General features: G+C 38.7%; 77 protein-coding genes, 1 tRNA gene and 4 pseudogenes (1 of these 82 only partly in view). 56 read left to right on the top strand and 26 right to left on the bottom strand.

The annotated features are described in order from the left end of the window. Together F8M47_RS10625 and F8M47_RS12470 are read left to right on the top strand one after the other, a co-directional pair. On the top strand, positions 1 to 356 hold a 356-nt coding region (locus tag F8M47_RS10625; protein WP_150540048.1), incomplete at its 5' end, for a DDE-type integrase/transposase/recombinase. After that, a complete protein-coding gene (locus F8M47_RS12470) occupies positions 304 to 540 on the top strand; it encodes an IS3 family transposase (RefSeq protein WP_150540047.1) in 237 nt (78 codons plus the stop codon). The genes F8M47_RS10625 and F8M47_RS12470, both read left to right, overlap by 53 nt. A 42-nt stretch (positions 541 to 582) precedes the next feature. Here F8M47_RS12470 and dnaE read toward each other — a convergent pair whose 3' ends face one another. The 4 genes from dnaE to F8M47_RS10600 form a co-directional block, all read right to left on the bottom strand. Further along, positions 583 to 4,059 (bottom strand): DNA polymerase III subunit alpha, encoded by a 3,477-nt coding sequence (dnaE, locus tag F8M47_RS10615; protein WP_150540046.1) that lies wholly within the window; start codon positions 4,057 to 4,059, stop codon positions 583 to 585. A 105-nt stretch (positions 4,060 to 4,164) separates the two neighbouring features. After that, positions 4,165 to 5,247, bottom strand: coding sequence for an LPS export ABC transporter permease LptG (gene lptG, locus F8M47_RS10610; RefSeq protein ID WP_150540045.1), 1,083 nt, complete (start codon positions 5,245 to 5,247; stop codon positions 4,165 to 4,167). After that, entirely contained in the window at positions 5,248 to 6,351 is a 1,104-nt protein-coding gene (lptF, locus tag F8M47_RS10605; RefSeq protein ID WP_150540044.1) for an LPS export ABC transporter permease LptF, read from the bottom strand. 222 nt (positions 6,352 to 6,573) lie between these two features. Continuing rightward, the gene (locus F8M47_RS10600; RefSeq protein ID WP_150540043.1) at positions 6,574 to 7,392 is read right to left on the bottom strand and encodes a hypothetical protein; all 819 of its coding nucleotides are present in this window, start codon (positions 7,390 to 7,392) and stop codon (positions 6,574 to 6,576) included. A gap of 359 nt (positions 7,393 to 7,751) precedes the next feature. Here F8M47_RS10600 and pepA point away from each other — a divergent pair, with 359 nt between their 5' ends. After that, complete coding sequence (pepA, locus tag F8M47_RS10595) at positions 7,752 to 9,251, top strand: leucyl aminopeptidase (RefSeq protein ID WP_150540042.1); 1,500 nt, start codon at positions 7,752 to 7,754, stop codon at positions 9,249 to 9,251. 229 nt (positions 9,252 to 9,480) lie between these two features. Beyond that, positions 9,481 to 10,806 (top strand): phosphoglycerate transporter protein PgtP, encoded by a 1,326-nt coding sequence (pgtP, locus tag F8M47_RS10590; RefSeq protein WP_150540041.1) that lies wholly within the window; start codon positions 9,481 to 9,483, stop codon positions 10,804 to 10,806. Between the two features lie 73 nt (positions 10,807 to 10,879). On the opposite strand, the gene F8M47_RS10585 is transcribed toward pgtP, so the two are convergent. From F8M47_RS10585 to F8M47_RS10570, 4 genes are all read right to left on the bottom strand, one after another. Then, positions 10,880 to 11,512 (bottom strand): 7-carboxy-7-deazaguanine synthase QueE, encoded by a 633-nt coding sequence (locus F8M47_RS10585; protein WP_150540040.1) that lies wholly within the window; start codon positions 11,510 to 11,512, stop codon positions 10,880 to 10,882. Positions 11,513 to 11,530: 18 nt separating this feature from the next. After that, entirely contained in the window at positions 11,531 to 11,959 is a 429-nt protein-coding gene (gene queD / locus F8M47_RS10580; protein WP_150540039.1) for a 6-carboxytetrahydropterin synthase QueD, read from the bottom strand. Then, positions 11,952 to 12,620 (bottom strand): 7-cyano-7-deazaguanine synthase QueC, encoded by a 669-nt coding sequence (queC, locus tag F8M47_RS10575; RefSeq protein ID WP_150540038.1) that lies wholly within the window; start codon positions 12,618 to 12,620, stop codon positions 11,952 to 11,954. The genes queD and queC overlap by 8 nt, the downstream gene beginning before the upstream one ends. 156 nt (positions 12,621 to 12,776) lie before the next feature. Continuing rightward, positions 12,777 to 13,913 carry a family 20 glycosylhydrolase gene (locus F8M47_RS10570; protein WP_150540037.1) on the bottom strand — a complete coding sequence of 379 codons (1,137 nt, stop codon included), beginning with the start codon at positions 13,911 to 13,913 and terminating at the stop codon, positions 12,777 to 12,779. 297 nt (positions 13,914 to 14,210) lie between these two features. Between F8M47_RS10570 and purM the strand changes: the two genes are divergently transcribed. Then, entirely contained in the window at positions 14,211 to 15,248 is a 1,038-nt protein-coding gene (gene purM, locus F8M47_RS10565; protein ID WP_150540036.1) for a phosphoribosylformylglycinamidine cyclo-ligase, read from the top strand. Between the two features lie 55 nt (positions 15,249 to 15,303). On the opposite strand, the pseudogene F8M47_RS12320 reads toward purM, so the two are convergent. Then, positions 15,304 to 16,215: pseudogene (locus F8M47_RS12320) on the bottom strand (aminotransferase-like domain-containing protein); the annotation flags it as partial. Between the two features lie 36 nt (positions 16,216 to 16,251). After that, positions 16,252 to 16,692 carry a GntR family transcriptional regulator gene (locus F8M47_RS12315; protein ID WP_244298119.1) on the bottom strand — a complete coding sequence of 147 codons (441 nt, stop codon included), beginning with the start codon at positions 16,690 to 16,692 and terminating at the stop codon, positions 16,252 to 16,254. A gap of 133 nt (positions 16,693 to 16,825) precedes the next feature. Between F8M47_RS12315 and F8M47_RS10555 the strand changes: the two genes are divergently transcribed. The 8 genes from F8M47_RS10555 to arsB all read left to right on the top strand — a co-directional run bounded on the left by F8M47_RS10555 (position 16,826) and on the right by arsB (position 23,294). Beyond that, a complete protein-coding gene (locus F8M47_RS10555) occupies positions 16,826 to 17,002 on the top strand; it encodes a pyridoxal-phosphate dependent enzyme (RefSeq protein WP_244298118.1) in 177 nt (58 codons plus the stop codon). Positions 17,003 to 17,106: 104 nt separating this feature from the next. Next, positions 17,107 to 17,955: a DMT family transporter gene (locus F8M47_RS10550; RefSeq protein ID WP_150540035.1), complete on the top strand. Its 849-nt coding sequence runs from the start codon at positions 17,107 to 17,109 to the stop codon at positions 17,953 to 17,955. A 70-nt stretch (positions 17,956 to 18,025) separates the two neighbouring features. Further along, entirely contained in the window at positions 18,026 to 18,307 is a 282-nt protein-coding gene (locus F8M47_RS10545) for a DUF1294 domain-containing protein (RefSeq protein WP_150540034.1), read from the top strand. A gap of 133 nt (positions 18,308 to 18,440) precedes the next feature. Continuing rightward, positions 18,441 to 19,868, top strand: a complete 1,428-nt coding sequence (gene aspA / locus F8M47_RS10540; protein ID WP_150540033.1) for an aspartate ammonia-lyase — start codon at positions 18,441 to 18,443, stop codon at positions 19,866 to 19,868. A 118-nt stretch (positions 19,869 to 19,986) separates the two neighbouring features. Continuing rightward, positions 19,987 to 20,301, top strand: coding sequence for an ArsR/SmtB family transcription factor (locus F8M47_RS10535; protein WP_150540032.1), 315 nt, complete (start codon positions 19,987 to 19,989; stop codon positions 20,299 to 20,301). Between the two features lie 56 nt (positions 20,302 to 20,357). Then, complete coding sequence (gene arsC, locus F8M47_RS10530) at positions 20,358 to 20,759, top strand: arsenate reductase (glutaredoxin) (RefSeq protein WP_150540031.1); 402 nt, start codon at positions 20,358 to 20,360, stop codon at positions 20,757 to 20,759. 29 nt (positions 20,760 to 20,788) lie between these two features. Beyond that, complete coding sequence (locus F8M47_RS10525) at positions 20,789 to 22,279, top strand: SulP family inorganic anion transporter (RefSeq protein ID WP_150540030.1); 1,491 nt, start codon at positions 20,789 to 20,791, stop codon at positions 22,277 to 22,279. A 13-nt stretch (positions 22,280 to 22,292) separates the two neighbouring features. Further along, positions 22,293 to 23,294, top strand: coding sequence for an ACR3 family arsenite efflux transporter (arsB, locus tag F8M47_RS10520; protein WP_150540029.1), 1,002 nt, complete (start codon positions 22,293 to 22,295; stop codon positions 23,292 to 23,294). A 57-nt stretch (positions 23,295 to 23,351) separates the two neighbouring features. On the opposite strand, the gene clpB is transcribed toward arsB, so the two are convergent. After that, a complete protein-coding gene (gene clpB, locus F8M47_RS10515) occupies positions 23,352 to 25,925 on the bottom strand; it encodes an ATP-dependent chaperone ClpB (RefSeq protein WP_150540028.1) in 2,574 nt (857 codons plus the stop codon). 263 nt (positions 25,926 to 26,188) lie between these two features. Between clpB and F8M47_RS10510 the strand changes: the two genes are divergently transcribed. Then, complete coding sequence (locus F8M47_RS10510) at positions 26,189 to 26,842, top strand: OmpW/AlkL family protein (RefSeq protein ID WP_150540027.1); 654 nt, start codon at positions 26,189 to 26,191, stop codon at positions 26,840 to 26,842. Positions 26,843 to 26,982: 140 nt separating this feature from the next. Here F8M47_RS10510 and argE read toward each other — a convergent pair whose 3' ends face one another. From argE to F8M47_RS10485, 5 genes are all read right to left on the bottom strand, one after another. Then, entirely contained in the window at positions 26,983 to 28,125 is a 1,143-nt protein-coding gene (gene argE, locus F8M47_RS10505) for an acetylornithine deacetylase (RefSeq protein WP_150540026.1), read from the bottom strand. Between the two features lie 22 nt (positions 28,126 to 28,147). After that, the gene (locus tag F8M47_RS10500) at positions 28,148 to 28,930 is read right to left on the bottom strand and encodes a permease (protein WP_150540025.1); all 783 of its coding nucleotides are present in this window, start codon (positions 28,928 to 28,930) and stop codon (positions 28,148 to 28,150) included. A gap of 13 nt (positions 28,931 to 28,943) precedes the next feature. Further along, positions 28,944 to 30,344 carry a basic amino acid/polyamine antiporter gene (locus tag F8M47_RS10495; protein ID WP_150540024.1) on the bottom strand — a complete coding sequence of 467 codons (1,401 nt, stop codon included), beginning with the start codon at positions 30,342 to 30,344 and terminating at the stop codon, positions 28,944 to 28,946. Positions 30,345 to 30,438: 94 nt separating this feature from the next. Continuing rightward, positions 30,439 to 31,854 (bottom strand): basic amino acid/polyamine antiporter, encoded by a 1,416-nt coding sequence (locus tag F8M47_RS10490; protein WP_150540023.1) that lies wholly within the window; start codon positions 31,852 to 31,854, stop codon positions 30,439 to 30,441. Positions 31,855 to 31,944: 90 nt separating this feature from the next. After that, entirely contained in the window at positions 31,945 to 32,838 is an 894-nt protein-coding gene (locus tag F8M47_RS10485; RefSeq protein WP_150540022.1) for a homocysteine S-methyltransferase family protein, read from the bottom strand. A 219-nt stretch (positions 32,839 to 33,057) separates the two neighbouring features. Between F8M47_RS10485 and metK the strand changes: the two genes are divergently transcribed. Beyond that, positions 33,058 to 34,209 (top strand): methionine adenosyltransferase, encoded by a 1,152-nt coding sequence (gene metK / locus F8M47_RS10480; RefSeq protein ID WP_150540021.1) that lies wholly within the window; start codon positions 33,058 to 33,060, stop codon positions 34,207 to 34,209. A gap of 210 nt (positions 34,210 to 34,419) precedes the next feature. Here the strand turns inward: metK and F8M47_RS10475 are convergent. Beyond that, a pseudogene (locus tag F8M47_RS10475) lies at positions 34,420 to 34,569 on the bottom strand (oxidoreductase); the annotation flags it as partial. Between the two features lie 397 nt (positions 34,570 to 34,966). Here F8M47_RS10475 and F8M47_RS10470 point away from each other — a divergent pair. Further along, positions 34,967 to 37,894, top strand: a complete 2,928-nt coding sequence (locus F8M47_RS10470) for a lactoferrin/transferrin family TonB-dependent receptor (RefSeq protein ID WP_150540020.1) — start codon at positions 34,967 to 34,969, stop codon at positions 37,892 to 37,894. A 494-nt stretch (positions 37,895 to 38,388) separates the two neighbouring features. Here F8M47_RS10470 and F8M47_RS10465 read toward each other — a convergent pair. Further along, a pseudogene (locus F8M47_RS10465) lies at positions 38,389 to 39,321 on the bottom strand (IS1595 family transposase); the annotation flags it as partial. A gap of 268 nt (positions 39,322 to 39,589) precedes the next feature. Between F8M47_RS10465 and F8M47_RS10460 the strand changes: the two are divergent. From F8M47_RS10460 to F8M47_RS10435, 6 genes are all read left to right on the top strand, one after another. Further along, positions 39,590 to 40,168: a hypothetical protein gene (locus F8M47_RS10460; RefSeq protein WP_150540019.1), complete on the top strand. Its 579-nt coding sequence runs from the start codon at positions 39,590 to 39,592 to the stop codon at positions 40,166 to 40,168. A 14-nt stretch (positions 40,169 to 40,182) separates the two neighbouring features. Further along, positions 40,183 to 40,992: a DUF4123 domain-containing protein gene (locus F8M47_RS10455; RefSeq protein WP_167509619.1), complete on the top strand. Its 810-nt coding sequence runs from the start codon at positions 40,183 to 40,185 to the stop codon at positions 40,990 to 40,992. Between the two features lie 6 nt (positions 40,993 to 40,998). After that, entirely contained in the window at positions 40,999 to 43,977 is a 2,979-nt protein-coding gene (locus tag F8M47_RS10450) for a toxin VasX (protein WP_150540017.1), read from the top strand. A 14-nt stretch (positions 43,978 to 43,991) separates the two neighbouring features. Next, a complete protein-coding gene (locus F8M47_RS10445) occupies positions 43,992 to 44,963 on the top strand; it encodes a hypothetical protein (RefSeq protein ID WP_150540016.1) in 972 nt (323 codons plus the stop codon). Positions 44,964 to 45,048: 85 nt separating this feature from the next. Continuing rightward, positions 45,049 to 46,029, top strand: a complete 981-nt coding sequence (locus F8M47_RS10440) for a hypothetical protein (RefSeq protein WP_150540015.1) — start codon at positions 45,049 to 45,051, stop codon at positions 46,027 to 46,029. 699 nt (positions 46,030 to 46,728) lie between these two features. Further along, positions 46,729 to 47,475: a TatD family hydrolase gene (locus F8M47_RS10435; RefSeq protein ID WP_150540014.1), complete on the top strand. Its 747-nt coding sequence runs from the start codon at positions 46,729 to 46,731 to the stop codon at positions 47,473 to 47,475. A gap of 47 nt (positions 47,476 to 47,522) precedes the next feature. Here F8M47_RS10435 and rep read toward each other — a convergent pair whose 3' ends face one another. Continuing rightward, positions 47,523 to 49,541, bottom strand: a complete 2,019-nt coding sequence (gene rep / locus F8M47_RS10430) for a DNA helicase Rep (RefSeq protein WP_150540013.1) — start codon at positions 49,539 to 49,541, stop codon at positions 47,523 to 47,525. A 253-nt stretch (positions 49,542 to 49,794) separates the two neighbouring features. Here rep and nadS point away from each other — a divergent pair, with 253 nt between their 5' ends. From nadS to F8M47_RS10385, 9 genes are all read left to right on the top strand, one after another. Then, positions 49,795 to 50,091: a NadS family protein gene (gene nadS, locus F8M47_RS10425; protein ID WP_150540012.1), complete on the top strand. Its 297-nt coding sequence runs from the start codon at positions 49,795 to 49,797 to the stop codon at positions 50,089 to 50,091. A gap of 233 nt (positions 50,092 to 50,324) precedes the next feature. Beyond that, on the top strand, positions 50,325 to 51,440 hold the full coding sequence (gene potA, locus F8M47_RS10420; protein ID WP_150540011.1) for a spermidine/putrescine ABC transporter ATP-binding protein PotA: 1,116 nt from the start codon (positions 50,325 to 50,327) through the stop codon (positions 51,438 to 51,440). Further along, on the top strand, positions 51,427 to 52,293 hold the full coding sequence (gene potB, locus F8M47_RS10415) for a spermidine/putrescine ABC transporter permease PotB (RefSeq protein WP_150540010.1): 867 nt from the start codon (positions 51,427 to 51,429) through the stop codon (positions 52,291 to 52,293). The genes potA and potB overlap by 14 nt, the downstream gene beginning before the upstream one ends. Beyond that, positions 52,293 to 53,060 (top strand): spermidine/putrescine ABC transporter permease PotC, encoded by a 768-nt coding sequence (gene potC / locus F8M47_RS10410; RefSeq protein ID WP_150540009.1) that lies wholly within the window; start codon positions 52,293 to 52,295, stop codon positions 53,058 to 53,060. The genes potB and potC overlap by 1 nt, the downstream gene beginning before the upstream one ends. A gap of 141 nt (positions 53,061 to 53,201) precedes the next feature. After that, complete coding sequence (gene ruvA, locus F8M47_RS10405) at positions 53,202 to 53,807, top strand: Holliday junction branch migration protein RuvA (RefSeq protein WP_150540008.1); 606 nt, start codon at positions 53,202 to 53,204, stop codon at positions 53,805 to 53,807. A gap of 19 nt (positions 53,808 to 53,826) precedes the next feature. After that, entirely contained in the window at positions 53,827 to 54,834 is a 1,008-nt protein-coding gene (gene ruvB / locus F8M47_RS10400; protein ID WP_150540007.1) for a Holliday junction branch migration DNA helicase RuvB, read from the top strand. A gap of 171 nt (positions 54,835 to 55,005) precedes the next feature. Then, a complete protein-coding gene (oppB, locus tag F8M47_RS10395) occupies positions 55,006 to 55,929 on the top strand; it encodes an oligopeptide ABC transporter permease OppB (protein WP_150540006.1) in 924 nt (307 codons plus the stop codon). A 20-nt stretch (positions 55,930 to 55,949) separates the two neighbouring features. Beyond that, on the top strand, positions 55,950 to 56,864 hold the full coding sequence (gene oppC, locus F8M47_RS10390; protein ID WP_150540005.1) for an oligopeptide ABC transporter permease OppC: 915 nt from the start codon (positions 55,950 to 55,952) through the stop codon (positions 56,862 to 56,864). Positions 56,865 to 56,874: 10 nt separating this feature from the next. Beyond that, positions 56,875 to 58,473 carry an ABC transporter ATP-binding protein gene (locus F8M47_RS10385; RefSeq protein ID WP_150540004.1) on the top strand — a complete coding sequence of 533 codons (1,599 nt, stop codon included), beginning with the start codon at positions 56,875 to 56,877 and terminating at the stop codon, positions 58,471 to 58,473. A 196-nt stretch (positions 58,474 to 58,669) separates the two neighbouring features. Here the strand turns inward: F8M47_RS10385 and F8M47_RS10375 are convergent, their stop codons facing one another. After that, positions 58,670 to 60,808, bottom strand: a complete 2,139-nt coding sequence (locus F8M47_RS10375; RefSeq protein ID WP_150540003.1) for an alpha-galactosidase — start codon at positions 60,806 to 60,808, stop codon at positions 58,670 to 58,672. A gap of 45 nt (positions 60,809 to 60,853) precedes the next feature. Next, complete coding sequence (locus tag F8M47_RS10370; RefSeq protein ID WP_150540002.1) at positions 60,854 to 62,140, bottom strand: MFS transporter; 1,287 nt, start codon at positions 62,138 to 62,140, stop codon at positions 60,854 to 60,856. A 271-nt stretch (positions 62,141 to 62,411) separates the two neighbouring features. Here F8M47_RS10370 and F8M47_RS10365 point away from each other — a divergent pair, with 271 nt between their 5' ends. Further along, positions 62,412 to 63,407, top strand: coding sequence for a LacI family DNA-binding transcriptional regulator (locus tag F8M47_RS10365; protein ID WP_150540001.1), 996 nt, complete (start codon positions 62,412 to 62,414; stop codon positions 63,405 to 63,407). 86 nt (positions 63,408 to 63,493) lie between these two features. On the opposite strand, the gene F8M47_RS10360 is transcribed toward F8M47_RS10365, so the two are convergent. Next, positions 63,494 to 64,084: a YajG family lipoprotein gene (locus F8M47_RS10360; RefSeq protein ID WP_150540000.1), complete on the bottom strand. Its 591-nt coding sequence runs from the start codon at positions 64,082 to 64,084 to the stop codon at positions 63,494 to 63,496. Positions 64,085 to 64,212: 128 nt separating this feature from the next. Between F8M47_RS10360 and F8M47_RS10355 the strand changes: the two genes are divergently transcribed. Next, positions 64,213 to 64,524 (top strand): BolA/IbaG family iron-sulfur metabolism protein, encoded by a 312-nt coding sequence (locus F8M47_RS10355; RefSeq protein WP_150539999.1) that lies wholly within the window; start codon positions 64,213 to 64,215, stop codon positions 64,522 to 64,524. 118 nt (positions 64,525 to 64,642) lie between these two features. Beyond that, positions 64,643 to 64,732: transfer RNA gene (locus tag F8M47_RS10350), tRNA-Ser, on the top strand. A 201-nt stretch (positions 64,733 to 64,933) separates the two neighbouring features. Here the strand turns inward: F8M47_RS10350 and F8M47_RS10345 are convergent. Both F8M47_RS10345 and F8M47_RS10340 read right to left on the bottom strand, forming a co-directional pair. Then, positions 64,934 to 65,308, bottom strand: a complete 375-nt coding sequence (locus F8M47_RS10345; protein ID WP_150539998.1) for a copper resistance protein NlpE — start codon at positions 65,306 to 65,308, stop codon at positions 64,934 to 64,936. Between the two features lie 16 nt (positions 65,309 to 65,324). Continuing rightward, positions 65,325 to 65,633 carry a DciA family protein gene (locus F8M47_RS10340; protein ID WP_150539997.1) on the bottom strand — a complete coding sequence of 103 codons (309 nt, stop codon included), beginning with the start codon at positions 65,631 to 65,633 and terminating at the stop codon, positions 65,325 to 65,327. A gap of 111 nt (positions 65,634 to 65,744) precedes the next feature. Here F8M47_RS10340 and secM point away from each other — a divergent pair, with 111 nt between their 5' ends. From secM to groL, 7 genes are all read left to right on the top strand, one after another. Beyond that, on the top strand, positions 65,745 to 66,053 hold the full coding sequence (gene secM, locus F8M47_RS10335) for a secA translation cis-regulator SecM (RefSeq protein ID WP_150539996.1): 309 nt from the start codon (positions 65,745 to 65,747) through the stop codon (positions 66,051 to 66,053). A gap of 94 nt (positions 66,054 to 66,147) precedes the next feature. Continuing rightward, a complete protein-coding gene (secA, locus tag F8M47_RS10330; RefSeq protein WP_150539995.1) occupies positions 66,148 to 68,862 on the top strand; it encodes a preprotein translocase subunit SecA in 2,715 nt (904 codons plus the stop codon). A 76-nt stretch (positions 68,863 to 68,938) separates the two neighbouring features. Continuing rightward, complete coding sequence (locus F8M47_RS10325) at positions 68,939 to 70,138, top strand: glycosyltransferase family 9 protein (RefSeq protein ID WP_150539994.1); 1,200 nt, start codon at positions 68,939 to 68,941, stop codon at positions 70,136 to 70,138. Beyond that, positions 70,131 to 71,318 carry a glycosyltransferase family 9 protein gene (locus F8M47_RS10320; protein WP_150539993.1) on the top strand — a complete coding sequence of 396 codons (1,188 nt, stop codon included), beginning with the start codon at positions 70,131 to 70,133 and terminating at the stop codon, positions 71,316 to 71,318. The genes F8M47_RS10325 and F8M47_RS10320 overlap by 8 nt, the downstream gene beginning before the upstream one ends. Then, a complete protein-coding gene (mutT, locus tag F8M47_RS10315) occupies positions 71,315 to 71,713 on the top strand; it encodes an 8-oxo-dGTP diphosphatase MutT (RefSeq protein ID WP_150539992.1) in 399 nt (132 codons plus the stop codon). The genes F8M47_RS10320 and mutT overlap by 4 nt, the downstream gene beginning before the upstream one ends. Positions 71,714 to 71,896: 183 nt before the next feature. Next, positions 71,897 to 72,187, top strand: coding sequence for a co-chaperone GroES (locus F8M47_RS10310; RefSeq protein WP_150539991.1), 291 nt, complete (start codon positions 71,897 to 71,899; stop codon positions 72,185 to 72,187). Between the two features lie 90 nt (positions 72,188 to 72,277). Next, positions 72,278 to 73,921 carry a chaperonin GroEL gene (gene groL / locus F8M47_RS10305; RefSeq protein ID WP_150539990.1) on the top strand — a complete coding sequence of 548 codons (1,644 nt, stop codon included), beginning with the start codon at positions 72,278 to 72,280 and terminating at the stop codon, positions 73,919 to 73,921. 172 nt (positions 73,922 to 74,093) lie between these two features. On the opposite strand, the gene F8M47_RS10300 is transcribed toward groL, so the two are convergent. Next, on the bottom strand, positions 74,094 to 74,426 hold the full coding sequence (locus F8M47_RS10300; protein ID WP_150539989.1) for a DUF5339 domain-containing protein: 333 nt from the start codon (positions 74,424 to 74,426) through the stop codon (positions 74,094 to 74,096). Between the two features lie 457 nt (positions 74,427 to 74,883). Here F8M47_RS10300 and F8M47_RS10295 point away from each other — a divergent pair, with 457 nt between their 5' ends. From F8M47_RS10295 to F8M47_RS10235, 13 genes are all read left to right on the top strand, one after another. Beyond that, positions 74,884 to 76,434 (top strand): cytochrome ubiquinol oxidase subunit I, encoded by a 1,551-nt coding sequence (locus F8M47_RS10295; RefSeq protein WP_150539988.1) that lies wholly within the window; start codon positions 74,884 to 74,886, stop codon positions 76,432 to 76,434. A gap of 12 nt (positions 76,435 to 76,446) precedes the next feature. Beyond that, on the top strand, positions 76,447 to 77,583 hold the full coding sequence (cydB, locus tag F8M47_RS10290) for a cytochrome d ubiquinol oxidase subunit II (RefSeq protein ID WP_150539987.1): 1,137 nt from the start codon (positions 76,447 to 76,449) through the stop codon (positions 77,581 to 77,583). A 12-nt stretch (positions 77,584 to 77,595) separates the two neighbouring features. After that, positions 77,596 to 77,694, top strand: a complete 99-nt coding sequence (locus F8M47_RS10285; protein ID WP_078237229.1) for a CydX/CbdX family cytochrome bd oxidase small subunit — start codon at positions 77,596 to 77,598, stop codon at positions 77,692 to 77,694. A gap of 9 nt (positions 77,695 to 77,703) precedes the next feature. Further along, positions 77,704 to 77,994 carry a cyd operon protein YbgE gene (gene ybgE, locus F8M47_RS10280; RefSeq protein WP_150540050.1) on the top strand — a complete coding sequence of 97 codons (291 nt, stop codon included), beginning with the start codon at positions 77,704 to 77,706 and terminating at the stop codon, positions 77,992 to 77,994. 149 nt (positions 77,995 to 78,143) lie between these two features. Continuing rightward, positions 78,144 to 78,533: a tol-pal system-associated acyl-CoA thioesterase gene (ybgC, locus tag F8M47_RS10275; RefSeq protein WP_150539986.1), complete on the top strand. Its 390-nt coding sequence runs from the start codon at positions 78,144 to 78,146 to the stop codon at positions 78,531 to 78,533. Between the two features lie 36 nt (positions 78,534 to 78,569). After that, a complete protein-coding gene (gene tolQ / locus F8M47_RS10270) occupies positions 78,570 to 79,250 on the top strand; it encodes a protein TolQ (protein WP_150539985.1) in 681 nt (226 codons plus the stop codon). Between the two features lie 76 nt (positions 79,251 to 79,326). Next, the gene (gene tolR, locus F8M47_RS10265) at positions 79,327 to 79,767 is read left to right on the top strand and encodes a colicin uptake protein TolR (RefSeq protein WP_150539984.1); all 441 of its coding nucleotides are present in this window, start codon (positions 79,327 to 79,329) and stop codon (positions 79,765 to 79,767) included. Between the two features lie 12 nt (positions 79,768 to 79,779). Further along, on the top strand, positions 79,780 to 81,078 hold the full coding sequence (gene tolA / locus F8M47_RS10260; RefSeq protein ID WP_150539983.1) for a cell envelope integrity protein TolA: 1,299 nt from the start codon (positions 79,780 to 79,782) through the stop codon (positions 81,076 to 81,078). Positions 81,079 to 81,095: 17 nt separating this feature from the next. Further along, the gene (gene tolB / locus F8M47_RS10255) at positions 81,096 to 82,376 is read left to right on the top strand and encodes a Tol-Pal system beta propeller repeat protein TolB (protein ID WP_150539982.1); all 1,281 of its coding nucleotides are present in this window, start codon (positions 81,096 to 81,098) and stop codon (positions 82,374 to 82,376) included. Positions 82,377 to 82,400: 24 nt separating this feature from the next. Beyond that, complete coding sequence (gene pal / locus F8M47_RS10250; protein WP_150539981.1) at positions 82,401 to 82,862, top strand: peptidoglycan-associated lipoprotein Pal; 462 nt, start codon at positions 82,401 to 82,403, stop codon at positions 82,860 to 82,862. A gap of 305 nt (positions 82,863 to 83,167) precedes the next feature. Beyond that, the gene (gene djlA, locus F8M47_RS10245; protein WP_150539980.1) at positions 83,168 to 84,043 is read left to right on the top strand and encodes a co-chaperone DjlA; all 876 of its coding nucleotides are present in this window, start codon (positions 83,168 to 83,170) and stop codon (positions 84,041 to 84,043) included. Positions 84,044 to 84,116: 73 nt separating this feature from the next. Continuing rightward, complete coding sequence (gene dusC, locus F8M47_RS10240) at positions 84,117 to 85,082, top strand: tRNA dihydrouridine(16) synthase DusC (RefSeq protein ID WP_208790052.1); 966 nt, start codon at positions 84,117 to 84,119, stop codon at positions 85,080 to 85,082. A 17-nt stretch (positions 85,083 to 85,099) separates the two neighbouring features. Continuing rightward, on the top strand, positions 85,100 to 86,146 hold the full coding sequence (locus tag F8M47_RS10235; RefSeq protein WP_150539979.1) for a YcjF family protein: 1,047 nt from the start codon (positions 85,100 to 85,102) through the stop codon (positions 86,144 to 86,146). 26 nt (positions 86,147 to 86,172) lie between these two features. On the opposite strand, the gene F8M47_RS10230 is transcribed toward F8M47_RS10235, so the two are convergent. Next, on the bottom strand, positions 86,173 to 87,087 hold the full coding sequence (locus F8M47_RS10230) for an MFS transporter (protein ID WP_244298117.1): 915 nt from the start codon (positions 87,085 to 87,087) through the stop codon (positions 86,173 to 86,175). A 41-nt stretch (positions 87,088 to 87,128) separates the two neighbouring features. On the opposite strand from F8M47_RS10230, the pseudogene F8M47_RS10225 reads away from it, so the two are divergent. After that, positions 87,129 to 87,650: pseudogene (locus F8M47_RS10225) on the top strand (lysophospholipid acyltransferase family protein); the annotation flags it as partial. Continuing rightward, positions 87,650 to 87,695 carry the 5' end (the start) of a phosphatidate cytidylyltransferase gene (locus F8M47_RS10220; RefSeq protein ID WP_150539976.1) on the top strand. 890 nt of this gene lie beyond the right edge of the window, so only the first 46 of its 936 coding nucleotides appear in the window; it begins with the start codon at positions 87,650 to 87,652; the stop codon falls past the right edge of the window. The pseudogene F8M47_RS10225 and the gene F8M47_RS10220, both read left to right, overlap by 1 nt.

The following is an 87,695-nucleotide window of genomic DNA, read 5'->3' as shown; positions in this document are numbered from 1 at the left end:
AACGCGGTAAAACGTCATATATTGCGCCGAATTTACTCAATCGTGATTTTAATGCGACGAAGCCGAATCAAAAATGGGTAACGGACGTCACCGAATTTCATCTTGGGCAAGCGAAGCTTTATTTTTCAGCGTTGATGGATTTGGCGAATCGCGAAATTATCGCTTATCAATTTGCCACACGGCCCAAATTTTCGATGGTAAAAAAGATGTTGGAACAAGGGCTTAGCCAATTAAGTGCGACGGATTGCCCGATTATTCACAGCGACCAGGGCGTAACTTTACGGCACGAGCGAATGGCGGCAGATGCTGGAAGGCAAAGCGATACAGAGCATGAGCAGACGGGGGAACTGCTATGATAATGCGGTGATTGAAAGTTGCTTTGGCATTTTGAAATCAGAGTGTTTTTACAACCGCAACTATACGTCGATAGCGGAACTACAGGCTGAGTTGGAAGAATATGTGGTGTATTACAACCAAAAGCGTATAAAAATGGATTTAAAAGGATTGAGCCCTGCACAATACAGAGCTCAATATTTATAGTGTACTAACCTGTCCAACTTTTGGGGGGCAGATCATGTTTTGTTATTCAAACTCAAGTTCTACCGCATTTTCACCAAGTAGTGTTTTGAGTTGATCGAGCATTTCATCTTTCGGAGTAATGCGCCATTCTACGCCACTACGCAATAGCGCACGACCTTCAGGGCTTTGGTAATAGAAGTGCAATGGTAACGTGCCTTCTTTATTCGGTTCAATGATTTCTCGTAATTGCTTCACAAATTGCGGGGTGAGTTGTTCTTGATTAACCGCTAAAGCAAGACTTTTAGCGTAGCGACTACGAGCTTCATCTAATGTTGCAACTTCGCGCACTGACATTTTTAATCCACCGCTAAAATCATCGAACTGCACTGAACCTGTTGCGATCAGTATGCTATCTTTTTCTAACAAGTGTCCATAGGTTTCCAATGCTTCAGAAAATAACGTCATATCTAATTTGCCAGAACGATCCTCAATAGTTGCAATACCTAAACGACTACCACGTTTAGTGACTGCGATACGTGAACCCATTACAATACCAGCAACTGTAACCACCTGCCCACGGCGGGTCGGTTGTAGCTCGTTTAAACGTACAGGGGCGTAATGTGATAACTCTTTTAAGAAACGTCCAATTGGGTGACCACTGAGATATAAACCGAGGGTAGTACGTTCGCCATCCAGAAGCATTTGTTCTGACCATTTGGGCGTATTCGCATAGGCGTTTTGTACTTCTTCAGGGGTTTCAGTCAGCACACCAAACATATCGCTTTGCCCGAGTGCTTCCATTTTGCTGTGTTGGTCAGAAGCCTTGAGAGCATCTTCTAAGTTTTTCATCAGAGCAGCGCGATGAGGCCCAAGTTTGTCGAAAGCGCCCGACATAATTAAGCCTTCAAAGGTGCGACGGTTGATTTTCTTCAGATCGACACGTGCGGTTAAATCGAAGAGATCTTTAAAAATGCCATCTTTTTCACGAGCTTCTAGAATTGCCTCAACAGGGCCTTCACCAACGCCTTTAATTGCGCCTAAACCATATACAATTTCCCCTTTTTCATTCACCGAAAAACGGTGTTTACCACTGTTTACATCAGGTGGTACAACGGTTAAGCCCATATTGATACATTCGTCATAGAAGCCAACAATTTTATCGGTATTGTCCATCTCTGAAGTCATTACCGCTGCCATAAATTCGGCAGGATAGTGCGCTTTAAGCCATAAGGTTTGATAAGAAACCAGCGCATAAGCAGCAGAGTGCGATTTATTAAAGCCATAACCTGCAAATTTTTCTACCAAGTCGAAGATCTTCATCGCAAGATCGCCATCAATGCCTTGTTTGATCGCACCTTTCTCAAAGATTTCACGCTGTGCTGCCATTTCTTCAGGTTTTTTCTTACCCATCGCACGGCGTAACAAGTCCGCACCACCTAAGGTGTAGCCTGCCAGAACCTGTGCAATTTGCATTACTTGCTCTTGGTAAACAATAACGCCATAGGTCGGCTCTAAAATTGGTTTGAGCGATTCATGCTGATATTGTGCATCAGGGTAAGAAACTTCCTCATGTCCGTGTTTACGGTCGATAAAGTTTTGCACCATGCCAGACTCTAGAGGACCTGGGCGGAATAGTGCCACCAATGCGATAATATCTTCAAAGCAGTCTGGTTTAAGGCGTGAAATCAAATCTTTCATACCACGTGACTCTAGCTGGAAGACTGCCGTTGTTTTGGCGGCGAGCAGTAAATCAAACGATTTTTTATCATCAAGTGGAATGCTTTCGATACGAATCGGTTCTTTGCCTTCTCTAGCTAAACGTTGGTTGATCATCTCCAGAGCCCATTTGATAATAGTGAGCGTGCGTAGCCCCAAGAAGTCAAATTTTACTAAGCCCGCATATTCCACATCATTTTTATCGAAGTGGGTAACGGGGTGTAAGCCTTCAGAATCGCAGTAAAGTGGTGAAAAATCGGTAATGGCAGTTGGCGCAATCACCACGCCACCTGCGTGTTTACCTGCATTTCGTGTTACACCTTCGAGCTTACGTGCCATATCAATTAAGTCTTTAACTTCTTCATCGGCTTCGTAAAGTTCAGGCAGTTTTGGTTCGGCATCAAAGGCTTTAGCAAGCGTCATACCTGGATCAGGCGGAATCAGTTTAGAAATACGATCGACAAAGTTATACGGATGCCCAAGCACTCGCCCTACATCTCGAATTACCGCTTTTGCCGCCATAGTACCAAAAGTAATAATCTGTGAAACCGCTTGGCGACCATAAGTATCCGCCACGTGTTCAATTACACGATCTCGACCGTCCATACAGAAATCGACGTCAAAATCGGGCATCGAAACACGTTCTGGGTTTAAGAAACGCTCAAAAAGCAAATCGAAAGCAAGTGGGTCTAAGTCGGTAATTTTTAGCGCATAGGCAACTAATGACCCCGCCCCTGAACCACGGCCAGGCCCTACGGGAATATCGTTATCTTTTGACCATTGGATAAATTCCATTACGATCAAGAAGTAACCAGGGAAACCCATTTGGTTAATTACATCTAGCTCAACTTGCAAACGTTCATCATAAACTGACCGCTTGTTTTGACGTTCTTCAGGATCGGGAAATAGAAATGCTAAACGCTCTTCTAAACCCTCACGAGATTTTTTAACTAAAAAGTCTTCTGTTGAAAGATCACCTGTTGGGAAGTTAGGCAGGAAATATTCGCCCAAGCGCACCGTAACATTACAGCGCATTGCAATTTGTACAGTATTTTCAATCGCTTGTGGTAAATCGGCAAACAAGGCACACATTTCTTGTTCGCTACGGAAATATTGTTGTGCCGAATATTTTTTCGGGCGTTTCGGATCGTCTAGCGTGTAACTGTCGTGAATCGCCACACGGATTTCATGTGCATCAAAATCACTTTCTTTCAGAAAAACCACATCGTTTACTGCCACAAGAGGTAATTGGTGTTTTTGTGAAAAAATGACCGCTTGTTGAATATAACGTTCTTCATCCACACGCCCTGTACGACAAAGAGCAAGGTAATAGTGATCAGGGAAGTGTTGCTGATAAAAGCTGACTAATTTCTCGGCTTCAGCTTCATTTTCTTTGAGTAACGCTTTACCTACATCACCATTGCGACCGCCAGATAGGATAATGATCCCTTCGCCTAATTCAGCCAACCATGCTTTTTCCACTACTGGAAATTCAACATAGCCTTGCTGATATGCCTTTGAAAGTAAAAGAGTAATATTGTGATAACCCGTATTATTTTTGGCAAGTAGCGTAAGCTCGAAAAAATCTTCGCTATCAGGTTCAGGGCGAACCATCACATCCGCCCCTATAATCGGTTTTAATCCTGAGCTTAACGCTTCGCCGTAAAATTTAACTAAGCCACAAAAGTTACTGAAATCGGTTAATGTCATTGCCACCATATTGTTAGCAACAGCAGTTTTGATTAATGGTTTTACTTTAGCCAAGCCATCAACCATTGAGAAATCACTATGAACTTTAAGATGAACGAAACGTTGTTGGGTCATTACGATATTTATAGTTAGATAAGAAAAAATTGACGGGATTTTAACATAAATAAGCGGTTAATTTTTTGCAAAATATTGCAGAAATTTAACCGCTTGTTTTCGCTCTTAATCACGTTTCTTAGTAAGTAGCCACCAGACGATAGCTAAACAAATTATACTCGGTATAAGTGCGCCGATTACCACGGGTATCCAAGAGAACACGAGGGTCATATTACCAAACACGATATTTGAAACATAGAACACAAAGCCTGCTATAATACCGATAAATAATTTGGTTCCCATAGCACTGCTACGTAGTGGTCCAAACACGAATGAGATTGCAAGTAACATCATCACTGCCATGGAAATTGGTTGATAAACTTTACGCCAAAATGCAATTTGGAAGCGTTTTGAATCTTGCCCTGTTTCTTTTAAAAAGCCTACATAATCGGACAAGCCTGAAATAGAAAGTGATTCAGGTTTCAGCGATACGATTCCCAATTTGCTTGGCGTGATCGTTGTCTGCCAATCTTTATTCACTACTTTAGCCTGCTGGATGTTATTGTCGCCAAGGGAGGCGGTTTGTACGCTTTGTAGTGTCCAATTTTCACCATTAAACACCGCATTTTCTGCTTGTGTAACTGATTTCAGCGCTTTATTTTCAAAGTGGTAAATCGAAACACTATTTAATTTACGTTCATTTTCGATATGGCGAATGTAAATAAAATCACTACCATCTTTTGCCCAAAAACCGCCCTTGGTAGAAAGCATAGAACCGCCACTTTGAGCGATTGAGCGCATATTTCGTGCGTATTGCTCGGTTTGCGGAATTCCCCATTCACTCACAAACATAGTAAATACAATCAACGGAATAGCAGTTTTCATCACCGCTAACCCGATTCTAAAACGTGAAAAACCAGAAGATTGCATTACCACTAATTCACTACGGCTGGCAAGGTTACCTAATCCGAGTAGCCCCCCAATTAATGCGACAACAGGGATAAATTCTTTAATGTCACTCGGTAACATTAACAGTGAATAATAAGTGGCAGTAAGTGCATCGTAAGAGCCTTTTCCGACGTCTTTAAATTCTTCTACCAATTTGATGATAAACACCAAACCGCTCGACATTAATAGCACGGCAAAAATCATACTGATAATGGTTTTGCCAATATAGCGCTCAAGAATATTCATACCTAATAAATTCATTTACGCCACCGCCTTATTACGACTAAAAGAATAACGAATTGCTGACATCCATTTGGTATCCCAAAAGTTCATTATCATAGCTAATACAAAAAATGCGATAGACACCAGAGGCATTAATAGCGTTGCATCTAATTTGCCCGAAGCACCAGATGATTTAAGAGAGCTTTGGAGCAAGAAATAAATTAAGTAGAGCAAGACTGCTGGAATCACTTTGGCAAAACGTCCTTGGCGAGGGTTTACGTTACTCATTGGCACGGCAAGCAGTGCCATTAACGGCACTGCAAAAATCAGTGCAAAGCGCCATTGCAACTCAGCTTTTGCCTCGTTAGATGAATCTGTCATCAGCTTATTGAAATCTGCACGCTGAACCAATTTTTCATTCGAATCTACATTTTGATAACCGAGATAAGCTTGGTAATTATCAAAGTGAGAAATACGGAAATCTGCCACATTTGCAGTGCCTTCATAGCGAGTGCTATTTTTTAAGGTTAAAATTTGATCACCATTAGGTAAACCCTGTAATTGACCAGATTCTGCGACAACTACAGAAGGGCGGTTTTTCTTTTGCTGATCAGGCTGGAAAACATAAATATCATTTAATTTATTCTGTTCATTATTGATATTTTCGATAAATAAAACATAGCCGCCTGCAGTCATAAATTGTCCTGCAGAGAGAGCAGAGAAACGAGGGTTAGATTTCGCTTCGGCTAACATTTCACTTTGTTTATTGATCGCCCAAGGCGTAAGCCAAAATACGTTATAGATTGCTAATGCCGTGGTAAAAATAGAAAGGAACAGCGCTACTTTAGTTAATAAGCTTTGCCCGATTCCACATGCACGCATTACGGTAATTTCACTTTCTGAATAGAAACGACCTAAAGTAAGCAACAATGCCACAAAAAGCGATAGCGGTAACATAAACTGCGCCAAAGCGGGCATTCCCAAGCCTAATAGGCTTAGCACTAAATCAGTTGGGACTTTTCCGCTTACTGCAGAATTCAGCACGGTAATTAGCTGTTGGCTAAAAAACATTAATAACAAAATAAATAAGATCGCCAATTGGCTTTTGAAGATCTCTTTCGTTAAATATCGACTTAAAATCACGCTATCTCTCTCATTTTTGCTAAAGCCTAGATTAAAGACTCGGGGAAATCGGTGCGATGCGGTTAAATTTCATTAAAATTTGCAAAAAAGCTGCAAAAAATGACCGCTTACAAAAGGTGCTAATCATACCTTTTTTATGCGAAAAAATCACGAACGGATTTTGACTATTCTAAAAACCAATAAAGCCCCGACGTTCGGGGCTTTAGGCGCTATTCACTTGTATTATTTGGCTTTTGTCGCTGATTTTTTTAAAAGTAGCTTTTTACCATTTTTATCTGTTACTTCAATTTCTGCTGGCGAAGCTCGTTCTTTATGCACAATTGCAATTAAATTATCGTGCTGTGCAATATCTTCAAATCGTCCTTTCACCTGTAGCGCTTTAACATCCGTTTTTTCAGCGAAGACTAAGAATGTACCTAATGGAGTAACACGGATATTTTGTAAGCCAAGTCTTTCTTTGCTCGCTACTTGGTATTGTGGTGCTTTATTTTTTGATTTAGCAATCGTATCTTTGTTGGTTACTACATCAATAATTGCTTGCAGTTTTTGCGCACTTTCGCTGGTTAAATCTGGCGTATTAGGCGTAATTTGAGCGGTTGCGTTATTTGTAGCTGTCGTTTGTTCTTCATCAGAGCTAAAAACCGCTTCACCAATAAATTGTTGCGTGCTTTGTTGTTGTGCAATCAGTGGTTCACCACCTTTATTTGAAGCAACTAAAAATAGACGAGAGCCAATTTTTTCAAAACGAATATCTGTATTCGGTAATTGCGATTCTAGCTGTTGGGTGAGCGACTTAATTGTCACTTCGCCATTGTTAGGAATTGAAACCGTGCGCGAGGTATCTAATTCGTACGTGATAAAACCGACTTTGAGGCGTTGTGCTAATTGTTGCAATAATTCGCCCGCTTGACCTTCGTAGGCAATACGGAGCTTCGCTTGCTCATAACGGTTGAAAAGTGCGCTATCATTCGCAAATGCAGACGCATTCACTAATAAACAGATGAGACTGGTAAGAAAAGTTTTATTCATTAATTTTTTCATCGTAATTTCCATTGATGATTTTATGGATTTGTTATGACAATTTTTTTGTTGAGAAATTCATCATAGTCAATAAATAGCTAGTATAAAACAACACTTTGAAAAGGCAAGTCTGCTAAAAGTGGAAAGCGAGTCGGAAATTTGGTTGTTTTTTAGGTATTTGAAATGGCTAACTCTATGAATCCTTTATGATATTTTACTTAAAAAATGTAATTTTGCGAAAAATACGCAATTTTTTCGATGAAGTTCGCATTTCTGCTATTTTCCGCTTGTAATTTAGTGCATAAATAGGTAGGTTACTTGTGATGCGAGTAACAGAGCGTTACTTTTAACCTTAACCGATTTGAAATAAAGAGGTAGCAATGGAATTTAGTGTAAAAAATGGTAGCGTAGAAAAGCAACGTACTGCATGTTTAGTGGTTGGTGTGTATGAGCCTCGTCGCCTTTCTGCAGCCGCAGACCAATTAGATAAATTAAGTGAAGGCTATATTAGTACGTTATTACGACGTGGTGATTTAGAAGGTAAAGCAGGCCAAACACTGTTATTGCATAATGTACCAAATGTACCCGCAGATCGTGTGTTATTAGTGGGCTGTGGTAAAGAACGTGAATTAAATGAGCGCCAATATAAGCAAATTATTCAGAAAATGGTACAAACCATTAACGATACAGGCTCAATGGAAGCGGTCTGTTTTTTAACTGAATTACATGTAAAAGGTCGCTCAACTTATTGGAACGTACGTTTTGCGGTGGAAGCTATTCAAGAAAGTTTATATGCTTACAATGATTTCAAAAGCATTAAGCCAGAAGTTCGCCGAGAATTACGCCGTGTGATTTTCAATGTGGCAAATCGTAAAGATTTATCTGATGCGGAAAGAGCATTAGAACACGCGAAAGCGATCGCAACAGGTGTGGCATTTGCTAAAAATGTGGCAAATTGTCCACCAAATGTATGCAATCCTGCTTATCTTGCAGAATCAGCAAAAGGGTTAGCTACAGATTATGAAAATATTCGTACAACGGTGGTTGATGAAGCTGAAATGACAGCTTTAGGTATGAATGCTTATTTAGCGGTATCTCGTGGTTCGCAAAATCCTGCTTATTTATCAGTGATTGAATATCGGAATCATCCGAACCCAGAGGCGAAACCGATTGTATTAGTAGGTAAGGGATTAACTTTTGACTCTGGCGGTATTTCAATTAAACCGTCTGATTCAATGGATGAAATGAAATACGATATGGGCGGTGCAGCTTCTGTTTATGGCACAATGAAAGCATTAGCAGAAATGAACTTGCCATTAAATGTGATTGGTGTACTAGCGGGCTGTGAAAATATGCCAGATGGTAATGCCTATCGACCAGGTGATATTCTTACCACTATGAATGGCTTAACTGTTGAAGTCTTAAATACTGATGCAGAAGGGCGCTTAGTGCTTTGCGATACGCTTACTTATGTAGAACGTTTTGAGCCTGAGCTAGTGATTGATGTAGCCACGTTAACAGGTGCTTGTATGATTGCGCTTGGCGCACACAATACGGGTTTGATGTCTACCAGCAATGTATTAGCGAATGATTTATTAAATGCAGCAGAGCAAGCAGACGATAAAGCATGGCGTTTACCATTAGGTGAAGAATACCAAGAACAGCTCAAATCAAACTTCGCAGATCTCGCCAATATTGGTGGACGTTTAGGCGGTGCAATTACTGCAGGGCAATTTTTGTCAAACTTCACCAAAAAATACAATTGGGCGCATTTAGATATTGCAGGCACAGCATGGAAATCAGGTGCAGCAAAAGGTGCAACAGGTAGACCAGTACCAATGCTTAGCCAATTCCTAATTAATAAAGCGAATAGCCAGTAAGCGGTTATTTTTTCATAAAAGTTTACAAGCCCTCGGATAGCAATATCCGAGGGCCTTTTTATTGAAAATTAACAATAAATGTATTTTTATGTAAAAAATTTGATCTAGTTTAAATTTATAAGCTTGTTAAGCTTTTCTGTTTACATATAATCTTCGTTATCAAACATTTTTATTTTCTTTTTTGAGTATTTATGTTTGTTTTCGCAATGTTATAAATAAGGAGACTGATATGTTTTCATTCTTAAAAGCATCTCCACCAGCACAGAGAAAATCAGGTGAGATTGATGCGGAATATAAAAAATTACGTTGGCAGGTTTTTGCTGGGGTATTTATTGGTTATGCAGCTTATTATCTTATCCGTAAAAATTTCTCGCTTGCAATGCCGTATCTTATTCAAGAGTATGGCTTTTCTAAAGCAGATTTAGGCACAGTTGGGGTAGCATTATCACTTGCTTACGGTATCAGTAAATTTGTGATGGGTAATGTATCAGATCGTTCGAATCCGAAATATTTTATTACTATCGGTTTATTAGGCTCTGCTACGGTAAGTTTAATATTCGGTTTAGTACCAGGTGTATTAGCGTCTATTCCGATGATGATCGTATTGGCAGCATTAAACGGTTGGTTCCAAGGGATGGGCTATCCGCCAGGTGCAAAAACTATGACCAACTGGTTCTCTAAATCAGAACGCGGTAGCTGGTGGAGTTGGTGGAACGTTTCACATAACTTAGGCGGTGGCTTAATTGGTCCGTTAGCGATTCTCGGTTTAGCGATGTTCGGTACTTGGCAATCACTTTTCTATTTACCTGCATTAATTGCGATTTTATTAGCATTCGTAATGTTCTGGTTAATGCGTGATACGCCTGAATCACAAGGTTTACCACCAGTAGATGAATGGCGAGGCGAGAAAGTATTAGAGCGAGTTGAATCGGCAGATACGCTTTCGGCAATGGACATCTTCCGTAAATATATTATCAATAATAAATTCTTATGGGCGATTGCGATTGCAAACGTATTTGTTTACTTTATTCGTTACGGTATTATTGACTGGGCGCCGACTTACTTAAAAGAAGTGAAGCATTTCTCGGTAGATAAACAAAGCTGGGCGTATTTCTTATACGAATATGCAGGTATTTTCGGTATGTTGGTAAGCGGTTATTTAAGTGACAAAGTTTTCAAAGGTCACCGTGCGCCGCCAATGTTAATGTTCTTAGCTGGTGTGTTAATTGCGATTATTGTTTACTGGAAAAATCCAGCGGGTAATCCTTTAGTAGATAATATCTGCTTAGTTGCTATCGGTTTCCTTATCTATGGTCCAGTAATGATGATCGGTTTACAAGCGGCGGATTTAGTACCTCGTGTTGCAACAGGTACGGCAACAGGTTTAACGGGTTTATTTGGTTATCTATTAGGTTCTGCAAGTGCTGGTTGGGTTATGGGGAAACTTGTGGACTTATATGGCTGGGACGGTGGTTTCTATGCGCTAATTGCTTCTAGCTTTCTTGCATTCGGTTTTATTGCGATTACGTTATTCAACAAAAAATCAGCCGAATAGTCACATCGTGTTTTAGTCATACTAAAAATAAAAGGCATCGGAGAAATATCTTCGCTGCCTTTATTAAATCTGTTTATTCGATCCCTACTAATTTATGTGTTTGCAAGCTTAGTTGCCATTTTGGTTTATTAGCCCGTTGGTTCAAAATACCAAGTTGGGTAATGGTTTCTAGTAAATTCATCTTACCGTCGATTTCGCAAGGTGAGAGATAATAATGCTCAGCTTGAATTTGCGTTTCGATTTGTTCACAAAAGCCTTGTACATCACCTTTATCCATTACGATACGGACTTCATGGGCAAAGGAAATACATTCTCTTTGGTATTTTTCCTGATACATCAACTTAGGGCTGGTCGCAATATAATCTATTTGTTTTGGCACTGCTTTTAAGCCATTCGTTTCAATTGCTAACCAGTAGCCTTCTGCTTTAAAAATATCTAACAACGTTCCTAAATTAGTATACATTGTTGGTTCGCCACCCGTGACAATAATATTTTTGGCAGAGTACGATTTTACTCGTCCAACAATTTGTTCTAGGCTCCATTTTTCGTATTCGTTATAGTTGGTATCACACCAAGGGCAGGCAAGATTACATTTGCCTAAACGAACAAAAATACAGGGTAGCCCTGTATTGAAGCCTTCCCCTTGCAGACTTTCAAATATTTCTACAATAGGGAATTCAAGCTTGGGGTAAATAATTGTAGTCATAAAAAATTGTGTGTCGTCCTACAATTTGCGTGAATATTCGCAATAAGAGGTTGGCGTTTCCCAAAGGCGGATTAAGCTCACGGGCAAGCCGACTTTTTCTAGTTTTTCAAACATATATTTTGCCATTTCTTCCGCTGTAGTACGGCTTGGAATACCGTAAACTTTTGAGTTTAAATCAACGAGCAGTTTTGCCACTTGGCTTTCTCTATCGCTATTCAAATCGTAAATATAGGCATGATCCATTGGATCGAGAATTTCACGTTTTACCACGTTTTTTAAATCGGAATAATCCATTACCATACCACGTTTGGCGCCCTGCGCTACTAATTCGCCAGTCACTTCCACTTGTAGTTTGTAAGTGTGTCCGTGTAAGTTTTGGCATTTGCCGTCGTGACCGTCGAGCATATGCGCCATATCGAAACTAAATTCTTTTGCAATTTTAAACATTTTTTTGACCGCTTGTTCTTTCTGATAAATATTCGTTTAAGCCTTTTTCGCGTAATACGCAGCTTGGGCAAGTGTGACATCCGCCTTCGACACCTAAATAACAGGTATGAGTATGTTGTTTAATATACTCAAATGCGCCTAATTGATCGGCTAATGCCCAAGTTTGCTTTTTGGTGAGATACATCAATGGGGTGCGAATATTGAAATTGTAGTCCATCGCAAGATTTAACGTTACGTTCATTGACTTTACAAATATATCTCGACAGTCAGGATAACCACTAAAATCCGTTTCGCACACACCTGTGAAAATAGTTTGGATACCTTGCCCTTTGGCGTAAATTGCGGTGTAGAGCAAAAACAGTGCATTACGCCCATCCACAAAAGTGTTTGGCGTACTGCTTTCTTGTTTGATTTCACGCTCTTCCATCATTGCATTGGAGGTAATTGCTTTAATCACAGAAGTATCAATCAGCGTTTGCTTTACACCGAGATCTTTGGCAATCCATGCGGCTTTTTCAAGCTCAATTGCATGGCGCTGACCATATTGAAAGGTAACAACTTCGACATTTTCGACACCAAATTCTTGAATGGCTTGAAAAAGGCAAGTAGTGGAGTCTTGACCGCCAGAAAAAATTACGACGGCTTTTGGGGTTGAGTTCATTTTGTGTCCTTAGTTTTGGTTTCAAAGCGTATCTTTGGCGTGGGAGGTTTTCGAACCACGACGGAATAGAATGAATAAGCGGTCTAAATTTGCAATTTTTTTGCAAAAAAAGACCGCTTGTTGAGGTGCTATAATAACAGAGTTTTCAGCTATTTTCTAATGTGATGTTGAATCATTAGTTTTTTGAATTACCGCTTTTAACAGATCTTGGGTTGATTCTTCGATTTTTTCACTAGAAAGTGAACCAGATCGCTCACCCCAGATAGAAAGCGATGAACCAATAATATTTTGTGTATTTTCAACTATGTTGTTTTTATTTCGTCCATCCCATAAACCAAGTTTCCAGTTATTTAATACGTCTTCAGTTGCATATTTACTATCGTGGTTAATATTGGCATTGCCTTTGGGTACGAAATAAAGATAGTAAGAATTATAGTTTAATACTTTAAAGCCATTATTGAGTAATTCAGGTAAATCTGCTCGAATTTTACGGCGCTCCACAATTGCTTGGTTTTCTTGTGCATCACCATCGTAGCTCCAATAAGTAATTTCAATGCTTTTATCTAATTGATTGAGATTGTTTTTAATTAAACCATCGTTCCAAATTCGAGTAATTTTTCCTTTGCTATTAATAAATTGATTCAGCGTATTTACATAATTAATAAATTCATGGTTTGAATCTACACTATAGCCAAATTCATCACCACCAATATGGAAGTGTTTGCTGGTATGACCAAAAATATAAATAACCTCAGCAATTAATGTTTTAATAAATTCAATTGATTCTGGATTGGTAATATCAATTTCTTCATCATTATGTTTTGACTTTAATTTATTAACATAATTAGAACCATACTTAGCTTCAAGTAATTTAAATATACCCGTCATATGATTGGGTGTATCAACTTCTGGAACTAATTTAATATTTTTACTTTGGGCATAATAAATAATATCGTGAATTTGTTTATAAGTTAAAAAAGGTTTATTGGTTTTAGGATTATAATAAATACCGTCTTTAATAATCGCATTTTCTTCTCGTTGATCTAACAGTGTACTTTCAATCGCATAGTTTTCGTGGTCAGAAAAGTGCAGATGTAAGAAAGTTCCTCCTGCGTTATGAATAGTGTCAATAAATTGTTTTATTGTTTCTACAGGGTAGAAACGACGGGCGGTATCAAGGGTTAGCCCAGCCTCTTTTATTTGTGATAGATTCATTGCATTAACCATTTGGGAGGAGCAGGCGGAGAGAAAAGTAATAAAAATTAAAGTGAGTAGTGAAAATAACTTCTTCATAATGTTTGTTCGAAAATAAAATAATAGATATGCGTCTGACAATAACAAATTAAAATAATTCTATTTATTATTTTAATTTGTAACAAAATATTGGGTTAGTATTATTTATCAAAACATAAAAGATGTTCATTTTATACCATTTTGTTCAAAAAAAGCACTAAATATCCGCTGAAAGCGTTTTAGGGTAAAGCAAGTTAAGGTATAGCTTTTTATGTAAGTTTTCTATTAATTGATTAACGCAAACGTTTGCTTTGTGCTACAATAATGCAAATTTTTTATTTTTTGTAGAGGTTAATCGTGAACAATACACAACTTAGCTATAAAGACGCAGGCGTCGATATTCACGCAGGCAATGAACTGGTTGAACGTATCAAAGCTGATGTAAAACGCACTCGTCGTCCAGAAGTGATGGGTGGTTTAGGTGGTTTTGGCGCATTATGTGCGTTGCCAACCAAATATAAAGAGCCTATTTTAGTCTCAGGTACTGACGGTGTAGGTACTAAATTACGTTTAGCGATTGATTTAAATAAGCACGACACTATCGGTCAAGATTTAGTGGCAATGTGTGTAAATGATTTAGTTGTACAAGGGGCAGAACCATTGTTCTTCCTAGACTACTATGCAACAGGTAAATTAGAAGTGGATGTAGCTGCAGATGTAATCAAAGGAATTGCAGACGGCTGTGAAATCTCAGGTTGTGCATTAGTGGGAGGCGAAACGGCAGAAATGCCAGGAATGTATCACGCTGGTGATTATGATTTAGCTGGCTTTTGTGTAGGTGTGGTGGAAAAATCTGAAATTATTGATGGCTCTGCAGTTAAAGCGGGCGATACATTAATTGCGTTAGGTTCGAGTGGCCCTCATTCAAATGGTTATTCTCTCATTCGTAAAGTGATTGAAGTAAGCGGTGCAAATCCTGCAACGGATATGCTAGAAAGCAAACCATTAAGTGAACATTTATTAGCGCCAACCAAAATTTATGTGAAATCCGTGCTTCAATTAATTAAGCAAGCTGATGTTCACGCTATTGCGCACTTAACGGGTGGTGGCTTCTGGGAAAATATCCCTCGTGTATTACCAACAACGGTGAAAGCAGTGATTGATGAAAAATCATGGGAATGGCCAGCCGCATTTAAGTGGTTACAAGAAAAAGGCAATATCAGCCGTTATGAAATGTATCGTACCTTTAACTGTGGTGTGGGCATGGTGATTGCGTTACCAGCAAAAGATGTTGAAACAGCGCTTGCGGTATTAAAACAAGCAGGTGAAAATGCTTGGGTAATCGGTAAAATTGAGAATTTAGCTGATGGTTCGGAGCAAGTTGAAATTCTTTAATCTGCAAAAAAACTAAAAAATTAGACCGCTTGTGGATATACTACAAGCGATCTTTTTAGTTTTTATGATTTAACTTATAATTATGTAACCAATTAATGAATTCTTTATTTGTTCGAGTCACATTTAATCGTAAATAAGTAGAAAAATCGGAATGCTGAGAAAATAAGTAACCTGGAGCTAATAAAAATTCATCTTTACTTGCTTCTAATGCCATTTTTGTTGTATCTAAATGCGTATTAATCCATAAAAATATTCCAATATTACTCCCTTGGGGATATTCAATACCAATAGATTCTAATTCTTTTTTAAGATATTCATGTTTTTTAGTTAATTTTATTCTCATTTCCGCGATATGTTTTTTATATTGAGGGTGAAGCCAAATTTTATGAATCGCTCTTTCTGTTAATTCTGTACTAGTCATATTGGATAGCATTTTTTGTCTGAGTATTGGTTGTAGAAAACTTTGGGGGACGCATAAGAAACCAACTCTCCAATTAGCACCGAGTATTTTAGACACGCCTGTAACATAAAAAACTCGTTCTAATTGATCTAAAGATGCATAACGTAATGTTTTTCTTGAATCCTCTAGATGGCTATAAACATCATCCTCTAATAAATAGGCATCATATTTATGTAGTAAATTTAATACCTTATACATTATAGATGGAGAAATATTATATGATGTAGGATTATTTAGAATACTATTCGTAATATATAATTTAGGTTTATAGTTTTGAAAGAGACTCTCTAATTTTTCTATATTAGGACCATTGCTATCTCTAGGGACGCTTATTACTTTAATATTTAATTGATGTAAGCAACCTAATAACCAAAACCAACTAGGATCATCAACGATAACATAATCGCCTTCTCTCACTACTTCTCTTAATACTGTTTGAATTGCAGAAGAAACACCAGGCATTGTAATAACGGTATTCGGGTTTATATTTATACCTATATTATCTAATTGCTTGGAAAATAATTCTCGTAAGGGCTGGTAGCCTTAAATATGCCCATATGAATAAATAAAACTATGGACTTCTTTGGCTGATTTTCTGATTGCATTTGAAATAATTTCAGCATCGATTAGCCACTCATCTGGTAGCAGCCCGCTTCCTGAGGCTTTATTCTTAGGGAGTTCGCTAAATAAATGACTCATTAGCCAACCAGTATCAGCCACATTATTAATCAAAGAAGGCGCTAAATTTATTTCAGGCGAATGGCATTGTTTTTCACAAACAAAAAATCCTGAGCCACTTATAGACTTAATATATCCCATTGATACCAATAGGTCGTATCCTTGAGCGATAGAAAACGTAGATATGCCTAATTTTTGAGCTAATTGACGAATTGAAGGAATTTTTTGTCTAGGCAAATAAATATGTCTTTCAATTTTATCTATTACCCATTCGCAAACTTCTTGTACTCTTGTTTTTTTCTTCATTTTATCATCCATTATAAGACTGTATAGAAAACAAACCTATACAGTTATTTTTTATATGTAATGATTGTATAGGTAGAAAGTTGATTTTATCTAGTATAGTGAGCAAATATCAACAACATCGTAAAGGAAAAATATGTATAACTTAGAAGAATATATGGGACATACACCTTTAGTCAAAATAAAAAATATTTTTGGCGAGAAATATGCAAATGTTTATGTGAAATTGGAAGAGTTCAATCCAGCAGGAAGTATTAAGTCTAGGGGTGCTCACCAAATGATTATTGAAGCGGAGAAAAAAAGGAAAGCTTAAGGCTGGAATGTCTCTACTAGAAGCTACTGGTGGAAATATGGGAATGGGGTTAGCTTTTATTTCAGTTATGAGCGAAATGATAATTATATTTTAGGGAAATAAAAATGAATCGTTATATATTATTTGTATTATTATCAATCTGCTGTTTAGCTTTAGGTGGTATTTTTGTCAAGTTAAGTCAGTTTCCACCAATAACAACAGGAATGTATAGGGTTTTATTTTCATTGCCCATATTCTTTCTATTATCTAAATATAGTAATGATAAATATGAAATGAGTTCAACAGAAAAGATTATTGCTATTGGTACAGGGACTTTTTTAGCTTTAGATCTTATTTTATGGAATATTTCTTTTTCATATACAACAGTTGCAAATGCGAACCTATTAGCTAATTTAGTTCCATTTACTGTAGTACCTGTTTTATACTTTATTTATAAGGAAAAGGTATCAAAAGAATTTTTAATAGGTGGAGGGATTATTCTTATAGGGATTTTTGTATTAATGGGAGGGAAAATCAACCCGACAGTTGAAAATTTTAAGGGAGATGGATTAGCTATCTTAACCTCTATATTTTATGGACTATTTATCGTAACTGTATATAAACTTAGGAGTAAAGTTTCTACTATTTATCTCATGAGTTATGCAAGTATTGGATGTTTAATTATGCTCTTACCCGTATCTTTATTATTAGAAGGAGTGTATATTCCTTATACATTTAATGATTTTTATCCCCTAATTGGTTTAGCATTATTATCTCAAATTTTAGGGCAAGGAGCATTAAGTTACTGTTTGGGAAAAGTTAAGGCGAGCTATACATCGTTATTAGTTTTAACTCAGCCAATTATTTCTGCGATATATGCATATTTCATTTTTAACGAAAATCTTTCGTTAAAAGAAATTATAGGTATTTTAGTGGTTCTTATCGGTTTATATATAGCAAATAATAAAAAATAATTTGCAAAAAAATAAAAAATTAGACCGTTTGTGGATATACTACAAGCGGTCTTTTTTATAGGTTTTTTGTATGTTTATTTCTCTTTTAATTTATTTTATGGTAATTAATTTAGCCAGCTTTTATTTGATGTATAGCGATAAGCAAAGATCGCTGGCAAAGACTTGGCGGATTTCTGAATCCAATTTATTTTTCCTCTGTTTTTCTGGTGGTTTTGTTGGCACTTTTTTAGCGATGAAATATATTCGTCATAAAACTAAACACTGGCAATTTCATGCGGCGGTAATCGTGGCTTGCTTTTTCTGGGTTATCTGCTTGCCTCTGTTTTACTATTTCTACATATTCAGGTATTAGAATTTCTAATCTGAATCCTCAATTTATATCCTATTAGCTCTTGTTTGAAATATGACTTAGATCACATTTCTTTTTATACTAAATCGTTATGATCTCTCATAAATTTAATAACTATTATTTTTGAGGAGAGTATATGAATAACGTACGTATTGAAGTGGATTTATTAGGTGAAAGAGAAGTTCCTGCAGATGCTTATTGGGGGATCCATACGCTAAGAGCGGTTGAGAATTTTAATATTTCTAAAAATACCATCTCAGATGTGCCTGAGTTTGTACGTGGTATGGTAATGGTGAAAAAAGCGACCGCATTAGCGAATGGTGAATTGGGTGCTATTCCGAAAAAAGTAGCAAAAGCGATTGTAGAAGCTTGCGATGAGATCTTAGTAAAAGGTCGCTGTATGGATCAGTTTCCTTCAGATGTTTACCAAGGTGGCGCAGGCACTTCAGTGAATATGAATACTAATGAAGTGGTGGCAAATTTAGCCCTTGAAATTCTTGGTCATCAAAAAGGGCAATATCAGATTGTCGATCCAATGGATCACGTTAATGCTAGTCAATCAACCAACGATGCTTACCCAACGGGCTTCCGTATAGCAGTGTATAACAGTATTTTGCATTTAATTAAGAAAGTGCGTTATTTGCAAAAAGGCTTTGAAGCCAAAGCGGATGAATTTAAAGATATTTTAAAAATGGGACGCACTCAGTTGCAAGATGCGGTGCCAATGACGGTTGGACAAGAATTTAAAGCGTTTGCCGTGTTGTTAGAAGAAGAGGTTCGTAATCTAAAACGTACTGCAAAACTATTATTAGAAGTGAATTTAGGGGCAACCGCAATCGGTACAGGTTTAAATACCCCTGAGGGTTATTCAGCATTAGCAGTAAAACATTTGGCAGAAGTTACAGGTTTGCCTTGCGTGCTATCCGATAACTTAATTGAAGCAACTTCAGATTGTGGCGCTTATGTCATGATGCATGGTGCATTAAAACGCTCTGCTGTAAAACTTTCAAAAGTATGTAACGACTTACGTTTACTTTCATCAGGTCCTCGCGCTGGTTTAAATGAAATTAATCTGCCCGAATTACAAGCGGGTTCTTCAATTATGCCAGCAAAAGTAAACCCTGTTGTGCCAGAAGTAGTGAACCAAGTGTGTTTTAAAGTGATAGGTAATGACACAACCGTTACTTTTGCGGCGGAAGCAGGGCAATTACAATTAAACGTAATGGAACCGGTTATCGGACAAGCGATGTTTGAATCTATTGAGATTCTTGCCAACGCTTGTGTGAATTTACGTGATAAATGTATTGACGGTATCACAGTGAACAAAGAAATTTGTGAAAACTTCGTGTTTAACTCAATCGGTATCGTTACTTATCTCAATCCGTTTATCGGTCACCATAACGGTGATATTGTCGGTAAAATCTGTGCAACAACTGGTAGAGGCGTACGCGAAGTGGTGTTAGAACGAGGCTTACTCACCGAAGCGCAATTAGACGATATTCTTTCCGTTGAAAACCTCATGAACCCGACTTATAAAGCGGCAAAATTTACTGAAGAAGAGTAGTCATTTCTAATAAAGCGGTTGAGTTTTGCAAAAAATTTGTAAAATTCGACCGCTTATTTTTATGCAGATATTTCAATAATTATTGAAATATATAATTTAACTCAGTACAATATTGATTATGAACATAGAACACGCAAGCCAATTATTCGGTACACTTAGATCATCAGTACGCTTACAAATTTTTCAAGTACTGGCTGCACAAGGAAGCAATGGTATGATTGCTGGAGACTTAGCAAAACAGCTGGATATTGCACCGAATAATCTTTCCTTTCATCTAAAAACACTGACTTCAGCAGGGTTAATTCATAGCCAGCAAACAGGAAAATTTGTACATTATTATGCAAATTTACCGTTAATGGTGGATCTCGTTGCTTTTCTGACAACCAATTGTTGTAAAGAAAGTGATGATTCGAATTGCAAATTTTGTGGATAATTCCACAAAATTTTTTCACTTAACACTTCAACAAATATTGAAATATTGGAGAAAATATGGAACAAATCACAATTTATCATAATCCGAAATGTGGAACATCACGTAATACGTTGGCATTAATTCGCCATTTCGGAATTGAACCGACAGTGATTCATTACCTTGAAACCCCACCTGATGAAGCAACGTTACGTTATTTAATTTCAGGGATGGGTATCAGTGTTCGAGAACTGTTACGCACTAACGTTCCGCCTTATGAAGCATTAAACTTAAGCCGTACTGAATTGACGGATGATGAACTGATTGCTGCTATGCTTGCCGAACCGATTTTAATTAATCGTCCGATAGTAGTAACGAGTAAAGGCGTGAAACTTTGTCGCCCTTCTGAAAAATTTTTAGACATTTCTCCAATTCCATTACAGACCCCATTCACAAAAGAAGATGGTGAAGTGATCCAATAATAAAAGGTAAATATGAGGTAATAATTTTCATGCAACAAACTTTAAAACAACAATGGTTTTCTAATATTCGCGCGGATTCGCTGTCCGGAATTGTAGTCGCTCTGGCATTGATTCCGGAAGCGATTGCTTTTTCGATTATTGCGGGAATTGATCCTAAAGTCGGTTTATATGCCTCTTTTTGTATTGCTGTCGTGATTAGTTTTACCGGTGGCAGACCAGCAATGATCTCAGCAGCGACCGGAGCGATGGCATTGGTTATGGCATCTTTAGTTAAAAGTCATGGATTGGAGTATTTATTAGCTGCCACGATTTTAACCGGTGTTATTCAAATCATTGCCGGCTTGTTTAAATTGGGGGCACTGATGCGTTTTGTCGCACACGCTGTCGTTGTGGGCTTTGTGAATGCCTTAGCGATTCTGATTTTTCTCGCTCAGTTACCAGAATTAACGAATGTGACTTGGCACACTTATGCTTTGGTGGCGGCAGGGTTGGGGATTATATATCTTTTCCCTTATGTGCCTAAAATCGGAAAAATCGTGCCATCACCGTTAGTTGCAATTGTATTACTGACACTAATAAGCCATTTTATGGGGATTGATGTACGTACTATTGGGGATATGGGGCAATTACCAGATAGTTTGCCCGTATTTTTATTACCAAATATTCCGCTGAATCTTGATACGTTACTCATCATTTTGCCTTACTCATTGAGCCTTGCTGCGGTAGGTTTACTTGAATCATTAATGACCGCAACCATTGTCGATGAAATGACAGAAACGGAAAGTGATAAAAATCGTGAATGTAAAGGGCAAGGCATTGCCAATATTATAAGTGGTTTTATGGGCGGCATGGCTGGCTGCGCGATGATTGGTCAATCCGTTATTAATGTGAAATCAGGCGGAAGAACCCGACTCTCAACATTCTTAGCTGGTATTTATTTATTGATAATGGTGGTTTTCTTAGCCGACATTCTGAAAATTATTCCTATGCCGGTATTAGTTTCAGTGATGATCATGGTGTCTATCGGTACTTTTAATTGGCAATCGATTAAGGAGTTAAAAACACATCCGATTGGCTTTAACGTGGTGATGTTAGTAACCGTATCCGTTGTGGTTTATACCCATAATTTAGCACTAGGTGTATTTGCAGGTGTATTACTTGCCGCCCTTTTCTTTGCGAATAAGATTGGACGTTATATGGTGATTAAGCCACTCCCGACCGACAATGATGCTGTGCTTGCTTATGGTGTTATCGGGCAAGTGTTTTTTGCATCGTCTGATGATTTTATCAATAGTTTTGCTTATGACAACGCTCATGTAAAACAAGTAAGCATTGACTTAACTCATGCACACTTTTGGGATGTTACAGGGATAGCCGCTTTGGATAAAGTCGTACTTAAATATCGTAAGGCGGGTATTGAAGTTGAAATATTCGGTTTAAATGAAGCAAGCCAAACACTTATTGATAAGTTTGGGGTACACGATAAATCTGAAGATATCGATATTATTTTTAAACATTAAGGAAGAAAGAAACATGGGCATTTTCGAACGTTTTTTAACAATTTGGGTGGCACTGGCGATTGCTGCCGGTGTGCTGTTAGGTATTGCTTTTCCGCAAGTGGTTGAAAAAGTCGCATTATTGGAAATCGCACATATTAATCTACCGGTAGCCTTACTGATTTGGTTAATGATTTATCCAATGATGATTCAGATTGATTGGTCTGCTATTAAAGATGTCGGCAAAAAACCTAAAGGGTTAGCCATGACGATAGTGGTAAATTGGTTTATTAAACCGTTTACGATGGCATTAATCGGCTGGCTGTTTTTCCGCTTTTTATTTGCTTCATGGGTGGATGCTCAGACTGCGCAGGAATATATCGCCGGTATGATTCTACTCGGTGTTGCACCTTGTACCGCAATGGTATTTGTTTGGTCGCAATTGGTCAAAGGTGATCCGAATTATACGTTGGTACAAGTATCGGTAAACGATATTATTATGATTTTTGCGTTTGCACCGATTGCTGGCTTTTTATTGGGGGTCAGTGATATTACGATTCCTTGGGAAACCTTGTTATATAGCACATTACTTTATGTCGTATTACCGTTGGTTGCAGGAAGCATTACTCGCAAAATTTTATTGAAATCTAACCGCTCTATTACTCAATTCGGTAGCAAATTAAAACCGTTTTCAGTGCTTGGGTTAATCTTAACGGTTGTTCTGTTATTTGCATTCCAAGCGGAAACGATTCTTGCCAATCCGCTTATTATTGTGCTGATTGCGATTCCGTTATTGGCTCAAACGTACGGTATTTTCTTTTTAAGCCATTTATTTTCGAAATGGTTAAAGCTACCAAAAGAAATTGCCGCCCCCGCTTGTTTGATTGGTACGAGCAATTTCTTTGAATTAGCGGTTGCAGTAGCGATTTCGCTCTTTGGATTACATTCGGGAGCCGCCTTAGCAACCGTTGTTGGAGTATTGGTTGAAGTGCCCGTTATGTTGTCCTTAGTGTGGTGGATTAATCGTCAAGCTTCATAAATAAAAGCGGGCTAATTTGCAAAATTTTCTGCAAATTCGACCGCTTGTTCATGGGAATTAGCTGTTGTTAATCATTAATTGATCGTTTTGATAATCCACAACAACAGGGCTATTTGGTAATAATTTACCGCTTAGGATCTGTTGTGCGAGTGGATTTTCAAGCTCTTGCTGAATCGCACGTTTGAGCGGTCTTGCGCCGAATAACGGGTCAAAGCCTGCTTTACCGATGTGATCCAATGCTGCATCGGTTACCGTTACCTGATAGCCACGCTCTGCAAGACGAACGATAAGGCGTTGTAGCTGAATACGAGCAATCGCACGAATATGCTCTTGACCTAGTGAATGGAACATCACCGTTTCATCAATACGGTTGATAAATTCAGGGCGGAAGTGTTGTCCTACCACTTCCATTACCATGGTTTTCACCGCATCATAGCTTTTATGCGCATTCTCTTGAATCAAATGTGAGCCAAGATTTGAAGTCATAATCACCACCGTGTTACGGAAATCCACTGTACGACCTTGCCCATCGGTTAAACGACCATCATCTAACACTTGTAATAAAATGTTGAACACATCAGGATGTGCCTTTTCCACTTCATCAAGTAACACAACGGAATATGGACGACGGCGAACTGCTTCAGTTAAATAGCCACCTTCTTCATAGCCCACATAACCTGGAGGCGCACCAACAAGGCGAGAAACGCTGTGTTTTTCCATAAACTCTGACATATCAATGCGCACCATCGCATCAGGATCGTCAAATAAGAAGTTGGCTAGCGTTTTACATAATTCGGTTTTACCCACCCCAGTTGGGCCAAGGAACAAGAACGAACCAATTGGGCGATTTGGATCAGAAAGCCCCGCACGGCTACGACGAATCGCATTTGCTACCGCTTCCACCGCTTCATTTTGTCCGATTACACGGCTATGTAATACTTCTTCCATACGTAGTAATTTTTCTTTTTCGCCTTCCATCATTTTTGAAACAGGAATGCCAGTCGCACGAGAGAGTACTTCAGCGATTTCTTCATCGGTGACTTTAGTGCGAAGTAATTGATTTTCTCCGCCTTCTTCTTCACGTTTGCTTGCTTCTTGAAGTTGTTTTTCAAGGGCTGGAATTTTACCGTATTGTAATTCTGACATTTTCTCAAAATTGTTTTCACGGCGCGCTTGATCCATTTCAATACGTGCGTTTTCTAATTCAGTCTTGATATGTTGTGTGCCGAGTAACGCAGATTTCTCGGCTTTCCAAACTTCTTCCAATTCAGAATATTCACGTTCACGAGCGGTTAATTCTTCGTCTAATTTTGCAAGGCGCTGCTGGCTTGCTTCATCTTCTTCTTTTTGTAACGCTTGGCGTTCTAATTTAAGTTGGATAATGCGGCGCTCAAGTTTATCAAGCGGTTCTGGTTTTGAGTCAATTTCCATACGTAAGCTAGACGCTGCTTCATCAATTAAATCAATCGCTTTATCTGGTAATTGGCGATCAGAAATATAACGGTGCGAAAGCGTTGCTGCTGCAACGATTGCAGGATCGGTAATTTGTACATGGTGATGAATTTCATAGCGCTCTTTTAAGCCACGTAAAATTGCAATTGTGTCTTCAACGGTTGGTTCATCTACCAATACTTTTTGGAAACGACGTTCAAGTGCTGCATCTTTTTCAATGTATTGGCGATATTCATCTAATGTTGTTGCACCCACGCAGTGTAACTCACCTCGTGCGAGTGATGGTTTGAGTAGATTGCCTGCATCCATTGCGCCGTCGGTTTTACCCGCACCAACCATTGTATGAATTTCATCAATAAATAGAATGACTTGTCCTTCTTCTTTCGCCAATTCATTTAGTACCGCTTTTAAGCGCTCTTCAAATTCACCACGATATTTTGCCCCAGCAATTAATGCGCCCATATCCAGTGATAACACACGTTTACCTTTCAAACCTTCAGGCACTTCACCATTAACAATACGCTGTGCCAAACCTTCCACAATAGCGGTTTTACCTACACCAGGTTCACCAATTAATACAGGATTATTTTTGGTACGGCGTTGTAAAACTTGCACCGCGCGGCGAATTTCTTCATCTCGCCCGATCACAGGATCTAATTTACCTGCTTTAGCTCGTTCAGTAAGATCAATCGTATATTTTTGTAGTGCTTGTCTGGTTTCTTCTGCGTTTTGATTTTTCACGGTTTCTCCTCCTCGAATTTGGCTAATTGCCGTGCTTACTTTCTCTTTAGTTAAGCCAAATTGTTTTAATAATTTGCCAATATCGCCATTATCATCAAGGGCAGCAAGAACAAATAATTCTGATGAAATAAAGCTATCACCGAATTGCTGCGCTAATTTATCGCATTGATTTAATAGGCGAATCAGTTGTTGTGATGGCTGTGTCGTACCACCAGAGACGGTTGGTAATCGGTTTAAAATTGTTTCTAATTCACTTAATATTTGTTGTGGTTGTACATTGAGCGCGGTAAATAACGGTGCGATAGATCCGTCTGATTGTTTTACTAATGTATAGAGTAAATGTGCAGGCTCAATATAATTATTATCTTTTCCAATGGCTAATGATTGTGCTTCCGCAAGCGCTTCTTGCAGTTTGGTTGTAATTTTTTCAAAATTCATATTTTTGCTCCTAAATTTAATTAATCTGGATCACATAAGTTTTACGCTTATTGCAACGTTTTATTAAATGGAGTTAGGCTAATTTATTTCAAGTAAAAATGTGAAAAAGATCACAAAAAAGAAATAAATACCTAGTTGTAGGTATGTGTTTTTATTTTTTTTGATTTTTGTCAATAAAAGTTATCTAAACTGTTCTTAAAATGTTATCAAGGTAACAGATTGGTTACCTTTTTATTTTCAATTACAACAAATTTGGGGGAAATATGAAAAAAGTAGCGTTGGCAGCGATGCTTGGCGGGGCACTAATGGCAGGGCAAGCAATGGCGCATCAAGCAGGCGATGTTTTACTGCGTGCTGGGGTAGTAAGAGTAAATGCAAATTCAGAATCAACTACTAAAACACCGATTCAAGTTGATTTAAAAGTGAAAAATAATCAGCAACTAGGATTAACAGCAACTTATATGTTTACCGATAACGTTGCTGTAGAGCTTTTAGGTGCAACGCCATTTTCACATAAAATCAATGCAAATGTACCAGCGTTAGGTGTAGCATCAGGTTTAGGTCGTGTAGCGATCGTTAAACAATTACCTCCAAGCTTATATGCTCAATATTACTTTGGTGATGCAAATTCAACATTTCGTCCCTATGTTGGTGCGGGCTTAAATTACACTCGTTTCTTTAATGCGAAATCAACACATTCGGCTGTAACGAATTTAGAAGTGAAAAAACATTCATTTGCGCCAGTAGCAAATTTAGGTTTGGATGTAAAACTGACCGATAAAATTTATTTCAACGCTGCTGCGTGGTATACCCGTATCAAAACAACAGCAAAATTTGATGCGTTAGGTGCGAAGCATGAAGTGAAATTAAAACTTGATCCAGTGGTGTTATTTGCAGGTTTTGGAATCAACTTCTAATAGAGGATATGCCCAAACGGCTATTGAGGCCCCTACTACGAAATAATCGTTTGTCCCGTTGTTGGAAGGGGCGCAAGGAAGCGCAAAATATAGAGCCAAAATGACCGCTTGTTATGTAGCAAGCGGTCATTTTTTATCATTTATAAGCAAAAGTGATGAATTAGTTTACTGAGTAATTCTCGGGTTGGTTCGATAAATTTAGCTTCTAAAAATTCATCGGGCTGGTGCGCTTGTTCAATTGAACCTGGGCCTAATACCAACGTAGGGCAAAGCTGTTGGATAAATGGCGCTTCAGTACAGTAATTTACCGCATCGCATTTTTCGCCTAACAGCTTTTCTACCACTTGCACCACTTGTGCAGAGTGCTCACACTCATAGCCAGGAATACCGTCATGTAAATGACGAATTTCAATTAGATCGCCATATTGTTCTAACATGGGTTTCAGGTTTTCATTCACCATTGCATATAAATCTTCGACAGGCAGATTTGGCAAAGGGCGCATATCAAATTGTAGTTCACAGCAAGCGCAAATTCGATTAATTGCATCACCGCCGTGAATATTGCCGAAATTCATTGTTGGGTAAGGTACTTTAAACAGACTATTGTGATATTTTTCACGTAATTGATTACGCATATTCATTAAATAACCTGTGGCTTGATGTATTAATTCAATTGCATTTATACCACGATCTGGATCGCTAGAATGCCCACTTTTTCCTATAATTCTGACCGCTTCACCGAGATGACCTTTATGTGCTCTAATTGGTTTGAGCGAGGTTGGCTCACCAATAATCGCACAGTCTGGGCGAATGTGTGTGTGCCGAGCAAAAGTACGAGCACCTAGCATGGTGGTTTCTTCATCGGCAGTGGCTAAAATGCGTAGAGGCTTAGTTAATTTAGTCAGATCAATTTGGCTAACAATATCTACAATAAAAGCAAAAAAGCCTTTCATATCGGCAGTACCTAAGCCATAGAATTTGCCATCTTTTTCGGTAAGAGAAAAAGGATCAAATGTCCATTTACCTTCATCAAAGGGCACAGTATCAGTATGTCCTGCTAACAACAAACCGCCTTCACCTTCACCATAAGTGGCTAGTAAATTATATTTGTCTCGGCTTCCTTCAACGCGAATAATCTCCGTTTTAAAGCCAAAATCCGCAAGCCATGTAGCTAATAATTCGATCAGTGGTTTATTGGATTGGTCTTCAGCCACTTCTAAACTGGAAATAGTTGGAATAGCAATTAAGTGGCTATAACGTTCGATAAATTTTGTGTTTGGCATAGTTTTTCTCTTTTCGTTATTGTTATGGTTTACGTTTTAACAGGGCGATACCTGCGACTATTTCCCAAATCATTACAGCATAAATCGCTAGTCGCTCAAGAATTGGTGTAAGCATATTTGGCAGGAAGATCGTTACCAAAATACATAAAACACCGACTGCTCCTGCTTGAAGACTAAAACGGCGTAGCCATTCAAGCTGTGGTTTGACGATATCAATCCCTGCGAGGATAATCGCTAAATTACCGAATAGATAAGTGAGGCTTGCACCTAAATTCTGCAAACCACCCGCGGTGATTTTAGCTTGTGAGGTAGGTATTAGCCCCATACCAATGCTGAAAAATACCGCGAAGATCAGCGCTAATAACCAATATTTACGACGAGACAGCTGCACAATCACTGCAAGATATGCAATCGTAAATCCCAAGCCTTGTAAATTAAATACCGCACTCATTACGTGTGAAAGCGGTGAAAAATAATTTGGCTTGCCCTCAGCGACACTACCGAATGGCACAAGCAATTCAAGCACAGTGTGGCGGAAATAGCTAATTACGGAAGATTCACTAAATAAGTTCACCACAAATTCGGCAAATAAGTAGAACACCCCGATAAAAGAAAGCAGTACTGCTAATAAAATGACAATAAAACGGGCGCTTCCTCGCATAATTGGGTGCATGAAAAACGGATAAACCGCAACGCCAAAAGAGCCATTTGTAAAAAATTCTTGTAATTGGCGTGAAATTTCAACAATCTTATTTGCAAAAATTTGGAGAAAAGCGACCGCTTTTCCAGCAAATGCTGTTTTCATTTTTGTTCCTGAATTATTGAGTAACAAGCGTATAAATTGCAGCAATAAATAAGAGGCTAATGATTGCAAACAAGCCTTGTTCTGACTTGCTTAGGCTCAATTTTCCACTATGTTTATAGCGTGCATAGAAAAATAAAATCACACCTGGCATATAAAGTACAGCAGAGAGAAGCAAATAATCTAAACCTGCTGCATATACGATCCATAATCCATAAAGCGATGCTAATGCACCAGTAAGCTTAATATACCAAGCTTCGTTTTGCTTTATCGCCACTTTAAATAAGTAAGCGCCAACTAAGAAATAAGGCACTAAAATCATTGTGGTTGAAAGCTGAATTAACATACTGTAGCCCTTGCCTGTAAATAAAACAAGCAATAAGCTAATTTGAATGGTAATACTTGTGAGCCATAATCCTGCAATTGGTGTGCCATTAATATTGGTACGATTTAATAATTTAGGGAATACTTTGGTTTTCGCTGCTTGATATGGGATTTCTGATGAAAACATTGTCCAGCTCATATAAGAAGCTAACACTGATACAATTAAGCAAAAAGTAATTAAAATCTTACCGCTTGCACCAACCATATGTTCCATTAAGCCTGCCATTGATGGATTTGGCATAGTTGCAACCACTTCACGAGGCAAAACACCTAACGAAAGCACCGTGATCGCGACATATAGCACTAATGTAATTAAAATACCGAGAATGGTTGCTAGCCCAACATCACTTTTCTTTTTGGCGTGTGCAGAAAGCACAGAAGCACCTTCTACCCCAACAAATACCCATAGTGTAATGAGCATGGTACTTTTTACTTGATCTAACGTGCTTTCGCCTAACTTGATACCACTAAAATCTTGCGAGAATTGTTCAGGTGAAAAGAACCAAATCGCTAAGCCAACAAATAAGAACAGCGGTAAGGTTTTTACAATTGTGGCAATTAAGTTAACGTAAGCTGCTTCTCGAATCCCTCGTGCAATTAAATGGTGAATTAGCCAAACAATTGCAGACGCGCCTAAAATTGAAGCGAGCGTATTACCTTGACCAAAGAGGGTTAGATTTTGGCCATCAACAAAAGTCCCAATCCCCTCGAAAGCCACGACTAAGTAGCCAACACTACCGATTGCGGTACAAAGCCAATACCCCCACGCAGAAACGCCACCGACAAAATCACCAAAGCCTTCACGAGCATAGGTATAAATTCCGCCTTCGAGTTCGGGTTTGATTCGGGAAAGGAAAAAGAAGGATAAGCCCAAGAAAATAATGCCAACCCCTGTAATTAACCAGCCGATTAATAATGCTTGAGCGCCTGCAACTTCCGCCATATTTTGTGGAAGGCTAAAAATACCAGAACCAATCATTGAGCTAAGCACTAATGCGGTTAAAGAAAAGAGACCAATTTTGCCCGTTGACATGCAATGTCCTTATAATTGTTATTCACACAAACTGCATAATCTAGCATAAAAATAAAAAATCCCCTAATGTTGAAACATTAGAGGATTGATTTTTTTAACCCCAATCTACATTGGTGAAACTATTGTAGAGTGCCCAAATAAATAATAGACCTATTGCTATTAGTAGGCCTTTTTCAAAGGTTTTTAAATTAAATGCCTTTCCTTGGTATTGGTAGCGTGAATAAAGAAATAGCGCAATACCTGGCACATAAAGTAATACCGATAATAATAAATAATCTAAACCAGCTGCATAGACAATCCACAAGCCATACACCGAAGCAATCAAACCTGTCAGCTTAATGTACCATACCGAATTTTTTTGGAACGACAATTTCAATAAATATGCACCAATTAAGAAATAAGGTACCAAAATCATTGAGGTTGAAATCAGCAATAATGCGTTATAGCTTTTACCTGTTAAAAGTACAAGGAATAAGCATAATTGCACCACAAAACCTGTAAACCAAAGAGAATTGATTGGTACTTCATTCGCATTTAATTTATCTAAAATTTTAGGAAATGCACCGTTTTTCGCACCACGATAAGGTACTTCTGCTGAATACATTGTCCAGCTCACGTAAGAAGCAAGTACCGACACAATTAAGCAAAAAGTAATTAAAATCTTACCGCTTGCGCCAATCATACTTTCTAATAAGCCAGCCATAGACGGATTCGACATCGTTGCAATTGTTTCACGTGGCAAAATACCAAGTGAAAGGACGGTAATCGCAATATATAATGTAAGCGCAATTAAAATACCCAATACAGTTGCAACGCCAACATCACCTTTCTTTTTCGCATGCGCGGATAATACCGAAGCACCTTCAACCCCTGTAAACACCCAAAGGGTAATTAACATGGTATTTTTCACTTGTTCAGACACGCTATTATTTAGTGCGGAACCTTGCAGATCTTGGTTAAAGGTTTCGCCTTTAAAATACCAAATTGCCAAACCAATAAATAACACAAGCGGGAAAATTTTCACAAAGGTTGCGACAAGGTTTACCGTTGCGGCTTCTTTGACCCCGCTTGCTACGAGAGCGTGAACAAGCCAAACGATAATCGAAGCACCAATAAATGAAGCGAGCGTATTACCTTGTCCAAAAATAATTGTTGAGTCTGAATCCGTAAAAGAACCAATCCCTTCAAATGCGACGACTAAATAGCCGACAATACCGATGGTTGCACAGAGCCAATACCCCCAAGCGGATAAAAAACCGACTAAATCGCCGAAGCCTTCACGGGCGTAGGTGTAAATCCCGCCGTCTAAATCAGGGCGGAGGCGAGAAATAAAGAAAAATGAAAGCCCGAGGAAAATAATCCCTATACCCGTAATAATCCAGCCGAGAATCAGCGCTTCACCGCCTGCAACTGCCGCCATATTTTGTGGAAGACTAAAAATACCAGAGCCAATCATCGAGCTTAGTACTAGTGCCGTTAAGGAAAGTAATCCAATTTTCTTATTTGACATAATTGTCCTTATTGATGTTATGTTTACGACAAGCGCTCAAACTTCCTCAATTTTTTGCAAAAAAATGATGAAATTCGATCGCTTATTAGGTTATTTTAATTTGTTTGCAAGAGTGTTGATATATTCAACGCCAATACCACAGCAACCACCAACAATAGTTGCCCCTTGCGCTGTCCATTTTTTTGCCCAAGTGAGATAGGCTTCAGGATCTAAATCTTTACGCACCTCATCTAAACCATCATTAGCGGCGGCATCTTTTGGCTGTGGGGCAAACGCATTGGCATAAGCGCCTGTTTGGATATGATTTGCATGATGTCCAGCCAATACTCGTTGCGTAATATTGAGGGCTTGTTCAATCACTTCAGGCTGACAGCAATTAAATAAAATTGCATCCACACCAAGTTCAACCATTTTTTCGACCGCTTGTTTCACACTTTCGCCAGAACGTAATTGCGGTTCAGGTGTTGGCTCAACATCGGTTAAAGTAAAAGAGACCCAAAATGGACGATTATCTTTTGGTAATAATGGTTTAATGGAAGTCGGCTCTATAATTGCGCTTTGCGTTTCACATAACCAAATATCTACATAAGGCGCAAGTCCATCAATAATCGGTTGCGCAATCTCAGCAAAGCGATCCGCTTGAATTAAATCTGCACGATAAGAGCCAAACATCGGAGGCAAAGAACCCGCAATTTTTACACATTTTCCACTATTTTTGACCGCTTGCTTAGCAAGACGCCCCGCTAAATCGGCAAGCATTTTAGCGTCTGCACTAAAACGTTGTTCACCAATGTGAAACGGCACCACCGCATAACTATTGGTTGTGATTACTTCTGCACCATGAGCGATAAAGTCTTCATGCACCTGTTGCACCGCAGACGGCTTTTCATACAATGACAATGCCGACCATTCTGGCTGTTTAAACGGCGCATTTAAACGCATTAATTCACGGCTCATACCACCGTCTAAAATTGTGATAGTCATATTGTGTCCTAATCAATGATTTTTTAAGAAATGGAATTGAAAAATAGTTTGCCTTAGATGTTCAAAAAATATATTATAGACGTCTAGATGGAAAAACTTCCAAAAGAATTTAATATAAGCGGTCGAATTTTGCAAATAGTTTGTAATTTTTGACCGCTTGTAAATTTCAGTTAGAGGCAAAAGCTCCTTATACAAAAACAACAACCAAAGGTAATAACAATGGCGATTAATTTATTTACTTCAGAATCAGTATCAGAAGGGCATCCAGATAAAATTGCAGACCAAATTTCGGATGCGGTATTAGATGAAATTTTAAAACAAGACCCGAAAGCTCGTGTGGCTTGTGAGACTTATGTAAAAACAGGTATGGCGTTAGTGGGCGGTGAGATTACTACTTCAGCGTGGGTGGATATTGAGAATTTAACCCGTCAAGTCATTTGCGATATTGGTTATACTCACTCAGATATGGGCTTTGATGCGCATTCTTGTGCGGTATTAAATGCGATTGGTAAACAATCACCAGATATTAATCAAGGCGTAGACCGTGCAGATCCGTTAGAGCAAGGTGCGGGCGACCAAGGTATTATGTTCGGTTATGCAACCAATGAAACCGATGTATTAATGCCAGCGCCGATTACTTACGCTCACCGCTTAATGGAACAGCAAGCGAAAGTGCGTAAATCAGGTAAATTAGATTGGTTACGCCCTGATGCAAAAAGCCAATTAACTTTTGCTTATGAAAATAACAAAATTGTTGGGATTGATGCGGTAGTACTTTCAACGCAACACGCTGAACACGTTTCACAAGAAGATTTAGTCGAAGGTGTAATGGAAGAAATCATCAAACCAGTATTACCAAGCGAATGGTTAAGCCAAAATACTAAATACTTTATTAACCCAACAGGTCGTTTTGTCATTGGTGGTCCAATGGGCGACTGTGGTTTAACAGGTCGTAAAATTATCGTAGATACCTACGGTGGTGCAGCGCGTCACGGTGGTGGTGCATTCTCTGGTAAAGATCCATCAAAAGTGGACCGCTCAGCAGCATATGCGGCACGTTATGTAGCGAAAAATATTGTAGCGGCAGGTTTAGCTGATCGTTGTGAAATTCAACTTTCTTATGCAATCGGTGTAGCAGATCCAACGTCAATTATGGTGGAAACGTTTGGTACGGGTAAAGTTTCAAACGAAACATTAGTAAAATTAATCTACCAAAACTTTGACTTACGTCCGTACGGCTTAATCAAAATGTTAGATTTAATCCGCCCGATCTACCGTGAAACATCAGCTTACGGTCACTTTGGTCGTGAACATTTCCCTTGGGAACAAACAGATAAAGCGGAAGCATTACGCGCTGGCGCAGGCTTATAATTAAAATCGAATAAGCGGTGTAATTTTGCATAATTTTCAAAATTATGTAGCAGTTACACAGGCATTTTTTTGTAGCAACTGTGGCTAACGTTTTTAAGTTAGTTGCAGTTGCTACCCTACACCCTAGTTTTATATCAATATCTACAATGGCTTGAGCCATGTCATTATTGAATAGTCATCTCTTTAAGCGATTCCTTCTGGCGAGAAGCCAATCACTGCCAATGGAAAACACATTTGTTTTTCTCTTGAACCACTCCATCCGCCATTACGGCGATTAGAATGTCCAAAATAAAACTGTTGAATTAAACAGCCATTTGCTCCGTGAACTTCTATACCATCAAAACTGGCTTGAATAGCAAGTGCTAACCATAAAAGGCTTTCCCTCCGTCTTGTAGCTGTGTTGCCGTAGTAATAAACATACCGAAATCTTCAAAGCCCATCTCTTAAGCGAGGCAAAATGTGTAATTCGCCAGCTGCACAACATTGCGCAAGCCACCTTTGCTGTGGACTACGAATTCAGCCGCGAATACAAAAGCTATTTTTGGCATACGCTCCCTTCCTCCCTCTGTTTGTATTGTTTATTAAGTTATTTGTCAATAGTGCAAGTATTTGCAAACATGTAAATTTCAAATTACAATGTGCTTTCCATTAATAATAATGAGAATCATTGTTAAATGGTTAATAATCAATTGCAGTAACGTTCATTGCTGTAATGGCAGTCTGGAACGTAATAACAATATTATATGGAGCGTAAATCATGACACATGTTATTAAGCCTATATCAGTTTTGAAGACGGCGCTGAATGCAAAGCGCTGTGACAACAAAGCTGGTTTTGACTTAAAGAACCAAAACGTTTTATCAATCAAAAAACAAACCCAATTCAATCTCACCACCGTTTGTTTGGCGATCTTGTCGGCATCAGCAGGGCAGGTCTATGGTGTTGGCAAAACTGACAATCAGCAGACGACTATTTTGGATACTATTGACGTGAAAGGCGATTACAATGCTAATCGCAAAAACACGGAAATTACAGGATTGGGCAAGGTGGTGAAAACTGCCAAGGATATTAACAAGCAACAAATCCTGAATATTCGCGATCTAACACGCTACGATCCTGGTATTTCGGTGGTGGAACAAGGGAGGGGAGCCACCAGCGGTTATTCGATTCGCGGGGTGGATCGTAACCGTGTCGGCTTGCAAGTGGACGGCTTGGTGCAAACGCAATCTTATGTCACCGAGCACTCAAATGCTAACAGTGGAGCGATTAATGAGATCGAATACGAAAACGTGCGTTCCGTTGAAATCACCAAGGGAGCGGCTTCTTCGGAATACGGCAGCGGTGCATTGGGTGGCGCGGTGAGTTTCCGTACCAAAGAAGTCGATGATGTAATTAAGAACGGCAAAAATTGGGGAATTAATACGAAAAATGCGTATAGCAGCAAAAATCGGCAATTCGTCAACAGCCTTGCGATCGCGGGTAAAAGCAACGGGTTTGAAGGTTTGCTGCAATATACCCATAGAACGGGACATGAAACCAAGGTTCATCGCAACGCCATCGATCAGCAACAGTCCATCACGCGTGTAGGTGCTTTTACGGAGCCTTATGATTTGGATAATAAGAAAAACCAAAGGGAAGCGGTTTTCGATCATAACTGGTTTATTTTAAAGGACGAATGTCCGTCACTGAACTGCGAGCCAAAACCTGGTGCAAAGCTGACTCAACGTACACCAACTCCGTCTACTCCTCGTACTCTTCCGCCTTATACGGCAAAAGAACAGGCACAATATGATAGTATGCGGCATATTACTGAAAAAGTAAGTGCTTCTGATTACACAGGAGGAAAGCGTACAATGCCGAATCCTATGGATTATAAATCTAAATCTTGGTTAGCTAAACTCGGTTATCATTTTGATGATGCAAATTATATTGGATTTGTGTTGGAAAATACGAAGCAAAAATATGACCTTCAAGATAAAACTCGCCCATCTTATATTCAGCCTTCGGAAATTAGTAGTGGAGACAGCGGAAAAACACTTACTCAAGGTGCGTATTCTGGTAAAAATATTTTGACGGGTTTAGCGTTATACCAATTTCCTGTTTATCCCACTCCAGCCTATACGCGCGGTTATTATTTCGATGAACATCATAATAAGAACCGTTATGGCATTGAGTATAAATACACACCGAAAAACGGTTGGTTTGATGCGGTTAATATCAGTTTTGACCGACAAAAAATTGATATTAATACACATAATTATGAAACACGCTGTTCGGCATATCCGCATTTTGATAAAAATTGCCGAGCGAGCAAAGCAAATATTTTATCGGCGTATTTGTCAGAACGTTTAAAATATCGTGAAAATCATAATGTATTGCAAGTGTCGCTGAACAAGGTGTTTGAACTGGCGGAAAGTACACATAAAGTGAATGTGTTATTTGGGGCAGATAGCTTTAAATCGTCATTAACACATGATGACTATTTCACCGAACAAGCACGTGGTTCGAATCCTAAAGCTAATGTATATGATTCTTTAGTAGAACAGATAAGAGGTACTGGGAAAAAAAATGATCCTTATATTTATCGTTACAGAAATGTGAATATTTTACGTACGGAAATTTGTCGCAATGGATTTTACAGACAAGATTGTTCTTATCGCCATATTAAAGGCTATAATCGATCTATCGCCTTCAGAGATCATATTGCACTTGGTGACAAAGTAGATTTGGGGTTAGGTGTTCGTTATGATAAACATAAATTCAAATCAGACGATCGGTTCACCGCCAAAGGCACTTATCGCAATTGGTCTTGGAACGCGGGTCTTGCCGTTCGCCCAACAGACTATTTAACTTTATCTTATCGTCGTTCAAGTGGCTTTAGAGTACCGTCATTCCATGAATTATTTGGCAGACGCGGTGGCTTGGATATCAACAATTCCATTAGTGTCGAAAAACAGCATGTGTCTGAACTGAAATCGGAAAAAGCCAGCAACCAAGAATTCGGGATCGCATTCTCTGGTGGTGCTGGTTATCTTGAAGTGAGTTATTTCTATAATAAATACAAAGATTTGGTGACTACAGCAAGACGTAAGATAGAAGGTGGTGGTACCGAAGCGGACGGTTATCATAATTTGCAAAATATCACCCTTTCAGGTATCAATGTGGTGGGCAAATTGGATTGGCATGGTCTGTTCGACAGCCTGCCGAACGGATTGTACACTACCTTGGCGTATAACCGCATTAAACCAAAAAATCAGCAATTGAAAGATGGTTACACCGTGGTGCGGTCACCTATTTTAGATACGTTGCAACCAGCGCGTTATGTCATTGGCATCGGCTATGATGCACCGAATGAGCTGTGGGGTGTCAATTTGACGGCAACCTATTCCAAAGCGAAAAAAGCCGAAGAATTGCGAGGCTTCAACATTTTCGGCATACGTAAAGACATTGTCGCCACCAAAGAAACCGCACCGAAATGGTACACTTATGATTTAACTGCCTATTACACTATCAAGGACACTATCACCTTGCGTGCGGGCGTGTACAATTTGCTTAATCGCCGATACAGCACTTGGGAATCGGTACGTCAATCTTCCATCAACGCGGTGAATCAGAGCAAAGTACACAGTGCGCTCTACACCGCCCCTGGACGTAATTTCAATGTAGCCGTAGAAATGAAGTTCTAACCGAAAACGCAAAGAGTGTAGCCCTATGGTTACACTCTTTTTTGTCTACTATGCCTGTAATTTTGCTTCAATCACTTGACATAAATCAGGGGTTAACTTAATTTGTTGGGGTTTAACTTTCTGTCTTTGACGAAGAAATCGCTCTTCGTAAGCCAGTTGTTTGTACATTCTGCTTCTCTTTGGTTGGTGCCTTGATATACAACAACTAGCTTTCCTTTTTTATTCAAGAGCGCTTAGGGGTAAATCCAAGAATTTTGTAAAGTTACAGTATGATGTAGCAGTTGCACAAAACCCTACTCAGCTAAACCGCCATTTAAAAAATTAGCCCTTGATGATTTTTTACATCACCAAGGGCTTTCTTGTATATTATTTTCAGGGAAAATTTTGTTTTGTAGCAAGATTTTTCGAAATTCAGACGTAGAAAATTCGCCTAGCCTTGTGCAAGGTAAGCGAATTAGGCGGGTTACGACCTTAATTTTGATTAAGCGTTTAAACTAAGCCACCAATAGCTCTTGTTCGTACTTCATTTTTTCATTAAGATTATTTAAAATACGTTTGAGAAACTTCTTTAAGGCTAAATGCATCCATACCAATTATCTCTTGTGTAGGGTGATTACCTAATAACCTACCCATTCTCTTAATGGTAGAACCCATAAACAGCGTTTTAGAATATCATTGAGCAGTTCACTATTGGGCTTTCTACGGTTATCTGACAACATATAGGCAACTTGATTGGCATAGCTCAAAGTGTATTTATTATCACATTTGTGATGTACACCACTATGTGGATCACGAAAGCGAGCATTGAAAGATTCTGCTAAATTGCTGTTAATGCCTTGAAAGCTATATGCTTCTTGATGATTAACTGCCCAGCATGTGTAATAGAAGTCTAAACCTGCATAAGCTGGATTTTCATCACATATAATATCACTACCAGTTTTAACAAAATGATGATTCATCGCTAAAACAGTATTCGCACTTTCGTTGTAATCCATAGTGACAATAGTACGGTTTGAACCCCATAGCTCATCATTGCTAGACCTTTGATTAAGGCTAATTATACAACGTTTGGTCGGTATAAATTTCAGAAATCTTCTTCCTTTTTTATCGGCTTTTTGCTGTTGTTTGTAGTTCTTCTTACGGAAATTAGGTTTGTGTAAAGTGAAATTGAACCAAGCCCCATCTTCGTGAATAGCGCCTTGTAACGGAGTTAAATCACGGGTTTTGAATAGAGCTTCACGCAGTTTATGGCAAAGCACGAAAGCGGTTTTATAGTTGATGTTTAAGTGGTGGCTCATTGTTATAGCAGAAATACCTTTGACTTCATTCGCAAAAAGTAAAATCGCTGCCAAGATATCAACAAAAGACAGTTTGTGAAAGGCAAAAGCTGTATTGGTCGTAATATTAAAATGGCGTTTTGAATTTTTAGGTCAGCTCAAAGCGTTTTTATAAGCTCCGAATACCGAATAACACACCGAATAGTTATGGTGTAGAGCATAGATAAGCTTACATCACGAGGCAATGCTAAGTCATTCTGACTTAAATTGAGCTTTCTATCTTTGCAAGCAAGTTGATCTTATCACATAATTTTAATTCCTTCGTATAGAAACAAATCATAACTAATTATGGCTTATGCTATTATAATAATAAAAAGTATATGATGTATTTATCTAATTGTAATAAAAGGAAAAAACAATGCGCTCACTTTGGATTCAACTTGGTCAATGCCAAGTTGTTAAGCAAGAAAAAGATTATCATGGTAATGTAACACCAATCAAGCAAGAGATTGTGGCAGCACTGCTGGCGTTTGCTCAAGATAAAGCGGAGTTTGAAGCATTTATGGCGCAAGCGGATAACGTGCAAAGCAGTCATTTTCAACCAACCCTTGCGCCTTTGCCTGCGGAAACCTTTTTCCAACGCCATGGTATGGTAGAATTAATCTATCATGCCAAAGGGTTGGGTAAGCAAGAAGTACGCTTGGTGGAAATTGAAAAACTGGTTACCGAAAAGCCTACGCACCAATATGATGAAAACTATCTGCTTTGCCACCATATTACCCCAGTCCCCTTGCTTGACCGCCAATTTGGTCGCCACCCTAAATTATTTGCCCCTGATGAAATCGCCAAATTACTTTTTCCGCATCTTGATATTCCTGCTGACAGAATGCTCAAAGGTTGGGAACAGTGGCAACAGCCTGTTTTTCCTCCGCCTGAAACCGACCCCAAACCACTGAAAAAGACACCGCACTTTTTGGTGAAGACTTACCCCCACTAAATTGCTATTTTATTGTGGATGCGAATAAGCACAAATTCTTACATCCAGAGGATTTCCAATGTCGCACGGAAAGTTTATTTAAAGGCAAATTTGGCGACGAAACCCGTGCTATTGCGCCTTATCTGGTAGAAGTTCACCCTTATCCTGATTACCGCACTGAAAGCGAATTACAGGGGTTATTCCACCAAGAAAACGCCTTAACTAAGCTCAATTGGCATGAACATCTCGGTATTTTTATTCACTCACGCCATGATTTTGAAACCGTTTTCAACCACTTGCGCAAATTCCCCGTGCTACAAGATGAGCATGGCAAATGGTTTTTCTTTCGTTTTTACGACCCGAAAGTGTTACATAATTACCTTAACATCATTGCAAACAGCCCTGAAAAATTAAGCAAATTCTTCGGCTTCGACAACCGCATTATTCATGCTTTTGGCGCAGGATTTGAGGACAGTTTTTATTATTATCAACTCAAAGCCTTACCAGAAGATACCAAGTCCGCCCCAGTGATGATGACTCAGTGGGAAATGGATGGGTTTAAAGATCAAAAGTGGTTAAAATTAAAAGAAAATTTAACAGATTACGCCATTAAGCAATACCCTCACATTGTTTCAGAACAACAGAAAGCTAGATTTTTGTCTTATTTAGAAGACAGTAAGAAAAAAGGTTATCAGCTTGAAACCTCGGTATTGTATTACGCTCTGGCAAAACAAAATGCGGTGCAAAAAGGGGAAGATTTTGTCTCTATTGAGGCAAGCATTGAACAACAATTCCCAAATGAAACAGAGCGTGCCAATAAGCTATTGGCTTATTTTGTAAGATAGAACACAATGACAACCAACCTCCCCTTTGAACCTAAAGCCCAGCCCATAGATTCAATTTGCAAGGAATGTCAGGAATTTTATTATTTATATCCTGTTCGATTGGCATTAACGGAGCAAGCGTTTAAAAATATTGAGACTGCAGGTACTGTTCCCACCTTGCCGAGTGATGGTCGTGCTAATGCGGATTATGATTTACGCCGTTTGCGAGACGGTTATATTTATATCTTGGCGACAGATATTTCCTCGCCACAGGATTTAAGTGCGATTAGCGCCAAAGCGGACAGTCCTAAGGCGTGGTATATTTATCGCTATCGCTCCCCTGAACTAGAGAGTATTTCAGCCAATAGCACAGCATTACCTGCGCCGTATCATTTTCGTCAATATCATTGTGAAAATGGTGATTTGTCGCAAAACTGGACGGCAAATGTGCTTTCAACGCCCTGCATTATGCTGAATAAAGCGATTCAAGAAATTGACATTTTATACTCTGATTTTGCGTTGCCTATTGCATTATTGAATAAATTATCGGCAGATAGTAACGCACGTAAGGATTGGATGAAAAAAGTCACCTTAAGAAGTGGTCATGCCGTAGATATTCTGACACTGAAAGAAAGCGTGAAGGATTTTGCACCTGATACAAAATTGGTTATTGAGGAGCCAAGTAATCAATATCGTTTTGGAGCGGTGGGGCGTATACCAACGGGGTTTGTACCGACAATTACCCCACGAGGGAACGAGAAAGGGGAAATCATCGCTTTAGAAGATATGGTAGGCACTACGCGAGACCTTGCGCATTTTCATGTGTATTTAGATAACAAGCGTAAAGCGGTGTTAAAACAGTATGAATATGCAATTACGACCGCGCAAGTGATTGATGCGCATATGCAAAAAATGCTGGTGGTGCAAAATGAAGCTATCAATAATAAAAATAAATTGGCAGCAAGCAAGGCTCATCAACTTTATACGGAGAATCAAATTTCTACCTTCACAGGTATGACACCTCAAGAATTTACTGAGAAAATTCATCAAAAACCACTAACGCTGTCAGAATTTTATCAGTATAAAAAGGCGTTTCTAAATGAGCAACATCTCTCCCAAAATAGCCACCAAGACATTTTTGCAAAATTGAAAAGTGACTTGTTATTAGATAACGACATTCCAGGTGTAAATGCAATTAATAAAATGGCAAATGTAACGCATTGTTATGGGAAACCATTTAAAAATGTGGTATCCGTGCACACTCAACTTATTGCAAGTAATAACACAAATCTGAAAATTAGGGGACTTCTTTCATTATTAGAACAGAAAAAAGATAAATTTACAGCAGAAGCATGGTGTTTGCTTATGCACGGTTTATTCTTTGGATTAGATTACTCAACCATTGGACAAAATGCCATAATTGCCGCCTTATCTGGAGGGGTATCTGCCTTACCTCAAGACACAGCCGTACCTGAGGAAAGTGTTATTAATATACTCCAGAAGGGCTTGTCTTATTTTGAAGCGGGTTTTTCTTCCATAGAAAAAGCAAAAGTAGCAGCCCAAATGGATATGGTCAAATTTGATTTGGTGGTGAATATCGTTATTGATAAATACTATGCTCAACAGTTTAGCAAACATAATAGGGGAAAACCGATTCAGGTAAGACAAACAATCGAAGACATTTATGCGATACACCCTAAAACGAGCGAAACAATCTCACATTTGCGTCAAAAAACCGATAATGGGAAAAACTTACCGAAGAATGCGAAAAAGCTAAGTGAACGTTATCGCGTGTCAATCACCGTACCAGTGCTAGATAATGATAATTATCAAGTATTCCAAACGTCTCAAAAACCATTAGGGTTAACTAAATTAGTCGGGTATCAGCCGATTGTCGATTTCTTTTTAAATGGCGGTAAAAGTAGCACAGCAGCCACTGCGGGTGGACAAATTGCGGAAAATCCAATTACAGGTGTTTTAGTGATGTTTGCGCAAGAATTTGCCCCTGAAAGTGGGCTAAAACATAACATTACTGAGGCATTAAGCAATTTAAACGCCAATGCGCACAAAGCGGTTAGTGGAAAAGGCGTGCTTGACTTAGGCAAAATGCAAAAAGCCTCAACGATTTCTCAGCACCTGACTTTAATTAAAAATGGTATTTTAAATGCGAATACCGTATTTGCAGGTATAGGTGCCTTAATCGAACTTGGTTCTTGGTATGAAGCACAATATCAAGGCGATAGAATCTCCATGCGTGCTTCAGGAATGAAAATAGCAGGAGGGCTTGCTGTTGAAGCAGGCATTGGCGGATTGGGTATTTTATATGGTGCTAAAGCTGGGATAATTAACACCGCTTTAACAGGTGTTGCTTATTTAGTGCTAGGCATTGGTGTTGTGTTAGTGATTGGGGGCATTATTTATGGTTTATCAGCTCCGAAATCAATTGAGACATGGATGAAAAATGGCTTTTGGGGGAATAGTGAGAATTATTGGGGTAATGCAGAAAAAGCATATGGTTGGACTGAGCAACGGTTAAAATCTTTTTTAAAACAATTTGATGATAGTCTTTTAGATTATAAAAGTGGCTCGTTATCTCAGAAAGATACATATAACTTTTATCAAATCGAGATGCAACGCTATTTTAAATCTAGTCATAAGGTGCAAGTTAGTGCTATTGATAAACACACTTTTAGAGTGCAACACCCTTCTTTAACGACAGAGCAAATTGCTAATGAAATTCGAGTTGAAGAGATTATATTTAATGGAATAATTTTAGGTAAACCTATCCTGTCCGAAAAGGTAGAATTAGAAGCTGAAGGTTCAGTTATTTTATATTTTCCACAAACAGAGTGGGAGAGTATTTCTCCTTACCAAAATCTAGAGGGTAAATATACTTATAAACGCAAAGATGAAGAGTTAAGAATGATCGGTTTGAAATTATTTATTCCCGAATATCAAGGCTCAAACAAACCGATTGAGAGAGAGTGGAAAGAAATACCATTTTAATAAGGAATCTCATTATGATTAAACGATATAAAGCATTAAGTTATTCCATTCGTAAGCGAGGAAATGATGAAATTGAAATAAGACATTCATTGCTTGACGGTTATGTTCGAGGCTTTTTTAGAGCATTATTGGTTGCGATGTTTTTTTATGGTAGCTATCTTAGTGCTACTTATGGTGAAAAACCGTTTGAAAGTATAATAAGAGATATGAAAACCGAACTTGTTTGGCAGTTTGAACCAGATACTATAATCAAACCATTATATGATGAATATATAGCTTTCATTCAAAGTGAAAATTATAAAAAATATAATTCTAATGAAAAAATAGAAACGTATGAGGAACAACGTTCTTTTTATATATCTCGACACAAAGAGCAATCTTCAGTGTTACATTATTTTTTCTTTTTACCCATTATAATTTTTTTACTATTTCTTCCTCGCCCTAGAGGATTACGAGTAAACCGCAAAAAACGCCTAATTTATTGGCAGTCTCTTTGTGGATCACATTCTATTGCTTATATTCCACCAAATGGTGATCCACTTAGTGGCATAAATTATAGTTTATTTGGCTTGTATGCTTTTGGAGAACATAAACGTTTTTCCTTGCATATGATGATCAAAGATTATCAAACTAAGGGAATCACAGGTGGCTATTTTGGCGTTTACCCGACACCGATGCCTGAGCATAATATAGATATTCTCAATGTTATTCGAGCTTATTTAACCGAAGATGAACCCGAGTTTTTACACTATATCGGCAATCGCTATAAAGTGTGTGATTCAAAATTTAAAATTATGTTTTGTAACGCATTTGCACCACCAATCCCCTTTAGTCGTAAAAAAGCTGATCGAGCGTTAGATAAAGCGGTTGAACTTTGGCAAAAACAAAATGCGCAACAGCAAAGCGATTGGTTTAAACATATGCAAAATGAGCAAAAAGCCATTAATAAAAAACATGCTGCCGAAGGTTTGGATAATGAGGTGTAAAAATGCTTTTAAAATACACCGCTTATTTAACGTAATGGAAGACTAATCAACCCCGTACGCTAGTACGGGGTAACACAGGTGAATAATGAAAAAGAAATACAAAGCATTAAGCTATTCTATTCGTAAGCGAGGAAATGATGAAATTGAAATAAGGCATTCACTGCTTGACGGTTATATTCGAGGATTTTTTAGAGCACTATTTATAGCAATGTTTTTTTATGGTAGTTATCTTAGTGCTACTTATGGTGAAAAGCCTTTTGAATCGATTATTAGAGGTATTCAGAGAGATTATGATTGGGCATTTCAGCCAGATAAAAGAGCAAGAGAGCAATATGAGCAATACAAGGAAATCGCGGCTTATCAATACAATAGAGCACAAGCCCAAAATGATAATTCTGTAGAACCACCAAGCTCTTATGACGAATATAAGCAAGACATTATGCCTAAGGCACCTTTAAAAAATTTGATTTTAGGAATGTGGTGGTTTCCTGTTATCATCATTCTTTTTTTCCTCCCTCGCCCTAGAGGATTAAGAGTAAACCGCAAAAAACGCCTAATTTATTGGCAATCTCTTTGTGGATCACATTCTATTGCTTATATTCCACCAAATGGTGATCCACTTAGTGGCATAAATTATAGTTTATTTGGCTTGTATGCTTTTGGAGAACATAAACGCTTTTCCTTGCATATGATGATCAAAGATTATCAAACTAAGGGAATCACAGGTGGCTATTTTGGCGTTTACCCGACACCGATGCCCGAGCATAATATAGATATTCTCAATGCTATTCGTGCTTATTTAACCGAAGATGACCCCGAGTTTTTACACTATATCGGTAATCACTATAAAGTATGTGGTTCAAAATTTAAGATTATGTTCTGCAATGCATTTGCACCACCAATTCCCTTTAATCGTAAAAAAGCCGAGCGAGCGTTAGATAAAGCGGTTGAACTTTGGCAAAAACAAAACCCTCAGCAGAAAGCGGATTGGTTTAAGCATATACAAAATGAGCAAAAAGCCATTAATAAAAAACATACTGCCGAAGATTTGGATAATGAGGTGTAAAAATGTTTTTAAAATACACCGCTTATTTAACGTAATGGAAGACTAATTTAGCAATCACAGCAGTAGGGGCATTGTTTGAATTTGGTATTTGGCAAGAAGCACGCTACAAAGGTGGCACATTTCCCTTTGCTTCAGGATCGAAATCCGAACGGCGACTTCTCAAAATCTCCCTTTCTTGCTGTCGTCGTAAGTACGCCTGAAACACTATTGCGAATCGGCTGATATAAAATTTCATCAAATTCTAACTTTTCTAATTCAAACACCTTCTTAACTATCTCTCTCGTTGAAATCCATTGGTTAGGGTGCTTTTTCATTATTTCTGACACTAATTTATTCGAGGATTGTTTTAACAGACTATTTTTAAGAAAAACAGTTTCAAGTGCTTCAATCGGTTCGTAAGTATTCAGAAAATAGTTATCGTTGTTTGGATTAAGAATGAACTGGGTATCTCCAAGAATTTGAATTTTCTTTAGTGCATCATCTCGGCTTTTGGTAAAATGTTTAATCTTACGTTTAAGTGTGTCTATTTTACGGTGGATGATGGAATAATAGTGTAGATTTGCTATAAAAAATCTCCATGTATAAAATTATGTCATAGAGAGCTTAACTATTATTGCGTTTTAGGTCTTTATGCAACTGTTACATAATACCGCAAAATTACACCGCTTTTTTTAATTCTTTCTCAGTAGAAAACGAAAAATGTTTGATAGCCATATTCATTTAGATCAGCTTAGTGAAAACCAAATCATACAGATTGTAAATGATCCTCTATTGAATGGATTGTTGGCAGTGAGTACGGATTTGGCGAGTGCGGAAAAGTTATTAAAGTTAAAGCAGAGGTTTCCGAAAATCCAGATTGCGGCAGGTTTTCACCCTGAACAAGCTTTAATGGATGACAAACAGCATCAAGCGCTATTTAATTGGATTGTCGAAAATCGACAAAATTTGACCGCTATTGGTGAAGTTGGGCTACCGCATTATCTTAAACGTCAGCATCCTCATTTGGATTATCAGCCCTATATCCAATTACTAGAAAGATTTGTTATGCTTAGTAAGCGGTTAAATTTACCGCTAAATTTGCATATTGTATATGATGATGTGCTGATAATGCTTGATTTACTAGAAAAATATCAAATTCAGCAAGCGCATTTTCATTGGTTTAAAACCGATGATATTTCTCTCGAGCATTTCTTACAAACACCTTATTTTGCGAGCGTGACGCCTGATGTTTTATGGAATACTAAAACGCAAAAAGTGGCACAAAAATTACCGCTTGAGCGTTTATTGATTGAAACTGATAGCCCTTGGCTGCATGCTGGGTTAGAAACTGCGACAATTTCGCAACAATTACAAGCAATATTAGAGCAATTAGCGAAACTTAGAGCAGAATCGGAGAGGGAAATTTATTTACAAATTATGCAGAATCATCAGCGACTCTATGGCTAGATAAAGAGAAGGGCGAAGGTTTTCGCCCTGATAAAAAGAAAGAAATATTACTTTCTATTGGCTTTTAGCATAGCCATAATATTTGCAATATTAGCAGAAGTTTTTTCCACTTGTTGTGCTTCGGTCATTTTAGGTTTTTCACTTTCCCAAACTAAATCATCTTGCGGTAATTCGAGTAAGAAACGGCTTGGCTCAGGTTTAATTATTTCACCATACTGACGTCGTTCTTTGCAGAGTGAAAAGGTGAGTGTTTGTTGCGCACGGGTAATGCCGACATAAGCCAAGCGACGTTCTTCTTCCACATTATCTTCATCCAGACTGGTTTGGTGCGGCAAAATGCCTTCTTCCATACCAACCAAGAAAACGTGCGGAAACTCCAAGCCTTTTGAAGCATGGAGCGTCATCAGTTGTACTTGCTCTGCTTCATCGTCGTCCTCACCTCGTTCTAACATATCCCGCAGGGTCAAGCGATTAACCACTTGTACTAAAGTCATCGGTTCTTCAATTTCATCACCTTCTAGCATACCTTGCACCCACTCAAAGAGGGTTTGGATGTTACGGCTTTGCATCTCAGCCGCTTTAGGCGAGGTTGCCGTTTCGTATAAATAGGCTTCGTATTGAATTTTGGCAAGTAAATCTTTGACTGCCTCAATCGGGTCTGCTCGTTCCGCTTGGTCAGCAATTTCAACAATCCAACGGGCAAAATCTTGTAGCGCTTGGTAAGGCTTTGGCGTAAGACGTTGAATCAGCTCAAAATCAAAAATCGCTTCAAATAAACGGATTTGTTTTTCGTTTGCCAATAACCCTAATTTTTCAAGCGTTACCGCACCAATTTCACGTTTTGGCGTATTTACAATACGTAAAAATGCGGCATCATCATCTTGATTTACCACCAAACGTAAATATGCCATCATATCTTTGATTTCAGCGCGTGCGAAAAACGACGTGCCACCCGAGATTTTGTAAGGGATTCGATTTTGCATCAGCAATTTTTCGAGCAAACGAGATTGATGATTGCCTCGATATAAAATTGCATAATCTTTGTACTTCGTTTTGTGTGAAAAGCGATGGGCAATCAATTCCCCTACAATTCTTTCCGCTTCGTGATCTTCATTTTTGGCTTCAATAACGTTTAATTTCTCGCCTTCACCTAAATTTGAAAACAAACGTTTTTGGAAAATATGATCGTTGTTATCAATCAAAATGTTGGCACAGTGCAAAATACGTTGGCTAGAACGGTAATTTTGTTCAAGCTTAATCACTTTCAGATCAAAATCTTCACGCAGGCGTTGCATATTTTCTGGTTTTGCACCACGCCAAGAGTAAATAGACTGGTCATCATCACCAACTACGGTGAAATTAGCTTCATTTCCCACTAATAATTTAATCAGCTCATATTGGCTAGTATTGGTGTCTTGATATTCATCTACTAATAGATAACGGACTTTTTGTTGCCAACGTGCTTTGGCTTCAGGAAATTGGCGGAAAAGTAGCACGGGTAGCATAATTAAATCATCAAAATCGAGTGCATTGTACGCTTTTAACTGGTTTTGGTAGAGCTGATAAAAATGTGAGAATACCTGATCTTGCTCCGATTTGCAGTGAAGTATTACTTTTTCAGGCGAAAGTAAATCATTTTTCCAATTAGAAATAGTAGAAATTAGCGCTTTAAGTAAATCTTTATCCTCTGCAACGTTTTCTGGCAGTAAATGTTTGAGTAAGGCAAGTTGATCGTGTTCATCAAATAGCGTCATGCCTGCTTTAAAACCAAGCAATTTGTACTCTCGTTTTAAAATTTCAAAACCGAGTGTGTGGAAAGTGGAAATGGTAAGCCCTTTACTGTTTTCTTTACCGATCGAATGTGCTACCCGTTCACGCATTTCTCGAGCGGCTTTGTTAGTAAAAGTTACTGCTGCGATTTGTTTAGGTGAATAGCCACACTGAGCAATCAGATGAGCAATTTTATTGATAATTACACGAGTTTTACCTGAACCAGCGCCCGCCAATACAAGGCAAGCCCCTTTTACATATTCTACCGCTTGTTGTTGTTGATCATTTAATTTCATTTATCGACTGAACTCTTTAATTTTTTCTCTGTTTTTAGCCATTTTTAACTCGGCTATTTTAGCGGAAAGGCAACAAGCGGTCTAATTTCTTTGAAATTTTGCGATCTAAATCGAAAAAAACAAAATTGCTTATTGTGTAAATAAAATAAACATCACTAAAACGAGCAAACTGTCGTTAAAATTTGTACAGGGTACGTATACTAAGCAGAAAAATGAATGTTGAAATCAGTAGTTAATATGGTTGAGGAGTAAAATGGATAAAGTGTTATTTGAACGTTTAATCGAAAGTGCAAAACAAATGGTCGCCATTGAAAAAGGAGGGCTGGAAGTGCTTGCACATCGTATTTATATGCATAAAATTCCGAATGCGAAAGCTATTCGCACTCAGCTCCATTTGAAGCAAGCAGAATTTGCTCATCTACTTGGTGTAAGCCCAAATTTGGTGCAATCTTGGGAAATCGGCAGACGTACCCCCAATGGTGCAGCAAGAAAATTATTAGCGGCGATAGAACAACAACCAAGCTTAATTGCTTTCTTACAATCGCTGTAATTTTTGTTATTCTCGTTAGCGCAACCGTTTGCAAAAGATTTTTGAAATTTGACCGTTTGTTAAGCGGTTTTTGTTTGAAATAAATGCCTTAAAAATCAAATTTTTGCTTTCAAAATTGTGTGGTTCGCTATATCATTATCAGTTAGTTTTAAGCGTATCTCATTACGCACTCGCCCTGAAATAATTCAGATTTTGCATTTTAATTTTATGCCCTAGGGGGAATACAAAAGTAGATGGAAAAGTTAGAACAAAAACCAATCATCGAACTACGCAATGTTACTAAAAGTTATGGTAGCAAAACGATTCTTAAAGATTTAAATTTAACCATTAATGATGGTGAATTTTTGACTATTTTAGGTCCTTCAGGTTGTGGTAAAACAACGGCATTACGTTTAATTGCTGGTTTTGAAGATTTGACTGAAGGTTCAATCATTCTTGATGGTCAAGATGTATCTAACATTCCTGCGGAACAGCGCCCAGTAAATACTGTTTTTCAAAGCTATGCGTTATTCCCACATATGACCATTTTCGAAAACGTTGCATTTGGTTTACGTATGCAAAAAGTGCCGAATGATCAAATCAAACCTCGTGTAATGGAAGCATTACGTATGGTTCGTTTAGAAGATCGTGCAGAACAAAAGCCTGCGCAACTTTCTGGTGGTCAGCAACAACGTATCGCCATTGCGCGTGCAGTAGTGAATAAACCAAAAGTATTATTACTCGATGAGTCGCTTTCTGCACTTGATTATAAATTGCGTAAAGAAATGCAGAATGAGTTAAAAGCATTACAACGCCAATTAGGTATTACCTTTATTTTCGTTACGCACGATCAAGAAGAAGCATTAACGATGTCTGATCGTATTATCGTTATGAATGGCGGTAAAATTGCGCAAGACGGTACTCCGCGTGAAATCTACGAAGAACCAAGTAACTTATTCGTTGCTCGCTTTATCGGTGAGATCAATGTATTTGATGCTACCGTAATTGAGCGAGTGGATGCACGTAATGTGAAAGCAAATGTAGAAGGTCGTATTTGCAATATTAAGGTTGAGGATATGGATGTAGCGCCAAATCAGAAACTGAAAGTGTTATTACGTCCAGAAGATATCGTCATTGAAGAATTAGACGAAGATGAGAGCTCAAAAGCGATTATCGGTCATATTATCGATCGTAACTATAAAGGTATGACATTAGAGTCAAGCGTACAGTTAGATCACAATGGTATGAACGTATTAGTGAGCGAATTCTTCAATGAAGATGATCCAAATATCGATCACGAAGTTGGTCAAAAAGTGGCATTAACATGGCACGAAGGCTGGGAGGTTGTACTCAATAATGAAGATTGCTAGTAACAAATTCCAAACTGGAACAGTTTCAGTTATCTTCGGTTGGTTATTACTTTTTGTACTTGTACCGAACTTATTGGTTCTGTTGATCAGTTTTCTTACAGAAAATCGCCAAAGTGCATACTTTGTTGATTTTGTATTTAGTCTTGAAGCGTATAAACAGTTGTTTAATGACACTTATGCAACGGTGTTGTGGAACTCATTTAAAATGTCTGCAATTGCAACATTTTTCTGTTTAATTATTGGTTATCCATTTGCATTTATTATTGCAAAAATGCCAGTGAAACTTCGTCCGATTTTACTGTTTTTAGTGGTGCTGCCATTCTGGACAAACTCACTCATTCGTATTTACGGAATTAAAATTTTCCTTGGGGTGAAAGGTGTACTAAATGAAGCATTATTAGCAATTGGTTTAATTAATGAGCCTCTTCGTTTATTAAATTCTGAATTTGCGATTATTTTCGGTTTAGTTTATATCTTGTTGCCATTTATGATTTTACCGCTTTATTCTTCTATTGAGAAAATTGACGGTCGTTTATTAGAGGCAGCAAAAGATTTAGGGGCGAATGCGTTTCAACGTTTTGTTAAAGTAACTATTCCACTTACTATGCCAGGTATTGTGGCAGGCTGTTTATTAGTATTGTTACCTGCGATGGGTATGTTCTATGTTGCCGATTTATTAGGCGGTGGTAAAACACCATTAATTGGTAATATTATTAAGAGCTTATTCTTAAATACCAACCAATTCGCATTAGGTTCTGCAGTAAGTATCGCATTAACTGTGTTAATGGCATTAATGTTATATGTTTATTACCGTGCCAATAAATTATTAAATAAAAAGGTGGAGCTTGAATAATGAAAAAGACATTAAGAAACTTTTTTATGTTCGTGGTGTTTGCTTACCTTTATATTCCAATTATTATTTTGGTAGTAAACTCATTTAACGCAGACCGTTATGGTTTGCAATGGAAAGGATTCAGCTGGAACTGGTATGAGCGTTTATTCTCAAATGATACGCTAGTACACGCAACCATGAATTCATTAACGATTGCATTTTTTGCTGCAACGTTTTCGACCATTTTAGGTGCATTAACATCAATTGCGCTATATCGCTATAAATTCCGTGGTAAACAAATGGTTGGAGGCTTACTGTTTATTGTGATGATGTCGCCAGATATCGTAATGGCAGTTTCATTATTAGTGCTATTTATGATTTTAGGTGTGCAACTTGGTTTTATTTCATTATTAATTGCGCATATTACTTTCTGTTTGCCTTACGTGGTGATTACTATTTCGTCTCGTTTAAGTGATTTTGATGGTAAAATGTTAGAAGCAGCAAAAGATTTAGGCGCAAGTGAAGTCACGATTTTACGTAAAATTATTTTGCCGCTTGCATTGCCTTCAATTATTTCAGGCTGGTTGTTAAGCTTTACAATTTCATTAGATGATGTGGTGGTTTCATCCTTTGTAACCAGCCCTAGCTATGAAGTATTACCGCTTAAAATCTTCTCGCTTGTGAAAACAGGTGTAACGCCAGAAGTAAATGCACTAGCCACATTGATGATTATTTTCTCATTAAGTTTGGTGCTATTAAGCCAATTAGTGTTGAGAAAGAAAGCATAAATTAATCTAATTAATCTGGCCCTCTAAGTAAGAGGGCTATTTTTTTGCAAAAAATTCACTGAATTTGACCGCTTGTTAGCCTGTTATTCCATACAGTTTTCTGATATGCTAGGGTAAATTTTTTTGTTTGGAATAAAAGCAATGATCGGCAGATTACAGGGTAAAATTATTGAAAAGCAACCACCAGAAATGGTGATTGACGTACAAGGCGTTGGCTACGAAGTGTTATTGCCAATGACCAGTTTTTACAGCTTGCCACCAGTGGGTGAACAAGCCTCAATTTTTACGCATTTAGTGGTGCGTGAAGATGCGCATTTATTATTTGGCTTTGCACAAAAGCAAGATAGAACGTTATTCCGAGAATTGATCAAAACCAATGGTGTAGGTCCTAAATTAGCGTTGGCTATTTTATCAGCAATGTCGGTTTCACAGTTTGCGAATGCGGTTGAGCATGAAGAATTGGCAAAACTCACTAAAATTCCTGGCATCGGGCGTAAAACAGCAGAACGTTTATTAGTGGAGCTAAAAGGTAAATTTAAAGGTATCACGCAAAGTGATTTCTTTGAAGAACATACGACTGAAACCATTGTTGCAACACATACTCATGACCCCGCTGACGAAGCTCGAGATGCACTAGTAGCGTTAGGCTATAAATTAGCAGACGCAGAGAAAATGATTAAGAAAGTTAATAAAGTGGGTGCAACCAGCGAACAATTAATTCGTGAAGCATTAAAAGCTTCGCTTTAATTCACAATACATAACTCAAATGATTGAAGCAGATAGAATAATTAGTGCCTCGCCAAAGCGTGAGGAAGAAGTGATTGACCGTGCAATTCGTCCTAAATTGCTTGCCGATTACGTTGGTCAGCCTTCGGTGCGAGAGCAGATGGAAATCTTTATTAAAGCAGCAAAGTTGCGTGATGAGGCATTGGATCACTTATTGATTTTCGGCCCACCAGGTTTAGGAAAAACGACCTTAGCGAATATTGTTGCGAATGAAATGGGCGTAAATATTCGTACTACTTCAGGGCCTGTATTGGAAAAGGCTGGCGATTTGGCAGCAATGCTGACCAATTTAGAACCTTACGATGTGTTATTTATTGATGAAATTCACCGCTTATCGCCAGCGATTGAAGAAGTGTTGTATCCTGCAATGGAAGACTATCAGCTGGATATTATGATCGGTGAAGGCCCTGCAGCTCGCTCAATTAAGTTGGATTTACCACCGTTTACTTTAGTTGGTGCAACCACTCGAGCTGGATCGCTTACCTCACCATTGCGAGATCGTTTTGGTATTGTTCAGCGTTTAGAATTTTATTCAGTAGAAGATTTAACGTCGATTGTAAAGCGCAGCGCAGATTGTCTAAATCTCAATTTATCTGCAGATGGTGCTTATGAAGTTGCTCGCCGTTCAAGAGGTACACCACGTATTGCTAACCGATTATTACGCCGCGTACGTGATTATGCGGATGTGCGTAATAACGGCGTGATTACTTCTGATATAGCCAAACAGGCGCTTGCAATGCTTGATGTGGATTCTGAAGGCTTTGATTTTATGGACATAAAACTGTTACAGGCAATTGTAGAACGTTTTGATGGCGGCCCAGTTGGGTTAGATAACTTAGCAGCAGCAATAGGCGAAGAACGAGACACAATTGAAGATGTACTTGAGCCTTATTTAATTCAACAAGGCTTTTTACAGCGCACACCTCGTGGGCGAATTGCGACCAGCAGAACCTATGCGCATTTAGGTATCGCCAAATTAGACGAATAATGGTGCTGTGATAAGCTAAACAAGCGGTCAAATTTTCAGAATATTTTGCAATGTTTGTAAAAAGTTTAGGAAATTTGACCGCTTGTTGTTTATTTGCACTTGCTTCATATTTACAAAATGTACTATTTCGGTTACTAATTAGTCATTATTAATAAAAATGGAGGATTGCAAATGCTGAAATTTATTATCAAGCGGATTCTGGAAGCGATTCCAACGCTATTTATTCTAATTACCTTTTCATTCTTTCTAATGAGACTTGCGCCAGGAAGTCCATTTACCTCAGAAAAAGCCTATCCGCCAGAAGTGATGGCAAACATAGAAGCTAAATATCATCTAAATGAGCCACTTTATAAACAATATTTTATCTATATGGATAATCTTGCGCATGGTGATTTGGGACCTTCTTTTAAATATAAAGATCAATCAGTAAATGATTTAATTGCTTCGGCACTTCCTGTTTCAATTAAATTAGGCGTTGTCGCATTTATTTTTGCAGTGATAATTGGATTAACAGCAGGTATTGTAGCGGCATTAAAGCAAAATAGTAAATGGGACTATATTGTGATGGGTTTTGCGATGACGGGGGTGATTATGCCAAGTTTTGTATTTGCCCCTTTACTTGTATTATTTTTTGCGATTCATCTGCAATGGCTCCCTGCTGGTGGCTGGAACGGTGGGCAATTATATTATATGGTGTTGCCAGTGCTTTCACTCACAATTGGCTATGTGGCAGGACTTGCTCGAATTACTCGTGGCTCAATGATTGAAATTCTCCATTCAAATTATATCCGTACGGCAAAGGCAAAAGGCATACCAATGCGGAAAATCATTTTTAAACATGCACTAAAACCTGCGTTAATTCCTGTTATTACTTATCTTGCGCCAGCTTTCGTCGGCATTATCACAGGCTCAATGGTGATCGAAAGTGTATTTGGCTTACCAGGTTTAGGACAATTATTTATTAATGGGGCGCTCAATCGTGATTATTCTTTAGTATTGAGTTTAACCATTCTAGTCGGCACACTAACTATTTTATTTAATGCGATAGTCGATATTTTATATGCGGTGATAGATCCGAAAATTCGTTATAGCTAACAAAACATCAGGAGGGAATTATGCAGATGAATAAAAATTCAACGTTTTCGGAAAATACTGCCTCAACGAATATGGTACTTACGCTTGAAGGACGTAGTTTATGGCAAGATGCTCGTCGACGTTTTTTCCGTAATAAAGCTGCAGTGAGTAGCTTATTTATTTTATTTCTGATTGTGTTATTTATCACTTTTGTACCAATGTTGATGCCGTTTAGTTATGACGATACCGATTGGAATATGATGAGTGCCACACCTGATATAGAATCAATGCACTATTTTGGTACGGATGCTTCAGGGCGCGATCTTATGGTGCGTGTTGCAATGGGGGGCAGAATCTCGCTTATGGTTGGGATTGCAGGTGCGTTAGTAGCGGTAGTGATTGGCACGATTTACGGCGCAATTTCAGGCTATATTGGTGGCAAAGTTGATAGCTTCATGATGCGCTTTTTGGAAATTTTAGGCTCATTTCCTTTTATGTTCTTCGTGATTTTATTAGTGACTTTTTTCGGACAAAATATTTTCTTAATTTTTGTTGCGATTGGCATGATTGCTTGGCTTGGACTTGCGCGAATTGTGCGAGGACAAACGCTCGCGCTAAAAAATAAAGAGTTTATTGAAGCTGCAATTGTATGTGGTGTTTCTCGTCGCCAAATTATCTGGCGCCATATTATCCCAAATGTACTCGGCTTAGTGGTGGTGTATGCTTCGCTTGAAGTGCCTGCTTTGATTTTATTTGAATCCTTTTTAAGCTTTTTAGGGCTTGGTACGCAAGAGCCGATGAGTAGCTGGGGCGCTTTACTGAGCGATGGTGCGTCTCAGATGGAAACCTCACCGTGGTTGCTTGGCTTTCCTGCTTTTTTCCTCTGCTTAACGCTGTTTTGTTTCAATTTTATTGGCGATGGTTTGCGTGATGCATTAGATCCAAAAGATAAATAGGCGGTAAAGGATGAAATTCTTAGAAGTAAAAAATTTAGACGTATATTTAAAAGCTGAAGATAATTTTTCGCACACTGTTCGTTCAGTCTCATTTAGTTTAGAAAAGGGTAAAACGCTAGCGATTGTAGGGGAGTCAGGTTCGGGTAAATCGGTAACTTCAATGTCGATAATGCAATTGCTTCCGAAAAATATTGTGCAGTATGGAAAAGATTCTCAAATTATTTTTGAAGATCGTAATATTTTAGCGCTGTCGGAGCAAGAAATGTGCACCTTGCGAGGAGATCGCATCGGTATGATTTTTCAAGAGCCAATGACTTCGCTAAATCCTTATATGCCGATTGGGGAACAAGTGGCAGAAGCACTGACTACTCATTCAGCAGAAATAACTAAGCAAGAAGCTCAAGCGCTGACTTTAAGCGCATTGCAAAAGGTGAAAATTCCGAATGCAGAAAAGAAATTAAATTGTTACCCACATGAGTTTTCTGGCGGGCAGTTGCAACGGATTATGATCGCTATGGCGATTATTAATAAGCCCGATCTTTTAATTGCAGATGAACCAACCACTGCGCTAGACGTGACTACCCAAGCAGAAATTTTAGATCTGATGCTCGAATTACAAGCTGAAATGGGTATGGCGATCATTCTGATTTCACACGATCTTCGTTTAGTCCAAAAATACAGCGATGAAGTGTGTGTAATGAAATCGGGCGAGATTGTAGAACGAGGTAAAACAGCGGAGGTATTTGCTCAGCCGAAGCATTCATATACACTTGAATTACTTACACCGCTCCCAAGCCATTTTAAAACCAGTCAAGCTGAACAAGCTCAGTTATTGATTGATGCTAAAAATATTAATGTCGATTATGTATTGAAACGTTCGTTTTGGGGAAAACCGAAAAAAGTATTTAATGCGGTAAAAGATATTTCATTCCAATTAAATGTGGGCGAAACACTGGGGATTGTGGGCGAATCGGGTTCAGGAAAATCCACGTTAGGGCGTGCCATTATGCAAATATTGGATTATCAAGGGGAAGTAGAGTTTGCAGGACAATCAATTTCTACGTTGTCAAAAGAAGCGCGTCAATCGCTAAAACGTAATATGCAAATGGTGTTCCAAGATCCATTTAATTCTCTTTCACCGCGTTTGACAGTAGGGGAAATTATTGGGGAAGGATTGACGGTGCATTCCCCTAAGATGACAAAAACACAGCGCCGAGAAAAGGTACAAAAAATGCTAGAAGAAGTGAATTTAAGCCCCGCAATGATTAATCGCTATCCTCATGAATTTTCAGGTGGGCAGCGACAACGAATTGCGATTGCTCGCGCCATTATTTTAGAACCTAAATTTGTCTTGTTAGATGAACCTACCTCAGCACTTGATCGCTCAACGCAATTAACCGTAATTGATTTGTTAAATCGCTTACAGCAAAAATATGGCTTAAGCTATTTGTTTATTAGTCATGATCTTGCTGTGGTACGTGCGTTAAGTGATAAAGTGATCGTTATGAGTAAAGGCGAAGTAGTTGAAAGTGGCACTACTCAACAAATTTTTGAGCAACCACAACAAGCCTACACCCAACGCTTAATTGAAGCTTCGAATTTAGCTTAATCAATACACGTTTTAGAAGAAAGATAAAAGGCTCATTCACAGAGCCTTTTATTTTTTATAAGCGGTTTAATTTTATCGCTTTTTAGCAAAATAAGATTGAGCAGTAGAAGGATTATTTATGGAATCAAGGAAATTGATTAAATTTCTTTTTTGATCATTTCGTTTAGTAGAAGAAATTTGACCGCTTTTATTTGGATTAATCGATACGGCTGAATTTCAATAACATCGCAGAGGCTGGGTCGATAATTGGTAAACCTAAGCCTACTTTAGCAAGCCATTCGCTGTTGATGATAACTTTCTCACCGCTTAATGCTTTTACCATCCAATCAGGTAATTTTTTCATTAAGTGACCGAATTTTCCTTCGGCAAAGTTGTGTGGTAAATCTAAAATTTCTACTTGGTAGTTACCTTTTGCTAAATATGGCACTCGGAGAGATTCTTGGCGCAAGTAATCTAACATTGCAAGTTGGCTGATTAAAACAACCGCTTGTGAGTTATCTTGTGCAACGACACCGTTTACTAAAGAGGCAGGGTCTTGGCGATCTAAGCGGAATGCAGTGCCACTATGCAGTAACTCACGCAATGATTTATGTAGCGCAATATATTTTGCAAAGCTTTGGCGCTCTGCTTCGCCTTCTTTAACTGGATCTAACTCTACGCCCATATGACCGAATAATGCGGTTAAACCACGGAAATTCGCATCTAATTTGCGATAGGTGGTATGGCAATGCCAGCCTCCGATATGTGCGCCCATAATTTCAGGTGGATAGAAATAGCTAAAACCACGTTGAATGGTTTGGCGTTCCAGTGCATCGTTATCATCAGAAGTCCAGAAGCGGTGAGAGCGTTTTAATACTTCATAGTCAATCCGTCCACCACCAGAAGAGCAAGCTTCAAATTCAACCTGTGGATATTTTTCGCGAAGCACATCGCACAAGCGATAAAAAGCCTCAGTTTGTTTGGTGACAGCAGCCCTGCCTTGATGAGCACCTTGTACAATACGGCGGTTCATATCCCATTTAACGTAGTCAATTTCGTGGTTGCCGAGTAGCCAATCCATACGTTCAACTAAATAATCAAACACTTCTGGATGACATAAATCAAGCACGAACTGATTACGCTCTGCAGGTTGGTCGTAGCCTTCAACCGCTAATAACCAATCGGGATGTTGCTGGTAAAGTTTGGTTGGTTTGTTGATCATTTCAAGTTCAACCCAAATCCCGAATTGCATACCTAAATCTTTTACCGCTTTTACCACGGGGGGTAAGCCGTTTGGATATTTACGTTCATCTAAATACCAATCGCCCAAACCACCAAAGTCATCATCACGTCCGATAAACCAACCATCGTCAATAATAAAGCGTTCAACGCCCATTTCTGCAGCGGCTTTTGCCATGGCAATAATATGTTCTGGGTTATGGTCAAAATAAACCCCTTCCCAAATATTGAGATGCACAGGGCGAGTTTTACCTTGTGGGAAGTGGAGAATTTGTTCTCGTACATATTGGTGGAATTGTTTGCTCATTCCATTTAAGCCTTGCGTTGAAGCGGTTGCATAAACCCAAGGGGTGGAAATTTCTTCATCTTGTGCAAGTGAAATTTCGCCAGGGAAGTAAAGCGCTTCGAGTTGCACCGTCCGTCTACCACGAATATCAATATCAGCACGAATACGGTGGTTACCACTCCATGCTAAATGGAAGCCCCATACATCGCCTTTTTGCTCTTTATAGCCTTCTTCGCCGACAATCAGGATGGGCGGATATTCGTGCGAAGTTCTGCCCACACGGTTTTCTTGAATAAAACCGCCGTGTTTAAGATTTTTGCGATTTGGTTGAAATTCACGCACCCAACGACCGTAGAATGTGCAGACTTCATCGGCAAATTCTGGCAGAGGAAGCGTTACAGCAAGGCGATCTAGTTGATATTCGTCCGCTTTTAAATTGCGTAATTTGTTGCGTGTTTTCAGTACGGAAGTCGCTTTGTCCAACACAAATTCACTGCTAAATTCTAAGCCTGCAATTTCATCAATTTGGCGAATCACTAAGCGGTCGTTTTGTTGTTCAATTTTACTGAGTTTGAACACGGGCATTGAATCTAAGCCACTACGATGTCCTTCTACCGAAGAGGATTCAAAATAGCCTCGACCATTTTCTGAAGCAAGTGAAACAGGCACATCAATATCTAAACCGCCGTTGGTTACACCAGAATAGCTTAGCCATGCATTGGTTGGCTCGAAGGCGGCAAGCTTTTCGCCCCAGTAGAGAATTTGTGGATTATCTGAAGCATTGATAATCAGATCATTTTGATTGCTTGATAAGCGAATGATGTTGTTCATATTAAATTCCTTGTTTGCAAAATTGGAGAGAAAGATAACTGCTTGTTAAGCGCCTCTTACATTGCGTTTTTGTAATTGATAACGCTCTTGCATATTCATTTTGCCTGTTAGAGTAAAGACTGAGAGCAAGGTAAAACCTAGTGCCACACAACCTAAAATAAAGTAAGTATCTTGATAGCCGAATTTGTCATACCAGCTTCCGACGGTTGAAGATGCGAGCATATTGCCGACTTGTTTAATAAACTGGCACGCTACCATATAGATTGTTGCGGAGAAGTGAACTTCGAACACGTTACCAATGTATTTAAATAAGCCAACGAGGTAGAACGGCACTTCAAACATATGTAAGGTTTTTAACACCACAACGTGCCATGCTTCGGTAGCAAATGATGAGCCAATGATACGAATCGTCATAATAAAGCCTGCCACCAATAATGCATTTTTGGCGCCGATACGGTTAATCAATACAGGAACAAAGAACATAATCGCCGCATTTAAGAATTCGCCCATTGTAGTTACATAGCCGAACATCTCAATCCCTTCTTCTTTTGAATCAAAGAATGTATTAAAAAAGTTACCAAATTGTTGGTCGAAAATATCATAGGTACAAGCCACACCCACTACATACGCAAGTAAAGCCCAGAAGCGAGGAAGTTTAAAAAGTTTGAAGGCTTGTTTAAGGCTAACAGGGTTTTTATTTGCACCGAGTTGTGCCATTACAGAAGCGGTCGAATTTTGCTCTGGTTTTGCAAGTGCAACTAACACAAGTAACACGACTGCACCAGCTGAGCCAAGCCAGAATACAGAATCAGGATCTTTGCTATATAAAATCCCTGCGATAGAAGCACAGATCCCCCAGCCCATCATACCGAACATACGTGCACGTCCATATTCAAAGTTACTTTGACGGCTGACACGTTCAACATAAGCCTCTGATGCCCCCGCACCGCCAGAGAACACAAAGCCCATATAGATGCCACCTACGATTGCACCCACCCAAATATTGGTTTTTAGCATTGGCGCGAAAATGTAAATAAAGAATGGTGCGTAGAAGAGAAGGGCAATGGCAACTGCCCAGAGCATATGTTTTTTTACCCCGAGCTTATCGGTTACATAGCCGAAAATAGGTTGGAAACAGAGAGCAAAAAAGGACATTGAGGCGAACACGATGCCTCGTTCTTCACCGCTTAATCCATTAATATCTCCCAGCCAGATACCAAGGAACGGATAGCAGGTTGCCATGATAAAGAAATAGGTAAAGAAGTAACCGCTAAATACAAAATAATTACGGTTCCCCCAGTAATAAGCTTTATTTTGTGGTTGTGCTTGCATAATAAAACACCTTCTATTGTGGATTTGATGGGCAAAATGTTAACGTTATCATTTGCTTTTGCAAGAGGATAAAAATCAAAATTGTGAGCTAAATCACGTTTTTTAACGTTAACATTCTGATTTTGTGAGCAAGATCACAGTTATTGGCAAATAATTGGTTATTGAGAATTGATCCGCAAAAAGATAAAAGGTAAAGTGAAGCTAAACCGATAAATTAGTTTTAATTATCAATTTTCGTTTATCTATTTTTATTCTTTATAATTAATATTTTATGGCTTCCCTAAAAGATGTGGCAAAGTTGGCAGGCGTATCGCTGATGACTGTTTCTCGTGCAATTAATAATCCTGAACAACTTTCTGAAAAAACACGTAAAGCCGTGCAAGATGCGATTGCACAGCTAAATTATGTCCCCAATATTGCGGCGCAAAAAATTCGTGGTGTAAGTGAAAAAACTATAGGCGTGTTGTCCTTTAGCACGGCAACCACACCTTTCTCGGTAGAAATCTTGCTTGCAATTGAGCAAACGGTACGTCAATACGGCTGGAATTCCTTTGTGATCAATACGTTTGAAAATGATGATCAAGATGTTGAAAAAGCGGTGGAACTTCTACTTTCACATCGTCCGAGTGCGATTATTATTACCCGCCATGGACTTAAGAAAATCAAAATTCCTAAACGGCTAGCTTCATTGCCAATCGTGCTGGCAAACTGTGTGACAGATGATTTACAAGTTGCGAGCTACATTCCCAATGATTTCCAAGGACAATCGGATCTTACCCGTTTATTGGTGAAAAAGGGCTATAAAAAACCGCTCTGTTTGTATATTCCACATAATGCAATTGCGGCAAAAGAGCGCCAAAAAGGCTTTCAAACGGTCTGGTTTTCGCAAAAAAATGCAAATCAGCCGACGGAGTTTTTTATGGATGAAAGTGATGATTATTTGGAAGGTGCTGATCGGCTAAAACAGATTTTAGAGGCTGATCCAAACCATTTTGCTTATGACGTGATTGTGTGTGGAAACGACCGTATTGCCATGCTTGCCTATCAATTATTGCTGGCGAGAGGATTACGTATTCCGCAAGATGTGGCTATTGTTGGCTATGATAATATGGTAGGGGTAGCGCACTTGTTTTTACCTCCACTTACTACCGTGCAATTGCCACATTATCAAATGGGCGAACAAGCGGCATTACATTTAATTGAAGGACGAAAATCTAATAAGGTTCAACCGATTGATTGTCCGTTAATTGTAAGAGAATCTTGCTAATTCAAATAAAAAAGCGGTTAAATTTCTCTAGATTTTTTACAAAATATTGGAGAAATTTAACCGCTTGTTTGAGCGAAATATGAGGCTTATTTAAAGCGATGAATTGCGTTTGCAATTTCGTTATCGTTATAAATCGCTTTGATCACATCATCATATGCCTGACCTAGCACTTTTTTAATGTCATCATTATCCGTTGTAAATGCTGCACCTTCATAGCCACGAGTTGCATTAAAGTTTTTGCTAAAGTTACCTTTTGTTCCTTGTACCGTAACTTCTACACCGATTTCCGCATTCACTTTATATAATAAATTGCCTTGTTCAACGGTTGCAAAGAACTTGCGAACGTTTACGATAACATTAGCATTTGCAGCACCTTGAACTAATTGGAAGCCTTTGGCATTTAAGTCTTGTTGCATAGCTTGTTGGAACATTAAGCCTACTTCTGGGCTTGAAGTTAAGCGGTGTACTTGTCCATTTTTGGTATAGCTGGCGACTTCACGCGAGGTGCGTAAATCTTGCGTCATTACGCTTACTGCGGCAGTTTGGTTGTTTGTGTTAAAGGTAGTGGTTGGACTAGGGGTAGTGAAATTTAAAACGCTTGATTGAGATTGGCAACCTGCAATTACAGAAGTGGCTAGCGTAGTTACGATCAGTAATGCTTTTTTAGAGATGTTCATAAGAAATCCTTTTAATTGATAATTACTATTTGTTAATGGATAATGCGCCGATTTAGGCAATTTATCTACAGATAAGTTTTTTAATTATCTATTATCAATTCATAATTATCAATTCATAAGGAATAAAAATGTCGGTTGAACAAACTATTCAGCAAAAATTAACAGTACAATTTTCTCCGCTGTTATTAAAAATTGAAAATGAAAGCCATATGCATAGTTCTGATCGTGGTGCGGAATCTCATTTCAAAGTAGTATTAGTTTCGGAAAACTTTGTAAATCAACGTGTTATTTCTCGTCATCGTGCGGTTTATAGCTGCTTGGCTTATGAGTTAGAAAATGGTGTTCATGCTTTGGCGTTGCATCTTTTTACCGCAGAGGAATGGGCAGAAGCGAATGGTTTAGTACCGAAATCGCCAAATTGTGCAGGGGTAGGTCAGTAGTACTAATCAGGAATTGGTAATTATTTCACTGGATGAAGAAAATACTTGATTAGAGTGGCAAAAATCGGTATAGTTCCGCCCGTCTTTCAGATGCGCTTCTCGCGCATTTTAGTGAGTCGGTGAGATGTCCGAGTGGTTGAAGGAGCACGCCTGGAAAGCGTGTATATGCGAAAGTGTATCGGGGGTTCAAATCCCCCTCTCACCGCCATTGCTAATGCGAAAGAATCCTTACTGTTTTCATAGATATTTCCTTGGTTAAGTTAAAGTAAGTAATAATTACTTTTTTCCTTATTTAGGTTTAATCCCCAGACGAAAGTTTGGGGATTTTTTTACGTGTTTTATTTGTGTTTTGTTTAATACAAAAAAATAAAGCCCGCTAAAAAAGCAGGCTTTATTTCAAATCATAAAATTATTTAATTCTGTGTAATGTGTACGGATTATTGGCTGTTTTGGCTGGATTTCCGTTAGCATCACAAACTTCAACTTGATTTTCGCTCACTTTAAACGCTAATGAGCCAGAATCTTTTTCTAAACGAATCACACCACGTTTGCCTTGTTCCCAAGTGTAAGTGCCTTTATCTCTAAATGGGTATTCTTTACCAGCTTTAACGTAAACGGTATTGTATTGGTAGCTGCTATTTGCACCTAAAATAAGTTCTGCTTGGATTTTCTCACAATCTGCACAAGGTAATTCGCCTTGGAATGTGCCAGTAACTGATGGTTGTGGTAATAATGAACAAGCGCCTAACACCGCACTGAATGCAACTAATGCAATTTTTTTCATACCCTTTTCCTTCTATCTAAATGTGTCTAAAACTCGGATTCACTTTAAACTGAAGCTCAGTTACATGAGGAAAATCAGAGTGAATTAATTGTAGTAAATGTGCGCTTTGCAACTGTAAGCCTTGGCGTACCGTTGCATTTTGCACTTCAAATACAAGCTGATTATCAACTAAATTTACAATACGGTAAAGCCCGTGATACTGCTGTGGTAATAATTTTTGCACTTTCAAATGCAAATCATTTAATTGATTGGCTCGTTGGACAATCCGACTTAAGCTTGAGTTCTGCAAAACTTCAGTGATATTTTTTATTGCTGAATTTTTCATCTTTTCGGGCGTCATCCCTTGATTTTACGTTATTTGACCCAATAATCTGCCCATTCTACTGGAATTTAGCGTATAATTGGCAAACTTTTTGAGTATTTCAAACAAATGTTGATGAGTTTATTAAAGCATTTTCACAAAACACCATTTTGGTCGCAACTGGTTTTCGGATTGGTTGCGATTTTTGCGTTACCTGAAATTCAGGCAATCGCAAAAAATGAACAAGAAACTGTTATTAATCAACATTTTTCAACGTGTGCGACTTGTTCAGAAGAGCAAGAACAGCAATCTCTTTTTATCGCAGAGCTAAAACAAGAACTTGTCGAAATCATACAAGCGGTCGTTTTTTGTGAATTTTTTACCAAATCTTACTGCTTTGATGGGGATAGTAATCACCCAATCCGAGCAGGGCCTGTCGCCTAATCGTCAATATATTTATGATTAATTAAGATGCCACTTACCCGTTGGAATTTTAGTGACTGGCTTCCTCACACAATAATTCGATTAGGATAAAACAATGATTTCAAAAATTATCACTTCTATTTTCGGTTCAAGTAACGATCGTACTTTAAAGCGTTTAAGAAAGCGTGTTGCGCAAATTAATAAACTTGAACCTGCATTTGAAAAATTAACGGATGCGGAATTACAAGCAAAAACTGCAGAATTTAAACAACGTTTAGCTGACGGTGCAAGTCTTGACAGCTTATTGCATGAAGCCTTTGCCACCGTGCGTGAAGCGAGCCGTCGTGTAATGGGAATGCGTCATTTTGATGTGCAGTTAATCGGCGGTATGGTTTTAACAAACCGTAATATCGCAGAAATGCGTACAGGTGAAGGTAAAACTTTAACTGCAACTTTACCTTGCTATTTAAACGCTTTGACAGGTAAAGGTGTACACGTGGTAACCGTAAATGATTACCTTGCGCGCCGTGATGCGGAAACCAATCGCCCATTATTTGAATTTTTAGGTTTAACCGTGGCGGTAAACGTGCCTGGTTTACCAAATGAAGTCAAACGTGAAGCGTATAAAGCGGATATTACATATTCAACTAACAGTGAATTAGGTTTTGATTATCTGCGTGACAACCTTGCACATGCGAAAGAAGATCGTTTTCAACGTGAATTACACTATGCATTAGTGGATGAGGTAGATTCAATCTTAATTGATGAAGCTCGTACGCCATTAATTATTTCAGGTCCTGCAGAAGATGCAACCCAGATCTACCAAGCGATCGATACCATTATTCCGCACTTGATTCAGCAAGATAAAGAAGATTCGGAAGAATATACAGGCGAAGGTGATTTCACGCTTGATCTTAAGAATAAACAAGCGCATTTAACCGAGCGTGGTATGGTGAAAGTTGAAGGAATTTTAACCGAAATGGGCTTAATGCAAGAAGGCGAAACCCTTTATCACCCAGCGCGTATTGCGTTGTTACACCACGTTTATGCGGCATTGCGAGCGCACAAACTTTTTGAATTAGATGTAGATTACATCGTAAAAGATGGCGAAGTAGTGATCATTGATGAACACACAGGTCGTACAATGGCAGGACGTCGTTGGTCTGACGGTTTACATCAAGCGATTGAAGCAAAAGAAAAAGTGAATATCCAAGGTGAAAACCAAACTGTGGCATCAATCACTTACCAAAACTATTTCCGTTTATATGAAAAATTAGCGGGGATGACAGGTACAGCGGATACTGAAGCTTTCGAATTCCAACAAATTTATGGTTTAGATACCGTGGTGATTCCAACCAATAAACCTGTGATTCGTGATGATCGTACAGATTTAATGTTCAAAAGTGAGCCAGAAAAATTCGCAGCGATTATCAAAGATATTCAAGGCTGTATCGCTCGCCAACAGCCTGTTTTAGTGGGGACAGCATCGGTTGAAAAATCAGAGCTTTTATCGGCTGAATTAACCAAAGCAGGTATTGCGCACAACGTATTAAATGCAAAATTTCACGCACAAGAAGCGGAAATTGTTGCTGAAGCGGGCGCCCCAGGTGCGGTAACCATTGCAACCAATATGGCAGGTCGTGGTACGGATATCGTGTTAGGTGGTAACTGGAAAGCTGAAATTGCGAAGTTAGAGAATCCAACTGAAGAGCAAATTGAAGCGATTAAAGCAGTTTGGAAAGAACGCTATGAAACAGTAATGAAAGCGGGCGGTTTACATATTATTGGTACCGAACGCCATGAATCCCGCCGTATTGATAACCAATTGCGTGGTCGTTCTGGTCGTCAAGGTGATCCAGGTTCATCACGTTTTTACTTGTCTTTAGATGATGCGTTAATGCGTATTTATCTCAACGAAGGTAAATTAAATATGATGCGCAAAGCATTCACCGAAGAAGGCGAGGCGATGGAGTCTAAATTATTGACTAAAGTGATTGCTTCAGCACAAGCGAAAGTAGAAGCGCATAACTTTGATGGACGTAAAAACTTATTGCAATATGACGATGTAGCAAACGAACAACGTAAAGCTATTTACGAACAGCGTAATTACTTGCTTGAAACCGATGATATTTCAGCAATGATCGAAACTATTCGTAGCGATGTATTCAATCGAGTTATTGACCAATTTATCCCGCCACAATCTATTGAAGAAATGTGGGATATTCCAGGTTTAGAAGAAGCGCTAAATCGCCAATTTGGTATGGAGTTACCGATCCAACATTGGTTAGAACAAGAAAATGACTTGCATGAAGAAACATTGCGTGAGCGTATCATTACTCTTGCGAAACAAGAGTATCAAGCCAAAGAAGAAAAAGTGGGGACAGAAGTCATGCGTAATTTTGAGAAAGGCGTGATGCTTCAAAACTTGGATGAGCTTTGGAAAGAACACCTCTCAGCAATGGATTACCTACGCAAAGGGATTCACCTACGTGGTTATGCGCAAAAAGATCCGAAGCAAGAGTATAAAAAAGAATCATTTGAAATGTTCACCAATATGCTCGATGTATTGAAATCTAACGTGATTAGTGTGTTAAGCCGTATCCAAGTGCGTAGTCAAGAAGAAATTGAAGAAGCGCAGCGCCAGCAAGAAGCAATGACACAAGCAGAGGCTGAACAGTATCAACCACAAGCTGAGCAACAATCGCAAACTGTCGAACAGTTAAGCGAAGAGCAATTGGCGAATTTAAATATTAGCCGTAACGATCTTTGCCCTTGTGGTTCTGGCAAAAAATACAAACATTGCCACGGCAGTAAAGCAAGATATGCATAATTAATCCAAGCGGTCGTTTTTTCGAGATTTTTTGCAAATTTCCTGAAAAAATGACCGCTTTGTTTTTCGTCTTACTATGAACTCAAGCCTAATTTCTACTCAACAACGTTCTGAACAAGAGCGTTTCTCCGAGATCTATCAACAACAGCAACAAGCCAATCATCCATTGGAATTATTGGCAGTACTCAAGTTGTATGATGATTTTTTACATGATTTCCCTCAATCTGTATTGGCGTATCACAATCGTTCTGATGTATTAAAACATTTAGGATTTTATGATTTAGCACTAAGGGATGCAGAACAAGCGCTCAAAATTGTTCCTGATTTTGCAATGGCGTGGTGTAACAAAGCTTTTATTCTTAATACGTTAGGGCGCTATCAAGAAGGCTGGCAGGCTTATGAATGGCGCTGGAAAACCGATGTAGAAACCTTTAAAGAAACAGGCTGGCCGATTCCTCGCTGGCAAGGTGAAGATATTGGTCAAGCGAAGTTACTGATTTATGCGGAACAAGGTTTTGGCGATAATATCCAATTTGTACGTTACGCCTTAGAAGCGAAAAAACGTGGCTTAAATATCGTGGTGGTTAATCACCAACCGTTGGAGCATTTGTTAAATGCCAATTTAGCACATCATGGTATTGCCACCTCAAATAATGGCGAGGCGATAAGTGGATTGAAATATTATGTGTCGATGATGAGTTTGCCCTATTATTTCGGCACGACTTTAGACAATATTCCGTATTCGGAAGGCTATCTTTTACCCGAAGCCAATCGATTTTATTACTGGCAACAAAAAATCAACGATGATCATGTCGCAGGTAAACCTCAAATTGGTGTAGTTTGGGCGGGTTCACCAAAGCATCATCGCAATGGTGTGCGAAGCCTGCAATTTGAACAAATTTTATCGTTATTTGAGTTTGATGCAGAATTTCATTGCTTACAAAAAGAAGTGAGTGAAGCGGATTACAAGCGGTCAGATTTGTATAAAAATTTGCATTTTTGGCAACAGGAAATTAAAGATTTTTCTGATACGGCAGCATTGATTGCTCAATTGGATTTAGTGATTACAGTCGATACTTCAGTGGCACATTTAGCCGCTGCAATGGGTAAACCAACTTGGATTTTAATTAGCTATCATCCAGATTTCCGCTGGCTATTAACAAGGGAAGATAGCCCTTGGTATCAAAGCGTACGTTTATTCCGTCAAGGTTTCGACTTTGATTGGCAACCTGTTATTAGCCGCTTACAACAGCAATTGGAGCAATGTTATGGCTGAAATGAGTTTTGAACAATATCTTGCACTGTTAGTTGCGGAGCAAGATAGTGCCTCAAGCCAAATGGAATGGCTAGCCATTCTGAAAAAGTATGATGAGATTATTCGTTTATTACCTGATAAAGCAGTGTTGTACCACAATCGTTGTACTGTATTACAAAACTTGGGACTTTATCAATTAGCTCTTAGAGATGTGAATAGAGCGGTCGAATTAGCCCCTAATTATGCGATTGCATGGTGTAACAAAGCGATGTTGCATAATTTATTAGGTGATTATCAACAGGGTTGGCAAGCGTACGAATGGCGTTGGAAAACGGGACTTGCCACGTTTGAACCGCTAGGGATTGATATTCCTCAGTGGCAAGGACAACAGATTGGTGATGCAAAAATTTTGTTTCATGTAGAACAAGGATTCGGTGATAACATTCAGTTCGTGCGCTATGCGTTGGAAATGAAACGCCGCGGCTTAAATGTAGTGGTGTTAAATCACACAGGGATTGAAAATTTGCTTAACGCTAATTTAGCCCAACATGGGATTGAAACCATGCAAAATGGTGGCAGAATTTCAGGGTTGGCATACCATTTACCGATGTTAAGTGCGCCATTAGTATTCGAAACAAGTCTAGAAAACGTGCCGTATTCAGCAGGGTATTTACAAGCTCAGCCTGAATTTATTGTAAAATGGCAAGCAAAAATGACCGCTTGTCATTCCCAGAAACGTCCTAAAATTGGCGTGGTTTGGGCAGGCTCAGCAAAACATAATCGGAATGCCTCACGTAGCTTGTCTTTTGCGTTATTTGAACAGCTTTTGGCATTAGAGGCGGAGTTTCATTGCTTGCAAAAAGAAGTGAGTGAAGCAGATTACAAGCGGTCAATGTTGTATAAAAATTTGCATTTTTGGCAACACGATCTAGCAGATTTTTCAGACACGGCGGCACTTATTGAACAAATGGATCTGGTGATCAGTGTGGATACTTCGGTCGCACATTTAGCTGCCGCAATGGGCAAGCCAACTTGGATTATGCTTAGTTATCATCCTGATTTTCGTTGGCTACTGAACCGACAAGATAGCCCATGGTATGACAGTGTGAAACTTTTTCGACAAGAGGCTAGTCTTAACTGGCAATCTGTGATAAAAAATATCCAGCAACAATTACAAAAAATACTCAAGGAAAGTACATGAATAAACCGATAATCCAAGTTGCAGCAGGCATTATCCGTAATGAATTTGGACAGATTTATTTAACACAACGGCTTGAAGGCCAAGACTTTGCACAGGCACTCGAATTCCCTGGTGGCAAAGTTGATTCAGGAGAAACCGCAGAAGCAGCGCTAAAACGTGAATTGGAAGAAGAAATTGGTATTCATGTGTTAAGCGCTTTTCCTTATGAATCGTTTAGTTTCGATTATCCGACCAAAGTAATCGAATTCTTCTTTTATTTGGTGGAAGAATGGGTGGGTGAACCATTTGGACGTGAAGGGCAAGAGGGCTTTTGGGTTGCTCAAGCCGATTTAGACGAAAGTGAATTTCCGCCTGCCAATGCACGTTTAATTCAACGTTTAAAATCAGAAGCTTAAGCGCAAGAGCATTTCATTTGAGATACTCTTTTTTATTGGCGAAAATTCCAACGAAAGCGGTTGCTTTTTCACAAAATTTTGCAATATTAGCTTGAAAGGTTGATAATCAGCCCCAATGTTATTCACCGTTGCACGCAATTCTGCGTGCGAAATTTTTGATAGATTCAATAGAAGGAATAGACTATGGCACTTCGTCCATTACACGATAAAGTAATCTTAAAACGTGAAGAAGTAGAAACTAAATCTGCTGGAGGTATTGTTTTAACTGGCTCAGCAGCAACTAAATCAACCCGTGGTAAAGTGATTGCAGTAGGAACAGGCCGTATTTTAGAAAACGGCAGCGTGCAAGCTCTTGCTGTTAAAGTCGGTGATACCGTTATTTTTAATGAAGGTTATGGCGTAAAATCAGAAAAAATTGACGGTGAAGAAGTATTAATTCTTTCTGAAAACGATATTTTAGCGATCGTAGAATAATCGTTGCGACACGGGGTTTCGTGTCCATCCTTAATTTACAGGCGCCAAGTGTGGCGTCCCTACAATACTATTTATAACAGGAATACAAAAATGGCAGCAAAAGATGTTAAATTTGGTAATGATGCTCGTGTAAAAATGCTAAAAGGTGTAAATGTTTTAGCAGATGCAGTAAAAGTAACTTTAGGCCCTAAAGGTCGTAACGTTGTTTTGGATAAAGCATACGGTGCACCAACAATCACAAAAGACGGCGTATCTGTTGCGCGTGAGATCGAACTAGAAGATAAATTCGAAAATATGGGCGCACAAATGGTAAAAGAAGTAGCGTCAAAAGCTAATGATGCTGCGGGTGATGGTACGACAACCGCAACCGTACTTGCACAAGCAATCGTAAACGAAGGTTTAAAGGCCGTTGCAGCAGGTATGAATCCAATGGATTTAAAACGTGGTATAGATAAAGCGGTTGTAGCTGTGGTTGAAGAGTTAAAATCAATTTCTAAGCCATGCGAAACTTCAAAAGAGATCGAACAAGTTGGTACTATTTCGGCAAACTCTGATGAAACTGTGGGCAAATTAATTGCGCAAGCCATGGAAAAAGTGGGTAAAGAAGGTGTAATTACAGTAGAAGACGGCACTGGCTTGGAGGATGCGTTAGATGTGGTTGAAGGTATGCAGTTTGATCGTGGTTACCTTTCTCCATATTTCATCAATAAACCAGAAGCAGGCACTGTTGAGCTAGAAAATCCGTATATTATTTTAGTGGATAAAAAAATCAGCAACATTCGTGAAATTTTACCAGTATTAGAAGCGGTAGCTAAAGCGGGTAAACCACTATTAATCGTAGCAGAAGATATTGAAGGCGAAGCGTTAGCAACGTTAGTGGTAAATACGATGCGTGGTATCGTGAAAGTGACTGCAGTAAAAGCACCAGGTTTTGGTGATCGCCGTAAAGCAATGTTACAAGATATTGCAATCTTAACTGCGGGTACGGTGATTTCTGAAGAAATCGGAATGGAGCTTGAAAAAGCAACACTTGAAGATTTAGGTCAAGCAAAACGTGTGGTCATCACAAAAGATAATACCACCATTATTGATGGTATCGGTGATGAAGCGCAAATCAAAGCACGTGTTGCACAAATTCGTCAGCAAATCGAAGATTCAACCTCAGACTACGATAAAGAAAAATTGCAAGAGCGTGTGGCAAAATTAGCGGGCGGTGTTGCCGTAATTAAAGTGGGGGCGGCAACAGAAGTTGCGATGAAAGAGAAAAAAGATCGTGTTGACGATGCGTTACATGCAACACGTGCAGCAGTGGAAGAAGGTATCGTCCCTGGTGGTGGTGTAGCATTAGTTCGTGCCGCATCTAAAGTGGCTGAAAGCTTAAAAGGCGATAACGAAGAACAAAATGTAGGTATCAAACTTGCTCTACGTGCGATGGAAGCACCACTTCGTCAAATTGTAACAAATGCAGGTGAAGAAGCATCTGTTGTTGCTCGTAATGTAAAAGATGGCAAAGGTAACTACGGGTATAATGCAGGTACAGAACAATACGGCGATATGCTTGAAATGGGTATTTTAGATCCAACTAAAGTAACACGTAGCGCATTACAATTTGCGGCATCAATTGCAGGTTTAATGATTACTACAGAATGTATGATCACAGATCTACCAAAAGATGAAAAATTAGATCCAGCTGCCGCAATGGGCGGTATGGGAGGCATGGGCGGAATGATGTAATTATTCCTTCCGCGCTAGCTTGTGAAAACCTCTAGGGACATATTTGTTTCTAGGGGTTTTTTTATGACATGAGTAGCGGTCGAATTTTGAAAGATTTTTTCAATAAAAAACCGAGCAATTGATTTAAGATTGCTCGGCGATGCTTAATTTTTTGTTTAATTTATCTCGTAGATTAATGCTTTTGTCTCAAGGTATTTAAAGCAGTTAATCCTTTATCACAGCTTTTTTGTTGCATTTCAGCTTCCATCTTCAAAATTTGTTGTCTAGTTGAAGACAGTTTGCTTTTCATTTTAGCAACTTGAGTATGCGTACCAGGCTGTTTTTCGGCATCAGAAACCAGTTTATCCGCTACGCTAAACATTCTTTGGCATTGAGTCGGTAGTTTTTGATTAATAGAAGGTTTTGCCATAGAAAGTGAAGATGTTTTTACACTAGCCATTGCCGTTTGTGATGTAAGAGCCAGAACTAAGCCAGCTAAAGTTGAAGCAAAAATTCTTTTTAACATTATGGTTTTACCTTTTTCAGTTATAGTTAAAAACTATTGTCTAGTATTTAGACTAGATTTCTCTGATTATAACAAAAGGAAAATAAAAGTCATTATTAAATAGTAAAAATTTCGGATCTTTGGGATCATTTTATTTGATGTATATCAAAATGGATATAAAAATACGACCTTAGCTTAAGTTATTAACAATAGAGTTGCTAAATAAAAGTTATGAAAATATAGCAGAAAATAAGTGAGTTTTAACATTAGTTCAAACTTTTCGTAAGAAATGTGATCGATGTAACAAATCGACTATTTTTAATTTACTAAAATCAAGGTAGAATGGAACGTAGATGCTAAAAAAGCAAATACCTATTTTGGGTTATGTGCTTGTTTTAGGTCAAATTTTGTTGGGGTGGTTATTCGTCTTTCGAATAATCTATAAATAAATTTTATTATACTTTATAAGAGGTCTGAGATGTTAGACGTTGTTGAACTCTCGCGTTTGCAGTTTGCTTTAACTGCTCTCTATCACTTCTTATTTGTGCCGTTAACATTAGGTCTTTCTTTTGTTCTTGTAGTAATGGAAACACTTTACGTAACGACAGGAAAAGAAGTTTATAAAGATATGACTAAATTCTGGGGTAAGTTATTTGGTATTAACTTTGCTCTTGGCGTAACAACTGGTATTACAATGGAATTCCAGTTTGGTATGAACTGGTCATATTACTCTCACTATGTGGGTGATATCTTCGGTGCTCCATTAGCTATTGAAGGCTTAATGGCATTCTTCTTAGAGTCAACTTTCATCGGTTTATTTTTCTTTGGTTGGGATCGTTTATCAAAAGGTAAACACTTATTAGCAACTTACTGTGTAGCATTTGGTTCTAACTTCTCTGCATTATGGATTCTTGTTGCCAACGGTTGGATGCAAAACCCAGTAGGTTCTGAATTTAACTTCGAAACCATGCGAATGGAACTTTTAAGTTTCTCTGATTTGGTATTAAATCCAGTAACACAATCTAAATTCTTACATACTGTAACAGCGGGTTATACCTGTGGTGCTGTGTTTGTATTAGGTATTAGTGCTTACTATATCTTAAAAGGTCAGGATCTTGGTTTTGCTAAACGTTCATTCTCTGTAGGTGCAGGCTTTGGTTTAATGGCGATTCTAGCTGTATTAATCATGGGTGATGAATCAGGTTATGAAATTGGTAAAGTACAGCCAACAAAATTAGCTGCAATGGAAGGTGAATTTGAAACTCAACCAGCGCCAGCTGCATGGAATGCATTTGTAATTCCTAATACGGCTGAAATGAAAAATGAATTCTCAATTCATATTCCATATATGGCAGGTATCATTGCAACACGTTCTTTTGATACTGAAATTAAAGGTTTAAAAGATATTCGTGTAATCAATGAACAACGTGTTCGTACAGGTATCCAAGCTTATGCATTACTTGAGAAATTACGTTCAGGTAATTATACAGAAGCAGATAAAGAAGCATTTAAAGCGGTACAAAAAGATTTAGGTTTTGGTTTATTACTTAAACAATATACACCAAATGTTGTTGATGCGACTGAAGAACAAATTCAAAAAGCAGCTGCAGATACTATTCCTAATGTTGGTCCAACATTCTGGGCATTCCGTGCGATGATGGCTTCTGGTGGTTTAATGTTGTTACTTATTGGTTTCGCATTCTTCCAAAATCTTCGCGGTACAGTAGGTAAAAACCGTTTATTCTTAAGAGCAATGTTGTGGGGTATTCCGCTTCCATGGATTGCAATTGAATCAGGCTGGTTCTTAGCTGAATATGGTCGTCAGCCATGGGCGATTTATGAAATGTTACCAACAGGTGTATCTAACTCAGCATTAACGACAACAGATCTTTGGATCTCAATTGGTTTATTATGTGGCTTATATACATTATTCCTTGTTGTTGAAATGTATTTAATGTTCAAATATGGCAAGCTTGGGCCAAGCGCATTAAAGACAGGCCGCTACCATTTTGAGCAATCTGCGAAATAATAGGAGTGAACAATGATCGATTATGAAATTCTCCGCTTTATTTGGTGGATCCTAATTGTTGTATTGTTAATCGGTTTTGCGATTACAGACGGCTTTGATATGGGCGTATTAACATTGCTACCAGTAATTGGTAAAAGCAATGTAGAACGCCGAGTGATGATCAATACGATTGCTCCGCATTGGGATGGTAACCAAGTATGGTTATTAACAGGTGGTGGTGCAATCTTTGCTGCGTGGCCAACAGTTTATGCAACATCATTCTCTGGTTTTTATTTAGCAATGATTTTAGTGCTTGCGGCGTTATTTTTCCGTCCTGTGGGCTTTGAATATCGTGCGAAAATTGATAGTCCAAAATGGCGTAATGCTTGGGACTGGGGATTATTCATTGGTGGTTTCGTTCCGTCTCTGATTTTCGGTGTAGCATTCGGTAATTTATTACAAGGTGTGCCATTTGAATTTAATAGCCTGAACCAAGTTCAATACACAGGTTCATTCTTTGGTTTATTAAATCCATTTGCATTAGTATGTGGTGTAATTAGCTTAATGATGCTAACAACCCAAGGTGCAACATGGTTACAAATGAAAACTACAGGTGATTTACGTAACCGTGCAAGAGCAACAGCACAAGTTACAGCTGCAATTGTATTAGTTGCATTTGTATTAGCTGGTGTTTGGTTATCATTAAAAGATGGTTTCGTGATTACAAGTGATTTAGATCACAATGCACAATCATTCTTAACTAACAAAACCGTAGCTGTTGAAAGTGCTGCATGGTTCAGAAACTTTGCTGAAATGCCCGTATTATGGGTAGTCCCTGCATTAGCAGTAGTAGGCGCATTATTAACAATTGTCGCTTCTAAAGCAAATCGTTCTGGTTTTGCGTTTTTCTCTTCATCAATTATGATTGTTGGTGTGATTGTGACTGCTGCAGTATCAATGTTCCCATTCATTATGCCGTCAATTTCTCATCCTGAAATGAGTTTAACGGTTTGGGATTCAACTGCAAGCCAATATACATTAACAGTAATGTTAGTAGTTGCAGGTATCTTTGTGCCTTCAGTATTAGCTTATACTATTTGGTCGTACATCAAAATGTATGGTCGTTTAGATGCGAAATACTTAGAAGATAACAAAGCAAGTGCATACTAAGGAGATAAACAGATGTTTTATGTAACTTGGGTGTTAGGTGTTTTACTTGCAATTCTTTTTGCAACAGTAATTACGATTAGCATTGAAAAAACAGGTAAATTTGACGAATAGGTTATGAAAATAATACATTCGTTGTATAACGTAACAAGAAAGGGCTGGCTAAAAGCCCTTTCTTTTATCTTAGCCTCTGCAATGTTTGCAATGATTTTAATGAAGTCAGTGCTCTTTGCTCAGTATTTTGGTGGGCATTTTCCTTATTTAGCGATATTAGCTTTCTACGGAATGGCTATTTTATGGGTTCATGGTATTGGCTTTGAAATCAACAGTGCCATTTGGCGTTTGGTCTTTTTGCCTATCACTGGCTATGCAATTGTGATTAGCTCGCTGATTTATTTGATTTCATTAGGATAAGCGTAAGATTTCTTACGCTTTTTTATTAATTTTTTTCGAAAAAATATTTTCATTTCCCTATTGCACAACCATTTTTCTCTCTCTAAAATAGCACGCAATTTACGCCTAATTTTTGGGCGTTTTTCATTTTGACGAATATTGGAATGTAAATGAATTTCCCGATCAGAGTTTATTATGAAGATACGGATGCTGGCGGTGTGGTTTACCATGCTAATTACATCTGTTTTTTTGAGCGCGCACGAACAGAATATTTACGTCAAGTAGGTTTCTCTCAGCAACAACTGTTGGCAGGCTCGTTTGCTTTTGTCGTAAAGAAATTAGAAATTGATTATAAAATTCCTGCTCGTTTAGATGATTTACTCAGGGTTGAAACAATCGTGACTGAGTTAAAAAAAGCAACGATTGTATTTCAGCAACAATTGTGGCGTGATGATATTTGTTTAAGTGAAGCAAAAGTCACCGTTGCCAGTGTTGATCTAATAAAAATGAAGCCTGTGGCAATTCCTGATGAGATTCGTCGGGCACTACAAGCGGTCTAATTTTTTAAACAAATAACTTATTCGGAGTTCTATTAAATGGAAACTGATTTTAACCTTGTTTCGCTGTTTATGCAGGCAAGTATCGTAGTTAAGATTGTTATTTTAATCTTAATTACTTTCTCTATTTTATCTTGGGCTGTCATCATTCAACGTAGCCGTGTTTTAACTTCTGCGAAGAAAAATGCTTTAGCATTTGAAAATAAATTCTGGTCTGGTGAAGATTTACATCGCTTACATGAAGGCTTAGAAAATCGCCGTGACGGCTTAACAGGTTCAGAACAAATTTTCTACGCAGGCTTTAAAGAGTATATGCGTTTACAACAAGTAAACCCAGATGCACCAGAAGCCACCATGAAAGGTTCTAGCCGAGCAATGAACTTAGCGTTAAACCGTGAAGTCGAAAATTTAGAAAGCTATATTCCATTTTTAGGTACAGTAGGTTCAATTAGTCCATATATCGGCTTATTTGGAACGGTATGGGGTATCATGCACTCATTTATGGGGTTAAGCGCAGTTAAACAAGCAACATTACAATCAGTTGCACCAGGTATTGCAGAAGCACTTATTGCAACAGCGATTGGTTTATTTGCTGCAATTCCAGCAGTAATGGCGTACAACCGTTTAAGCTTACGTGTAAATAAGTTAGAACAAGATTATGCTAACTTTATTGACGAATTTACGACGATCTTACACCGCCAAGCCTTTACTAAAAAATAATCGAATTGTAAAAAAATGACGAGATCTGACCGCTTGTGGGTCAGATTTTTTATTCACTAATGTATAAGAGGAAAATATGTCTTACCGTCGTAAACGTAATGACATTAAATCTGAAATCAATATTGTTCCATTTTTGGACGTATTGCTTGTACTATTGCTTATCTTTATGGCAACAGCCCCTGTGATCAGTCAGAGTGTTGAAGTTAATTTACCTGAAGATAAACATAGTCAATCGGTATCTAATGAAGATAAAACACCAGTTATTTTGCAAGTAGCCGATGTTGGTTTGTATAAATTAAAAATTGACGGCAACTTTGTTCAAAGTAGCAATGGACAAGAGGATCTTGGTGAACAAGAAGTTGTAGCTTATGCAAGTGAAGCATTCCAAAAAGATCCGAATACGCTTTTCCTAGTAGCTGCAGAAAAAAATATTCCTTATGAAGAAGTCATTAAAGGTATTGTACTTTTAAAAGATGCAGGTATTAAAAATGCTGGGTTAATGACCCAAGGCAAATAATAAGGATAACGTGTGAAATCTAAAAACGACAGATTAGAACTGGCGGTTATAGTTTCAATCCTATTACATGCATTGTTGATTGGATTGCTTTTACTCGGTTCGCTCTTTACTAAAACGACGCTGGAAGAAGCAGCTGGCGGTAGTGGCGGCACAGGTGAAGAGTTTGAAGCAGTAATGGTTGATACTGGGCAGGTTGCTGCTGAGTATGGACGATTAAAATCGGATAAAAAAGGCAGTGTAGAACCAAAGGTTGCGGAAAAAGAAACACCAAAACCGGTGGAAGAAGTAGTAGAGGAAGAACCTACAGCTCAAGAAGTTGCTGAAGAACAAGCTAAAGAGCAGCAACGTGTTGCAATGATTGAAGAACAGAAAAAACAAGAAGAGCAACGTAAAGAGGAACAACGCCAAAAAGCAGAGCAACAACGTCAGCAAGAACTGGCGAAACAAGAGCAGCTTAAAAAAGAGCAAGCTGAAGAAGCTACGCGTAAGAAAGCCGCAGAAGCAGCCCGATTGAAAGCTGAAGCAGAAGCTAAAAACTTAGAAGCAGCCGCAAAAGCCGCTGAAGAAGAGAAAAAAGCAAAAGAAGCGCAGAAAAAAGCTGAACAACAGAAAAAGCTAGAAGAGCAAAAGCAGGCGGAAAAAGAAGCGAAATTAAAAGCTGAAAAGGAAGCTAAAGAAAAAGCTGAAAAAGAGGCTAAAGAAAAAGCTGAAAAAGAAGCGAAACTAAAATCGGAAAAAGAAGCCAAAGCTAAAGCAGACAAAGAAGCAAAAGAAAAAGCTGAAAAAGAAACGAAGCTAAAAGCAGAGAAAGAAGCTAAGGCTAAAGCTGAGAAAGAGGCAAAAGCTAAAGCCGCTGCTGAAGCGAAAGCTAAAGCGGATGCTGCTGCCAAAGCTACTCAAGCTAAAAACAATAAAGCCCTTGATGATTTCTTAAATGGTGGTGATATTGGTGGTGGTTCTAGTGGCGGTGGAAATAAAAATGTTGCAGGTTCACAAGGCAATGGCAATGCTAAAGGTATTGGTAACGGGAAAGGTGTAGCAGATACAGGCTATGCCCAGTTAATTAAGAAAAAATTAGCTCGTACTTACCGTGTTGATCCAAGTTTTAGTGGACGTGAATGCCAAGTAAGAATCTCTATCGATCCTGCTGGGAATATTACAGGTCACCAAGTGTTATCTGGCCCTGATGATATTTGCCGAGCAGCGGTTACGGCAATCACGGCAGCAAGAAATGTTCCAAGAGCTCCAAATGAAGAGACTTATAATAAATATAAATCTCCGATCATTAAATTTGGCTTAAAAGTTTTATAACAACCAAGAGGTTAAAAATGAAATTTAAATCTCGTTTTACGAGTATTATCAGCGTAATCACGCTGTTTTTTAGCAATGCAGTTATTGCTGAATCAGATGTTGTGATTTCAGTTGATGAAGGCGTGAGTATGGCACAACCAATTGCGGTTGTTCCATTTAAAGCAAATGGTGGTGTTCCTGCGGATGTTGGACAAATCATTTCAGACGATTTACGTAACAGTGGTAAATTTACCCCTGTTGAGCGAGCGAAACAGCCTGCTCAACCAGGTTCTGTAGCAGAAGTAAATTCTCAACAATGGACAGATATTGGAGTCGATACCATTGTTGTTGGTCAAGTAACACCAACAGGTGGTGGCTATAATGTGGCTTATCAATTAGTGGATACATTAAGCAACCCAGCAGCAGTACTTGCACAAGGTTCATTTAATGTACCAGCGGCACAGATCCGTCAAGGCGCTCACACGGTAAGTGATCAAGTGTTTGAAAAAATTACACAAATTCGTGGTGCGTTCAGAACAAAAATTGCGTATGTTGTCCAACGTGGTGTATCATCTTATGAATTACGTGTATCAGATTACGATGGTTATAACGCATTTACGGTGGTAAAAAGTAAAGAGCCGTTAATGTCGCCAGAATGGTCCCCAGATGGTAGCCGTTTAGCTTACGTAACTTTTGAAAACAAAAAAGCACAAGTTGTTGTGCATGATTTACGTTCAGGTTCTCGTCGTGTAGTGGCTGCATTACGTGGTCATAATGGCGCACCAGCATTTTCTCCAGATGGCTCTCGTATTGCATTTGCATCAAATCAAGACGGTGAGTTAGATATTTATGTAGTAAATGCTAGTGGCGGTAAGCCTTTTAAATTAACTGCAAATGCAGGCAATAATACAGAACCAAGTTGGTCTCCAGATGGTAATACAATCTACTTCACGTCAGACCGAGCAGGTTCTCCACAAGTGTATAGAATGAGTTCATCAGGTGGTGGTGCAAGTCCAATGGGCGGGCGCGGTAGCTATAATGCTAAAGTATCATCTGATGGTAAGAGTTTAATCATGATTGCTGGTGATAAAGTTGTGAAACGCGATCTCGCTTCGGGTGGCACAGAAGTATTGAGTTCAACGTTCTTAGACGAAAGTCCAAGTATTTCACCGAATGGTATTATGGTTATTTATAGCTCTACCAAAGGTACGAGCAAAGTGCTACAATTGGTGTCCGCAGATGGCCGTTTCAAAGCTAACTTGCCGGGAGCAGGTGGACAATTTAAGTTTCCTGCTTGGTCACCGTATTTGACTAAATAATAAAATTCTTTTTAGGAGCAACAAATGAAAAAACTAGCTAAAGTATTGATGATTGCGGCACCAGCATTCGTATTAGCAGCTTGCAGCAGCTCATCAGACAACGCTAACGCAAATGCAAATGCTAACGCAGCAGCTCAATTCGGTGGTATGACTGCTGAAGACTTACAAACTCGTTACAACACTGTATACTTCGGTTTCGATAGCTATGCAGTTGAAGGTGAGTACCAACAACTTTTAGATGCACACGCTGCATACTTAACATCTTCAAATGGTAAAGTAACAGTTGCTGGTCACGCTGACGAACGTGGTACTCCAGAGTACAACATCGCATTAGGTCAACGTCGTGCAGATGCAGTTAAAAACTATTTAGCAACTAAAGGTGCTAACCAAGTTTCAACTGTTTCTTACGGTGAAGAAAAACCAGCTGTGTTAGGTCACACTGAAGCTGACTACGCTAAAAACCGTCGTGCAGTATTAGAATACTAATTTGTAATCTAATTACTCAAGACAAAAAATAAAGCCCTGATTTTCAGGGCTTTATTTGTTTATAAGCGGTCGAATTTTGCATCAATTTTACAAATTGAAATAAACATATTTTATTTGAGCGATACGCTTTGTTCTTGATCTGTCTCCCATAATAACCTCTCTTTGTTTGAGAGGTGTACTCGAAAGGCGTATAGGAACAGTATTGTATGATAAGCAATATGCAACAAAGATTTAATTCTATTTTCAGTATTTTAGGCTAAAATAGACTGATACTATATTCGTCTGGCAATAAACAAGGATAACAAATGCAATTTATCGGAAAAATTATTGGATTCTTCTTAGGCTATCAACTTTTTCATGGCCTTTTTGGTGGATTATTAGGTGCTTTTATTGGGCATCTTGCGGACAAAAAACTTTATGAGTTAGGTTCAGTTCGTTCAACACTGTTTGGTAAGAATCTTACTCGTCAGTTACTTTTTACTCAAACAACATTTGCAGTATTAGGTCATATTGCTAAAGCAAAAGGCAGAGTAACCGAAGATGATATCCATTTAGCACGCCAACTGATGAGTCGCCTTAAATTAGATGCGAATGCACAACAACTCGCACAGCAAGCTTTTACTTTAGGTAAAGATGCTGATTTTCCTCTTCGCCAAGTTATTCAAGAATTTCGTGAGGCTTGTGGTCAGCGTGCAGATTTATTACGCTTTTTTGTGGAAGTGCAAATGCAAGCGGCTTTACAAGATGGGCAATTAGATGCAAATGAACAGCAAATTCTGTTTACCATTGCAGAAACGATGGGGATGAGTCGTTTCCAATTCGAACAAATGATTGCAATGGTGATGGCAGCGCAACAATTTAGAACGGGCGGCGGTTTTTACCAAGAGCAATATCATCAACAAAGTGGTACTTATCAGCAAGCTCAAGGTGGTTATGGAAACTATCGCCAAACTAATAGCAGTGCGCCAAGTATTGATGCAGCTTATAAAGTATTAGGTGTTACGGCAGCGGACGATCAAACGGCAGTAAAACGTGCTTATCGTAAATTGATGAATGAACATCATCCTGATAAATTAGCAGCAAAAGGTTTACCTGATGAGATGATGGAGCTGGCAAAAGAAAAAGCGCAACAAATTCAAGCCGCTTATGATTTAATTTGTAAGGTAAAAGGCTGGAAATAATATTAATATGGTAAGCGGTCATTTTTCGTAAAACTTTTGCAAAAATTGACCGCTTTGTTTTTGCTGAATAAAAATGATGAATAAAACTCCAAAAGTTATTTTAGCGCCAATGCAAGGCGTGTTGGATCCTTTTGTGCGCAAATTACTGACTGCTGTGAATGATTATGATCTGTGTATTTCTGAATTTGTGCGAGTAGTGGATCAAAAATTACCAAAGAAAGCCTTTTATCGATTAGCACCAGAGTTATTACAAAATGGTTTTACCGAGTCAGGTACGCCTGTTCGCATTCAGTTATTAGGGCAACATCCAGAATGGCTGGCGGAAAATGCACAGTTGGCGATTGAGTTAGGATCACATGGTGTTGATTTAAACTGTGGCTGTCCTTCTAAAACAGTAAACGGCAGTAATGGTGGTGCATCGTTGCTTAAAGATCCTGACTTAATCTATCGCGCGACCAAAGCAATGCGTGAGGCTGTTCCTGCAGAGCATATAGTATCGGTAAAAGTGCGTTTAGGTTGGGATGATGCCAGCCAATGTTTCGAAATTGCTGATGCGGTGGTTCAAGGCGGGGCAAATGAAATTACTGTGCACGGACGTACTAAACAAGATGGTTATCGCGCAGAGCGTATCAATTGGCAGGCGATTGGTGAGATCCAAAAACGGCTTACGATACCCGTGATTGCTAACGGGGAAATTTGGGATTTTGAATCAGCAAAAAATTGTCAAAATATCACCGCTTGTTCACGCCTAATGATTGGACGAGGAGCGTTAAATACACCTAATTTGAGCCGAGTAGTGAAATTTAATCATCCTAAAATGGTGTGGCAGGAAGTATTACAGCTACTTTTTCAGTATGTGAATATGGAAAATGAACACGATTCGGGCTTTTATCACGTTGCACGAATTAAACAATGGTTACATTATTTAGATAAAGAATATCCCGAAGCACTCGAATTGTTCCAAATTCTGAAAACCGAACACGGCTATGAAGGTCTAAAGGTTCATATTGAACGAGCGATTCAAGGCGCTAATGGCTAAATTATTAAGAGAAAAAAATGCAGAAACAAATATTTAGTGAGCAAGAAATCACAACAGAACAGCAATTTATTGCTAAACAAGAGTTTGAAGCCTCTGCCGAAACGCAAATTGAAGAGGAATATCAGGCAGTTGAAGCAGAGCTAATTGTTGAAGAAAGCCTCAAACCATCACGTTTTTGGGTGAGAGTATTACTCTTTGGATTCATGCTATTTGGAGTGGCGATAATTGCCCAAAGTGTGCAATGGTTGATTGATACTTTTCAAGCCCACCAATGGATTTATTTTGCCTTCGCTATTGCATTTGCTTTAATCAGTTTAACTGGCGTGGTAGCCATTATTGGGGAATGGCGTAAACTAGTTTTTTTACGCCAACATCAACAACAGCAACAAGTAAGCGAACAATTACTTTTAGAAGAACTTTCCACAACAAGCGGTCAAAAAGCGGTAACATTTTGCAATGAAATTATTGCTAATTTAAAAAATGTACCGAGTGTGCAACGTTCGCAACAACATTGGCAGAACCAGTTAGATGAAGCTTATAACGCCAAGGAAGTGCTTTATTTATTTAGTGAGACAGTGCTTACACCACTGGATAAACAGGTGAAAAAACTGATTTCTAAAAGTGGGACAGAAAATGCGCTGATTGTAGCGGTAAGTCCGCTGGCATTGGTTGATGTGTTAATGGTGGCATGGCGAAATATTGCTTTGGTCAACAAAATTAGCAAAACCTACGGCATGCAGCTGGGGTATTTCAGCCGACTAAAATTATTCAAAATGGTATTAACGAATATGGTGTTCGCTGGTGCAACGGAAGTGGTAAGCGATGTGGGGATGGAATTTTTCTCGCAAAATCTTACAGCAAAACTTTCACTGCGTGCGGCACAAGGTATTGGCATTGGGCTATTAACTGCTAGACTTGGGGTGAAAGCAATGGAGTTTTGCCGTCCTGTTGCTTTCCAAGCGGGCGAAAAACCAAAACTTTCTGCCATTCGCCAAGAGCTACTTGCTTCAGTAAAAAGTACGATTTTTGCGAAAACAGAGCAAAAAGAAGCAGAAAAAGTTTAAAAAAAGCCCCTATTGGGGCTTTTTTACTATTCTTCGGTAATTTCTTTTCTTACCGCAAAATAGCACCATAAGGTGAATACACTGCTTACAAAAATAGCAATGGCACTCGAAACAAAAATATCCCCAATGCCCACCAATGGTGAAATAATCGCCCCAAATACGAATACTACAAAGCCGATTAATGCTGAAGCACTGCCAGCGCATTCTTTCTCGGCACTCATTGCGAGTGTAGAAAGTGCGGGAAGCATTAAGCCGAGGGTTAATAATTGCACGAAGAAACCGAGCTCAAGCAACCATACATTGATTTGAGTGAATAGTGCGAATGCCACATAAATTGAGCTGATGATCACACCAAATACGCCTAATTTCACCGCTAAACCATTTACTAAACGTCCGCCGATATTTGAACCGATCACCAAGGCTGCGCCGTTTGCCGCAAAACACAAACTAAAAGCGAAGCTGCTTAAGCCGTAAAACGCTTGGAAGATAAAAGGGGAAGCGGCGATATAGGCGAACATTCCCGCAAAACCGAAGGATTCGATTAACACATAAAGCATAAAAATTCGATTTTTCAATACTTTAAACAATGTGCCAAAAGAGGCGAACACTGGTGTAGTGATGCGTTTATAGGGCTCAAGGGATTCATAAAATCGAAAACAGCCTAACATCACCAATACGCCGATAATGGCAAGTAACACAAACATTCCGCGCCAGTCGGTAAATTCCAACATTAAGCTACCTACGATTGGCGAGATAATCGGGGCAAGTCCGTTAATGGTCATCAATGCGCCGAAAAAGCGTGTCATTTCACGCCCTACGTAGAGATCTGCCACTACGGCACGAGAAATCACCACGCTACCAGCTGAAGAAAAACCTTGCACCAAACGCAATGCAATCAAGGTTTCAATATTCGGCGAGAATAAAATCAGCACCGTGCTCACAATATACACCGCAAGGGAAATAATTAACGGTATTTTGCGACCGTATTTATTATGCAAATCACACCAGCCACGCCGATTTTATGTTGCTGTGGATTTCAATGCCTTATGAAGTACGTCAATCTTTACGCCCAGTTGCGGGGGCGGATTATTGGAATAAAGGCAAAATTCGCCGTTTTTTGGCACATAATGTGTTTAATATGTTGTTGATTGAACGCAATGGTGAAAATCCACAACTCGCAATCGATCAAATGAGTGAGGCATTAGAAACTCATTCGTTGATTATTTTCCCTGAAGGTACACGTAAAACCGATGACGATATTCCGCTGCAACCCTTTCGCAAGGGGCTGTATTATTTAGCCAAACAAAATCCAGCCTTGCCAATGCGCCCGATTTGGATTGCTAACATTAATCACGTGCTGCCGAAAGGGCATTTTTTGCCTGTGCCATTATTATGTGAATTGTATTTAGGCGAAGCAGAATATTATCAACAAGAAGAAAAGGCGGAATTTTTACATAAAATGGAACAAGCCTTACTCGCACTTAATCCAAAAGGGGGCGCATAATGACATTCACTATTTTTAGCCTATTTTTAGGGCTGTTAGCCGTAT

Origin of the sequence: Actinobacillus vicugnae (assembly GCF_901687125.1) — a bacterium.
Lineage (GTDB): Bacteria > Pseudomonadota > Gammaproteobacteria > Enterobacterales > Pasteurellaceae > Actinobacillus > Actinobacillus vicugnae.
This window is presented reverse-complemented; position numbering and strand designations above follow the sequence as displayed.

Bases quoted from the DNA above. Each gene is read 5' to 3' on its own strand.
- F8M47_RS12470 (WP_150540047.1), top strand. From the start codon at position 304: ATGCTGGAAGGCAAAGCGATACAGAGCATGAGCAGACGGGGGAACTGC.
- dnaE (WP_150540046.1), bottom strand. From the start codon at position 4,059: ATGACCCAACAACGTTTCGTTCATCTTAAAGTTCATAGTGATTTCTCA.
- lptG (WP_150540045.1), bottom strand. From the start codon at position 5,247: ATGAATTTATTAGGTATGAATATTCTTGAGCGCTATATTGGCAAAACC.
- F8M47_RS10600 (WP_150540043.1), bottom strand. From the start codon at position 7,392: ATGAAAAAATTAATGAATAAAACTTTTCTTACCAGTCTCATCTGTTTA.
- pepA (WP_150540042.1), top strand. From the start codon at position 7,752: ATGGAATTTAGTGTAAAAAATGGTAGCGTAGAAAAGCAACGTACTGCA.
- pgtP (WP_150540041.1), top strand. From the start codon at position 9,481: ATGTTTTCATTCTTAAAAGCATCTCCACCAGCACAGAGAAAATCAGGT.
- F8M47_RS10585 (WP_150540040.1), bottom strand. From the start codon at position 11,512: ATGACTACAATTATTTACCCCAAGCTTGAATTCCCTATTGTAGAAATA.
- queD (WP_150540039.1), bottom strand. From the start codon at position 11,959: ATGTTTAAAATTGCAAAAGAATTTAGTTTCGATATGGCGCATATGCTC.
- queC (WP_150540038.1), bottom strand. From the start codon at position 12,620: ATGAACTCAACCCCAAAAGCCGTCGTAATTTTTTCTGGCGGTCAAGAC.
- F8M47_RS10570 (WP_150540037.1), bottom strand. From the start codon at position 13,913: ATGAAGAAGTTATTTTCACTACTCACTTTAATTTTTATTACTTTTCTC.
- F8M47_RS12315 (WP_244298119.1), bottom strand. From the start codon at position 16,692: ATGAAGAAAAAAACAAGAGTACAAGAAGTTTGCGAATGGGTAATAGAT.
- F8M47_RS10555 (WP_244298118.1), top strand. From the start codon at position 16,826: ATGTATAACTTAGAAGAATATATGGGACATACACCTTTAGTCAAAATA.
- F8M47_RS10550 (WP_150540035.1), top strand. From the start codon at position 17,107: ATGAATCGTTATATATTATTTGTATTATTATCAATCTGCTGTTTAGCT.
- F8M47_RS10545 (WP_150540034.1), top strand. From the start codon at position 18,026: ATGTTTATTTCTCTTTTAATTTATTTTATGGTAATTAATTTAGCCAGC.
- aspA (WP_150540033.1), top strand. From the start codon at position 18,441: ATGAATAACGTACGTATTGAAGTGGATTTATTAGGTGAAAGAGAAGTT.
- F8M47_RS10535 (WP_150540032.1), top strand. From the start codon at position 19,987: ATGAACATAGAACACGCAAGCCAATTATTCGGTACACTTAGATCATCA.
- arsC (WP_150540031.1), top strand. From the start codon at position 20,358: ATGGAACAAATCACAATTTATCATAATCCGAAATGTGGAACATCACGT.
- F8M47_RS10525 (WP_150540030.1), top strand. From the start codon at position 20,789: ATGCAACAAACTTTAAAACAACAATGGTTTTCTAATATTCGCGCGGAT.
- arsB (WP_150540029.1), top strand. From the start codon at position 22,293: ATGGGCATTTTCGAACGTTTTTTAACAATTTGGGTGGCACTGGCGATT.
- clpB (WP_150540028.1), bottom strand. From the start codon at position 25,925: ATGAATTTTGAAAAAATTACAACCAAACTGCAAGAAGCGCTTGCGGAA.
- F8M47_RS10510 (WP_150540027.1), top strand. From the start codon at position 26,189: ATGAAAAAAGTAGCGTTGGCAGCGATGCTTGGCGGGGCACTAATGGCA.
- argE (WP_150540026.1), bottom strand. From the start codon at position 28,125: ATGCCAAACACAAAATTTATCGAACGTTATAGCCACTTAATTGCTATT.
- F8M47_RS10500 (WP_150540025.1), bottom strand. From the start codon at position 28,930: ATGAAAACAGCATTTGCTGGAAAAGCGGTCGCTTTTCTCCAAATTTTT.
- F8M47_RS10495 (WP_150540024.1), bottom strand. From the start codon at position 30,344: ATGTCAACGGGCAAAATTGGTCTCTTTTCTTTAACCGCATTAGTGCTT.
- F8M47_RS10490 (WP_150540023.1), bottom strand. From the start codon at position 31,854: ATGTCAAATAAGAAAATTGGATTACTTTCCTTAACGGCACTAGTACTA.
- F8M47_RS10485 (WP_150540022.1), bottom strand. From the start codon at position 32,838: ATGACTATCACAATTTTAGACGGTGGTATGAGCCGTGAATTAATGCGT.
- metK (WP_150540021.1), top strand. From the start codon at position 33,058: ATGGCGATTAATTTATTTACTTCAGAATCAGTATCAGAAGGGCATCCA.
- F8M47_RS10470 (WP_150540020.1), top strand. From the start codon at position 34,967: ATGACACATGTTATTAAGCCTATATCAGTTTTGAAGACGGCGCTGAAT.
- F8M47_RS10460 (WP_150540019.1), top strand. From the start codon at position 39,590: ATGCGCTCACTTTGGATTCAACTTGGTCAATGCCAAGTTGTTAAGCAA.
- F8M47_RS10450 (WP_150540017.1), top strand. From the start codon at position 40,999: ATGACAACCAACCTCCCCTTTGAACCTAAAGCCCAGCCCATAGATTCA.
- F8M47_RS10445 (WP_150540016.1), top strand. From the start codon at position 43,992: ATGATTAAACGATATAAAGCATTAAGTTATTCCATTCGTAAGCGAGGA.
- F8M47_RS10440 (WP_150540015.1), top strand. From the start codon at position 45,049: ATGAAAAAGAAATACAAAGCATTAAGCTATTCTATTCGTAAGCGAGGA.
- F8M47_RS10435 (WP_150540014.1), top strand. From the start codon at position 46,729: ATGTTTGATAGCCATATTCATTTAGATCAGCTTAGTGAAAACCAAATC.
- rep (WP_150540013.1), bottom strand. From the start codon at position 49,541: ATGAAATTAAATGATCAACAACAACAAGCGGTAGAATATGTAAAAGGG.
- nadS (WP_150540012.1), top strand. From the start codon at position 49,795: ATGGATAAAGTGTTATTTGAACGTTTAATCGAAAGTGCAAAACAAATG.
- potA (WP_150540011.1), top strand. From the start codon at position 50,325: ATGGAAAAGTTAGAACAAAAACCAATCATCGAACTACGCAATGTTACT.
- potB (WP_150540010.1), top strand. From the start codon at position 51,427: ATGAAGATTGCTAGTAACAAATTCCAAACTGGAACAGTTTCAGTTATC.
- potC (WP_150540009.1), top strand. From the start codon at position 52,293: ATGAAAAAGACATTAAGAAACTTTTTTATGTTCGTGGTGTTTGCTTAC.
- ruvA (WP_150540008.1), top strand. From the start codon at position 53,202: ATGATCGGCAGATTACAGGGTAAAATTATTGAAAAGCAACCACCAGAA.
- ruvB (WP_150540007.1), top strand. From the start codon at position 53,827: ATGATTGAAGCAGATAGAATAATTAGTGCCTCGCCAAAGCGTGAGGAA.
- oppB (WP_150540006.1), top strand. From the start codon at position 55,006: ATGCTGAAATTTATTATCAAGCGGATTCTGGAAGCGATTCCAACGCTA.
- oppC (WP_150540005.1), top strand. From the start codon at position 55,950: ATGCAGATGAATAAAAATTCAACGTTTTCGGAAAATACTGCCTCAACG.
- F8M47_RS10385 (WP_150540004.1), top strand. From the start codon at position 56,875: ATGAAATTCTTAGAAGTAAAAAATTTAGACGTATATTTAAAAGCTGAA.
- F8M47_RS10375 (WP_150540003.1), bottom strand. From the start codon at position 60,808: ATGAACAACATCATTCGCTTATCAAGCAATCAAAATGATCTGATTATC.
- F8M47_RS10370 (WP_150540002.1), bottom strand. From the start codon at position 62,140: ATGCAAGCACAACCACAAAATAAAGCTTATTACTGGGGGAACCGTAAT.
- F8M47_RS10365 (WP_150540001.1), top strand. From the start codon at position 62,412: ATGGCTTCCCTAAAAGATGTGGCAAAGTTGGCAGGCGTATCGCTGATG.
- F8M47_RS10360 (WP_150540000.1), bottom strand. From the start codon at position 64,084: ATGAACATCTCTAAAAAAGCATTACTGATCGTAACTACGCTAGCCACT.
- F8M47_RS10355 (WP_150539999.1), top strand. From the start codon at position 64,213: ATGTCGGTTGAACAAACTATTCAGCAAAAATTAACAGTACAATTTTCT.
- F8M47_RS10345 (WP_150539998.1), bottom strand. From the start codon at position 65,308: ATGAAAAAAATTGCATTAGTTGCATTCAGTGCGGTGTTAGGCGCTTGT.
- F8M47_RS10340 (WP_150539997.1), bottom strand. From the start codon at position 65,633: ATGAAAAATTCAGCAATAAAAAATATCACTGAAGTTTTGCAGAACTCA.
- secM (WP_150539996.1), top strand. From the start codon at position 65,745: ATGAGTTTATTAAAGCATTTTCACAAAACACCATTTTGGTCGCAACTG.
- secA (WP_150539995.1), top strand. From the start codon at position 66,148: ATGATTTCAAAAATTATCACTTCTATTTTCGGTTCAAGTAACGATCGT.
- F8M47_RS10325 (WP_150539994.1), top strand. From the start codon at position 68,939: ATGAACTCAAGCCTAATTTCTACTCAACAACGTTCTGAACAAGAGCGT.
- F8M47_RS10320 (WP_150539993.1), top strand. From the start codon at position 70,131: ATGGCTGAAATGAGTTTTGAACAATATCTTGCACTGTTAGTTGCGGAG.
- mutT (WP_150539992.1), top strand. From the start codon at position 71,315: ATGAATAAACCGATAATCCAAGTTGCAGCAGGCATTATCCGTAATGAA.
- F8M47_RS10310 (WP_150539991.1), top strand. From the start codon at position 71,897: ATGGCACTTCGTCCATTACACGATAAAGTAATCTTAAAACGTGAAGAA.
- groL (WP_150539990.1), top strand. From the start codon at position 72,278: ATGGCAGCAAAAGATGTTAAATTTGGTAATGATGCTCGTGTAAAAATG.
- F8M47_RS10300 (WP_150539989.1), bottom strand. From the start codon at position 74,426: ATGTTAAAAAGAATTTTTGCTTCAACTTTAGCTGGCTTAGTTCTGGCT.
- F8M47_RS10295 (WP_150539988.1), top strand. From the start codon at position 74,884: ATGTTAGACGTTGTTGAACTCTCGCGTTTGCAGTTTGCTTTAACTGCT.
- cydB (WP_150539987.1), top strand. From the start codon at position 76,447: ATGATCGATTATGAAATTCTCCGCTTTATTTGGTGGATCCTAATTGTT.
- F8M47_RS10285 (WP_078237229.1), top strand. From the start codon at position 77,596: ATGTTTTATGTAACTTGGGTGTTAGGTGTTTTACTTGCAATTCTTTTT.
- ybgC (WP_150539986.1), top strand. From the start codon at position 78,144: ATGAATTTCCCGATCAGAGTTTATTATGAAGATACGGATGCTGGCGGT.
- tolQ (WP_150539985.1), top strand. From the start codon at position 78,570: ATGGAAACTGATTTTAACCTTGTTTCGCTGTTTATGCAGGCAAGTATC.
- tolR (WP_150539984.1), top strand. From the start codon at position 79,327: ATGTCTTACCGTCGTAAACGTAATGACATTAAATCTGAAATCAATATT.
- tolB (WP_150539982.1), top strand. From the start codon at position 81,096: ATGAAATTTAAATCTCGTTTTACGAGTATTATCAGCGTAATCACGCTG.
- pal (WP_150539981.1), top strand. From the start codon at position 82,401: ATGAAAAAACTAGCTAAAGTATTGATGATTGCGGCACCAGCATTCGTA.
- djlA (WP_150539980.1), top strand. From the start codon at position 83,168: ATGCAATTTATCGGAAAAATTATTGGATTCTTCTTAGGCTATCAACTT.
- dusC (WP_208790052.1), top strand. From the start codon at position 84,117: ATGATGAATAAAACTCCAAAAGTTATTTTAGCGCCAATGCAAGGCGTG.
- F8M47_RS10235 (WP_150539979.1), top strand. From the start codon at position 85,100: ATGCAGAAACAAATATTTAGTGAGCAAGAAATCACAACAGAACAGCAA.